Origin of the sequence: Paenibacillus wuxiensis (assembly GCF_040195695.1) — a bacterium.
In the GTDB taxonomy this organism is placed as follows: Bacteria; Bacillota; Bacilli; order Paenibacillales; family Paenibacillaceae; genus Paenibacillus_B; species Paenibacillus_B suaedae.
In genome coordinates this window covers 1-89,651 of sequence record NZ_JBEFZI010000017.1, presented here as the reverse complement: position 1 = coordinate 89,651, position 89,651 = coordinate 1, and the positions used below count along the sequence as shown (strand labels likewise).

85 protein-coding genes, 1 tRNA gene, 2 rRNA genes, 1 other RNA gene and 1 riboswitch are annotated in these 89,651 nt (G+C 47.5%); of the genes, 64 read left to right on the top strand and 25 right to left on the bottom strand.

The window, feature by feature from the left end:
* The 14 genes from ABN764_RS27865 to ABN764_RS27800 all read left to right on the top strand — a co-directional run.
* Positions 1–123 (top strand): 23S ribosomal RNA (locus tag ABN764_RS27865); the annotation flags it as partial.
* Between the two features lie 79 nt (positions 124–202).
* Positions 203–319, top strand: a 5S ribosomal RNA gene (gene rrf, locus ABN764_RS27860).
* Between the two features lie 334 nt (positions 320–653).
* Entirely contained in the window at positions 654–2,117 is a 1,464-nt protein-coding gene (gene guaB, locus ABN764_RS27855; protein WP_021253505.1) for an IMP dehydrogenase, read from the top strand.
* 122 nt (positions 2,118–2,239) lie between these two features.
* Positions 2,240–3,634: a D-alanyl-D-alanine carboxypeptidase family protein gene (locus ABN764_RS27850; protein WP_446673742.1), complete on the top strand. Its 1,395-nt coding sequence runs from the start codon at positions 2,240–2,242 to the stop codon at positions 3,632–3,634.
* Positions 3,635–3,771: 137 nt separating this feature from the next.
* Positions 3,772–4,653 (top strand): pyridoxal 5'-phosphate synthase lyase subunit PdxS, encoded by an 882-nt coding sequence (gene pdxS, locus ABN764_RS27845; RefSeq protein ID WP_021253503.1) that lies wholly within the window; start codon positions 3,772–3,774, stop codon positions 4,651–4,653.
* Positions 4,654–4,773: 120 nt separating this feature from the next.
* Positions 4,774–5,367: a pyridoxal 5'-phosphate synthase glutaminase subunit PdxT gene (gene pdxT, locus ABN764_RS27840; RefSeq protein WP_021253502.1), complete on the top strand. Its 594-nt coding sequence runs from the start codon at positions 4,774–4,776 to the stop codon at positions 5,365–5,367.
* A gap of 159 nt (positions 5,368–5,526) precedes the next feature.
* Positions 5,527–6,807 (top strand): serine--tRNA ligase, encoded by a 1,281-nt coding sequence (serS, locus tag ABN764_RS27835; protein WP_021253501.1) that lies wholly within the window; start codon positions 5,527–5,529, stop codon positions 6,805–6,807.
* Between the two features lie 78 nt (positions 6,808–6,885).
* A tRNA-Ser gene (locus ABN764_RS27830) sits at positions 6,886–6,974 on the top strand.
* Positions 6,975–7,080: 106 nt separating this feature from the next.
* Positions 7,081–7,437, top strand: a complete 357-nt coding sequence (locus ABN764_RS27825; protein ID WP_021253500.1) for a hypothetical protein — start codon at positions 7,081–7,083, stop codon at positions 7,435–7,437.
* A gap of 11 nt (positions 7,438–7,448) precedes the next feature.
* Positions 7,449–7,619: a hypothetical protein gene (locus ABN764_RS27820; RefSeq protein ID WP_446673741.1), complete on the top strand. Its 171-nt coding sequence runs from the start codon at positions 7,449–7,451 to the stop codon at positions 7,617–7,619.
* Positions 7,620–7,640: 21 nt separating this feature from the next.
* Complete coding sequence (locus ABN764_RS27815) at positions 7,641–7,793, top strand: small acid-soluble spore protein P (RefSeq protein WP_028532403.1); 153 nt, start codon at positions 7,641–7,643, stop codon at positions 7,791–7,793.
* Between the two features lie 200 nt (positions 7,794–7,993).
* Positions 7,994–8,998: a YitT family protein gene (locus tag ABN764_RS27810; protein ID WP_446673740.1), complete on the top strand. Its 1,005-nt coding sequence runs from the start codon at positions 7,994–7,996 to the stop codon at positions 8,996–8,998.
* A gap of 147 nt (positions 8,999–9,145) precedes the next feature.
* Complete coding sequence (locus tag ABN764_RS27805; protein ID WP_021253497.1) at positions 9,146–10,204, top strand: hypothetical protein; 1,059 nt, start codon at positions 9,146–9,148, stop codon at positions 10,202–10,204.
* A 180-nt stretch (positions 10,205–10,384) separates the two neighbouring features.
* Positions 10,385–10,765 carry a GntR family transcriptional regulator gene (locus ABN764_RS27800; RefSeq protein ID WP_446673739.1) on the top strand — a complete coding sequence of 127 codons (381 nt, stop codon included), beginning with the start codon at positions 10,385–10,387 and terminating at the stop codon, positions 10,763–10,765.
* Positions 10,766–10,925: 160 nt separating this feature from the next.
* On the opposite strand, the gene tadA is transcribed toward ABN764_RS27800, so the two are convergent.
* A complete protein-coding gene (gene tadA, locus ABN764_RS27795; RefSeq protein WP_021253495.1) occupies positions 10,926–11,414 on the bottom strand; it encodes a tRNA adenosine(34) deaminase TadA in 489 nt (162 codons plus the stop codon).
* Positions 11,415–11,838: 424 nt separating this feature from the next.
* Between tadA and ABN764_RS27790 the strand changes: the two genes are divergently transcribed.
* Positions 11,839–14,181, top strand: a complete 2,343-nt coding sequence (locus ABN764_RS27790; protein WP_268627813.1) for a PAS domain S-box protein — start codon at positions 11,839–11,841, stop codon at positions 14,179–14,181.
* A 94-nt stretch (positions 14,182–14,275) separates the two neighbouring features.
* Here the strand turns inward: ABN764_RS27790 and ABN764_RS27785 are convergent, their stop codons facing one another.
* Together ABN764_RS27785 and motA are read right to left on the bottom strand one after the other, a co-directional pair.
* The gene (locus ABN764_RS27785; RefSeq protein WP_268627815.1) at positions 14,276–15,112 is read right to left on the bottom strand and encodes a flagellar motor protein MotB; all 837 of its coding nucleotides are present in this window, start codon (positions 15,110–15,112) and stop codon (positions 14,276–14,278) included.
* Positions 15,105–15,896 carry a flagellar motor stator protein MotA gene (gene motA / locus ABN764_RS27780; RefSeq protein ID WP_021253492.1) on the bottom strand — a complete coding sequence of 264 codons (792 nt, stop codon included), beginning with the start codon at positions 15,894–15,896 and terminating at the stop codon, positions 15,105–15,107. Before motA ends, ABN764_RS27785 begins: the two co-directional genes overlap by 8 nt.
* Positions 15,897–16,303: 407 nt before the next feature.
* Here motA and ABN764_RS27775 point away from each other — a divergent pair, with 407 nt between their 5' ends.
* The 6 genes from ABN764_RS27775 to ABN764_RS27750 all read left to right on the top strand — a co-directional run bounded on the left by ABN764_RS27775 (position 16,304) and on the right by ABN764_RS27750 (position 21,424).
* A complete protein-coding gene (locus tag ABN764_RS27775; protein WP_446673738.1) occupies positions 16,304–17,428 on the top strand; it encodes a sulfonate ABC transporter substrate-binding protein in 1,125 nt (374 codons plus the stop codon).
* Between the two features lie 16 nt (positions 17,429–17,444).
* Positions 17,445–18,434, top strand: coding sequence for an ABC transporter permease subunit (locus ABN764_RS27770; RefSeq protein ID WP_419149829.1), 990 nt, complete (start codon positions 17,445–17,447; stop codon positions 18,432–18,434).
* Between the two features lie 106 nt (positions 18,435–18,540).
* Positions 18,541–19,353: an ATP-binding cassette domain-containing protein gene (locus ABN764_RS27765; protein ID WP_072731792.1), complete on the top strand. Its 813-nt coding sequence runs from the start codon at positions 18,541–18,543 to the stop codon at positions 19,351–19,353.
* Between the two features lie 133 nt (positions 19,354–19,486).
* On the top strand, positions 19,487–20,746 hold the full coding sequence (locus ABN764_RS27760) for an acyl-CoA dehydrogenase family protein (protein ID WP_446673737.1): 1,260 nt from the start codon (positions 19,487–19,489) through the stop codon (positions 20,744–20,746).
* A gap of 72 nt (positions 20,747–20,818) precedes the next feature.
* Entirely contained in the window at positions 20,819–20,962 is a 144-nt protein-coding gene (locus ABN764_RS27755) for a hypothetical protein (protein ID WP_446673736.1), read from the top strand.
* Positions 20,963–21,130: 168 nt separating this feature from the next.
* A complete protein-coding gene (locus ABN764_RS27750) occupies positions 21,131–21,424 on the top strand; it encodes a hypothetical protein (protein ID WP_072731795.1) in 294 nt (97 codons plus the stop codon).
* A gap of 98 nt (positions 21,425–21,522) precedes the next feature.
* On the opposite strand, the gene ABN764_RS27745 is transcribed toward ABN764_RS27750, so the two are convergent.
* Positions 21,523–22,044: a GNAT family N-acetyltransferase gene (locus ABN764_RS27745; RefSeq protein ID WP_446673745.1), complete on the bottom strand. Its 522-nt coding sequence runs from the start codon at positions 22,042–22,044 to the stop codon at positions 21,523–21,525.
* 206 nt (positions 22,045–22,250) lie between these two features.
* On the opposite strand from ABN764_RS27745, the gene ABN764_RS27740 reads away from it, so the two are divergent.
* The 3 genes from ABN764_RS27740 (at position 22,251) to ABN764_RS27730 (ending at position 24,962) form a co-directional block, all read left to right on the top strand.
* Positions 22,251–23,111 carry a sulfurtransferase gene (locus ABN764_RS27740; RefSeq protein WP_268627192.1) on the top strand — a complete coding sequence of 287 codons (861 nt, stop codon included), beginning with the start codon at positions 22,251–22,253 and terminating at the stop codon, positions 23,109–23,111.
* A gap of 308 nt (positions 23,112–23,419) precedes the next feature.
* Positions 23,420–23,992, top strand: a complete 573-nt coding sequence (locus tag ABN764_RS27735) for a PadR family transcriptional regulator (RefSeq protein WP_446673735.1) — start codon at positions 23,420–23,422, stop codon at positions 23,990–23,992.
* Positions 23,976–24,962, top strand: coding sequence for a BtrH N-terminal domain-containing protein (locus ABN764_RS27730; protein WP_446673734.1), 987 nt, complete (start codon positions 23,976–23,978; stop codon positions 24,960–24,962). The genes ABN764_RS27735 and ABN764_RS27730 overlap by 17 nt, the downstream gene beginning before the upstream one ends.
* 203 nt (positions 24,963–25,165) lie before the next feature.
* Here ABN764_RS27730 and ABN764_RS27725 read toward each other — a convergent pair whose 3' ends face one another.
* Both ABN764_RS27725 and ABN764_RS27720 read right to left on the bottom strand, forming a co-directional pair.
* Positions 25,166–25,606, bottom strand: coding sequence for a VOC family protein (locus ABN764_RS27725; RefSeq protein WP_446673733.1), 441 nt, complete (start codon positions 25,604–25,606; stop codon positions 25,166–25,168).
* Positions 25,607–25,677: 71 nt separating this feature from the next.
* A complete protein-coding gene (locus tag ABN764_RS27720) occupies positions 25,678–26,628 on the bottom strand; it encodes a sigma-70 family RNA polymerase sigma factor (RefSeq protein WP_446673732.1) in 951 nt (316 codons plus the stop codon).
* Between the two features lie 230 nt (positions 26,629–26,858).
* Here ABN764_RS27720 and ABN764_RS27715 point away from each other — a divergent pair, with 230 nt between their 5' ends.
* Together ABN764_RS27715 and ABN764_RS27710 are read left to right on the top strand one after the other, a co-directional pair.
* A complete protein-coding gene (locus tag ABN764_RS27715; RefSeq protein WP_446673731.1) occupies positions 26,859–27,452 on the top strand; it encodes a TetR/AcrR family transcriptional regulator in 594 nt (197 codons plus the stop codon).
* A gap of 94 nt (positions 27,453–27,546) precedes the next feature.
* Positions 27,547–28,653: an alpha/beta fold hydrolase gene (locus ABN764_RS27710; RefSeq protein WP_446673730.1), complete on the top strand. Its 1,107-nt coding sequence runs from the start codon at positions 27,547–27,549 to the stop codon at positions 28,651–28,653.
* A gap of 232 nt (positions 28,654–28,885) precedes the next feature.
* On the opposite strand, the gene ABN764_RS27705 is transcribed toward ABN764_RS27710, so the two are convergent.
* From ABN764_RS27705 to ABN764_RS27695, 3 genes are all read right to left on the bottom strand, one after another.
* Positions 28,886–29,455 carry a hypothetical protein gene (locus tag ABN764_RS27705; RefSeq protein ID WP_174810205.1) on the bottom strand — a complete coding sequence of 190 codons (570 nt, stop codon included), beginning with the start codon at positions 29,453–29,455 and terminating at the stop codon, positions 28,886–28,888.
* A 541-nt stretch (positions 29,456–29,996) separates the two neighbouring features.
* Positions 29,997–30,902 carry a Gfo/Idh/MocA family protein gene (locus ABN764_RS27700; RefSeq protein ID WP_446673729.1) on the bottom strand — a complete coding sequence of 302 codons (906 nt, stop codon included), beginning with the start codon at positions 30,900–30,902 and terminating at the stop codon, positions 29,997–29,999.
* Between the two features lie 89 nt (positions 30,903–30,991).
* Positions 30,992–31,918 carry a phosphotransferase family protein gene (locus tag ABN764_RS27695; protein ID WP_446673728.1) on the bottom strand — a complete coding sequence of 309 codons (927 nt, stop codon included), beginning with the start codon at positions 31,916–31,918 and terminating at the stop codon, positions 30,992–30,994.
* A gap of 162 nt (positions 31,919–32,080) precedes the next feature.
* On the opposite strand from ABN764_RS27695, the gene ABN764_RS27690 reads away from it, so the two are divergent.
* Positions 32,081–32,497, top strand: coding sequence for an NUDIX hydrolase (locus tag ABN764_RS27690; protein ID WP_174811224.1), 417 nt, complete (start codon positions 32,081–32,083; stop codon positions 32,495–32,497).
* Between the two features lie 106 nt (positions 32,498–32,603).
* Here the strand turns inward: ABN764_RS27690 and ABN764_RS27685 are convergent, their stop codons facing one another.
* Positions 32,604–33,041, bottom strand: a complete 438-nt coding sequence (locus tag ABN764_RS27685; protein ID WP_174811223.1) for a MarR family winged helix-turn-helix transcriptional regulator — start codon at positions 33,039–33,041, stop codon at positions 32,604–32,606.
* A gap of 124 nt (positions 33,042–33,165) precedes the next feature.
* Between ABN764_RS27685 and ABN764_RS27680 the strand changes: the two genes are divergently transcribed.
* The 3 genes from ABN764_RS27680 (at position 33,166) to ABN764_RS27670 (ending at position 36,155) form a co-directional block, all read left to right on the top strand.
* A complete protein-coding gene (locus ABN764_RS27680; protein WP_021253473.1) occupies positions 33,166–33,753 on the top strand; it encodes an NAD(P)H-dependent oxidoreductase in 588 nt (195 codons plus the stop codon).
* A gap of 126 nt (positions 33,754–33,879) precedes the next feature.
* On the top strand, positions 33,880–35,319 hold the full coding sequence (locus tag ABN764_RS27675; RefSeq protein ID WP_446673727.1) for an alpha/beta hydrolase family protein: 1,440 nt from the start codon (positions 33,880–33,882) through the stop codon (positions 35,317–35,319).
* Between the two features lie 284 nt (positions 35,320–35,603).
* Positions 35,604–36,155: a GNAT family N-acetyltransferase gene (locus ABN764_RS27670; RefSeq protein ID WP_446673726.1), complete on the top strand. Its 552-nt coding sequence runs from the start codon at positions 35,604–35,606 to the stop codon at positions 36,153–36,155.
* 106 nt (positions 36,156–36,261) lie between these two features.
* On the opposite strand, the gene ABN764_RS27665 is transcribed toward ABN764_RS27670, so the two are convergent.
* Positions 36,262–38,742, bottom strand: coding sequence for a DsrE/DsrF/DrsH-like family protein (locus ABN764_RS27665; RefSeq protein WP_446673725.1), 2,481 nt, complete (start codon positions 38,740–38,742; stop codon positions 36,262–36,264).
* Positions 38,739–39,029 carry an ArsR/SmtB family transcription factor gene (locus ABN764_RS27660; RefSeq protein WP_021253467.1) on the bottom strand — a complete coding sequence of 97 codons (291 nt, stop codon included), beginning with the start codon at positions 39,027–39,029 and terminating at the stop codon, positions 38,739–38,741. The genes ABN764_RS27665 and ABN764_RS27660 overlap by 4 nt, the downstream gene beginning before the upstream one ends.
* A 259-nt stretch (positions 39,030–39,288) precedes the next feature.
* Here ABN764_RS27660 and ABN764_RS27655 point away from each other — a divergent pair, with 259 nt between their 5' ends.
* Entirely contained in the window at positions 39,289–40,035 is a 747-nt protein-coding gene (locus ABN764_RS27655) for a YggS family pyridoxal phosphate-dependent enzyme (protein ID WP_446673724.1), read from the top strand.
* Between the two features lie 49 nt (positions 40,036–40,084).
* On the opposite strand, the gene ABN764_RS27650 is transcribed toward ABN764_RS27655, so the two are convergent.
* The 3 genes from ABN764_RS27650 to ABN764_RS27640 are packed head-to-tail and all read right to left on the bottom strand — an operon-like array spanning position 40,085 to position 42,764.
* Positions 40,085–41,230: a DUF4179 domain-containing protein gene (locus ABN764_RS27650; protein ID WP_446673723.1), complete on the bottom strand. Its 1,146-nt coding sequence runs from the start codon at positions 41,228–41,230 to the stop codon at positions 40,085–40,087.
* A complete protein-coding gene (locus ABN764_RS27645; RefSeq protein ID WP_446673722.1) occupies positions 41,211–41,795 on the bottom strand; it encodes an RNA polymerase sigma factor in 585 nt (194 codons plus the stop codon). The genes ABN764_RS27650 and ABN764_RS27645 overlap by 20 nt, the downstream gene beginning before the upstream one ends.
* A 60-nt stretch (positions 41,796–41,855) precedes the next feature.
* Complete coding sequence (locus tag ABN764_RS27640; RefSeq protein ID WP_446673721.1) at positions 41,856–42,764, bottom strand: ABC transporter substrate-binding protein; 909 nt, start codon at positions 42,762–42,764, stop codon at positions 41,856–41,858.
* Between the two features lie 379 nt (positions 42,765–43,143).
* On the opposite strand from ABN764_RS27640, the gene ABN764_RS27635 reads away from it, so the two are divergent.
* The 5 genes from ABN764_RS27635 (at position 43,144) to ABN764_RS27615 (ending at position 47,331) form a co-directional block, all read left to right on the top strand.
* Positions 43,144–44,058: an ABC transporter ATP-binding protein gene (locus ABN764_RS27635; protein ID WP_028532425.1), complete on the top strand. Its 915-nt coding sequence runs from the start codon at positions 43,144–43,146 to the stop codon at positions 44,056–44,058.
* 67 nt (positions 44,059–44,125) lie between these two features.
* Complete coding sequence (locus ABN764_RS27630) at positions 44,126–44,860, top strand: ABC transporter permease (RefSeq protein ID WP_446673720.1); 735 nt, start codon at positions 44,126–44,128, stop codon at positions 44,858–44,860.
* A complete protein-coding gene (locus tag ABN764_RS27625; protein ID WP_446673719.1) occupies positions 44,861–46,042 on the top strand; it encodes a sensor histidine kinase in 1,182 nt (393 codons plus the stop codon).
* Positions 46,039–46,644 (top strand): response regulator transcription factor, encoded by a 606-nt coding sequence (locus ABN764_RS27620; RefSeq protein WP_446673718.1) that lies wholly within the window; start codon positions 46,039–46,041, stop codon positions 46,642–46,644. Before ABN764_RS27625 ends, ABN764_RS27620 begins: the two co-directional genes overlap by 4 nt.
* A 174-nt stretch (positions 46,645–46,818) precedes the next feature.
* Positions 46,819–47,331, top strand: a complete 513-nt coding sequence (locus ABN764_RS27615) for a serine protease (RefSeq protein ID WP_446673717.1) — start codon at positions 46,819–46,821, stop codon at positions 47,329–47,331.
* A gap of 305 nt (positions 47,332–47,636) precedes the next feature.
* On the opposite strand, the gene ABN764_RS27610 is transcribed toward ABN764_RS27615, so the two are convergent.
* The 3 genes from ABN764_RS27610 to ABN764_RS27600 form a co-directional block, all read right to left on the bottom strand.
* Positions 47,637–48,116, bottom strand: coding sequence for a C40 family peptidase (locus ABN764_RS27610; protein WP_174809098.1), 480 nt, complete (start codon positions 48,114–48,116; stop codon positions 47,637–47,639).
* 3 nt (positions 48,117–48,119) lie between these two features.
* A riboswitch (cyclic di-AMP (ydaO/yuaA leader) is annotated at positions 48,120–48,261 on the bottom strand.
* 295 nt (positions 48,262–48,556) lie between these two features.
* Positions 48,557–49,378, bottom strand: a complete 822-nt coding sequence (locus ABN764_RS27605; protein ID WP_021253456.1) for a hypothetical protein — start codon at positions 49,376–49,378, stop codon at positions 48,557–48,559.
* 4 nt (positions 49,379–49,382) lie between these two features.
* Positions 49,383–51,359: a M1 family metallopeptidase gene (locus ABN764_RS27600; RefSeq protein WP_446673716.1), complete on the bottom strand. Its 1,977-nt coding sequence runs from the start codon at positions 51,357–51,359 to the stop codon at positions 49,383–49,385.
* Between the two features lie 116 nt (positions 51,360–51,475).
* Between ABN764_RS27600 and ABN764_RS27595 the strand changes: the two genes are divergently transcribed.
* On the top strand, positions 51,476–51,976 hold the full coding sequence (locus ABN764_RS27595; protein ID WP_021259752.1) for a YwhD family protein: 501 nt from the start codon (positions 51,476–51,478) through the stop codon (positions 51,974–51,976).
* 103 nt (positions 51,977–52,079) lie between these two features.
* Here ABN764_RS27595 and ABN764_RS27590 read toward each other — a convergent pair whose 3' ends face one another.
* Entirely contained in the window at positions 52,080–53,288 is a 1,209-nt protein-coding gene (locus tag ABN764_RS27590) for an NAD(P)-dependent malic enzyme (RefSeq protein ID WP_446673715.1), read from the bottom strand.
* A 186-nt stretch (positions 53,289–53,474) separates the two neighbouring features.
* Entirely contained in the window at positions 53,475–54,359 is an 885-nt protein-coding gene (locus ABN764_RS27585; protein WP_021253452.1) for a LysR family transcriptional regulator, read from the bottom strand.
* Positions 54,360–54,609: 250 nt separating this feature from the next.
* On the opposite strand from ABN764_RS27585, the gene ABN764_RS27580 reads away from it, so the two are divergent.
* Positions 54,610–54,762 (top strand): RAxF-45 family protein, encoded by a 153-nt coding sequence (locus tag ABN764_RS27580; RefSeq protein WP_161627129.1) that lies wholly within the window; start codon positions 54,610–54,612, stop codon positions 54,760–54,762.
* A 90-nt stretch (positions 54,763–54,852) separates the two neighbouring features.
* Positions 54,853–56,835, top strand: coding sequence for a ribosomal protection-like ABC-F family protein (gene abc-f, locus ABN764_RS27575; RefSeq protein ID WP_446673714.1), 1,983 nt, complete (start codon positions 54,853–54,855; stop codon positions 56,833–56,835).
* Positions 56,836–57,045: 210 nt separating this feature from the next.
* On the opposite strand, the gene ABN764_RS27570 is transcribed toward abc-f, so the two are convergent.
* Positions 57,046–59,115, bottom strand: coding sequence for a transglycosylase domain-containing protein (locus tag ABN764_RS27570; protein ID WP_446673713.1), 2,070 nt, complete (start codon positions 59,113–59,115; stop codon positions 57,046–57,048).
* A gap of 397 nt (positions 59,116–59,512) precedes the next feature.
* Between ABN764_RS27570 and speE the strand changes: the two genes are divergently transcribed.
* The 3 genes from speE to ABN764_RS27555 all read left to right on the top strand — a co-directional run bounded on the left by speE (position 59,513) and on the right by ABN764_RS27555 (position 62,362).
* Positions 59,513–60,340, top strand: a complete 828-nt coding sequence (speE, locus tag ABN764_RS27565; protein ID WP_446673712.1) for a polyamine aminopropyltransferase — start codon at positions 59,513–59,515, stop codon at positions 60,338–60,340.
* A 31-nt stretch (positions 60,341–60,371) separates the two neighbouring features.
* Positions 60,372–61,241, top strand: a complete 870-nt coding sequence (gene speB, locus ABN764_RS27560; protein WP_021253448.1) for an agmatinase — start codon at positions 60,372–60,374, stop codon at positions 61,239–61,241.
* 158 nt (positions 61,242–61,399) lie between these two features.
* A complete protein-coding gene (locus ABN764_RS27555; RefSeq protein ID WP_446673744.1) occupies positions 61,400–62,362 on the top strand; it encodes an alpha/beta hydrolase in 963 nt (320 codons plus the stop codon).
* A 68-nt stretch (positions 62,363–62,430) separates the two neighbouring features.
* On the opposite strand, the gene mraY is transcribed toward ABN764_RS27555, so the two are convergent.
* The 3 genes from mraY to ABN764_RS27540 all read right to left on the bottom strand — a co-directional run bounded on the left by mraY (position 62,431) and on the right by ABN764_RS27540 (position 64,162).
* Positions 62,431–63,393: a phospho-N-acetylmuramoyl-pentapeptide-transferase gene (mraY, locus tag ABN764_RS27550; protein ID WP_036590830.1), complete on the bottom strand. Its 963-nt coding sequence runs from the start codon at positions 63,391–63,393 to the stop codon at positions 62,431–62,433.
* 41 nt (positions 63,394–63,434) lie between these two features.
* A complete protein-coding gene (locus ABN764_RS27545; protein ID WP_446673711.1) occupies positions 63,435–63,737 on the bottom strand; it encodes a hypothetical protein in 303 nt (100 codons plus the stop codon).
* Between the two features lie 158 nt (positions 63,738–63,895).
* Positions 63,896–64,162, bottom strand: a complete 267-nt coding sequence (locus tag ABN764_RS27540; protein WP_174810677.1) for a hypothetical protein — start codon at positions 64,160–64,162, stop codon at positions 63,896–63,898.
* Between the two features lie 297 nt (positions 64,163–64,459).
* Here ABN764_RS27540 and ABN764_RS27535 point away from each other — a divergent pair, with 297 nt between their 5' ends.
* The 5 genes from ABN764_RS27535 to cstA all read left to right on the top strand — a co-directional run bounded on the left by ABN764_RS27535 (position 64,460) and on the right by cstA (position 71,363).
* Positions 64,460–64,954 carry a YwiB family protein gene (locus tag ABN764_RS27535; protein ID WP_174810678.1) on the top strand — a complete coding sequence of 165 codons (495 nt, stop codon included), beginning with the start codon at positions 64,460–64,462 and terminating at the stop codon, positions 64,952–64,954.
* 39 nt (positions 64,955–64,993) lie between these two features.
* Positions 64,994–66,670, top strand: a complete 1,677-nt coding sequence (gene argS / locus ABN764_RS27530; protein ID WP_174810679.1) for an arginine--tRNA ligase — start codon at positions 64,994–64,996, stop codon at positions 66,668–66,670.
* Positions 66,671–66,837: 167 nt separating this feature from the next.
* Positions 66,838–68,628 carry a LytS/YhcK type 5TM receptor domain-containing protein gene (locus tag ABN764_RS27525; protein WP_446673710.1) on the top strand — a complete coding sequence of 597 codons (1,791 nt, stop codon included), beginning with the start codon at positions 66,838–66,840 and terminating at the stop codon, positions 68,626–68,628.
* Positions 68,603–69,358, top strand: coding sequence for a LytR/AlgR family response regulator transcription factor (locus tag ABN764_RS27520; RefSeq protein ID WP_446673709.1), 756 nt, complete (start codon positions 68,603–68,605; stop codon positions 69,356–69,358). Before ABN764_RS27525 ends, ABN764_RS27520 begins: the two co-directional genes overlap by 26 nt.
* A gap of 208 nt (positions 69,359–69,566) precedes the next feature.
* Positions 69,567–71,363 (top strand): carbon starvation protein CstA, encoded by a 1,797-nt coding sequence (gene cstA, locus ABN764_RS27515; protein ID WP_021253439.1) that lies wholly within the window; start codon positions 69,567–69,569, stop codon positions 71,361–71,363.
* Between the two features lie 103 nt (positions 71,364–71,466).
* On the opposite strand, the gene ABN764_RS27510 is transcribed toward cstA, so the two are convergent.
* Positions 71,467–72,609 carry a S8 family peptidase gene (locus ABN764_RS27510; protein WP_028532432.1) on the bottom strand — a complete coding sequence of 381 codons (1,143 nt, stop codon included), beginning with the start codon at positions 72,607–72,609 and terminating at the stop codon, positions 71,467–71,469.
* 456 nt (positions 72,610–73,065) lie between these two features.
* Between ABN764_RS27510 and rpoE the strand changes: the two genes are divergently transcribed.
* The 17 genes from rpoE to ABN764_RS27425 all read left to right on the top strand — a co-directional run bounded on the left by rpoE (position 73,066) and on the right by ABN764_RS27425 (position 89,303).
* Entirely contained in the window at positions 73,066–73,617 is a 552-nt protein-coding gene (rpoE, locus tag ABN764_RS27505; protein WP_021253437.1) for a DNA-directed RNA polymerase subunit delta, read from the top strand.
* 549 nt (positions 73,618–74,166) lie between these two features.
* On the top strand, positions 74,167–75,768 hold the full coding sequence (pyrG, locus tag ABN764_RS27500) for a CTP synthase (protein WP_021253436.1): 1,602 nt from the start codon (positions 74,167–74,169) through the stop codon (positions 75,766–75,768).
* Positions 75,769–76,002: 234 nt separating this feature from the next.
* The gene (locus tag ABN764_RS27495) at positions 76,003–76,401 is read left to right on the top strand and encodes a response regulator (protein WP_446673708.1); all 399 of its coding nucleotides are present in this window, start codon (positions 76,003–76,005) and stop codon (positions 76,399–76,401) included.
* 266 nt (positions 76,402–76,667) lie between these two features.
* Positions 76,668–77,651, top strand: a complete 984-nt coding sequence (locus ABN764_RS27490) for a Gfo/Idh/MocA family protein (RefSeq protein WP_446673707.1) — start codon at positions 76,668–76,670, stop codon at positions 77,649–77,651.
* A 121-nt stretch (positions 77,652–77,772) separates the two neighbouring features.
* Entirely contained in the window at positions 77,773–78,627 is an 855-nt protein-coding gene (fba, locus tag ABN764_RS27485) for a class II fructose-1,6-bisphosphate aldolase (protein WP_021253433.1), read from the top strand.
* 166 nt (positions 78,628–78,793) lie between these two features.
* Positions 78,794–80,047, top strand: a complete 1,254-nt coding sequence (gene murA / locus ABN764_RS27480) for a UDP-N-acetylglucosamine 1-carboxyvinyltransferase (protein WP_021253432.1) — start codon at positions 78,794–78,796, stop codon at positions 80,045–80,047.
* 473 nt (positions 80,048–80,520) lie between these two features.
* Positions 80,521–81,816, top strand: coding sequence for a transcription termination factor Rho (gene rho / locus ABN764_RS27475; RefSeq protein WP_021253431.1), 1,296 nt, complete (start codon positions 80,521–80,523; stop codon positions 81,814–81,816).
* A gap of 142 nt (positions 81,817–81,958) precedes the next feature.
* A complete protein-coding gene (rpmE, locus tag ABN764_RS27470; protein ID WP_021253430.1) occupies positions 81,959–82,156 on the top strand; it encodes a 50S ribosomal protein L31 in 198 nt (65 codons plus the stop codon).
* 141 nt (positions 82,157–82,297) lie between these two features.
* Entirely contained in the window at positions 82,298–83,311 is a 1,014-nt protein-coding gene (locus ABN764_RS27465; protein WP_446673706.1) for a helix-turn-helix transcriptional regulator, read from the top strand.
* A gap of 12 nt (positions 83,312–83,323) precedes the next feature.
* Entirely contained in the window at positions 83,324–83,962 is a 639-nt protein-coding gene (locus ABN764_RS27460) for a hypothetical protein (RefSeq protein ID WP_446673705.1), read from the top strand.
* A gap of 43 nt (positions 83,963–84,005) precedes the next feature.
* Positions 84,006–84,273, top strand: an RNA gene (ffs, locus tag ABN764_RS27455) — signal recognition particle sRNA large type.
* 223 nt (positions 84,274–84,496) lie between these two features.
* Complete coding sequence (locus ABN764_RS27450) at positions 84,497–85,603, top strand: ATP-binding protein (RefSeq protein WP_090514527.1); 1,107 nt, start codon at positions 84,497–84,499, stop codon at positions 85,601–85,603.
* A 101-nt stretch (positions 85,604–85,704) separates the two neighbouring features.
* Positions 85,705–87,465 carry a DNA polymerase III subunit gamma/tau gene (dnaX, locus tag ABN764_RS27445; protein ID WP_268627226.1) on the top strand — a complete coding sequence of 587 codons (1,761 nt, stop codon included), beginning with the start codon at positions 85,705–85,707 and terminating at the stop codon, positions 87,463–87,465.
* A 36-nt stretch (positions 87,466–87,501) separates the two neighbouring features.
* Positions 87,502–87,813: a YbaB/EbfC family nucleoid-associated protein gene (locus ABN764_RS27440; RefSeq protein WP_021253425.1), complete on the top strand. Its 312-nt coding sequence runs from the start codon at positions 87,502–87,504 to the stop codon at positions 87,811–87,813.
* 128 nt (positions 87,814–87,941) lie between these two features.
* Complete coding sequence (gene recR / locus ABN764_RS27435; protein ID WP_021253424.1) at positions 87,942–88,541, top strand: recombination mediator RecR; 600 nt, start codon at positions 87,942–87,944, stop codon at positions 88,539–88,541.
* A gap of 223 nt (positions 88,542–88,764) precedes the next feature.
* Positions 88,765–89,037 carry a hypothetical protein gene (locus ABN764_RS27430; protein WP_028532440.1) on the top strand — a complete coding sequence of 91 codons (273 nt, stop codon included), beginning with the start codon at positions 88,765–88,767 and terminating at the stop codon, positions 89,035–89,037.
* 2 nt (positions 89,038–89,039) lie between these two features.
* Complete coding sequence (locus tag ABN764_RS27425) at positions 89,040–89,303, top strand: pro-sigmaK processing inhibitor BofA family protein (RefSeq protein ID WP_446673743.1); 264 nt, start codon at positions 89,040–89,042, stop codon at positions 89,301–89,303.
* The last annotated feature ends 348 nt before the right edge of the window (positions 89,304–89,651 follow it).

Below are 89,651 nucleotides of genomic sequence, written 5' to 3'. Positions count from 1 at the left end.
CCCCTCAAGATGAGATTTCCCAATTAGTAAGACCCCTTGAAGACGACGAGGTAGATAGGTTGGAGGTGGAAGCACAGTAATGTGTGGAGCTGACCAATACTAATCGGTCGAGGGCTTATCCTATTTGATTCAGAGCACTAACTTTCGCATTCAGTTTTCAAGGTTCAAACCTTGAACTTCATATTGGCTTTAGCCAATGCTGTTTGGTGGCGATGGCGGAGGGGTTCCACGCGTACCCATCCCGAACACGACCGTTAAGCCCTCCAGCGCCGATGGTACTTGGACCGCAGGGTCCCGGGAGAGTAGGACGTCGCCAAGCAACTAAAGATCACTGTTGAGACATCTCGACGGTGGTCTTTTTTTATATTTCTTGCTGATTAGGTGATGAATGGAGAATAACAAATAATCTCATACTATCCATAATAGTAATAAAAATGTTCGCCTGGAGTGGACATTTATTTGTTTGTACATGAATAGGAATCAAATGAATTACGAATTACCAAAACAAGACGCTTATCCTTGACAGCCTCATACCGCTTTGCTAAGATTGCAATAATATATTTTTAGAGACGACGTTAATCAGAGGACAAGCCCTGTATGATAAGGAGTTTGGACAATGAATGCGCCAATACAATCAAGGGAGGAACTTTCTGGTGTGGGAATCTAAGTTTGTGAAGGAAGGCTTAACTTTTGACGATGTGCTGTTAGTACCTCGTAAATCGAGTGTACTGCCACGGGAAACAGACGTATCGACAATTTTGAGCGATAAGGTTAAATTGAACATTCCATTTATGAGTGCAGGTATGGACACAGTTACCGAGGCTCCATTGGCAATTGCAATTGCTCGCGAAGGCGGTATCGGTGTTATTCATAAAAATATGTCGGCTGAGCAACAAGCCGAAGAAGTGGATCGCGTAAAGCGTTCAGAGAGTGGCGTTATTACTAATCCATTTTCGCTTTCTCCAGATCATACTGTTGAAGACGCGGATCGTGTAATGGCGAAGTATCGCATTTCTGGTGTTCCTATTGTGGATGCAGAAAATAAGCTTATAGGTATTTTGACGAACCGGGATCTTCGTTTTGTTCATGACTACAGCATTCAGATTAAAGAAGTGATGACACATGAGAACTTGGTAACAGCTCCTGTCGGCACTACGCTTCAAGAAGCAGAAGTGATTTTGCAGCAGCACAAGATCGAGAAGCTTCCATTGGTTGATGAAAGCAACACGTTGAAGGGACTTATCACGATTAAGGATATTGAGAAGGCAATCCAATATCCGAAAGCTGCGAAGGATGCTCAAGGACGTCTTCTGTGTGGTGCAGCAATCGGTATTTCCCAAGATTCATTCGAACGTGCTGAACTGCTTGTACAAGCTGGTGTTGACCTAATCGTTGTTGACTCCGCTCATGGCCATCATATCAATATTATTGAAGCAGTACGCAAGCTACGCGGCTTGTACCCTGAGTTGACTATCGTAGCAGGGAACGTAGCTACTGGTGAAGCAACTCGTGATTTGATTGAGGCAGGCGCTTCTGTAGTTAAGGTTGGTATTGGACCAGGTTCCATCTGTACGACTCGGGTTATTGCTGGTATCGGCGTACCACAAATTACAGCTGTATACGACTGTGCGAGCGTAGCTCGTGAGTACGGCATCCCTGTTATTGCGGATGGCGGTATTAAGTACTCTGGTGATATTACAAAAGCAATCGCTGCAGGTGCAAGTGCGGTTATGCTCGGAAGCTTGTTTGCAGGTACAGAAGAAAGCCCTGGTGAATCTGAAATTTATCAAGGCCGCAGCTTCAAGGTATACCGCGGTATGGGCTCGCTAGGCGCAATGAAGCAAGGCAGTAAGGATCGTTACTTCCAAGACAGCAGCAATGAGAAGAAGCTGGTTCCAGAAGGCATTGAAGGCCGTGTAGCTTACAAGGGGCCTTTGGCTGATACGATCCATCAATTGCTTGGCGGATTGAGAGCAGGTATGGGTTACTGTGGTACGAACACTCTGAAAGAGCTTCAAAATGATACTCATTTTGTGAAGATATCTGGCGCAGGATTGCGTGAAAGTCATCCGCATGATGTACAAATTACAAAGGAAGCTCCTAACTATTCCATGTAATTGTGTTGCATTTACGGAAAATGTCGACAAGGAAAGACAGGGTATTACAACCCTGTCTTTTTTTTGCGTGTCTGGCTATGTTAGAATAGCTATGGGACTCAACAGGAGAGGAGTTGTACGTAGTGTCTAAGCAACATACAACATCGAAACATAACAAATGGAAACGAGCGGTCGCTTTGGTTACCGCATGTCAAATATTAAGCTTCGCCTTATTGCCATCAGCAGGAATGGTGGCGGCTGAGGCAGCTGCTCAAACTCAAACGCAAACGAAGCAAGTAGCGGCAACGAAGGGGAACAACAATCAAGTTATTACGGATCAGTCTAAGCTTGATTTGAAGCTTCGCTCCGCGGTTCTTATGGAAGCCTCAACGGGCAAAATATTAGTCGATATTGACTCGGAGATCTCTTATCCTCCAGCAAGCATGACGAAGATGATGACAGAGTACATTGTCATGGAGAAAGTGAAGAAAGGCGAGTTGAGCTTCGACGACGAGGTTGTAGCGAAGAAAAATGCGTCCGTAACAGAAGGATCCCGCATCTTCTTGGCAGAAGGGGATACGCATAAGGTTCGCGATTTGTATATTGCGATGGCAATCGGTTCTGCCAACGATGCAACGGTAGCTCTAGCGGAGCATATTGCTGGCTCTGAGGCTGAGTTTGTAAAAATCATGAACGAGACAGCAAAGCGTCTTGGCATGACGAAGACACACTATATTAATTCCACTGGATTGGATTGGGAAGGCATGCCGAGAGACTTCCGCCCAGCTGAAAAGGCAGAGACGATGATGTCAGCAATGGATGTGGCCAAGCTGGTGCGTGCAATCGTTAATGATCACCCTGAATTCAGCGAGTATACAAAGATTCAATCCTATAAGTTCAGAGAACGTGATAAAACGCCAATCTCCAACTTGAACTGGATGCTTGAAGCCAATAAAGATGTCGTGAACTTCAAGCGTTATGCTTATCAAGGCTTGGATGGAATGAAAACAGGATTTACTGATATTGCTCAATATTGCTTCGCAGGTACAGCAGTACGCGATAATATGCGACTGATCTCGGTTGTAATGGGCGCGAAAGATAAAGGAGCACGGTTCGAAGAAACAGCGAAGCTGCTTAATCACGGGTTCGAGCATTTTGAAATAAAGAATGAGATTGCACCGAAGAAGACTGTAACAGGCGTAGAGACAGCTCCAATCAAAAAAGGTGTAGATACGGAAGTACCGATCGTTGCGGAAACTGGTGTATCGTTCGTCATTCCTAAGGGAGCGAGCACAGAAGGCAAAATTACAAAAGAAGTGAATCTGAAGCCGGCAAATGAGCTTGTTGCCCCTATTAAGAAGGGACAACAAGTGGGTACGGTGACGTTCACATACAAGGACAATGGTGCCGAGCAGAAGAAGACCGTGAACATGATTGCAACAGAAGAAGTGGAGAAGGGCAGCTGGTGGCGTCTATTCTTCCGAGCAATCGGGGAATTCTTTGCAGATTTGTTCAAGTCTATCAAGAATTTGTTCTAGTTTCGCAGTATTGGTCATAGGAATTGGCTTTCGTCTGTGACAAAATCAATTGTCTATTCGAATGACGATCATGTAAAATAGAGGGATGAAACTGTAACAATCGAAAATGACTGACTAGTGGCGGGGGGCAATCGAAAATGGAAACAGGTACAGCTCGAGTAAAACGTGGTATGGCAGAGATGCAAAAGGGCGGCGTCATTATGGACGTCATGAATGCAGAGCAAGCGAAAATTGCTGAAGCAGCAGGCGCAACAGCAGTTATGGCGCTTGAACGTGTCCCATCTGATATTCGTGCAGCTGGTGGCGTAGCTCGTATGGCAGATCCAACAATCGTAGAAGAGGTTATGAAGGTTGTATCGATTCCAGTTATGGCGAAGGCACGCATTGGTCATTACGTAGAAGCCAAAGTATTGGAATCCCTTGGCGTAGATTACATCGATGAATCGGAAGTACTGACTCCAGCAGACGAAGTATTCCATATTGACAAAAATACATTTACCATCCCATTTGTATGCGGCGCTAAAGACTTGGGTGAAGCACTTCGCCGTATTAGCGAAGGAGCAGCAATGCTTCGTACGAAGGGTGAACCGGGAACAGGCAATATTGTTGAGGCTGTTCGCCACATGCGCTTGATCACTAGCCAAGTTCGCAAAGTTCAGAGCTTGTCGAAGGACGAGCTGTATGCAGAAGCGAAAAACTTGGGTGTAGCGTATGACTTGCTGTTACATGTTCATGAGACAGGTAAGTTGCCAGTCGTGAACTTCGCTGCAGGCGGCGTTGCAACACCAGCAGATGCAGCATTGATGATGCATCTGGGCGCTGACGGCGTATTCGTTGGCTCTGGTATTTTCAAATCCGACAGTCCTGAGAAGTTCGCTCGTGCGATTGTGGAAGCAACAACTCATTATGAAGATTATGCTCTAATCGCGAACGTATCCAAGAACCTGGGTACACCGATGAAGGGGATTGAAATCTCCAAGCTTGCGCCATCTGAGCGTATGCAGGATCGCGGCTGGTAATTATAGAAGCAGGGCAGCTGAGGAAGCACCGTGACGGTGCTTCCTAGTCGGCGTTAAGCGCCCTGTATCCTATCTATAGGTGTATTAGTATAGCCTCAGGGGAAAGAAGGGACTTCACGGATGAACATCGGAGTATTGGCGCTGCAAGGCGCGGTAGCAGAACATATGCGCAGCTTGGAGGCGGCAGGAGCCCATGCGGTAGCCGTGAAGCGGCCAGAACAGCTTGATGAGCTTCAGGGGCTTGTCATTCCCGGTGGAGAGAGTACGACCATTGGTAAGTTGATGCGGAAGTACGGCTTTATCGAGGCGATTCAGGCATTTGCAGCAGCTGGTAAGCCGATCTTTGGCACATGTGCGGGACTGATTTGCTTGGCGGAACGAGTGGAAGGCCATCAAGGCTCAGAGGAGCCGCATTTGCAGCTGATGGATATGACGGTAATGCGCAATGCATTTGGACGGCAGCGTGAAAGCTTCGAGGCAGATTTAGATGTGAAAGGGATCGAGCAGCCTGTACGTGCGGTTTTCATTCGCGCACCACTTATCCAATCGGTCGGTGAGTGTGTTGATGTACTCTGCGAGGTGAACGGCGAGATTGTAACAGCAAGACAAGGCTCGCTTCTAGCTTGCTCGTTCCATCCGGAGCTGACATCAGATATTAGCCTGCACAGCTATTTCGTGGATATGGTTAAACAGGCTGCAAATGTAGCAGGATAAAGAATAACAAACACTTTGACTCTCCTGATGCTAGGAGAGTTAAGGTGTTTTTCTCGGATATACGGTATAATAGTGAAATAGTATGATACGGATCGAATCAAATCAGCCCAGCGTATATCGTGAGGGGTGTTCATCCGTTTCTGGCAGGAGGGTCAATCGGTGCTAGATATCAAATTGTTAAGAAGTGATTATGGACGTGTAGTAACAGCACTCCAAAATCGAGGCAAATCGGAAGAAATGATCGCGGACTTCCCGGAGCTTGACGCACGTCGCCGCGAAATGCTGCAAGAGACCGAGCAGTTGAAAAATCAACGCAATGTCGTGTCTCAAGATGTAGCGAAGAAGAAAAAAGCAGGCGAGTCAGCCGACGAACTTATTGCGCAAATGCGTGAAGTAGGCGATCGGATTAAGGAGCTCGATGAAGAGATTCGTGGTATTGAAGTACAAATGGAACAGATTACATTATCCATTCCAAATGTTCCTCATGAAAGTACACCAGTAGGTAAATCAGAGGAGGATAACGTAGAAGTTCGCCGTTGGAGCGAGCCTACCGCATTCTCCTTCGAAGCAAAGGCGCATTGGGATATCGCGCAGGATCTCGGCATCTTGGACTTCGAATCAGCTGCGAAGGTTACAGGCTCTCGCTTCGTATTCTACAAGGGGGCAGGAGCTCGCTTGGAGCGAGCCCTAATCAGCTTTATGCTGGACGTGCATACGATGCAGCATGGATATGAAGAAGTGCTCCCTCCGCTTATCGTGAACCGTGACAGCTTGATCGGTACAGGTCAGCTGCCGAAGTTCGAGGAAGATCTATTCAAGCTGGAAGGTACGGAGTATTACCTCATCCCGACGGCAGAAGTTCCTGTAACGAACCTCCACCGCGATGAGATTCTGACGGACGAGCAAGTTCCTCGTTATTATACAGCTTACAGCTCTTGCTTCCGTTCTGAAGCAGGCGCATCTGGCCGTGATACACGCGGACTTATTCGTCAGCATCAATTCAATAAGGTTGAGCTGGTGAAGATGGTTAAGCCAGAGGATTCTTATGCTGAACTGGAATCACTGACGAACCAAGCAGAGAAGATTCTGCAGCTGCTTGGTTTGCCGTATCGTGTGATGGCATTGTGCACAGGAGACATTGGATTCAGCTCTGCGAAGACGTATGATTTGGAAGTATGGCTGCCGAGCAGCGGTACGTACCGTGAGATTTCGTCCTGCTCGAACTTTGAGGACTTCCAGGCGCGTCGTGCGAACATTCGCTTCCGCCGCGATACGAAATCCAAGCCTGAGTTCGTGCATACGCTGAATGGCTCTGGCCTTGCGATTGGACGTACTGTCGCTGCGATTATGGAGAATTACCAACAAGAAGACGGTTCCATTGTGATTCCAGAAGCATTGCGTCCTTATATGGGCGGATTGGAATCCATTCGCCGCAAATAATTGAAAGATCATAGTTGCATTGTTGTAATGCCTATGATATAATAAAGACTGTCCGACTCGAATCGGGCAGTCGAATATGGAGAGGTACCGAAGTGGTCATAACGGGGCGGTCTTGAAAACCGTTAGGGTGCAAGCTCACGTGGGTTCGAATCCCACCCTCTCCGCCATAACTTTTACATGTAGAACCCACATCCTTGGTGATGTGGGTTTTTTGCTGTATAAAATGCCTCTGCTGGCCGCAAACTGTAATTGAATAGTGGAGGTGTAGCTCTTATGAATCAGGAAGAACAACCGCAAGTCGATCAATCGAGGCTTGTGGACGCATGGCAGCAAACGTTGCCGGCGAAGCTTGAGCCTGGCGATAAAGCCACAGTACTGCCTGACGGCGCCAATCCACAGGCACTCGTTATTCATATCGATACAGCCGGCCGCCAAATGTACTCATTCGATTTCCATTGCGCTTATGTGGATTCGCGCGAGGTAGAGCTCAATCTCATCGATGTCGAGAAGAGTGGGGTTCATATCGATGAGCGGACTGAGGTTGTGCAGGAGCTTGTACAGAATTATGTGCGTCATATTCATGAATGCGCGCAAGCGCTGCATGATGTAACCCATCACGGCTTACAGTAGGAGGGATGAAGGTGACGAACGCAAAGGATGGTCTGGACAAAAATTTGAGCAATGTCGTCAAGGACCTGGAGCAGGCACCGGTCAATAGTCATCATGCCCAGCAGTTACAGCAGGATCACAATGATCGACGCCATCAGGATGCACTGAATCATGATAAGCCGACGGACTTAGAACACTTATAATGACGGAGGAGTGTGCGTGCAATGAGCAAGCCAAGAGCAGTCCCTGTACCTAACCAGGAGCAATCCAGCCGGCATCAAGCAGGTAATGAACGGAATGCGATGCAAGAGCCATTGTCAGGGTCTAAGAAGACGAAGATGGCGAATCATGTCAGCCACAACAATCCTGAGGGATAAGATAATAGGGTACAAGAACACGGATTTTCCTTGCAAGAGTGAGGAGAGTCTGTGTTTTTTTATGCAAATAAATAGGGTATGCTGAAGTTCGAATTAGTACTATTATTATTAATATTTACCAATAGGGTCCAACAAGGAAGTGAATTCCGATATAATAATGAGTGTAGTGTAATTAAGGCTTATATAGAGAGGTGAACGCGGTGGAGCATCTGACAACGAACACCAGTGCAGACAGCAACAGTTCTAAGGGGAATCATGCATCGGCTTCGCAGGATATGGATCAGTTTGAGGCAATTGCCCAATTGGGAGCACTCGATTCTGCAGCTATTGCCAGTGTGCAGCAGTATCAGCACACGAAGATCAGCCTAATCAAGCTTCTCAAGCGAATTATCTTTATTGTCATTGGGTCAGTCTTAATGGGTGTCGGACTTGAGCTATTTCTTGTTCCGAATCAAATTACAGACGGTGGAGTAACTGGCATTTCGATTATTTTGTCTTATGTAACCTCAGTGCCACTCGGTGTATTTCTATTTCTACTTAACTTGCCCTTCCTGATTATCGGCTACAAACAAATTGGCAAAACCTTCGCCCTATCCACATTACTCGGCGTCCTAGTGATGTCGCTCAGCACGACGCTGCTTCACGATGTAAGTGCATTTACAGAAAATACGTTCCTGGCTGCCGTATTTGGCGGGATTATTCTCGGTATTGGCGTGGGGCTCGTCATTCGCTATGGTGGTTCTTTGGACGGTACAGAGATTATAGCAATTTTGCTTAACAAACGTTCTCCCTTCTCCGTCGGCGAGATCATTATGTTCTTCAATTTGTTCATACTCACGAGTGCGGGCTTCGTATTTGGCTGGGATCGTGCGATGTATTCCCTCATTGCCTATTACATTGCATATAAAATGATCGATATTACCGTTGAGGGATTGAACGATTCGAAGGCGGTGTGGATTATTAGTGACAATCACAAGGAAATCGGCGATGCGCTGCTTAGACGTCTCGGTCGGGGCGTTACGTATATGAAAGGCGAGGGCGGCTTCTCCGGAGATGAGAAGAAAGTGATTTTCACCGTCATTACCCGATTGGAGGAAGCGAAGCTCAAGGGGATCGTAGAGGAGCATGATGAGCATGCGTTTCTTGCAATCGGCAACATTCATGACGTTAAGGGTGGCAGATTTAAGAAAAAGGACATTCATTAAGCAGTGAAAGATAGGACGAAGTTCATAATTCTATGTACAGGGTCGCGAAATATGTTTCAAAGGAACTATTTTCATTATCATACGTATAAGTTAATATATACTGGGTAATTTTAGCTCACTTATTATGATGAATAGGGGTTGAAGAGATTGAAGAGAGGTTTAAAAGGGGCATTAGCACTCATATTTGCTTTAGCACTAATTATTACGGGTTGTGGAGCCAAGTCTAGTCCGAAGGAATTAATTGAAGGTTCTCTAGGCAAGTCCTTCGATATGAAGTCCTATGCATTCAATACATCGATTAAGCTTGAAGATCTTCAAATGGATAATGGTGGAGCAATGGATCCAAATGCACAGATGGTCTTGAACATGCTTAAAAATGCTGAGCTTAGTGTAAATGGTGTAGTTCAACAAGAGCCTATGAAGATGGAAGCGAATCTCGAAATCAGCCTTAAAGGCGATATGGAAATGAAATTTTCTCTCCCATTGACTATGGATGAAAATAAAATGTGGGTAAAAATCCCGAATATTCCGATGTTGGCGGGCCAAATTCCAGATGAGTTGATCGGCAAAACAATTGAGATCGATTTGAAGAAAATGGCAGAACAATCCGGCCAAGAGCTTCCTTCTGCGAAGGATATGAAGGCAATGCAGAACCTCTCGAATGATATGTTCAAAGCATTCCTCGGCAAGTTCGATGAGAAAATGTATTTCACTACAGTAGAGAAAAAAGACGCTGGTCTTCCTGAAAATGTAGATGCAAAGCAAATTGTGAAATTCAATGTTACCAATGAGAACTTGGAGCAATTCGTTACAACCCTTGTCAAAGAGGCATTGCCTGCACTAGCAGATGTAATGGGTAAGGAAGAGTACAGCAAGCTGTTTAAATTGGAAAAAGACCAAGTTGAGAAAATGAAGCAAGAAATGAAAACAGATGACAGCGAACTGAAAAAGGATATCGAAGAAATGAAAAAGTCGCTGAAGATTAACGAACTGAGCGTCACTACTGCGATCAATAAAGATCAATATCCTGCATATCAAGTAATTGTAGCCAACTTGGATGTGACTGGCGACGATGGTGTGAAATCGAAGGTTGCCGCTCGCGTTACGACTGAGTTGAGCAAGATCAACGAGAAGGTTGAATTCAAGCCTGTACCAACCGATGTTCTGACAATGGAACAATTGCAGCAAATGTTCGGTGGATATTAAGATATAGTCATTAGCAAGACCGCCGCTCCTAGAGAGTGGCGGTCTTTTATTATGCGCGGAATAGTTAGAAGAAGAGGAGGAGGTATGCAAATGGGATCTAATATGGGCAAGACATGACTTGACGCTTCATTCTGTAATGTATATGGTTTACATATACAATATATAAGGTGTGTGGCCACAATGATTCACATTCGTATCGAATCATCGACTGACGAGCCGATATACGAGCAGATCGCAAGACAAATACGAACTGGTATATTCAGTGGTGATTTTAAGCCTGGAGATGCGCTCCCTTCTATACGACAACTGGCTAAGGAGTTGCAAATTAGTGTCATTACAACGAAGCGTGCTTATGAGGAACTGGAGAGGGAAGGGTTTATTGACAGCATGGTTGGCAAGGGATCCTTCATCTCGGGCGCAAATCCACAGCTGATACGTGAGCAGCGTCTGCATCAGATGGAGATGATGATCGAAGAAGCAGTGAAGGACGCTAAGGCACTGAACGTATCCTTGTCTGAATTAATGGAGCATATTCGATTGGTCTATGAGGAGAGTGATTGAATCGTAAAGGAGAGAGTGACAACAAATAGAATTTGTTAGAAAGGACTTATAATCGTGAGCAATAGGAGCTTTATCAAGCGTGCAGATTTCATTCTAGAACGAAGCAGTGAAGCCGCATTGCTCAACTTCGTTGACTCTGCGGCTTCTTTATGCGTATTGATTAAGCTTTGCCGCGCAGACGTCGGAAGAATTGCGTTAACATTGATGCACATTCTTCTTGCAGCACGCCCTCAATGACTTCTGCACGATGGTTGAAGCGGGGCTCTTGAAGCAGGTTCATCAGTGTGCCTGCGCAGCCTGCCTTCGGGTCAGTCGTGCCGTATACAACGGTAGGCACTCGGGATTGAACGATTGCCCCGGCACACATCGGGCAAGGCTCCAAAGTAACATATAAAGTGCAATCAAGCAGCCGCCAAGCTTGAAGATGATCACTCGCCTCTCGAATCGCAATCATCTCGGCATGTGCAGTAGAGTCAAGCGATGTCTCTCGCAAATTGTAGCCGCGTCCAATAATCTCATTCTGATGGACGACAATAGCGCCAATGGGAACCTCTCCAATTGCCTCGGCCTTGAGGGCCTCTTCAATGGCCCTACGCATCCAGTATTCGTGCTGACTGATTTGTTCAGGTTCAATCGATTGTATTTCCAACTTCAGCTTCCTTTCTCGTATCCCTGCCTCTATGGATCCAAGCGATCTTGTATTAGACGCAAATATGTGTAAAAGTCTAGTCGTTATTCATCGAACAAATATTCGTTGTTAACAGTGTGTGTATAAAATTGTGGATAACTATATGGATGTACACAGTATTATACACATCTTATCCAAAACTGTTCACATTATGTGCATAACCTGTTGATAACCATATGTTATACACGTGAAGCAGGGGTTCGAACTTAATCGATATTATTATACCTTCTTCCCACAATAATCGCCAAAACAATGGACAAATCGCCCTATATTACGATATGATTCGAAGAGATACTCCAACGAAATCCAACATTTGTCAGGATATCCGACATTATCTCCGTATGTTTACTCTGATACTGATGGATAGGCCTGATAGAGGTGAAGCATGAGACTTTCCATCAAAGCGAAATTATCTATTTCTATAGCTTGTATCGTGTTTGTCGTCCTTCTGCTTCATATGATCCTCACTTACAACATAACCAAGGATAAGCTTGTTGAGGAAATTCAGCAGCGAATGAATGCGATTGCTCAGCAGATCAATGTGTCCGTACAGCAATCCCGCATGGCGGCGAATTCATTCGAAGAGCAGTTGGCAGAGAAGCTGCACATTGCGTCTATGTATGCTGCGGATAAGCTCCCGCCTCGAATTGATAGCATAACGAACGAGCAACTGCAGCAAATAAGCGCTGATATTGGAATATCCCACATTTCCCTCTTGCACAAGACGCCGAACGGTGACGACATCACGATTAATCGCTCCTCTGATCCGAAAGAAATCGGCATGTCGACGAGACAGTGGGGGTATTGGTATCAAGCTTTCATTCAATTATTTGAGGATAAGCAAGTATGGATTGCGGAAGGGCAGAAGCGCAAGTATTTTTGGTCAGGTCCGTTTGATGTGTCTTCATCCAATCCTGAACATCTTGATAAATGGGGATATTATTACGATGGCAAGCGGGATTATATAATTAATCCGTTTATTCGCGATGATAAGGTTGAAACCTTCTTCGAACTGACAAAACCGAATATCTTAATTGAGCAGACATTGAGTGCTCAATCCAATATTGTAGAAATCGCAGCTCTTAATATTAATAATTTTAAAGATGAACCCACATTCAAAGTTCGCAGCGATGGTGTACAGGTGGTTGACGAGAGCAAGAGCCGTGTCTTATACGGTGAATACACCTTGAATCATGAGCGTGATGAAGAATATATTCGAAATGCGCTGGAGCGGAGAAAGCCTCTGTTCTATGAAAGTGATTTTGGCAGTAGAACCATCATTAAAGGGTTCATTCCAATCATCGGGGCGACTTCCTATGTATTGAACATATCCATGGATGCTAGAGCGGTCGTAGAGGCGCTCCATGACCAGTTGATGCGCAATGTCGCGGTAGGCATTGTGCTATTGGAGATTGTTCTTATCGGAAGCTATATGCTGTCCGGCATATTGATACGTCCACTTCAATCGATACTGAACAAAATCAATATGATTTCGGTAGGCCATTTCAATACGCAATTGAATATTGATCGTAAGGATGAGCTTGGAATATTGGCTCAGCGAATTAATACGATGGCGCGGAATTTGGATGCTTCGACAGAGCGGCTGCGCATGTCGTATTTGGAGAACCGCGCCATGAAAGAGCATCTGGAATCATTCATTAACCAATCGAATGATGCTATTCATGTGACAGATCTGAAGGGACAAATTGAGCGAGTGAACCAAGCGTTCGTTGATATGTTTGGCTGGACCTCGGAAGAGGTGCTAGGCAAGCAACTATGCAATATTCCTGAGGACAAGGTGGATGAAGAGCACCAAATTCATGAAGCACAGCGTCATGGCGAATATGTGAGCAACTGGGAGACGACGCGTCTAACGAAGGACGGGCGAATCCTGGATGTTAGTGTCAGTACCTCACCAATGTACAACGAGGGCGGGGATTGCATCGCTTGGGCAAGCATTACGCGAGATATGACCAGCCGCAAGCGGATGGAAGAGCTGTTGCGACGTTCTGAGAAGCTGACGACGGTCGGTCAATTGGCAGCAGGTGTTGCGCATGAGATTCGCAATCCACTAACGACGTTGAAGGGATTCTTACAGCTGCAGCAGCGTACAAGAGCTTTGAATGACAATCACATGGATATGATGCTGGCGGAGCTGGAGCGCATCAACTTAATTGTAAGCGAGTTTCTCGTATTGGCTAAGCCACAGGCAATTCAGTTTCAGCCGAAAGATGTACGCCGAATTGTTACGGACGTCGTCACTTTATTGGACAGTCAAGCGAAGTTGAATAATGTGTATTTTGCAACCCAGTTCGATGAATTCGTGCCCTTAGTGAACTGTGAAGAGAACCAGTTGAAGCAGGTATTCATCAATGTGATGAAGAATGCAATGGAAGCAATGCCGGAAGGCGGCATGGTCGAAATTGCTGTGCAATCACGGTACAAGGGGCAGGTCGTCGTGGTGATTCGGGATCATGGCATCGGTATACCAGCGGAGCACTTGTCGCAGCTAGGTGATCCATTCTTCACGAGCAAGGAATGTGGAACAGGTCTTGGACTGATGGTGAGTCAACGAATTATTCACAATCACCGGGGGTTGATAGACATTGCAAGTGAGCAGAACTGTGGAACAGAAGTAACCATCTCGCTACCCGCCATTGGGATGGAGGACGCAGGTGGCGGAGATGATGCTGCGTCACAGCCAGCACTAACTGCAATCTCCTCATAAGGATTATAATAGTAAGGGGTGCCTTGATCAGTGACATTGACGTCCAGATCAGGGCACCCCTATTTGCAGTCTGCGTTATCCTATCTTCCACCGATCAGTTTTGATCGGTAAGTTCATTTGCGTTAGCAGCAGCATTATTCTTGTCTGTATACTTGCGAAGAATTGATACCTCTACACGGCGATTCTTCGCCTGACCTTCGGCACTATCATTGTCGGCTACAGGGTGGTATTCACCCATCCCAACTGCCTGGAATTGCTTTGGATCGATTCCAGAACGCTCAAGAACAACCTTCATGAAGCTGAGTGCCCGTGCCGAGCTCAAGTCCCAGTTGGAATCAAACCGGCTGTTGCGGATAGGGCGATTGTCTGTATGCCCACTAATGACGACGGAGAAGCCTTGATACTGTTTCATCATGTCGCCGACAGTAGCCGCTAGCTGTTTGGAATCTGGTTTTAAGTTCGCTTTACCGGAATCGAAGAGTGCGCTGTCTTTGATCGTAATCTTCAATTCAGAGTGATTGAGCTTCGTGTTCAGCTGATCCGTTAAGCCATTGTTGGCAATATACTGGTTCATCTTGTTCTGAAGCTGTTCAAGCTGCTGCTGCTCCTGCTTGGCATGCAGCATATACTCATCTCGTTCACGATTGCGAGATTTCGTGTGATTTTTAGGCGTCGCATCAACCATGCTGGATTTTGATCCATCTGATCGAATGACTGCTGACTCATTTAAGATTCCAGCCCCCCCGCCGCCAGAGTTCAGCGCTGAGCTGAAGGCTTGGCTCATTTGCTCAAACTTCTTCGCGTCAACGGCTTGCATGGCGTACAACACAATGAAAAGGGCGAGCAGCAGTGTCAATATATCGGCATAAGGAATGAGCCATGTCTCATCGGTATGCTCTTCCTTCGGCGGGGTACGCAGTTTCTTACTCAACGCTTGCCCCCTCCTTAGTACTCATAAGAGAACGCTCTTGTGGAGTCAAGAAGACAGAGAGCTTCTGATTAATTGCAATCGTGGATACACCCGATTGGATGGACAAGAGCCCTTCAACCATCATGAGACGGATTTCAATTTCGCTGTGCGACAATCGCTTCAGCTTATTGGCAATTGGATGCCACAGCACATAACCAGAGAAAATACCCATCAGAGTAGCAACGAAGGCCGCAGCAATCGCTTTTGCCAGATGTTCCATCTCAGACATTTGCGATAAGGCAGCAATCAGACCGATAACGGCACCTAAAACCCCCAGCGTTGGAGCATACATGCCAGCTTGGGAGAAAATAAGAGCGCCAGAATGGTGTCTTTCCTCAGTTGCGTGAATGTCTTCCATGAGCACGTCACGAACGAAGTCCTGATCATTACCATCAATAATCATCCGCATTCCGTTGCGGAGGAATTCGTCTTCAATTTCGTCAATGCGCGTTTCCAAGGCAAGCAAGCCTTCGCGACGTGTAATCGACGCCCACTCCATAAAGAGCGAGATCAATTCGACACGGTCAACTAAATCTTGCTTCTTGAAGAGAAGGCCGATTAGCTTCGGAAATTTCTTCAGTTCCTTCATCGGAAAGGCAATGAACAGGGAGCCCGCAGTACCAACGAAAATAATCATAATGGCTGCTGGGTTGGCCAGATTGGAGATAGGCGCGCCCTTAAAGTACATCCCTAGCGTGACGGCAGCAAGGCCGAGCACGAGACCAATGATCGTAGATTTTTCCATAATTCCATACACACCTCATCCATGAGTATAATGGTGCTTCCTGCGTGCGTATTCGACAGCGTGAGCCGAAATACGTGAAAAAAAGATGCAATATTCTTTTTATCGGCAAAAGAGGTCATTTTATTTAATGAACGATATATCTCTAGTCCAAAAGGTGGAGGGAAAAATAGGATTGACAGGAAAGAGGCGCGAGGAATAAAATGTCTTCTAAATACTTAGTAAGTTAATCGGATTATGTGGTTATTGGGAGTGGAAGGAGGTAGTCTACCATCGCGAGCGCTCGGTATTGCGGGGAAGAGATGGTGTGTGGTTAATGATATGGCCTGTTATGTCAAACATCATTGAAGTGATATTCGTCGAGAGGGAACTGTTGCTTGCTGAATTTCATTGTGAAATGGGGACTTACAATGACTAAAAACCAATTATATACATTGGATAACTTCGTTATGGAGATTGAAGTGGAGTCATCTGAATATCATGCGAATGGGCATCCTCGCTTACGAGGAATTCAATTTCTTATTTCATGGTTCTGCCTGATGGCGATACTGGCAGGATGCGCTTCGGGTGGAGCTGGGACAGCAGGCAGCAATGGATCAGAAGCCAATGGTTCTGCCGGCGATAAGGGGAAATCTCATCAAGTAATTCGCATCGGCTATCAGAAGGGCAACACGCTGAACGTACTCAAGGTGAACGGCAATCTAGAAAAGCGGCTGAAGGCAGATGGCTATGATGTCGAGTGGAAGGTATTTGCTGGAGGGAACTTCTTGCTTGAGGCATTGAGCAGCGGCAGCATTGACTTCGGGCATGCAGCGGATGGCTCTGGTGTCTTCGCTCAAGCGGGCAATAAACCATTTGTGTATGTAGGCAATGATCTTCCGAATCCTGAAGGGATAGGCATTGTGGTGCATCCGGAGTCAGGAATCAAGTCGATTGCCGACTTGAAGGGGAAGAAGCTCGCAGTGGCCAAGGGAGGCAATCATCACTACTTAGCAGTGCTGGCGATAGAGAGGGCGGGGCTGAAATTGGAGGATGTCCAATTCGTATACGTCAAGGATGCCTCTGAAGGGCGAGCTGTATTTGAGACGAAGCAGGTGGATGCACTTGGCTCCTGGGATCCCTTTTTTGCAGCAATACAGACGGATCTGAAGCCGCTGACGCTCACGGATGGCCAAGGTTACTCTCCGAATCGTACTTTCTATTATGCCAATGAACACTTTGCCAAGGAGAAGCCTGAAATAATCCGTACCATTCTTGAGGAGATCCAAGTGTCTGATGAATGGGCGAACTCACACAAGGACGAAGTGATTAAGCTATTGTCGGAAACACAGGGAATTGACAAAGAGGCTATCGAACTTGCCGTTAAGCGCCGCACGTACGGAGTGGAACTGTTCAATTCTGCTATTATCGACGCACAGCAGCAGCTGGCGGATACGTATTATCGGATTGGATTGATACCGAGTCCGATCAAGGTGGCGGAACGGATGCCGCTGGATACACCGTGGGCTGCGAAAGGCCCTGTTACGAGCAAGTGATGAGGAGGGATATACAATGCGCACGACAGATACGGCTCCACCCGGTAGTCTGACCAATCGGAAGACAGAACCTTTAGGGACGAATATTGTTAGCACCGATGCTGCTCGGTCAGTGGGGTCAACAAGACGTGGACAGTCTTCACGTACCGTTCGATCAATATCCCCTGGTGTGCGGGGCACAGCGGATACGAAGCGGGTGAGCCACTTGGATGGAGCGGATCAGCAGCGTGGAGGGAGATGGGGGAGTAAGCTCGCCTCTGCCATTGTGCCATGGCTGCTGCCCCTATTATGCCTAGCGCTCTGGCAATGGGCAGCCTCGTCAGCGATCGTGTCGGCGCAGCTGCTGCCTACACCCATGAAGGTGCTGAATACCTTATGGGAGCTGACCTCAAATGGAACACTTGCCTATCATATTGGTGTTAGTTTACAGCGGGCACTTATAGGCTTTCTTATTGGCGGAGGGATCGGTTTTCTATTTGGCGTACTTAGCGGCAGGTATTTGGCTTTCTATCGATTGTTCGATACATCGATACAGATGCTGCGCAATGTTCCTCATTTGGCACTTGTCCCACTCCTTATTATTTGGCTGGGTATTGATGAAGGGGCTAAGGTCTTTCTCGTCTCTCTAGGCGTCATGTTCCCGATTTATGTGAATACGTATCATGGCATTCGCAGTGTTGATCCAGGCGTTGTGGAAATGGCGAAAGTGTATGGGCTGCGATCTGGCTTATTATTTCGGCATATTATACTGCCCGGTGCACTGCCATCCATATTTGTCGGCTTGCGGTATGCGCTTGGCGTAATGTGGTTGACGTTAATTGTCGCAGAGACGATAGCTACGGATGCTGGTGTAGGTTATCTGGCGCTCAACGCACGAGAATTCATGCAGACAGACATCATTATTCTGAGCATCATGCTGTATGCGGCATTCGGCAAAGCAGCCGATGTGATTGCGAAGCTGTTGGAGCGCAAGTCGCTTCGTTGGAATGCAGAGCAACGAACGTAAGGTTGAACGAAGCAGCCCCGCTTGCAGTAGGTATCGGAAGTAAGGCTGATGAGATTCATTAGGTGTGGAGCATGCTTGAATGTGGAGAGAAGGAGGCGTTTGAGAAATGGGAGGATATCAAGCCATGCGCCCGTTAGCGCAAACAGGATGGCCGCTCCAAGCGAATGAGACCGCACCTGATCAGGCTGCTGCAGTAGGGGCAGAGATTAGGATTAGTGGGGTCAGTAAATTTTTTGGAGAACATCAGGTTCTTGATCATATCGATGTAACAATTACGGAGGGGCAGTTCGTTGCAGTTGTTGGTCGTAGTGGCTGTGGAAAGAGTACGCTGCTTCGTCTCCTGGCAGGGCTGGAGACAGTGACGGAGGGCGAACTACTGATTGATGGTGAGCCAATCCATGGCATTCAGGGCAGCACTACGGTGATGTTCCAAGAGAGCAGGCTCATTCCATGGAAGACGGTGATCGATAATGTTGGAATTGGCTTGCAGGGGGATTGGAAAGGAAGAGCGGAGCAAGCGCTGCAGCAGGTCGGACTCGATAGTCGCCAGAACGACTGGCCTAGCACTCTCTCTGGCGGGCAGAAGCAGCGTGTAGCGCTGGCAAGAGCGCTGGTACGGAAGCCAAGGCTGCTGCTGCTCGATGAACCGCTCAGTGCACTTGATGCGTTGACGAAGCTGGAGATGCAGCAGCTGATTGCCTCCCTCTGGGGAACCCAGCGGTTCACAACTCTGCTTGTTACGCATGATGTGAATGAGGCTGTACGGCTTGCAGATCGTATCGTGCTTATTGATCAGGGGCGGATTGCGCTGGATGTTGCCAATCCATGCGCAAGACCGCGACAGGTAACCGATCAGGAGTTTGGAGCATTGGAGCGGCGAGTATTGGAACGGATTTTTGCTGATAGCACAGCTGTTTAGTTGTTTAGTAGCTGTCTGGCAAGACTCGGATGGAAATAGGCCTTTCCTTATTTTCTTTTGCTGTTTGCATTACTTGTTTGCTGGCAATTGTTTATGAGGGAGTTAGAGATAAGGTGACGGAGGGGGAACAAGTGTGGCACAAAGTGCAGGACATACGCTAAGAGAACGGGGAGATGAACAAAATGGCGTGGAAACGGAGCAACAACATCTCCAGAAGCAGACGGTGGCTTCGGATTGCAAAGTAAAGCGTGGTTTGCTGCAGGTGGAACAAATTGTGAAGCATATGCATGAGGATGCAGCAGAGCTGGATGCGAAGCACGGGCTGCCTGCGCATCATGTAGCGAAGCTGAAGGAAATCGGCTATCCAGCTTGGAATGTGCCGGAAGAGTATGGCGGTCAGGCCATGCCGCTTACCGCATGGCTGAAGGCTCAGGAGCTGCTTGCTCAGGCAAATCCTTCTGTAGCGCTTGGCATGGGATGGCATATGAGTATTGTGCATGAGTTGGCAGAGCGCCGAACTTGGCCGGAGGTAACCTTTGCAGACGTATGCCGCCGCATTGCTCTTGAGGGAGGGCTGCTGAATCGCGCCGTCATGGAGGTGGGGGGAGGCAGTCCTTCCCGTGGGGGCAAGACACGCACAACAGTCAAGCCAATCCCTGGTGGTGGTTATGTGGTGGACGGACGCAAGACGTTCACAACTTTCGCGCCGCTGCTGGAATGGTTTATTGTGACGGCAACACTTGAGGACAGTGAGGAAGTCATTGAACTGCTTATCCCGCACGACAGTCCGGGTGTGTCCATTGAATGGACATGGAATATGGCGGGTATGCGGGGAACAGCAAGTCATGATCTTGTGCTGGAACAGGTGAGAGTATCAAAGGATGCGTTCCTATATAAGCATAATCAGCGTGATCGTTCGCTGCTGAACCCTTATTTGCTTCATATCCCAGCTTGCTACCTGGGCATTGCAACAGCTGCCCGTGACGAGGCGATTGCCTTCGCTACCTCTTATACGCCTCCGTCGTTGTCAGAGCCTATTGTGAGTACGCCGAATGTGGAACGGTATTTAGGCGAGATAGAGCTTGAATGGATTGCAGCCAGAAGATTGCTATATAGCGTTGCGAAGTCATGGGAGTCGGGCGGAACTGAGAGAGCGGAATTGCGAGCTGCCGAACTTACAGCGGCAAAGGTGTTCGTCGTGCAGGCTGCGCAATCGATTGTTGATAAGGCGATGCGAATCGTCGGTGCACACAGCCTCCGATTGGATCATCCGCTGCAGCGGATGTACCGCGATGTACGATTCGGGCTCCATAATCCCCCGATGGAGGATGTCGCATTGACACAGCTTGCGCGTGCATCGGTTCAACAATGGCAAGCGAGAAATCAGTCTTAGCTGAACCGTTGGATGGATCACGATATGAACGTGAACGGTGATGACTTTTTGAGCAAGGAGAGGTGATTGCCATTGAGATATGCATCAGTATCGGCAGGAGCAGATCGAATAGGTCTGCTCCTTGTTCTGTTGCTGATTGTGGGGATGAGGAATGTGTTCTTGCAGCAGAATTGCCGAGACAAGCGTACTTGGATACGCCATGTATTACTTAATTAGGCCAGCAGTTGAAGCTTCCGCATACCGCTCTGACAGCGGAAGAACTGATTGAAGCAGTAGCCAGTTCGTGGGGGAATAATTAGGTTTCTGGTGCAATCGCTATTCGAGTGAACGGACGTTCTATGCTACAATACGGAAGACATAGTTGATTCGAGAGGGGCAGCGTAGATGGGCGTTTCATTCGGGAGACCATATGAAGATATTTTAAAAGAATTAACGAACGCAATAGGACTGATTCCGGACGGGTATACGTTTTTCGAAATGACCGAAGAAGACTGGGCTGAGCTTGGACAAGCAGAACGCAAAGAAGTGTTGGAAGCGCTCGCAGATGATGTGTTCTATGGGCTGGGAGAGGATCGGCTGTTGTTCATCGGAAGCGGCAGCGTACAGTATGATCCCCAGTTCCACAACATCGAGATTGTGGTGGAGAGCGATACGGTGGCCACGATTTCTCTAATCTAAAATTTCGCAAAAAAACGAAGAGCTGCCCGTACCGGGCAGCTCTTATTGTTCATAGGTGAAGGATTGCTCATGGAACAGCCAAGCATCATATAGGTAGACTACTCTGCTGGATTCGCTTCGGGCTGATACACCATGCAGTGGAATTCCCCCATTCCTTCTGGCGTAGGCCGTTCATACGTATCTGTAATGAGGAATCCAGCTGTTTGATAGGCGCGAATTGCGCGATGGTTCCAGGTAAGCACCTCGAGGTCGATTTCATCCTCAGGGTGACGGCGTGCGGCATCACTCACGATGGCTTGTACGAACGCAGCCCCCTTTCCATGACCAAGCAGATCAGGGCGCATGCCTAATCCGATGCGTGTTACTCCGACCAGCGGAAAATACTGCGCGAAGCCGATAAGTTCCTCGTTCCGGTTCTTGACGGATACATATTGCTTGCGGCGAATGTCGGAATCACCCATCTCAATCCCCAGCGCCTTCATCTGTTCCCACGGAAGGAATCCATATAGCTGATATGGCGGTTCGTATCTCCAAGTGCAGATATCCTTCGCCTCTTCCTCGGTCATGGGGTGGACGTGAAATAATGGTTCTGGCTGTGCAGGATGGTGATGGCCGGACATCGAATGATTATGATTAGGTGATGATGATGGATCATGAGGCGAACTCATTGGTCTGTTCTCCTCCTTCGCGGCGATACAAGACGTTATCGCGTGGATTTCCTCCCATTGTGACATGGGAAGGAGAGTTTGGCAAACGGGTGTCTTACGATGTGAACGACAATGGCTGGATTACATAAGCAAAGGACAAATTCGGGAGGTATAGGGATATGCAGGAGTATACGGTAATTGTAACCGTGGAAGAAGCAGCGAAGTTGATTGAAGAGGGACAAGCGGCAGTAGCGGACTGCCGATTTTGGCTAACAGAGCCGGAGCGTGGACAGGCAGCGTATGAGGAAGGACATCTTCCGGGGGCCGTTTATTTTGATTTGAATCGGGATCTGTCATCACCACGTGGGGTACATGGCGGACGTCACCCTTTGCCAGAGGTTGGGGAAATGGCACAGAAGCTTGGTTCAAGCGGCATTGATCGTACTACGACGGTAATTGCTTATGATGATCAAGGTGGAGCCATGGCAAGCCGCCTGTGGTGGCTGCTGCAATATTTCGGTCATGAAGGCCATGTTTATGTAATGGATGGCGGATACACTGCGTGGGTGGAAGCGGGACACCCTGTATCGGCAGAAGGCCCTGAAATTGCAACACGCAGCTATGAACCGCAGGTTCGTCCGGAGCTTGTTCTTCATGTTGATGATATTCGGGAGCGACTCGGAAGACCGGGTGTCGTCATGGTTGACTCTCGTGAGGCTGACCGCTATGCGGGACGCATTGAACCTATTGATGTGAAGGCGGGGCATATCCCAGGCGCGGTGAACCACTTCTGGCGCAATCACCTCGACGAAGTAGGACAGTGGCTGCCTGTGCAAGCACAGCGCGAGCAGTGGGAGCCGATCGTGCAGGGGGCGGAGGAAGTCATCGTCTATTGCGGATCTGGCGTAACGGCATGCCCGAACCTCTTGTCCTTGTGGCAATCGGGAATTAAGGGTGCGAAGCTGTATGCAGGAAGCTGGAGCGATTGGAGTTCTTACTCGGACAATCCGGTGGCGACAGGGGAAGAAGAAAAGGCGTAAGGCTGCGTTCGGTGGGGGCTGTGACAGGTGGTGAACAAGTGACCTGTTTCGGCTCTCTTTGGCGTTCTCGTTCAACAGCTTGCAAACAAGAAGCCGGAGGAAACAGTTGCAGCAGGCCCAGAGCCAGCCACGGTTCAACAATTAAGACAGGTTACTGTTGAAAAGCTCGTCCAGTATATCCATCCACAAACGTGCGATTGTCTTTGGCTTGGGAGCAAGAGTCCGATCGTCATGCTAGGTAGCTCTTCTTGATTTTATATTTCACCAGTGTTATATTACATGCATGTAATATAAAGAGGAGATGAACAATGAATTCTCTTTCCAACGTGGAATTTATGTTGCTGCAAATTATTGCGGAATCCAAACAAGCGTCGGGGTACCAAATCAATAAGTTAATAGAGCTCAGAGGCTACAGGGAATGGGCGAATATAGGTACTACTTCTATTTACGTCGGATTGAAGAAACTGAAAGACAAACGACTGATCCGATCCGAAGATTCCGTCCATAAGTCTGGCAAAGGACCTGTGCCGTCTACGTATGTCATGATGGAAGCGGGGATAGAAACATTAAGGAATGAAATCATCGTAAGCCTAGCTTCTACGCGGGAACGGGATAACCGTTTCGATCTCGGACTCGCGGCTCTCCCTTTTATAGAGAAAAATGAAGCCGTGGAAGCTTTGCGGAAACGGCAGAACTTTCTAGAGGAGACATTGAGGAACTTAGGTCAGAAATATGAATCGCAAGGCGGTTATCGATTGCCATTGCACGTTAGGACTCTTTTCCTTCACCCGATGAGTCTCATCGAGACTGAAAAGACATTTGTCGCAAATCTGATCAGTGAACTAACAGGGGAACTGGAGGGATATGACCATGTTGATTGAAGGTTTTGCTCTTTTTCAGGGAGAACACTGCGAGACGACAGCGATGGGCAATCTCCTTCAACATCAAGGTGTTCGATTATCGGAGCCGATGTTATTCGGTATAGGGCAAGGTTTGGGATTCATTTATTGGGATTCGAAGGGAAGGGACTTTCCTTTTATTGGGGGTAGAGTGAAGCCTGATGAACTGTCTGCTTGCATAGCATCCCGGCTCGATTTGAATATCAGGGTGCAAGAAACCGCGTCTGTTACAAAAGCATGGCAGAACGTGCAAAGCTGCATAGACCGTGGAATTCCTGTGGGACTTAAATTAGATTCGTATTATTTAGATTACTTTACGAACAAAATACACTTTGCAGCCCACTATGCGGTGATATATGGCATGGATGACGAATACGCCTATATGGCAGACACAAGCCAACAAGGCGGACTCGTGACAACGCGATTGTCGAATTTGACTATGGCAAGAAACGCAAAGGGGCCCATGAGCTCCAGGAATCGCTCCTTTACGATCGAGCAAACGGATACCCTTCCGCCGCTTGCACCCGCCATACGAACATCTCTTATCAACAATGCTCATGCCTATTTGAATCCGCCCATCCGCAATATGGGCAATAAAGGAATCAAAAAAATGAGCGGTGAAATCCTGAATTGGCCTTCTAGAAGCAAGGATTTAGAGAAAGATCTGTGTTTGACCGCTTTATTGATGGAAAGAGCGGGGACCGGCGGTGCCTTATTTCGAAACCTGTATAGAGATTTTCTAAAAGAATGCGTGGATTTGTTCGGTGATTCTAAATTAGAGCAGGCATACTCTCTGTTTACGGAAATCGCGCCGATGTGGAACGGTGTTTCGGCATCGATTGATAATGCGGGAAGAACCGGAAATCATCAGGAGCTAAGACTTGCATCCGAGCTTCTAGTCGACATTGCGGAGAAAGAACGATTAGCCATGGAGTTTGTATTGACAATTTAACCTTATAATTGGTTTCGCAACTTAACTCGTTTTGAATCGACATTAAGGTAGACGCAAGTCGTATTGTAGAAGATAAACATTTTTGTTCGTTATAAGTAACCGACCACGTTGAATAAAAGCGAAAAGGCCGAAACTCCACACAAAGGGGATTCGGCCTTTATTGACGAAACAAGAATTAATAAGTTTCCTTATGAGTGGACAGTTTATTTTGCGTCTTGCCACACATTGAACTTGTTTCCGTCCGGGTCTTTAAATTTGAATTGCAAACCACAGCTTCCTTGATCGTTTATAGGCTCGACGTAGACGCCGCTTTCGCGAAGTCGTTTATGGATCTCTACGATATTATCAACCTCGAATGTCAGAGAGAACATTTCATATTGGTCGCCTTCCCATTGATCCGTCATGAAGTTTGCTGTTTTCTTCTCTTTCGTTTCCAGCAGGAACAACCATTGCCCGTTACCGAGCACAAGGATGGCTCCTTCAGCAGGCCCACGGGGCCTTACTGTAAGTCCTAATGTCTCTTTGTACCACTTGGAGGCAAGTTCCACGTTAGATACGGGTAAGTAGTTGTGAGAGACTCTCTTTAACATCGGTGTTTGTGTTGCCTGTTGCTCCTCAGTTTTGGTTGATTCTTTTTCGCCCATAAAAGCCCCACCTCTCCTCATAATTCGCATTTCTATATATAGACGATCCGACTTTGTCAAAGCCGTCGTGCTCAAGTTCTATTTTTTTGTTTATGTTCAACCGCATGATATGAGTTGCCGTCAGGGTCACAGAAAACGAAGTATTTGCCGATAAAGGGGTTCGTATTGATCGACTGCAACTTGACTTCGTCATGTTGCAGCTTATGCCACAGCTCCTCTATATCGGACACCTCGAATGCCAATAAGGGAAAATCACTTGGTAGATGGGTATGGCATTCCAGTAAATACAATTCATGTCCAGACTCTACTAAAAGATTGCCATGTCTGCTGATTCCCAGTTGAAAATGCTGGACGAACCAATTTAATACCCGTTCTCGATGAAGTACGGGAATGTAGAAATGACCTGCGCTTCTTAATATTCGTTCCGAGACTTTCTGTTCGAACTTCCGATCTAGGCGCTGCATTCGAAAATAAGACTCAAATTCGCCGGTGAGCTGACGCCTTAGCGTTGCTCTGGCCCGCCGAATACGGCTTTCTACGGCGGACAAAGAAATATTCAGGAATTGACTGATTTCCTTCATTGTCCATTCGCTTAAGTAGTGCAGCATGATGGCCATTTTACTTGTCTGCTCTAAATGCTGCATGGCATTCCAAATCGTTTCTTGCGTCATATGCTGATTTAACCATGTATCGATATTATTATTGGAGGGGGCAATCACCTCTTCGTAAGGCAAGGTTTGTTTTTTCTTTTTTACGAAATCGAGACTTGTTCGATAAACAATGGCATATAACCAACTGCCCAATTTTGAAGGATCGTCTAGGGTATGTAGTCGACGATAGCATTTCATAAAAGCCTCTTGGGTTGCATCCTGCGCTTCATGAAAGTCCCCAATGATGCTGACTGCAACGGATAACATAGCGTTAGAATATTGTAGAACGATCTGGCGAAAAGCATCGAAATTTCCATTCCTAGCTTCGGTTATGAATCGATGAATATCGATCCCCTGCTTATCCTCATCCATGCCAATCCCCCTGATATAAAGACATACACATTCCATGTAGACCATTCTCACCAAATATATCATGGGAATATTGGGAAAAGTAATCAACCTGTATCTTTATAAATTCCGGTTAAACGCGGGATTTTCCAGACTATAAAAGAAGTTATAAAACACATTGTAATATATAGGAAAATGGTTTAATATTTTATTGACTGAATTATGATTTTATAGTCATTAAAAGGAGGAGGATTATGCCTAAGATTGTCACTGAGCACGAAAAACAAATGGTGAGGGAAGCAATGTATACAAAAGGGATCGAGCTGATTCGCAAAAAGGGGATAAAGCGAGTTACGGTGGAGGACGTCACCATAGCGACCAATATCGGCAAAGGTTCCTTTTATTCCTACTACCATTCCAAAGAGGAACTCCTTTATGCGATTATCAAACAGAATGAGAGCCGAATGTTTGCGAGAGTAGAGTCTGTTCTATCTGAAGAAATAAATGTGAAAGAGAAGATTGTAAAGGCATTGAAGGAGATCTATCTGGCTGGAGACAGTATTGTGCTTTACGTGTCTCCATCGGATTTCGAGTATCTGCTTCGCAAGCTTCCTGAAGAGGTGTCCGACTGGGAGACCTTGAAATCAAACGACTATTTTAGCAGGACACTATCGCTTTGCGGCATTGATGAATCAGAATGCGAGATGGATGTGCTAGCTTATTTAATGAATGCACTCCATTATGTCGGTTCGGCAGATATAACTTTTGGTGAGCGGGGTAAAGAGAAGGCCCTGGATATACTCGTCCATTCTATTGCCGACTATATGGCAGGGGGAGTCCGGCGATGAGAGAATTCCTAATAGACTGTAGACCATCACAGTGGATTGGTTGCAATGGTTTGCTTAAGCAGAGGCGAGGTTATATCGATTATTGGAGGCAGCTATGACCATATTATGGATCGTTATTTTAGGCGGACTGCTTATCATGTTAGGGACGGCTTGCTTGATTCTGCTTGTCCAGTATCAGAAAAAGAAGAAGGCCAATCAAATTCGCATTGCTCCCACGAGCAACGGTATTGATTGTAGGGAGTTCGTAACGATCGGCGGCATTTCGCAATATTTGCACCATCGAGGCGAGGACATTGACAATCCTGTACTTCTGTTTTTGCATGGTGGCCCGGGAGAGACGATATTGCCATTTGCCCAAGAGTTTCAGATCCCATGGGAGAAGCACGTTACGGTTGTGCACTGGGATCAAAGGAACTGTGGCAAAACCTATTTTAACAATGATCCGAAACAAGTCACGCCAACAACCACGGTTGATCGTGTCGTTCAGGATACTTATGAGATTGTGCAATATTTAAAAAATAAGTACCGCAGAGAGAAGATTATTATTTTGGGACATTCATGGGGATCGGTGCTGGGCAGTCTATTCACTAAACAATACCCTAAGCTTGTACAAGCTTATATCGGTGTCGGGCAGGTTATCAATATGTTTGACAATGAACGTGTCGGTTACGAAAAAGTACTGGAGTCGGCGAAAGAAGCGGGCAACGAAAGTGATCTTCGAGCTCTACTTCGTCTGAAGCCTTACCCTCCAATCACATTTGATGGCGAAATGATCAGGAAGCTTAAAAAGGTTCGCAAATTTCAAAGCAAATATAATTTAGCGGCCGGTCCAACAATGGAACTAATCGGCAATGCGTTATGTTCACCATTTTATACATTGAAGGATATGCGCTATTTCTTTATCTCTGGGGCATTTGGAGATGGACAACGTCATATTTGGAAGTATCTAATGGAGTCGTTCGATTTGGCGTCGATGGGTGCTGCATTCGAAGTCCCTGTTTTTTATATACATGGCGAGCGGGACTGGCAGACTCCCTATCCGCTGGCACGGGAATTCTTTTCAACCATTAAGGCGCCGCTCAAGCAATTTTACTCCATCCCAGAAGCGGGGCATATTGTCATGCTTGAACAAAGGGAGAAGTTCAACGAGGCGTTATTTGATATTTTAGAGCAAACGCATAGTATGGCGACGGTGAAGTGAGTCAAAATTCCATTTTGGGGGAACGATAGTAACCACCATACGAGGTAGCGGTGAAGTAAACAGCTTCACCGCTAAACGTATTGCTGCCGCGCTGCCGAGGACAGCTCGCTTTGATAGACATGACAAATCTCGCCTCATGTGTAAGGTCGTCTCGCACCTTATTCAGGTGTAGGGGAATCGGCCAGAGCGTTATATTGGATAGACGCTCTGGCCAATAGGGCTGCCGGATCGATTAGGCGTTGTTGGATACCGTAGCGTCGGCAATCTCTTCTTGCTTTTCTTCTTTTCTTCTCCAGCCCATAATGGCTGGCCCTAGCAGTATGATACCGAACTTAGCGACCTGGAAGACTACTCCGGCTGGAGACGACTCATCATCGCCGACTGTTCTTCCAGTCTTGGTCGTGATCTCGCCACCCGTCAGGTTGATCGTGTACCCGACAATGCCTTTGTATCCGGTCATTTCCATCAAGTATTTATCCAGAAATTCATTGACTGCACTTTTAATCTCCGCATCGCTACCAGTGAGGATGCCCGTCTTTGTCAGATCGGCCTGGAGATCTTTTTTCATTAACTCCATTCCGGTGAACAGATTAGCAGCAATGGCTACAATACCGAGCAGGACACCGAGCAAGACAGCGGTGCTTTTCTTTTTGGATACCCATATCATAAGCAGATACAGCAATCCAGCTAGAATTAACGGGTATACCGGGACAAGATCTGACCATTGGTTAGTTACCCATGCATAAGCGCCTCCAGCCACAATACTTGCGACCAGGGCGATGATTACTTTAACAGCGTTCACTTCTCATGACCCCATTTCATATCTTTTCTTTTTGTAAAAGCTATACTGCTACCCTAGTTCCGCATACATAGGTATGCCATCTTTCGATTTCCCCGATTTTTGTCACGAGAGATGGAGCTGCCATGGAGGATAAATTGTTCAATATCTACATCGTCTATCGGCAGTCATAAGATAATATATTATAGCCGGCGATTGAAATGAAGCCATTTCCTACCACATTTACCTTTAGGGTCCATTTTCATAGTAGTTCAGATAAATTCTTTTCAACATCAGGTTCATATATAGACATTTCTTCCATTAGTGGATTGGAAATGGGGCGATTTTTAAGTTGCGGTAGGCAGCGGAAAGAGCCATGTTCAAATCTCTTACATAACATGTAGTTGTCGAGACTACACATGAGTAAGGTGGATGTGAAATGGCTCAATACCAGATTCATACTGTATCGTATAGGATGTTTTTAACCTAAGGAGCCAATTGGTTCCCCATTGTCATTCAATATATAAGCTCATGCGGCAGTTGATGCTACAGGTGCAAAGGCGAATCATAATATCTCTAACTGTTGCGTGATATCTTCACAGATGCGATGAGTCAGCAGTGACTTCGCTCCACTGGATAGAAACTCGTCTCCGCTCTTCACACAGCTGATGAAATGGTCGATCATATCAACAAACCCGCGGCGATAGAGAACGGGAGTCCAATCCCCGAATGTGGACTGCTGTTCGGTGTTGTTGACATACGTTGTCGTATGAACGCAATTATGGACGACGATCTTCTGCTGACATCCCATGACTTCCAGTCGTTCTTCCGTTATTCCCGTTTGTCGGTTCATCATTGCGAGCCCGGTCGCCTTCTTGCCCACCAAGTTAAGGACTAAGTAATGCAATAAGCCATCCTCGACCTTGCCGTTGACCGTAATCGTCTCTGGTTCGCCTACATAGTACAGCAGCGTGTCTACCACGTGAATGAAATCATCAAAAATCGTCTGCCGGATTGGCGACAAGGGGCCGGTTCGGTTCTTTTGCATGAAGGCAGTTTCGATTGCCGGAATGGTTTCTTTTGCACCTTTGTACATCGGCATGAACCGACGGTTAAATCCGACCATGAGCTGCACGTTATACTGTTGAGCCAGAGAAACGATTTCTTCCGATTCATGCAGCGTATAGGCGATGGGCTTGTCTACGAATACATGAATTCCCGCAGTGATAAGCTGACGCAACATGTCCACATGCGATTCCGTTGAAGTATGTACGAAAGCGGCATCGATGTTAGATGAGATCAATTCTTGCACGGTAGAGAATTGGTTGCGAATACGATATTGCCGACCAACTTCATCGACCACTTCTTGATTGCGGCTGGCAATGGACAGTTCAATATCCGATCGGGTTCCTAGTACAGGCAAGTACGCTTTGCGTGCGATATCACCGATACCGATCATGCCGATTTTCATGTTGGTTCCCCCTTCATATCCATAGATTGCGTTTACTCCATATGATTGAGTACAGTATAGCCTGAGACATAGGTTTCAGGCTATATGTTTTAGACTAAGCGCCCAGGAGGCTGCTCTATTCTATTCATGAGCAGTTCTAGCTCATCCATCAAATCCGGAATCCACGCATCTGAACCTGGGATTGTATCGGTTCCGCCATAGACAAGCCATTTCAGCGTTTTTACAAGCCAGCATACCCCGCCGATGTTCACTTGCCATTCAAGCTGATCCATCGAACAATTCTGCTCCATTGCGCTATGAAAGGCGGACAATATCTCATCCCTAGGGACATGACTATATTCTCGTGCTTCATCAATGAGACAATGCAAGTCGCCTAAATGGGGACTTAGATACGAAATCGACCAGTCAATCGGAATAATCTGTGTCCCCTGAATGAGCAAGTTCTTCGCATGATAATCATGGTGCACGAGTGTAAGGGGCTGAGTGCGATACAGTCTCTCCAGCTGTTGCGGCAATATGTCCTGCAGTTTGCCGAGGGCAGGATGGCCAGCTAGACGAGGCGAGTGAAGGAGATCCTTCGCAAGAGCCAGGAAATCGGCAGCTGTCTCGGTGCATTGATGAATGAGGCTGCTCGGAATATTCTGCTTGATATGCATTGCAGCTGTATCTCTAATCCTAGCTAAAGCTCTTGCGGCTTCCAGAAAGAGCGCTGAGCTGGGACGTTGCTCCAAATTGTACTGCCCGGCATCCTCCATAATCATGACCGCACTACGTTCCGATTCATAATATTCATAAATGCGAGGGGCTGATATGTGCAAAGGTTTCACGAGGCGGCGGTAATTGGCGGCCTCTTGAGCCATTTCTTTGCCGCCCCATTTCAATATGCGAGTTTCACCTGTACGTAAAGTGATGCGATACACTTCGGATAGCGCCCACTTTCGTAAAAGTGCCCACTCGGTTACTTCAGCTAGCAAAGGGATTCTGTTGGTATAGGCAGATAGACGTTCTGGAATCATATGCTTCCTCCTGAATGATGGGGTTCATCTTACAGAGGAGAATTTTACACGAAAACCCAAAAAAATATAGACTTATAATGACCGGTTTGCTATGATGTTGAATAGGGTCTCGATACTTTTCGGGGCCCATTTTTTGTTAATTGTGAATCGGGAGATGAAGAGATGCAGGGCTATAATGTCATCATGGTTTACAATAAAGAACTCGACAAATTATTGATGTGCAAACGATTAAAAGAACCGTACAAAGGACTAAGTAATCTAGTCGGCGGTAAAATAGAGGCTGGCGAAGCAGGAATCGAAAGTGCTTATCGAGAGCTGGCGGAAGAAACGAGCATTTCCAAAGAGGATATCACGCTGCACCACCTGATGGACTTCACGTACCACTATCAAAAATGTTATGTGGAAGTCTATGTGGGCAAGTTGAAGCATGACGTCGCGATTCATGGCGATGAGAATGAATTGTACTGGTCGGAGCTGACCCACGATTTCTTCGACATGACCTTGTATGCAGGAGAAGGCAATATCGGTCATATGATCGAGCAGGTGAATATGTACAAGGATACGATTCTAGGTGATTGAAAAGGAAAAGACGAAGGCAGACGCTACATGGGCGTGTTCCTTCGTCTTTTTCTATACTAGAAACCAAGTTTGTATTTACTCCTTTTCACAAAAGCTGCGCTGTGACTTACATCTTTACATCGAACACATGGGATTGGAGAAGCTCTAATGCCCGCTGTATGTCCTTCAAGTCTTCTTCTGAGGAATTCTTAATTCGCTCGAAGAAACGCTCGCTAATCCGCCCAAAGGCCTCTTCCATCATAGCTTGTCCAGCTTCCGAGAGTTGGATCATTTGCTTGCGTCTATCATCCGTGGACTCCAGTTTTTCACATAGATGCTTTTCCGTTAATTTCCTCAGTTCCCGGCTCGTGTTTGGCATAGACATGTGCATGCAATCGCTAATTTGGCTTAAGGTAACAGGTTGGCTGACCGCGATATATTCCAAAATACGATATTGAACGGGTGTAATATCCTCTGGCTTAATGTCCCTCGTTAATTCATGCGTCACTTCGTGCACGGAGGTTGTAAAGCTTACGAATTGATGAAACAGAGCTTTCTTGTCCACAAAAATCACCTCTTACCAGAACACGATAACAAATCAATTATCAATAAACAATTATCATTTGAAAACTATATAGGTAGGTTGGTATCTTTTAATTATCAAATGATAACTAAATGGCGGTGGGAAGATGAAGGTGTTAATCGTATATACGCATCCGAATCATAGTAGTTTGAGTTACGCCTTTTTACAACAAATCATACAAGGGTGTACAGAGAATAAGAACGTGGAAGAAATTCAGGTTCTTGATTTATATGAAGAGGACTTCGATCCAGTACTTGTGTTCCACAAGACGAAGCGGAGGAGAGATATGCACCTCGATCCGACCCTGGAGAAGTATCGTGAGCAGATACGCTGGGCAGATAAGTTGGTGTTTGTGTATCCGATCTGGTGGCTGCGTCCGCCTGCGATGCTGCTCGGCTACATTGATCAGTTATTTGCTTCTGACTTCGCCTATCGAGACAACGGAGGCTTGCTGCCTGAAGGGCTGCTAAAAGGGAAATCGGTTGTTTGTATATCTACAATGAAGGGTCCTACCCTGTATCCATTTTTCTTTTATCGCAATGTGCATAAAGTGTTGATGAAAAGGGCCTTGTTTCAGTATGTAGGTATCAAAAAAGTGAAGTTCTTTGAATTCGGGAACATGGAAAGTCCGAAGGGCAAGCACGACAGAAAATTAATTAATATTTACAATTATTTCAAATTTATGTATCATTAAACACCTGAGCAGGGTTCATATTGTTGAGGATGACGAATAAATTATAAGTTTTGAATGTCTCCTTACAGACGGATCTAATGTTGAAATTCACCGCTGTAAGCCATAAATGGGGAGGGTGCAATTCTTATGAGATCGTTTGAACTGCTGTTAGTCGTCATTCATGTTTTATTGCTTGGTTGGCTGCTATTTGCAAGGAGCAAAACAAAGCAAATGCTGTTCATTAGTTTCATCATATCTTCCATATTCGTGCTGCTGCATGGACTCATCGAGGGACTGCGTTGGCAGATGGTTCCGGCCTATGTGATAACGTTTCTGCCGATCTGTATCCTTGCAGCACGATATCTGTTCAGATCGAAGGAAGTGAAGGGAAAGAAGTCCAAAGTTCAGCAAATTCTTGTGGCTATGCTGGCAGTGCTATATTCCCTTATCACTGTGTTTCTGCCTCTCTTGTTCCCGGTGTTCACATTCGAAGAACCTACAGGTCCGTATAAGATTGGGACAGTAACGTATGATTGGAAGGATGAGCGGCGTGAAGAAACACTTACCCCAGAAAAGGGCGACAAGCGCGAACTGATGGTGCAAATTTGGTATCCAGTTAGTTCGAGCGCACAGGGAAAAACCGCACCTTATGTATCTAATCCGGATGTGTTTGTAAATGCGTACAGCCAAACTTTCGATATGCCTAAAATGTTTTTTACAAGCATGAAATTCGTCAAGACACATGCGATCGAAAATGCCGAGATATCCGGTAAAGAAGCTGCTTACCCAGTACTGCTGTTTTCTCATGGAATGGGTGGGCATAAGAGCCATAACACCTTCCAGATCGAACAATTGGTCAGTTATGGGTATATCGTTGTGGGTATTGATCACACGTATAATAGCATTACATCGGTGTTCGATGATGGCCGCGTTGCGAATTTTGTTCCCCAGGATCCGTCAGTTGAGCACTTGGATGAACTGAACAAGGTATGGGTGGAGGATGCCAAATTTGTACTCAATCAAGTGGAGAAGCTGGCACAGGGCGATCCAGACCATCGCTTTACAGGAAGAATGGATTTGAAGAACGTCGGTATGTTCGGTCATTCCTACGGTGGAGCAACCAGTGTTCAAATGCTGATGTCAGACGCAAGAATTAAGGCAGCTATTAATTTGGACGGCGGCTTATTTGGTCAGCTCCGGATTCCGGAAGGCGGGGTGAAGAAGCCGTTGTTGATGATGAGTGCGGATAGAACGCTTGCCGGTGCAAACCAGTTAGCAGCTGCCCAAGGTACAACGAGAAAAGTTTTATACAAGTATTTCGGTGACATATTTGAACGATATAAGCATGTTGCAGAGGGAGGAAACTACTGGATGAAAATTAAAAACATGGATCATTTAGCCTTCTGCGACTTCTATCTGCTATCGCCTCTACTCGAGAAGGCTGAAGGGGTAAATTTACGCCCTGTACATCGCCTCATTAACGAATACTCGCTTGATTTCTTTAACCATTACTTAAAGGGGCAGCCTTTCGAGAAGATGGAACAAAATCTTGGGGACAATCCGGAATTTTCACTGGAGAGAGGCTAAGACAGACCGAGCAGCACGAACAAAAACAAGATGATGAGGAGGTAGTTCCCGTAATGGGTGCTCCCTTAGATAAGCGATGCTGTTCACATCCCACTGTAAGGCTGAGAAATCAAAGATATTACATTTCATTAATTTACCAAATTCCCAAGGGCGTGATATAATCCATGACTAAGAAAGGAATGAGAACGATGTAGTTGTCGAGAGGGATACGGTCGATCTGCGCTCAAGATCTCCGCCCTCGTATGAGGGAGTAAGTGAACACCACATATTGAGGGGGAGCGAATATGGTATTTCATATTTGGGAAGGAAAAAAAGTAAGATTGCGCGCCATAGTCTCAAGCGATTGGGAGAAATTCCACAACAATGACTATGATACGGAAACTGCACGATTATGCGATGAGGTTCATTTTCCAAGATCCGAAGAGGGTGCGCGGATATGGACGGAACAGCGGGCGGCTGCAGTGCCGGAAGGCGATCAGTTTCGGTTTGCCATTGAAACGCTTTCGGGTGAAATGGTGGGCGGAATGAACACGCATGGCGTGGATAAGCGGAATGGCACGTTCAAGTACGGCGTATCGATCTTCCGAGAACATTGGCGTAAGGGCTATGCATCGGATGCAATCCAGGTATTGCTCCGCTACTATTTCGAAGAGCTGCGCTATCATAAGGTGATTGCACATGTATATGCGTATAACGAGGCATCAATTGCGCTGCACGAGCGCCTAGGGTTCCAACAGGAAGGAAGACTGAGAGATATGGTCTTTACGAAGGGGAAGTATCACGATGAACTAATTTTTGGCTTAGCGCGCAGTGAATACGATGCGATGCAGGGATGAACTTGGTCACCGAATAGGTACGATTAAAGATAAATGAGGAAAGCCATAGAGTGGTTGCCTGTGGGAAGGCAGCGCTCTATGGCTTTTTGATGTTGTGTATTTATTTTTAAATAAACAAATTAATGCCTGATTGATCAGCCTTGCCTAAATAGTAGCCTACGCCGCCGATGGTAACGCCGTCGATAAGCTCCTCATGGGCAATGCCCATGACGTCCATCGACATCTGGCAGGCAACGATTTCGACGCCCTGCTGGATCGCAGATTCAATCAACTCTTCTAGTGAAGATACATTGTTATTGTTCATCACCGAGCGAATCATTTTCGGTCCGATACCCATCATGTTCATCTTCGACAAGCCCAGCTTCTTGCTTCCTCGCGGCATCATCGCTCCGAACATTTTGCCGATGAAGCTCTTGTTGACGGGAACCTTGTTCGGCTTGCGCAAAATATTCAGACCCCAGAAGGTGAAGAACAGAGTCACTTTCTTTCCCGAAGCAGCAGCTCCGTTCGCAATAATGAAGGAGGCGATTGCTTTATCGAGATCGCCGCTAAACACGACCATGGTACTGCGATCCGATGATACACTGCGATTGTCTGCCTGTTGCAAATCCTCCGCGGAGGTAGGCGGCAGCTTGCGTATATGGGCTTCAATCGTCCCATCCGTGTGTTTCTGAACATGCAGCAGCTCCTGCTTGCTCATGCCCGCCCAAGCTTGAATATCCTCATAGAAGCCGGGATCGGATGCATTTACTTTCAGCACTTGACCTTCCTGCAGCAAATCCATATGCTGCTTCACTTGCATGAGCGGCCCTGGGCAGCATAAACCACATGCGTCCAGGGTACGATCGAAGGAGTACTGTGTATCTTTCTGTTCATTGCTTTCTTTTACCGGATTCCCAGACGTGTCTTGGTCAGGCCTGGCAGGCGGCGTAACCTGTCCGGGGGTATATTGTGCATGCTGGTATGTCTTATATCCACCCGTTAAGTTTCTCACCTTGAAGCCATGCTGACTTAGAATGCGTGACGCCGTATAACCGCGCAAACCAACTTGGCAGTAGACCCAGATTTCTTTCTCCCGATCGAGCTCATTCAGACGGCTTCTTAGTTCATCTACAGGAATAGACAGGGAGTTAGGAATATGACCGTTCTGATGCTCCATATCCGTACGCACATCAACAAGCATCGTAGCTTGTGGGTCGCGCTGTTCCAGATCGGCAGGCGTAAACGCGCTCACAGCTCCTGTCCATATATTCTCGGCAGTATACCCGGCCATGTTCACGGGATCTTTGGCGGAAGAATACGGTGGTGCATAGGACAATTCAAGCTCCGTAAGATCGGTGACGGTGCCGCCTAAGCGTATAACCGTAGCAATGACGTCCATCCGTTTGTCCACGCCGTCATAGCCGACAATCTGGCTGCCTAGTACGTTGCCTTCCTCATTAAAGATCAGCTTTATTGTCATTGGCTTGGCACCTGGATAGTACCCGGCATGGGAATTTGGATGCACATAAGTTACCTTGTACGGCAAACCTAATCGTTGCAATGTTTTTTCGTTATTCCCTGTTGCAGCACCCGTTAATCCGAACACCTTCAGGATAGATGTGCCTTGCGAGCCTTTATAGGCAGTGCCAAGTCCGCTCACATTGTCTGCTGCGATACGCCCTTGCTTGTTGGCTGGCCCTGCAAGCGGGATCGCTGTCTTCGTCCCATTGACGAAATCGACAACCTCAACCGCGTCTCCTACGGCATAAACGTCTTCTACATTGGTCTGCAAATAATCATTCACAATGATGTGACCTCGTGGCCCCAGCTCAATGCCGCAGTCTCGAATAAAGCCCGTATCAGGTGCTACCCCGATTGCGAGAATGACCATATCGCTTGTGAGCACTTTGCCGCTGGCCAGCTGCGTTTCAATTCCGCCGTTCGTATCACGGAACGATTGAACGCGGTCATTTACAATGAGAGATGTACCGTGCTGTTCCATCTCCTTAGACAGAATTCCGGCCATTTCTGTGTCAAATGGAGCAAGAATTGCTGGCCCAGCCTCCACCAACGTGACATCTAGCCCAATTTCGCGCAAATTCTCGGCCATCTCCACCCCGATGAATCCGCCGCCGATGACGACAGCAGAGCGGGTGCCATCTTCCATCACGCGCGTCTTCACGCGATCCGTATCGGGAATATTGCGAAGCGTATAAATGCGCTCGCTCTCAATACCCGGAAGCGGCGGACGTACCGGCTTCGCACCAGGGGACAGAATTAGGGAATCATACGATTCTTCGTACTCCCCTTTCTCTTTGCTGCGTACCCGTACCTTTTTTGCTTGCGTATCAATGCCGATGACTTCGCTGTGCACGCGCACATCGATATTGAACCGGCGGTGCATTGCTTCTGGTGTTTGTACGAACAGCTTGTTGCGGTCTTGAATCGTATCTCCGATATAGTAAGGAAGCCCGCAGTTGGCGAATGATACATAAGCATCCCTCTCGAACATGACAATGTGGGCATCCTCATCCAGTCTGCGCAGACGTGCTGCGGCAGAAGCCCCTCCAGCTACTCCTCCAACGATCAATACCTTTTTGCTCATGATGTCTCCTCCCCGAAAAATGCTTCAACGAGCTGTTTTACCTTCTCGTTCTCTACCCGATAGTTCACTTCTAGGCCGTTGCGATGTGTGGTTACAATGCCCATGCTACGCAGCTTCTGCAGGTGTTGGGATACCGTCGATTGCGGCAAGCCTAGGCAGTCCTGCATGAAGGATACATTGCAGCTTCCCTTATCCAGCAGCCCCTTCACGATACAGAGGCGAACAGGATGTGCCAGAGCTTTTAACAGCTCGGCAGTATCATTAAAACGTTCATAGTCGTTATTCATATCATGTCTCCTTTGATTTATAGGAAAGTGAAAAGATGGAATGGTTCATTTTGTACATGAACTCATGCACTTAATAAATCGTTATATCGTTATATTACGATATTAATATATAAGGGAAATAAAATCAACACAAGAAGTTGAAACTAATAAATGGAAAGGGAGGTGCCGGATTCAGCGTTATATTGTGCAGAAGGTGACAGCCTTACCCGAACAGGTATGCTAGAATGGACATAAATACTAAAATAATGTGGTGATAACGATGCAATTAAACGATATTGAACATAACATACGAGTGATCCGTGAGCGTATCGAGCAGGCATGCAAGCGCAGTGGGCGCAATCCCGAGGAAGTGAAGCTGATGCTCGTTACGAAGACAGTTCCGGTTGAACGAATTCAGATGGCATTAGATGCAGGGGAGAACTTAATTGGGGAAAATAAAGTGCAGGAAGGGCTGCAGAAGCGGGAGCCGCTTACTTCGGCTAATCCATCGCTAGACTTTCACTTTATCGGCCATTTGCAAACAAACAAGGTCAAGGATGTTCTTAAATTCGCAACATGCGTTCAATCCGTCGATCGCATAAAGCTGGCAACGGCACTCCATGAGCGGCTGCAGAAGGAAGGTCGCACAATGGATGTCCTTATCCAAGTGAACACGTCGTATGAGGAAAGCAAATTCGGTGCTGCCCCAGAGGATGCACTCGCATTAATTCAAGAGGTGGCCAAGCTGGACACGCTCCGCATTAAGGGTCTCATGACAATCGGGCTTTTCACCGACGATCAAGATAAGGTGCGCAAATGCTTCAAGCTGCTGCAAAAAATCCGTCAGGAAGCGCAAGAGCTTGCATTGCCGAACGTTATCATGGAAGTCATGTCGATGGGAATGTCCGGAGATTTCGAGACGGCAATCGAGGAAGGTTCAACGCTGGTACGGGTGGGCTCTGCAATTTTCGGCAAACGTATTTATCCAGATAGTCATTATTGGAATGAAAACTCGAAATCCGAATAAATGGATGAAATAAGGATGGAAGGAGAGAGCAGTGGGGCTCTCTCCTTTTCTATTTTGAAGTTTCAACGGGTAATGTAACTTCGAGCTCGGGGATATATTTGATGAGTGGTTGGCCGTCGGCTCCAAGCTTGAATTGGGATTTATCATGCTCGTTGATAAGACTTATATAAGGTTTGATCGTAATAAACGTAGGAATAGGGTCGTACGGCTGATAAAGCAAATTGAACAGCAACGTTTTCCCGTTGTCCTCATGTAAACCTGAACCGTTTAACAATTTGACTGTGCGCCCTTTATCATCGTAGATTTCAAATCCAATCGGCAAATCATTGGCCATAAGCGGATCGTCCTTCGATATTTCCAGCCTTGCAGCAAGACTCGTCGTAATCGGCGTCAATTCTACTTTATTGTACTTGATGGTGAATGGACTGCTAGATTTCGAAATGTTTGGCTTCATGACGACTGAATCATTTGTTTGCATGGAAACGGGAATCGTCATTTGATAGGGCTCCTGTATGTCTGACACGGTAAGCTTTACCGTTAAATCGAACTTGTCGGGCAAGGATATTCCTTCTTGATTTCGCATTTCAGAGAACATAAGGATTGCCGAATTTTCATTTTCCCCTGGGACAGTAATGATGCCAACCGAGTGCTGGTTGTATGCATAATCGGCAATACTTTTTCCATCAATAAGGAGTTGAATATCACTCAAAGATTCCATCAAGGTATTGCGGCTACTGTTTTCCTGCAACCCCGATAGGCCTGATCGTTCAATGCCAACTGCCACTCGTACTCCGTCATAGGCTGCTGCCGGAATCGAAAGTGTTAGACCATGATGGGTCACGCTCTGCCCGGATGAGGTGACAAGTCCTTTTTCGTCAGCTGCCTGCAAACCTAGATCTCCCGCAAGACGAAAAAGACTGCTCACGCCCGGCACATGTCTCATTGACTCGGCTACCGTGGGAGACAGAAAGGAGCCCCCTATTAATAAGACGAATGCTGCGGCTGCTGCAGCAATCGATGTGACAATGGAACGAACTGCTTTACTACGACGTGTTGTACATGAGGCATCAACAAATAGAGACCCAGTGTCCAATCGGCTCATAATTTGCCCCGTAAAATCAGGATTTGTCGGCGTCTGGCGAATCCATGCCTCTAATTGTTCACTATCTACACCGTTACGATGGCTTGATGACATGCTTATGAAGACCTCCTTCCTCTGTGAATGGATTGGATTGATAGCGAAGCAGCTTTTTCCGCAAACGTTCATATTTTTTGCGAATTGTCGATGGCTTTAAATCCATAATCTCGCTAATTTCATCGAAGCTATATTCTTCCACGGCCCTTAACAACAAAATATGCCGCTCTTCTGCAGAAAGCTTGTCCAGCAATTGATAAACCAGATCTTCATACGGAAGTTCTTGATCATTGATTTGATCTCGTTTCAGCAGGAACAGTATTTTTCGGAGCCTGCTTCTACGGTTCAAAATATCCAAGCAATGATTGTAGGCGATCTTATATATCCAGGCTGAAAAAGATACCTGAGGCTCGAAAAGGTGTATACGTTGAAAGCCTTTAATAAATATGTCCTGAACAGCGTCTTCGGCTTCTTCCTTGCTTCCCAACAAATAGTAGCAATATAAATAAATTTGTTTCTGAAATCGATGGATGATAAAGGTGTACGCTTCTTTATCTCCGCACTTGACTTGAGCAATGGCATGTTCTAAAGTCCTAACAGTTTGATATTCTGAGCTGGATGGCATAGCCGTATGGATCCTCCTTTCATACAGCCCGGCTTAATAACACCTTTTTATTGTATAACTTCACTTTCGGGTGATAAGAGCACTTTTAGCTCGTGCTTTCAATTCTTTTGCAAGCCAAGGCCCATTGATTGTCATCGTAGCCTGACCTCTATAAAAGGCTTCGGCCATCTCCTCGCTATTTTGATTTGAAGCCTGCAGGTAGATAAATTTATCGCGTACGGTATTTGTTACGAGTTTGATTGCTTCTTTCCAACCGTCTGAGTTGATAAGCAGCCTGTCTGCCTTTGCATCGAGTAATCGTAACCCGGAGGAAGACGTGATCTCCTGTAACATCTGCTCCACACCGTAGTCCTGATATAATCCAACTATTTTCTTTTCGCCAGTGCCCGTGTTGATGAATCTTCTCGACAGTTCAAACAATTTTTTCCAGGTCATCTTGTTCGTCGGCGTATCAATATGATGCTGCTTGAACAAATCTCGGTTGAAATATAGGACATCCGCATAAAAAGACGGAGCTAATCCGTATAACTTGCCGTCTCCTCTCCCTCTAATCATTTCGATAAGTCCGGGAGAAATTGCGTCAATATCGAATTTGTCCTTCGCAATCATAGTTTCGATGTCGTACAGCCGTCCCTGCCGCGCATAATCTTCGAACAAATTCTCGTTTAGCAGCAGCACATCAGGTTTGTATGTCTCAATTAATTTTTTCAATTCTGCATGATCGTCCCAAGCGCCATATTGCTCGCGATTTGCGAGCACGTTATTCATGCTAATGACATCGAATTCGATTTTTGGGTTCTTCACCTTGAAGAGATTCCCGTAATCGTTATAGAACGACGGTTCATCATGATACATGACTTTGATTTTTCCACTTTCCAAGTTCTCATTTTGTTGTTGTTCCCCGTAGCAACCACCTAGCAAAGGGATGATCAGTATCAGTGCATTTCCTAGCTTCCACAACTTTTTCATGCTATCTCTCCTTTTCTGCCTATACAACGGACAGACATGCCGTTTTGTGACGGGGCTGCAAAAATTATGGCACAGGATAAATGGTTGCTTTAAAAAGTGGCCTTGAAGAAAATGAGGCTCGCAGCAATTCGAATATTGCCACCTCATTTCTGACATTTGTCATATGCAGTTGGTGACATCGTACACTAACTGGCTCAAGCGTGCCTGCCGTACAATACAAACATAAGCGATACGGCATCGGGCAACAGAAATTGAGCAGCACAGCATCGTGTAGCATATCTCGAAAGATTAACTGGTTAGCCGAAAGCTGCACGCAACACAATGATCGCATCACAGAACCACATACGATTCCTAATTTAATGACAAAGGATGATTATAGATGACATACGCAATCGAATGTACCAACCTTATAAAGCAATTCGGCAGCTTTCGCGCCGTGAACAATATTAATCTTCGCTTCGAGCGTGGACAGATCAGCGCGCTGCTCGGTCCGAACGGAGCGGGTAAGACTACGACGATTTCCATGATCCTCGGGTTGCAAAAGCCGACATCAGGAGAGATTAAGGTGCTTGGCCAGCCCGCAGGCACACGGGAACTGCGGCACAGAGTAGGGGCGCTCATGCAGGATGTGAAAGCTCCTGATGGCTTGAATGTTGCAGAGGTATTGAATCTGTTCCGCAGCTACTATCGCAACCCACTTCCACTGTCCAGACTGCTTGACTTATCAGGCCTGCACGGAGAAGCGAAGCGGCGCGCAACATCGTTATCCGGTGGACAACGGCGCAGATTGGCCTTCGCGCAGAGCTTAGCTGGCAATCCAGAGCTTGTCCTGCTTGATGAGCCGACGGTTGGCATGGATGTGGAGGCGCGTGGTCGCTTCTGGGATACGGTTCGCGCTCTGTCGAACGATGGGCGGACGGTTGTGCTTACGACGCATGACTTGGAGGAAGCAGATGCAGTGGCGGATCATATCGCGATTATTGCGGCAGGTACAGTAGCGGCCAGCGGAACCTCACAGGAGCTCAAGGCACAGACGGCACTGCGGACGGTGTCCTTCCGTCTTCAAGTCGAACAGCAGGACGAAGCGTTGATGCAGCTTCCGGGAGTCGTAAAGGTCGAACGTGCATCAGGTCGGATTCGTCTTCACGTCCGCAGTACAGACGAAGTGTTGTCCGCACTCTTGCAATCTGGTTGGGGAGTCAGCGATATTGATATCCAATCCGCTAAGCTTGAGGATGCTTTCCGATCAATAACAAAATCTCATGAAGCTGCACGTACTCAAGCAAGCATATAGTTGAGGCCTGAAAATAAACGATAGAGGCAGAGGGTGCCTTAAATCATCATATAGGGGGAATTGATCGATGTTACAAGCACAAATCAAAGCAGAAAGTTTACGAATTATGCGCAGTCCATTCTTCTTGTTGTTCTCACTTGTCATGCCAATCGCTTTCTATTTCTTATTCGCTAGTTTAAATGGCGCATCGAAGTCTATTGAATCGACCACCTATGGCGCCTTCTCACTTATGTCGATGACAGCATTCAGCTTGATCGGCACAGCAATGAGTCAGTTCGGTATTCGCCTTGCTTACGAGCGTCGTGATGGATGGACACGTCTGCTTCGCCTGACACCACTATCTCCGTCGGTATGGATTGGCGCTAAGATCGTATCGCATATGTTGGTTCATTTGCTTGTCATTCTCATCATTTTCCCTGCTGCCTACTTTGCCTATCACATTGAGCTGACGGCTGTACAATGGGTGACATGCGGATTGTGGCTGTGGCTTGGAAGCATTCCATTCCTGGCGATCGGCTCTATTTTAGGAACGATGAAGAGCGCGGATGCCTCCATTGCGGTCGCGAACATTTTGCTCATGGGATTTGCCATCATGGGAGGCTTGTGGATGCCTCTGAAGACATTGCCAAGCTGGATGCAAGTTATTGGAGAATGGCTGCCATCCTACCGCTATGCACATGGTGCATGGAATATGCTCGCTGGGGGAAGTCCTGACCTGCTGGATTGGGTAATTCTTCTGGGCTGTGGCATGATCTTCATGGTAATATCGAGTTATATCTTTAACAGACGGGAAGCGATGTAAGTGAACGTAGTCAAGAAGAGATTATTTCCCGAAAAAGAGGGAGCGGAGCCTTACATCTCCCTCGTCAACTTATGCGTGCCCATCTTTTTCCTGCTGCGTGAGACTCCGACCAAGCTATTGGTGGGGTTCACGCTGCTTCTGTTTCTAGTGATCGCATTTTGGCTGCAGTATCGGCACGAGAAGCAGGCATTGCTGTGGTTGGCTGCTCAGGCTGTAATTATTCTCGTATTCATCCTTTTCTATCACCCTATGTATGCTTATATGGTGTTCATGATCGCGCAGATGATAAGCAGGCAGAAGACCTCAATTATTTTAGGAACAGCTGCCGTCATGGCGGTAGGTATCTTAATCGGATTGTCTCAACGCTTGGATACGGTAGCCGTATGGTCTTCCCTGCATACCCTGCTGCTTCCTCCATTATTCGGTGTGCTCGTCATGCCATTCATCATGCGTGCCGCTGGGCAATACAAGCAGATGGCGGAACGATTGCAGGCAGCGACCTCACAGCTCGAGCGGATGGCCCAGCAGGAAGAGCGCCAGCGCATTGCACGCGAATTGCATGATACACTTGGACACACGTTGTCCTTGATCACGCTTAAGAGTGAAGTGACAGAGAAGCTTATTACACGGAATCCAGAGCGGGCCATCGCTGAAGCAAGGGAGATTCAAGAAACATCGCGTGCGGCGTTGAAGCAGATGCGCCAACTCGTAACTGAAATGAAGATCGTCAAGCTTGCAGAGGAATATGAGCATGGAAGGCAGCTATGCGCTGCCGCAGGAATTGAGCTGGAATTTCAGGAACGCAGCGAGGGAATTAGCCCTTCAGCAGCAGCCCCAAGCATTGTGGGCCGATTGCCATTATCAGCATTGCAGGAGACGATTCTCGCCATGTGCTTCCGGGAGACCTTAACGAATGTCGTCAGGCACAGCCGGGCGAAGCATTGCTCGGTTCGGGTTGAGGTGGGAGAGGCAAGGGTTCGATTGGAGATTGCAGATGATGGCATCGGAATTGATGAGCACCAGCTTAAGCAATCAAGTGGGACAGGCATGGCCGGACTGAAACAGCGGCTTCAGCTTGTGGACGGGACGCTTGCTATAGAGTCTGGTGCCCACAAGGGAACGGCATTATCGTTAGTCATTCCGCGTGTAATCCGCGATGGGAAGGGGAAAGGTTCATCATGATTCGAGTTATATTGGGAGAGGACCAACAGATGCTGCGAAGTGCACTCGCCACCTTGTTGTCTCTTGAGGATGATATCGAAGTGATTGGTCAGGCCGAGAATGGCAGTGTAGCGCTGTCGCTTATAGAGGTACTTCAGCCGGATATCGCGGTACTGGATATCGAGATGCCACTTATGACGGGGCTGGATGTCGCGGATGCAGTCAAGAAGAAGGGGCTGGACTGTCGGATTATTATGCTGACGACCTTTGCTCGCTCAGGCTATCTCCAGCGTGCAATGGCATCCAGTGTAGGCGGTTATTTACTCAAGGACAGTCCAAGCGACGAGTTGTCAGATGCCATTCGCCAGGTATATGCAGGCAAGCGGGTGATGAGTCCCGAATTAACGTTGGCTGCGTGGGAAGACCCTTGTCCGTTGTCCCCGAGGGAGAAGGAAGTGCTGTTGCTTGCTGAGAATGGACTGTCCATGCAGGATATTAGCGCCAAATTGTTCTTATCCTATGGAACGGTGCGCAACTATATGTCGGATGCGATTAGCAAAGTAGGAGCGGGTACGCGAATTGAGGCGATTCGAACTGCCAGGGAGAAGGGCTGGCTGGATTAAGAACTGCTGCTGGAATATATGCAGAAGATACTTGATGGAGAATTGTCGGCTCAATTAGCATCCAGAATATAAATGGGTAAGTGCTTCACTAAGTGAATATTTAGCTTATTTTCAGTTTCATTTCAGGAATTACGAACATACTATAGCCATCCCTTACATAAGGAGGTGGAACCTATGAAACGCAATTCAACCGTAGCAGCGTGGACGTGCCTAATGCTTCTCTTGATGGCTTCACCTGCAGCAGCGCAAAGCAGAACTGCGCTAGATGCTGCGGCAGATAAGAGCAGAGAGCAAGCTGCTGTACGAGTGGTCACTTCATCTCAGGCTGTACAGCCGAATCAGCAGAGCATGGAGACGGATAAACAATTAGAACAAGTACAGGCACAAATGAAGGAGCTTCGTGCAGAAATGAAGCAGCTGCGCGAGAAGAAGCTTCAATTGCTAGCTAAGAAACACGGAATTTCGACAGAAGGCAAGAGCAACAAGCAAATTCACCAGGAATTACGCGAGAAATTAGGCATAAAAGGACGACTGTTCCACGAGAAACATCACATTAATGGGAAGCATGTCGAGGATCGTCAGACTCAGCTTCAGCACGAGGAAGAAAAGCATCGAGCAGAGGCGGATGGGCTCACACCAGAAGAGATTAAGGCGAAATTCCAAGAATTGAATGGGTCAGTTAAGTAAATCAGAAGCGTCTATGCGAAAATAGTGAATATCCAGACAAGATATCGGGACATGCGCACAAGCGCATGTCCTTGTGTCGTTAATGGCGATGAGAATGGTTGAAACCGAAAAAGAAATATTTCGTAAAGATAGATAAAAGCACGAATCGTTGACATGCAGAGATGCATAGGATAAAGAAGTTGGATTTGCGCGGATAATGAGGGTAACATGAAACAACCCGACGAAAAGGCGCGTAGCGCTTCTCATCGGGTTATGTAGTCGTTCATATCATTATAAGAGTGCAGTAAACAATCAAACTATTGATATTATTGATTTTCAGTAGCGATAGACGAGAAGTCATTCTCGCTCATTACACGACGTGCACCTACATAGCGCTTCTCGTAGTAGTCCATGCTAAGGCTGTCGATGCGCGTACCCTTGCTTGTCGAAGCGTGTGCGAATTTGTTGTCGCCTACGTAAATGCCGACATGCGATACACCGTTGCCGCCGCTTGTGTCAAAGAAGACCAGGTCTCCTGGACGAAGCTCGTCTTTGCTAACTTTCTCACCAGCGTCAAATTGCGACGAAGATGTGCGAGGAAGATCAATTTCGAACTTGTCGAACACGTACTTCGTAAATCCGGAGCAGTCAAAGCCTTTCGTTGTTGTACCACCATACTTGTACGAAATGCCAAGCAAACCGTCAATCGTGTTGTCCATTTTGGATGCTGCGAATGTGCTGCCTGCACTGAACGAAGTAAACAGAACGCTCAGTCCGAGCACCGCTGTAACTAGCTTCTTCTTCAAAGGGAAGGCTCCTTCCGTGCCTGCGAGGTTAGCTGGAGGGTTCGGTTGAAGGACCCCTATGATCCCTGTGTTACAAGATCAATTCACCCGTAAAAACTGGTTCCCCCGCTTTCCGGTCCGCCCGGAAACTCGGCATTCTGGTTTTTGGAATATGTATTGCTGCGTGCGATAGTAACAATTTTGCAAGAGTTAGTGCCGCTTTCATGACAAAGTTGTAATAAATCTAGACTTATTGTAACAGACGGAAATTCCTTTGACAAATATTTTTTGTCCTTGACACGAAAAAAACTTGTCAGATCAGCGTTTTTTTCGCTGATAGACAAGTTTTTTAATTCATTTTGTTAGGTTACGCTACTTCAATATCATCGTAACCCTTTGTAACTTTGTAACTTTGTAACTTTATAACTCTGTAACTAAATTGCGCTCAATCAGAACCCCCATTATTTCATCTGTTGCTCTGCTTCCTGCCAGACAGCGTGGCGTGCAGACAATCCCCACATTTTGAGTATAGTCATAATGGCAGGCAATGCCTGTTGAATAATGAGTGCGGTAATTCCGGTGAACACGGCCGCCGCCGTTGTGGACAATATGCCTACGCCAATCGTGATACCAATAAAGAGAAGTGACAATCCTAGAATGGGAAGCAAGCGACGAGTTCCGGCTGTCACAGATCGAATTAACGGTGTTTCTGAGGCAGCGCCGAAGTTAAGGAATAAGAACAATTGATGAACAAGCCAGCCGCCAATGAACCAAGCGATTACAAACGGTGCCACTGCCACGAGTAAGGAAGACAGAGAAGCCGATGTGGACAGGGCATGGGCCGCATAAGGAACGAACCATATAGCGGGTGCGATAATGAGCAGTGTCTCGAGTAGATAGAGGACAAGCATTGGCTTCCAAGCGAGCTTGATACCTTGGAAAAAGGCAAGCCCCTGCTGCTTGGGCCGTGACATAGCATGGAATACACCCGCGTGAATGAAGGGGGTAAGCAGCATATGGACGGCAACGAATCCGAGGATAGCCCATAAGTAAGGGAAGTAGTCATTCGTCTTCATTAGATAGAACTGGCTTTCGGTCAGAAAGAGCTGCCTGCTCATCTCGGTAGGTGCTGGATCTGGGTAACGGCGCAGGATAGGTGTTACCACTCCATCGACGAAGCGATAGAGGAAGAACCCCCATAACAGTTGGTACAAGAATAGAATGACCCATATATAGATGTGCTCTTTGCACCAATTCCAGCCTGAACGCACATAAGCCTTCACACTATCACCACCCCAAAATGTTCGTAACAGCTTCGATTACCTTGATGACGGATAAATTAACTCGTGTACGGACAGGTTCATCGACATGAGCACGCATATAATTATTGATGTGCTTGTTCTCAACGACAATCGAATATAGAGGATCAACCATGACCCAGCTGAGCGGCGCTTTATGGGTGACGGTATATTGGATGCGGTCTCCCTCTCCATTCCATCCCTTGCGAGTCGTCGTGCCATCCGAGAATCCAAATACGATCGGAATGGATGGATAATTGGCACCGAGCTTGCGGATATAGACAGTCGCTTCATATTGGGTAGACCCATTCGATTCAATCGTACGTGAATCAATGTTCTCCACGGCGAAGTCTGCCATCATGCCGTTGTACACATATTGTTGGAAGAAATCATTCCACTTGCGGTTAGTTACCTGCTCAACAACTCGCTGAAAGTCTGATGTAGTTGGGTACTTGAAACGGTACTTCTGCGTATAAGTTCTCATAATGCGGCTCATCATTTTTTCCCCGACTTGCTTCTCGATTGCAAGCAGCACCAGCTTGGCACGCATGTACACATTTTCCGCATAATGATTTTGATTTTTGTAGCGCCATGCATTCAGCTTCAGTGGAGCTGGATCTGTGATGTAGCTGGCTTGTATTGCGTTATTTGGAAGTACTCCGAATTCTTGCTCCATCAGCTTGTCTTCTGCATAGGAAGTGAACCCTTCATCGAGCCATGCTTCCTCGAATTCGTTTGAGGCGAGAAGTCCATAAAAGTATTGATGTCCAATCTCATGAACGACGGTACGTTCTAAATCGTAACCTGGACTCTCATCTTCTGCACCGAATGCTGTAATCAAGGTCGGGTATTCCATTCCTCCAGCTCCGTTGCCCAATTTAGGAGGCACGATAATGGACAAGGTAGAGTACGGGTATTTGCCGTACCATTCGCTGAACTTGGACAGCGCCGTCTTCGCAGCGTAGAAATAACGCTCCTTCAAATCTTTATGCTTCGGGTCTAAATATAACTTGATACGAACCCCTGGTACTTGGCTAGAAGAGAACGGCTCTTCAAAATAGACAAAGTTTGGAGATGCGGCCCACGCGAAATCATGAACATCATCCGCATAGAATTGATAAAATTTCTTTCTGTCTGCTATCGTAGGGGTTTTCGTTGGAAAGCCTGTAGCGCCTACGATGTAATTGTCGGGTACTTGAATGCGTACACTGTAAATGCCGTAATTGGAGTAAAATTCGGAATTACCGTGATATTGGTGCAGATCCCAGCCTTCTGATGCCCGGCCGCGTACCCCTGCCTTTTCATAGGCAGCAATCTTAGGGAACCATTGGCCAGCCATCACGAAATTATCGGCGTATCCCATACGTGCAAATATTTTCGGCAGTTTTACTTCAAAATCCATGCGAAGTGTGACTTTCTCTTGACTTCGTACTGGCTTGGTAAGACGCAGCTTCAGAAGCGTCTCATCCTTCGCGTTTCCGTCATCTGGCTGAATGTACTGTACCCGGTTCATTAGGGACATACCGTCAACCGTGGATAACGATTTTAGCGTCATGTTGCCATATCCATCCGCAGGGAACTTGTCTTCCCGCAATTTACCGCCAGACTCCTTCATGAAGGTGGTATCGGGCGAACGGAAAGCGTTCGGATACATGTGGAAGAACAGTTCATTGACAGTCGATCTCCCAGGATTGGTCCAAGTTACGGTTTGCTTGCCGATAAGGGTATGTGTGGATTCATCCAGTTTAACTTCAATATGGTATTCGGCAATACGCTCACTCAGTACCTCCGCATTGGGGGTCTCCACGGCTTGCTGCGTAATGGGTTCCTGAACCGCCTGCTTGTTCACCTCGGGTCCAAGGGACGGAACGGATCCAGACGGCCAGAACCGAACGAGGAGGAAGCTGCAGGCGGCTAGGAACAAGGCAGTGAATAGAAGCCGGCGATATACATTGCTTCGGGTCATACGTTTTTACCTCCCGTTGACAAGCATCTACAGCATGTATATGTTGGCTTTTTGCAGATTATTAGCTAAAATGAAAATGATTTTGAGTACGTGGTAAGGAAGGAGCGCATGACGAAATGGAATCTTCAGATAAGAAAGTAAAGAAGCCGCTGGCATTGAACGTAATGAGCAGTGGTAAGCATAAAGGATTCGGTTCGGGTAGTATCGATCTGAACAACGTGTCGCCCGTCATCATCGATGAAGGAACGGCGTACATCGATCTAGGCGCGATGCATGCGAAGAGTAAGGTGGAGCGTGGAATTAAGTTCTCTACGAATAAAGAGGATGTTCCGAATGGCCGCCAATGCTGGATCGTATGGGTGGCAGTCGATCGTTCTGCGGAAGGTGCGTTCTACGGCGGCTTGGCTGCTTGTGAAATGCTGATCGACACGGAGGCGAAGCGCGGCTGGAAGATGCTCGCAGACCACGTCAATCGGATGGACTATGCAATGAAGCGCCGCGTGCTCGTCGAAGAGCTGAATACAGAAGACAAGGCAGCGCTGCGTGAGCTGCTTATGACGCACAATGCTGAGTGGTGGGAGCGTACGCCAGAAGAAGTGAAGGCACAGCTTGCCTAGCATAATCATGTACATCTAAAGAAGGCCGCTATTCCGATCTCGTGATCGGTGCAGCGGCCTTCTATTATTATAGAGATGAGTTCACTCATTACAACAAGGTGACTTAGACGCGATATACAGGCATCTTCTTCACCTGTGCGACTCCTGTTTCGATCGCAACCTGAGCAATCGCAGATGCGACACTAGGCACGACACGCTTATCGAGCGGGTTCGGGATAATATACGTCGGGCTGAGCTCTGCATCGGTAACGATAGCCGCAATACCGCGGGCTGCCGCCAGCTTCATATCATCCGTAATATCTGTAGCACGAACATCGAGTGCGCCGCGGAAGATGCCAGGGAAAGCGAGCAGGTTGTTCACTTGGTTCGGGAAGTCCGAACGACCTGTACATACTACTGCCGCTCCAGCAGCAAGCGCTTCGTCCGGGAAGATCTCCGGCGTTGGATTCGCCATTGCAAATACGATCGGCTTCACATTCATGGAGCGCACATGCTCCTGCGTCAGCACCTTCGGTGCGGATACCCCGATGAATACATCTGCTCCGCATACAACATCGGTCAGCATACCGCGTAGATGTCCGCGATTCGTTGCCTTCGCTATGTCTGCCTGCGCAGGATTCATCCATTCCTCGCCTTCACACACGACACCCTTCAGATCTACTAGGGCAACATGCTGAATGCCTGCCTTCAACAGCAGCTTCGCTATGGCAATGCCAGCAGAGCCGGCGCCGTTGATGACAATGCGTACATCCTCCATCTGCTTGTCTACCACTTTCAGTGCATTGATTAACGCAGAGAGCAGCACGATAGCAGTGCCATGCTGATCGTCATGGAAGACGGGGATATTCGTTTCTTCCTTTAAGCGCCGTTCAATTTCGAAGCAGCGTGGTGCAGATATATCCTCCAAGTTAATACCGGAGAAGGTAGGCTCCATATTTTTGACGATGTTCACGATCTCATCTACACTTTGCGTGGATAGACAGATTGGGAAGGCATCGACATTGCCGAACTGCTTGAAGAGCATGCACTTGCCTTCCATGACCGGCATAGCCGCATAGGGACCAATGTCGCCTAGGCCGAGAACGGCCGAACCGTCTGTCACAACGGCGATCATGTTGCCACGTGACGTATACTCGTTGGCAGCATTCGCATCATTTGCAATCAGGCGGCATGATTCAGCCACCCCTGGTGTATATACAAGGCTCAGATCCTCTGGGGATGTCACCTCAATTTTGCTAGTCACTTCAATCTTGCCGTGCAGCTTCTTATGAAGTTGTAACGACTCTTCTTTGATGTCCAGTGCGACTGGCATACTACAATCAGCTCCCTGTTTATCATTCCAAGGAGACTCGCTGCTGAACATAAGCCCCGCAAGCCCCATGCTACCATTGTGCTACGTTAGTGGGGAAAAGGGAAATACGTTCCGCATATAAGCTAATAAATTTTATTTATAGTAACGAAATGGAAGTTATGTCCTCTGTTATTTATCCGTTCGGCGTTATGCTTCTTGAAGTGGGAGCTGGCGCATGCACTCGATCATGCTGAGGCAGTCTTGCGACAGATGATGTCCTTCCTTCCAGCATAAATAAATATAGAAGTACAACGGATCCTCAAGTGGTATGGCTACAAGACCAGGCATATTTTTGACCGCCATAGAGACGATTAGGGAAATGCCTGCCCCACTGGCTACCATCGACTTAACGGTTTGAATTTCATCTGATTCAAATACAATATTCGGCTTGAATCCGTATGTTCCACAAGCGAGCATCAGTTGTTCATGATGTACATAAGCTTCCGTCAGCACAATAAAATGTTCATGCTTGAGTTCAGCAATGGATATGGACTCTCGAGTCGCGAGTGGGTGAGTGTCAGGCACACACACGTTTAAGTGATCCTCATAGAGCAGCACAGAATGGAGATCGGAGATTGGTTCTTGATCTGCCTGTCCGATAATGCCTAAATCCAGCTTACCCTCTTGCAGCAGCTCTGTTGTAATGCGAGAACCGTACTCGGTTACTTTAAATTGCACATGCGGATACCGCTTCCTTATGTAAGCGAACATGGAAGGGAACAGATAGGCTCCGATAATTGGCGGCAAGCCAAAATGAATGTTGGAGCTGTTATAATTACGAACCTCTACAATAGCTTCATCAATTTCAGACAAAATGTTATCGACTCTGGCTAGAAATAACGCCCCTTGCGGCGTGACATGCACAGCCTTCTCCTTCTTATTGCGTTCGAGCAATTGCACACCTAGAAATTCCTCCAGCCGATTTACAGCGGCTGTAATGCAAGGCTGGGACACATACAGCTGTTCAGCTGCTTTTGTAAAGCTATGCTGTTCAGTAACGGCCTTGAAATATTCAAGTTCCCGCAAATTCATGATGCTTGGTTCCCTCCGATATGATAATCCGATGCGAGTCCTATTCTACAAGAAACGAAGACGTTCATCGATGGATAAAGATTACAAAAGAATGAACTTAGGTATAACCATTGTACATCAAGATGATCCTAAGGGAAGCAAGTAGGGGTTGGGCAGGGTATCCAGCTGTCCCTTTACCGATATTCTAAAATGTGGTAATATATATGAATAACATGTTCTTCGGACTGAAGAACAGGAGGTGAGGTAGGAGATGAATTTCAATACGCCGAACATTCGTATTAGCCAACTGCCAATGGCAATGTTTGGAATTACTCATGATGTAGCTCTTAACGGGATACGTGTGTCCATTTTTACTAATACGAATACGACAATACGGCGTGAAGACTCTCCTGCCTTAACCTGATCGGATTTAGGTTTATTTAGGGCTGTAGGGATTTTTTTTGTTCCAGACCGGGAGGCAGCGTCTTGCTCACGCCCCGAGGGGGATATCGACATGATCATTAGCCTATGGCATGTGAAAAAATATTACGGAGCAAACTTGGTGCTCTCAGATGTGTCATTTGAAGTAAAAGACGGAGAAAAGGTTGGACTGATTGGCCGCAATGGAACGGGGAAGACAACAATTTTGCAGATGCTAAGCGGGACATCCACGCCGGATCAAGGGGATCTGTTTATCCGCAAAGGCGCGACAATTGGATTGCTCGATCAGGTACCTTCTGCCCATGAATCCGCTTCTGTATATGATGTATTGGCTGAGAGTTATGCGGAAGTGCGCCGCCTAGAGCAAGAAATGAAGCAGGTGGAAGTGACCATGTCCGACCCTGCTATCTCTGCAGATGAGAAGAAACTGAACCATATTCTGCAGCAGTATGGACAGATGATGGAGCAATTCGAGCGGGCAGGCGGCTATGAAATGGAGGCCTCAATTCGGCGGATCAGTGCAGGACTCGGGATCGCGGAAGAGCAATATAGCCGCCCCTTCTCCTCGTTATCTGGGGGAGAGAAGACGAAGGTCGGCCTGGCAGCGCTGCTGCTGAGGCAGCCTGACATTCTCCTGCTTGATGAACCAACGAATCATTTGGATATGGCGGCCATCGAATGGCTGGAATCCTTCCTGCTGGCCTATTCGGGAGCAGTTATGATTGTCTCGCATGATCGTTATTTCCTGGATCGAGTTGCAGGCAAAATGATTGAGATCGAAGATGGGGAAGCGATCATTTATCATACGAACTATTCCGGCTATCAGAAGGAGAAGGAAGAACGGCTGCTGCAGCAATTCGCTAGCTATCAAGAGCAGCAGAAGAAGATTAAGAAGATGCAGGATACAATTAAGCAGCTGATCGAATGGGGGAATCGTGCGAATCCGCCGAATCCAGGATTTCATCGCCGGGCAGCATCGATGCAGAAGGCGCTCGATCGTATGGAGAAGCTCAAGCGTCCGATATTGGAGCGGAAGACGATGGATTTGAAGCTGAAGCAGGAGGATCGTTCTGGCAAGCAAGTGCTCGTGCTGGATGGGGTTACGAAGGCATATGGGGAGCGCAAGCTGCTTAGCGGGGTGAGCGGGCTTCTGCTGTACGGCGAGCGTACAGCATTGCTTGGCAGCAATGGTGCTGGGAAGAGCACCTTGATGAAGATGCTGCTTGGCCAGGTTGATCCAGATGGCGGAGATCTCCGAGTCGGTTCGCGTGTGGAGGTTGGCTATTTGGCGCAGGAGGAAGCTCCGCCTTCCGAAAATAAGACGGTTCTTCGATATTTTTGTGAGGAAGTGGCCATGGAAGAGGGAGAGGCTAGGGGAGAACTGGCTAGATTCCTGTTCTATGGAGCGGATGTGTTCAAGCGAATTGCGCAGCTGTCAGGAGGAGAATGGAGCAGACTTCGATTGGCTCTGCTCATGTACCGGAAGCCGAATTTGCTCCTGCTCGATGAGCCAACCAACCATTTGGATATCGACTCCAGAGAAGCATTGGAGGAAGCGTTGGAGAACTTTCCAGGTACACTTCTGGTTATCTCGCATGATCGTTATTTCATTAATCGGGTTGTAAGCAAGCTGTGGGTGCTGGAGCAGGCAAGATTGTCTGTGCATATTGGGAACTATGATGAATGCCGGGATAAGCTGCAGACCTGGATGGATCACTCACGGCAGCTGGGGGTGGTGTCTACTGGTGCACATACGGATGTGAACACGGTAGAGAGGAAGTCGCAGCAGCAAGATTCGAAGGCAGGCGATCCTGCTAAGAGACATGCAGATGACGTGCTTCCAAAGCAAGTGACGCGGAAGGGACAGACTGCACCCCAATGGGAGCGGGACATTGCGCTAGTAGAGGAGCAGCTGCGACAACTGGACGAGGAGATGGCTGCCTTGTCCATGCAGACCGATCAGGAGGTAGATTGGACGCTATTGATGGCCAAGCAGCAAGAACTGCGGCAGCAACTGGAAGAGTTGTATGCTGGGTGGTTATCTATGGAGGAATAGTGGATTTGCCTAGAAATCAACAAACAATGGAATCCGCTGTTCCACAGTGTCAATAACAATGGAATCAGCCCACTAGAAATAGAAAGACGCTTCCTAAACCACTGGATTCGTGGGAAGGGAAGCGTCTTTTTTTCATACGTGTTCCTATCGATATAGGTCATCAAATTGCTGGGACTCCGGGACAGCCTCGTTTCACATAGATACCGTTCCTTAATCCCCCCACCAGCGCTTCAAGTGCTGCCACCACGAACGTTTCTCAAGCTCTTTCGTTGGTCGCTTCTCTTCGTCTTTCCTCTGGTCTGTCGGGGATTGAACATGAAGATCGCACCAAGCGGTGGGCTCGGTTCCACTTACGAATGTCTCCAGACGTTTATTCGGGCAGTTATCTCCTGCGAGCTTCCCAGTATCCGGATCAATATAGACGCTAACTACATTGTCTGGAACGGCAAATATTTTAGGTGGGACGTTGGACAATGCCTGTTCGGTATATTCAGCGAATATAGGCGCTGCCTTATGAGATTCCGTAACGGATATCATTCTGTCCTTGTCATAGCCGACCCAGACGGCAGTTGAGAGTTCCGGCGTATATCCGACGATCCAAGCGTCCGTATCTGTCGTTCCTGTCTTGCCAGCGACAGGGCGTTTCATGCTGGTCGCTACGCGGCTGCCTGTTCCACCGGTTTCGAATACGCTCTCCATCAGGCTGGTGAGCACATACGCATCTGCTGGATTGACTACCTGCTCTTGTTGAATCGGTGGAGCCTCGTATAGGACACTGCCGCCGCTGTCGGTGACCTTCAAGACGGAGCGGGGGATCACACGCTTGCCTTGATTACTGAACACACCGTATGCGGATGCCATCTCCAGTGGACTTACTGGGAATGTACCTAGCGCAAGAGAGGGGAGTGGCTTCATGTCACTGTCGATGCCAAGCCGCCGCGCAAGGGAGATCACCTGCTCAGGGCCAATCTGCATAATGGTACTTACCGCATAAATATTGTCTGACACAGCAATGGCGCGGCGCAGATCAATCTCGCCATAATATTTGCCGCCATAATTACTTGGCTTATATTGCTGTCTGCCATTGTCATATTTAAATGAAGTCGGCTGACTGACGAAGTGAGTCGCCGCTGTGATGGCTCGCTTCTCGAGTGCTGCTAGATAGACCAGCGGCTTGAAGGATGATCCAGGCTGGCGCGTATTGGCGAATACACGATTATACTGATTTAGCCGATAATTCTTGCCGCCAACCATCGCCTTCAAATAGCCGTTGCGTGGATCGATCGAGATAAGAGCAGCCTGCAAATCCCCTTCTGCAGGAATATACTTGGCGACAGCCTGCTCTGCTGCCGCCTGTGCCCGTTTATCCAGTGTTGTATATACACGCAGACCCCCAGCCTCGATTGCTTGATCGGAAATGCCGAGTGAATCGAGCTCCTGCCGGACATAATCGCGGAAATAGGGGGCGACAAGCAGCTCGCTTCGCTCCTCCCTCGGTCGAATGGCCAGCGTTTCATTGTAGGCTTGTTGTGCCTGCTCTTGGGTAATATATCCGGTCTCCACCATGCCCTGAAGCACAACCTTTTGTCTGTCCTTCGCATTTTTCATATTGAAATAGGGAGAATAATAGCTTGGGCCGCGTGGAATGCCTGCAAGAATTGCACTCTCTGCCAGCGTTAGGTCACGAGCCTTCTTGCCAAAATAAAGCTGAGCGGCAGCCTCGATACCGTATGCGCCATGGCCGTAATATACCTGATTCAAATACTGCTCCAAAATATCGTCCTTGCTGTATTTCATCTCCAGTTGAAGTGCATATTGCGCTTCCTTCACCTTGCGAGCCCATGTCCGATCGTGGTTGAGATACAGGTTGCGGGCAAGCTGCTGTGTCAAGGTGCTGGCGCCTTGTTTTTTGGACATTGATTCGATATTGACGAGCATTGCGCGAGCAATTCCTTTGAAATCGATCCCGACATGACGGTAGAATTGCCGATCCTCTGTGGCAATGGTTGCATGAATGACGTCCGGAGCGATATCGGTCAGCGTAACCGGATGCTGCTGCTTCTGCCCGCTTGTTAGTGATGTAAGTTCCGCCCCCTGGCTGTCATAAATGAAGGAGGGCTTCTGCATATCAGACACAGGCAGATCCGTCATATATAGATACCCGAGCAGGATGCCGCAAGCACCTAGAAGGAGCGCGATTGAACCGCTAATGATTTTCAGCCATAGCCGCCACCCGCGCTTCTTCTTTTTCTCAGTCTTTTTGCCGCTTAACCGCTGCATGGCAGCGCCTCCTGTTCGACCGTCATCAGGCCATTTTGTGGTTACCATTCAGTATGGAAAAAGAGGAGGAAGGTTATTCCTTTTTGCTAGAATAAATTCACCGTTCACAAACTGTAAAAGGGTTGAAAACTATGAAAAACAGAATATTCTAGAGCATTTGTCAAAATTTCAAAAATCCAGTGATAAAGCAGCTTTCAGAGCTCTAATAGCTCTGAAAATTGTGCAAACATTCAACTTGACTTCGGAAAATGATTGCATTTTGGGGGGGAACCGATATAATACTTTGTGTTTGGTGCAAAATGGAGATGAAGTGTTACGAATGTTACACATAGGAACCATTACGAGCATTTCGGGAACTAAGCCAACGATACCATGATTATGAAAGAAGGTTGATGTTATGGAATTGTGGTTTACAGAGAAGCAAACGCCTACCTTTGGCATTACGGCAAAAATCCGCGAAACATTCGTGGAGGAGCAAACGCCGTTTCAGCATTTAGCGATGCTGGATACCGAGGAATTTGGACGGATGCTCGTATTGGATGGCATGGTTATGACGACGATCAAAGACGAGTTCGTATACCATGAGATGGTGGCACACCCGGCCCTTGTAACTCATCCGAATCCGAAAAAAGTACTTGTCGTCGGCGGCGGCGACGGCGGAGTTATCCGCGAAATCATGAAGCACCCTGGAGTAGAGAAGGCAGTTCTCGTTGAAATCGACGGCAAAGTCATCGAATACTCCAAGCAGTACTTGCCTGAAATTGCGGGCGAACTGGACAACCCGCGTGTAGAAGTTATCGTGAATGATGGATACATGCATATTTTGAACAGCAAAAATGAATACGACGTTATTATGGTCGACTCCACAGAGCCGGTAGGCCCTGCGGCACCGTTGTTCGAGCGCGGCTTCTACCAAGGCATCTATGATGCTTTGAAGGCAGATGGCCTGTTCGTAGCGCAGACGGATAACCCTTGGTTCAAGGCGGACTTGATCCAGCAGGTGAACCGTGACGTGAAGGAAATCTTCCCGATCGTACGCGTGTACGGTGCGAATATTCCGACCTATCCGAGCGGTCTCTGGACGTTCACAATGGGCAGCAAGCAGCACGATCCGCTGCAAGTGGACGAAGCACAGATTCCAGAAATGGAGACGAAGTACTACTCTTCTCGTCTGCACAAAGCAGCCTTCTGTCTGCCTAAATTTGTAGAGGATCTGTGCAAATAAGATAGTGCAGGAAGAAGGAGGAGCGAAGACAATGAAAATAGATCAAAAATATTCGGGCAATGTGTTCATTTGCAGCTCTGATGATTACGAGGGAGCAAAGGCCGTCATTTATGGCATGCCAATGGATTACACGGTGTCCTTCCGCCCAGGATCGCGCTTCGGCCCAGGCCGTATCCGCGAAGCATCGGTAGGCTTGGAAGAGTACAGCCCGTATCTCGATAGAAGCATTGAGGAATTGAATTACTTCGATGCAGGCGACTTGCTGCTGCCATTCGGCAATGCGGCGAAGAGCCTGGATATCATCGGGGAATTCGTAGGCAAGCTGCTGGGCGATGGGAAGTTCCCAATCGGCCTTGGCGGGGAGCACCTAGTGACATGGCCTGTCCTGCAAGAGGTGTACAAGAAATACCCTGATCTCGCTATTATTCATATTGATGCGCACGCTGACTTGCGGGAGCAGTATGAGGGTGAGCCTTTGTCTCACTCCACACCAATCCGCAAGGCTGCTGAGATGATCGGCGGCAAGAACGTGTACCAGTTCGGCATCCGCTCTGGTTCGCGTGAAGAGTGGACGTATGCTCGCGAGAACATCAATTTCTTCCCGTTCGAAGTAGCTGAGCCTCTGAAGAAGGTTCTGCCTGAGCTGGCTGGCCGTCCGGTCTATGTCACGATCGATATTGACGTGCTTGATCCAAGCTGCGCACCGGGAACAGGAACGGCAGAAGCGGGCGGCATTACGTCGAAGGAATTGCTTGAAGCGGTTCATTCGATTGCCCGTTCGGAAGCCAATATTATTGGATGTGACTTGGTGGAAGTTGCGCCAATCTACGACCCAACCGAGCAAACGCCGATTACGGCGAGCAAAATCATTCGTGAGATGCTGCTCGGGTTCGTAAAGTAATGTAGTCTGTAACAAAGCAGCATCGTCCAAGCGCACGGAATCTGCATGCAGCAGAGGAAGTGCGCTTGTTTTTGTAAGAAGCAGCAAAAGGGCAGGGCTTAGACATGCGTTGCGGTCCCCTTTAAAATATAGAGAAAGGGAGGATGAGAATGAGTAAGATGAAGATTTTACTTATTTCGATCACAACCGTATTCATTATTATCATCGTTGCATTAGGATTCATAGGGAATCATTTTTACAACATAGCGCTTAATCCGGAGACGGAGCGTCCGTTCCTCGACAACAATCCGGATCTTGATCGTGCGGTTCCGACGATGCAAGTAGATGGACTGGAGACGCAAGGAAATGAGGTGGCAAAAGAATGGATCGAAACGAAGCATCACGATGAGGTCACGTTAGCTTCCTTCGATGGTTTGAAGCTGCAGGGCTATGAGTATCGGCAAGAGAATCCCACGAATAGGTGGGCCATTGTCGTTCATGGCTATACGAGCTCCGGTAAGCAGATGTCGTATGCGGTCAAGAGATTCTATGATAAAGGCTATCATGTACTGCTCGTCGACTTACGAGGACATGGAAAGAGCGAGGGCTCCTATATTGGAATGGGCTGGCATGATCGACTAGACATGATGGGTTGGATTCGCCAAATCGTCGAAGCTAACCCCGAGTCTCAAATTGCCCTGTATGGGGTCTCCATGGGAGGAGCGACGGTTATGATGACCTCGGGAGAAGAACTTCCTGCGAATGTCAAGGTGATTGTCGAGGACTGTGGGTACACGTCGGCTTACGATGAATTCAGCTACCAATTGAAACGGCTATTTCATTTGCCTGCCTTCCCGATTATGACGGCTTCCAATGTGGTTGCTAATATTAGAGCCGGTTATGACTTGCAGGATGCCTCTGCCTTGAAGCAAGTAGCAAAGAGCAAGACTCCTATTCTATTCATTCACGGGGATTCCGACATGTTCGTTCCATATGAAATGGTTCATGAGTTATATGATGCGGCAAATGTCGAGAAGGATCTGCTGGTGATCAAGGGTGCAGGACACGGAGGCGCTCATCTTGCTGGAGCGGTATATTGGAATAAAGTATGGGAATTCACAGATAAGTTTATGGCGTCCTAACGAAATGACAAAATGAACAGAAGCCCTGCCGCCTCAAAAGGCTGCGGGGCTTTCGTGTGCAACGACTGTTAAGATAAGAGAAACTTCCAAGCTAACCAGCATATCCCCACTCCGACCCACGAGATGAAGCCAAAGATAACGACGATCTTGTTCTCACTCCAACCGTATTTGAGCGAGTAATGATAGTGGATGGGCGCCATTCGGAACATTCTCAGCTTCGTTCTGCGGTAGTACCATACTTGTAGAATAACAGACAGTTGTTCCGCGAAGTAGACGAAGAAGAGAACCGGAATCAGGATCTCTACCTTCTCGAGTACCGCAAGGAATGACAGGGAGCCGCCGATGGCGAGCGATCCGGTATCCCCCATGAATGCACGCGCAGGATAAATATTATAAATGAACAGCCCAAGCAGACAGGCAATCATGATGAGCGAGAACATCTTCACTTCCATATGATCGGATATGAGAAAGAAGAAGAAATAAGTCGGGATCGACACATTGATAAGCAACCCATCCAGACCATCTGTAAAGTTAATCGCATTTGCCGAACCTACCACGAACAGTACCATAATTGGCACATACACGAGTAGAGGAAGATCGAGCGTTAGCCCGCCCCCAAGCACAATGGTCGTACTGACGTCAAAATGTTGAATGAGTACGTACAACAGAACTCCGGTAAAGGAGAATTGGAAGACAAGCTTCGCTTTGCCCGATATCCCGGAGGGATCCTGGAATACGGCCTTCTTCAAGTCATCCATTAGACCAACGGAACCGAATAGCAGAAACGTCGCTGCCAGAAACATCGTCATTGGCGATGGGTGATAGGAGACAGAGGTAATTACACCGATAATCAGAATAAGGCCGGCCATCAGCGGTGTGCCGCGCTTAGCTTGATGATCAGGCGGAAGCTCGGCTCGAATTGGCTGCGTCAGCTTCAGTGTCCGCAATCCCCAGATGAGCAGTGGGGTCAATGCGGCAACGAGCAGGAAGGACACACTCGAAATGCCTAATAAGGAAGGGTTCACAGACATTCACCTATTTGTATGTATTTTGTATAACTGAGTACAGTTTATTATAATTCACGACAATGGACAAATATTCCTTTTGTATCGGTGTGAAAACAGCAAATGCCAGCATCATTACGAATGCCGGCATCTGTATAAATGAATGACAAATAGACTGCACCAGGCCGTCCCTGATTCGGCTTACAAGGAACATGCCACAATATTGCCCTGATGAAGGACAGCTTGTCGATGTAGGCGCCTTGCGACAGCTTCAGCTGTGCAGCTTGCATCGACAAGCACAGCATCCGCCGCATCGCCAACTTGTGGCGACTGGCGTACGCCTTCTTGACTTGGTGGGCACGTCGGGTCACTCCTCTAATAAATTGTGCGTTGCGGTTCCTTCATATAAACACTGGATTTCTCTATCAACAAGATTAGCATGAGAGAAGATGGGAGAAAAATAGATAAAGCATAGATCATAACGTGAAAAAGGAGCTGTCTAGGACAGCTCCCGTTCTATTCCGTATCGTTAGACTGCAGAGGTTCCTGTACGTCTACGGTGGTTGCGATGTGCGTTTCGTTTTGTGTTTCGAATCATCATATAAATGCATAGCCCGAACAGCGGAGCGATGACCACAATGGTCGTCATGCCGACTGTAAAGAAGACAGAGTGTTCAATGCGGATGCTGTCGATAACAACCCATACTGACGAAGCTAGGTGGAGTACGAGCGTTATCAGGAGTAGCCAGTCGCTATGGTTCGTTAACCAAGTTAGAAGTACCGTCCATTCCACCATTTATCGCCCCCATACTCCTCGAAATAATGACATAAGCTGAGCAATTATGCAGCAGCGGACAATCGAGGAATCATTTACTACTATTATTATAATTGAGGGAAGATTCGAATTTCCACGTCTTTCTTGAGGTATAACCTTACAAATTCGTAAGTTATCGTATTATGCCATAGATTGTCGATTAATTGTCCCTGCTATGCTTAGCTGCATCCCTAGGGCGCAAATAGGAAAAGGAGGTTGCAAAAGGCGGGCGTATACCGGATAATTTAGAAATCAGACTTTGGAGAATGGAGCTTGACAATGACGGAGCATCAGAGGGAAGCGGCTGATAGATTGCCGGTTCTTATCACGATTGACAGCCGACAAGATGATGAACGGGTCACGGAGCACGTACGGGGCGATTTATATCGGAAGGGTTCACATTTCTATATTCGCTATACCGAGACTCAGTCCCAGCCGGAGCGGGTGAAGCGACGAAGTGATTCTGCCGAAGATGCGGGCCGTACACAGGTTACACTGAAGGTGGGTGAGACCCAGGTGAAGCTAACGCGTAGAGGACAGGTTGAAGCAGAGCAGACATTTGCTCTTGGAGCGAGACAGAATGGTTACTATCGTTCATCTGCGATTCGCTTTCCTCTAACAACAGAGACATCGAAGCTGTCTTGGGACAAGCCTTGGCCGTTCGAAGGGCCGCTACAATTCGACGAATTGCGTATAGCGTGGTCGTATCAATTATATATAGAAGAACGCTGCACGGGGAAATTCAATATTCAATTACGTATTACACCCGCCTGAAACAGGCATGAACGATAAGATGCAGGAGGAACGAGACATATGAGCAGTGTAATGGAACGAGTAAACAATCAAGTGAAGCAAGCAATTGAGGATGCAATCGTACAAGCAGGTCTTGTAGCGCGCGAGGATATTCCTGCGTTCGTTATTGAGGTGCCGAAGGATAAGACGCACGGTGATCTGGCATCCAATGCAGCGATGCAGTTGACGCGCATTGCGAAGCGCAATCCACGCCAAATTGCTGAAGCGATCATCGAGAACCTGAACAAAGAAGCGGCTTCCATTGAAAGCGCAGAGATCGCTGGACCTGGATTTATTAATTTCCGTGTGAACAAGAGCTATCTTTACGACATCTTGCACGAAGTGAATGAAAAAGGCAGCGACTACGGACGGATTGCGGCTGGCAGCGGTCAACGCGTACAGGTAGAGTTCGTATCTGCGAACCCTACAGGAAGCCTTCATCTTGGACACGCACGCGGTGCGGCTGTCGGCGATGCATTGTGCAACCTGCTTGATTACGCGGGTTATGAAGTAACGCGCGAATATTATATTAACGATGCAGGGAACCAAGTGAACAATCTTGCGAAATCGATTGAATGCCGCTATAAGCAAGCATTGGGACAGGAAGCAGAAATGCCTGAAGATGGATATCATGGTGTAGATATTAAGGGATTTGCGGAAGAGCTTGTTCAAGCAGAGGGCGAACGTCTGCTGTCCTTGTCTGAGGAAGAGCGCGAGCGTTATTTCCGTACTTACGGTCTCTCGAAGGAATTGGATAAAATCAAGCGCGACTTGAATCGCTTCCGTGTTCCGTTCGACGTATGGTTCAGCGAGACATCGCTATACGAGAACAATGAAGTGACGAAGGCGCTGGATGCGCTTCGTGCAAGCGGACATGTATTCGAACATGAAGGTGCAACATGGCTGCGAACAACGACATTCGGCGATGACAAGGATCGCGTGTTGGTGAAGAATGATGGTTCTTACACGTACCTGACTCCAGATATTTCGTATCATATGGATAAATACGGCCGTGGCTTTGACAAAATGATTAACATTTGGGGTGCTGACCACCATGGATACATCCCACGTATGAAGGCGGCTATGGAAGCGCTTGGTAATGATCCGGATAAGCTGGTCGTGTTGATTGCGCAAATGGTTAGCTTGTTCCAAGATGGCGAGAAAGTGAAAATGTCCAAGCGTACAGGGAAAGCCGTAACCATGGAAGATTTGATGGATGAAGTGGGCGTTGATGCAATCCGTTACTTCTTCACAATGCGTTCGATGGATTCCCACCTTGACTTTGATATGGACTTGGCGATCTCCACATCCAATGAGAACCCTGTCTATTACGTACAGTATGCGCATGCGCGTATTTGCAGCATTTATCGTCAGGCGGAAGAACAAGGGGTTGCGTTGCAGCCGTTGAATGAGCTGAATTTGGCGAAGCTGACGGCTGAGCATGAATTCGACCTGCTTCGCAAGCTGGGTGAGCTTCCAGAAGAGATTGCGGTTGCTGCCCGCGACTATGCGCCACATCGTTTGGTTCGTTATGTGTACGAGCTGGCATCGCTCTTCCACAGCTACTACAGAGCAGAGCGTGTCATTACAGAGGATGCAGAGCAGACACAAGCTCGTCTAGCATTGCTCGGCGCTGTTCGTACAACAATTGCGAACGTACTTCGTCTGGTTGGCGTATCTGCTCCAGAACAGATGTAAGACAGCGCCTAACGAGAGTTACAATGTTCATTGCCTAATATAGAGCGTCCTGTGAGCTGAAACTAGCTTGCAGGACGCTTTCTTGTTCCCACAATAGTTAGTTATTCGGTAAAATAAGACCAAGAACCATCGAGAGGATCGAGCTAGAGAGAAAGTAGGTGACGAGGATGCTGTATCTGCTTCCGCTGATGATCGAGCGGGTTGGCGTATTACTGATCATCGCATTTGTGCTGTCGCGTATGAAGTCATTTCGACATATTGTTCATAATGAACACGGTACAGCTGAGAAATGGCTGCTGATCTTCGTGTTCGGCGCGTTTGGGGTAATCAGCAACTATACTGGTGTGCAAATTCATAATAGCTCGGTATATTCACAAGCTTGGCATATGGATATAGAGACGGGGAGTGCCATTGCAAATACACGCATTATGGGTGTTGTCATTGGAGGACTGCTTGGCGGTCCATTTGTCGGAACAGGTGTTGGGTTAATTGCGGGCTTGCATCGCCTATCGCTTGGCGGCTATACCGCTGCTGCTTGTGGGATATCGACGATAATGGCTGGTATTATCACTGGGCTCGTTGGAAAGCGCTTTCGTATGATTCAAGGCAAGCATGCTGCATGGCATGCAGCGTTGATCGGCATAGGGATGGAGTGTGCGCAGATGGGCATCATCTTGCTCGTAGCGGAACCTTGGAGCTCTGCTTGGGAACTCGTCAAGCTGATCAGTGTACCGATGGTCGCGGTCAATGGATTCGGCATTCTATTATTCATGCTGATTATTCAATCCATCTATGAGGAAGAGGAGCGCTCTCGGGCGCTGTTGACCCATAACGCTCTTCATATCGCCGATCAGACCTTGCCGTTTTTCCGTCAAGGGTTAAATAGCGATTCATGCCGAGAAGCGGCGTTGATCATATGGAAAGGTACGAATGCTGACGCGATCTCCATTACAGATGAGCATCACATTCTTGCGCACGTGGGGGCGGGGGACGACCATCATGTGCCGTTGAATGGAATATCCACGCAGTTGACGAAGCAAGTGCTGGAGGAGGGCATTGTTCATAAGGCATCCTCACGAGAAGAGATTCAGTGTTTCGAGCCGAGTTGTCCTTTGCAAGCTGCATACGTATTACCACTTAAGGTGCATGACCGTACGGTGGGCACATTGAAGCTGTACTTCAAGCAGCCCTCACGGCTGGATCGAGTAGAACGAGAGCTTGCAGAGGGTCTTGGCAAGCTGTTCTCCACCCAGTTGGAATTGGCGGAAGCAGAACGGCAGAGTCGGCTGCTGAAGGATGCGGAGATCAAGGCGCTGCAAGCTCAGGTTCACCCGCACTTTCTATTTAATGCCTTCAATACCATATCCGTTCTCTGCCGCACCGATTCGGAGAAGGCGCGCAAATTGCTGCAGCAGCTCAGTGTGTTTTTCCGCAGCAATCTGCAGGGCGCACGTAAGATGCTTATCCCGCTGCACAAGGAATTAGAGCATGTGGAAGCGTATTTGTCATTGGAACAGGCGAGATTCCCCGGCAAATATGTCGTAGAGACGGACATTGACGGTCCTCTTATGGACGTACTAATACCGCCATTCACGCTTCAGCCACTGGTGGAGAATGCGATTCGGCATGCCTTCTCCAAGGGATTTACTTTGTCGCAAGGAATAGTATCGATTCGGGCGCAGGTGAATGGAGCTAGCGTGACGATTACGACCAAGGATAATGGGAAGGGCATAGCACCAGAGTCCATGGCCGCGCTTGGCAATGAGGCGGTTCCGTCTGCAGAAGGAACAGGCACAGCGCTGTGCAACATTGTGAAGCGAATAGAAGAACTGTATGGAAGCAGGGGCTCGATCATAATCGATAGTACACTTGGAGAAGGGACATCGGTTACGATTACGTTGCCGATCCATTATAGCGAACGGGGGGACATCAATGTTGAAAGTATTTATCGTGGATGATGAGCCGCTAGCTCGTGACGAACTCTGTTATCTGCTTCGCCGGACGAAGCGGGTTGACGTTGTAGGAGAGGCAGAATCGATGGAAGAGGCGTTGAAGCGCATAGGGGCGCTACGTCCGGACGTCGTATTTCTCGATATTCAACTTGCCGAAGCGAGTGGGTTGGAGGCAGCAGAACGGTTGGGCGCGTTGGATGAGCCACCTGCGATTGTATTCGCAACGGCGTATGATGAATATGCGCTGCGTGCTTTCGAGTTGAACGCTGCTGACTATATTCTAAAGCCGTTCGATGAGCAGCGCATTCAGCTAACCGTCGAGAAGCTGGAGAAGCAGGGCTCGCGTTCAGTTACATTGATGCAGAATGAGGTAATATCACATTCCCGGTCTACCCCGACAGAACGGGTAGAGCGGCTTGCCATTACGACGGTGGATGAGCGCATTGTTGTTCTGCATGTGGATCGCATCGTGTACATCGGGTTTGAAGAGGGAAAGACAGTCGTCGCAACGACAGAACAGCGCTATCGTGTAGGAGAACCACTTAGTGTACTGGAGCGGAAGCTGATTCACCCATCCATTATTCGTGTGCATCGGGCCTACTTGGTGAATGTGGATCGCATTGTAGAGATTGAGCCATGGTTCCACTCCACATGCCAACTGAAGATGCAGGACGGATCCAGCTTGCCTGTGAGTCGTACCTATATGAAGGGACTTAAGCAGCTTCTAGGATTTTAAAATAGTGGCGTTCACCAATCATCCAATCAATTTTGGAATGAGATGGAGAAGAGGCGAATAAGGATAGAAGAGAGGGTTGAAACCGTTTGCATTTCAATCCTTTTTTTGTGCACTTCATCATGGACATGCGGCATTCTGCTTTGAAAACAGGGTAATGCTGTTTTCATAAGGTAAGATAACAGCAACAGCTCGAAAGGAGTGGACGATCATGAATGCGGTTTCAATAGTGATTGGTTCGATTTGCATCTTGATGATCACCTATCGCCTCTACGGAACATTTATGGCAAACAAAGTGTTAAAGCTAGACGATTCCAAGCCTACTCCGGCGCACGAATTAAATGACGGCAAGGATTATGTGCCGACGAATAAATGGGTGACCTTCGGTCATCACTTCGCAGCCATTGCTGCGGCAGGGCCGTTAGTTGGTCCGATATTAGCTGCCCAGTTCGGTTATCTGCCAGGGCTGCTCTGGTTGTTGATCGGTGCCGTTATCGGCGGTGCTGTACATGATGCGGTTGTATTGTTCGCTTCCATGCGCAAGCAAGGCAAGTCGCTCTCTGAGGTAGCGAAGGATGAGCTTGGGCCAGTGGCAGGCTTCTGTACGGGCCTAGCGATGCTGTTCATTATTACGATTACGATGGCGGGTCTGTCGATGGTAGTGCTCCATGCGCTTGAACACAATCCATGGGGAACCTTCTCGGTAGGCATCACGATCCCGATTGCCATGATGGTTGGGATTTGGTACAAGAAGACAGGCAATTTGAAGCTTGCCTCTACCGTTGGTTTTGTACTTTTGATGGTCGGTGTATTTATGGGTCCCTACATTCAAGGTACCGCGCTTGGCCAATGGTTGACCTTTGATATGAAGACGCTGGCAATTATTTTGCCGATATATGCATTCTTTGCGGCAGCACTGCCTGTATGGCTTCTCCTTGCACCGCGCGACTACTTGAGCAGCTTTATGAAGATCGGAGTATTCATTGCTCTTATCGTTGGTGTGTTCATTATCAATCCTGATATTCCATTCCCTGCCGTAACTGAATTCATCAACGGCGGAGGCCCAATACTGGCAGGCCCAGTATGGCCGTTCATCTCGATCACGATAGCTTGTGGAGCAATCTCTGGCTTCCACGCCTTCGTAGGATCGGGTACGACACCGAAAATGCTGGATCGCTGGAGCGATATTAAAGTCGTTGGCTTCGGCGCGATGCTGGTCGAATGCGTTGTAGGGATTATGGCACTTATAGCGGCAACTGCCTTGCAGCCTGCTGATTACTTCGCAATTAACTCAACGCCAGAAGCGTTTAAGACGCTGGGCATGAATGTGGTTCATTTGCCGGATCTCGCGCGAGAGATCGGTTTGAACTTGGAAGGCCGCACGGGTGGAGCTGTAACACTCGCAGTTGGCATGACGTACATTTTCACGAAGTTCCCATGGTTCGAATCGCTTTCGTCGTACTTCTTCCAATTTGTTATCATGTTCGAGGCGGTATTCGTCCTAACCGCAATTGATGCGGGAACACGTGTGGCGCGCTACATTATCCAAGACTTCTTCGGAGAAGTGTATAAGCCATTGAAACGAGTAGATTGGGTACCTGGCTCCATCTTTGCTAGTGCGCTTGCTTGCTTCTTGTGGGGATACCTGCTCTTCTCTGGCGATATTGGATCGGTATGGGCGCTGTTCGGGGTATCGAACCAGATGATGGCTTCCATCGGTCTTATCATCGGTGCTACGGTTATTATGAAGATTGCGGATAAGCGCTGGTATGCACTTACTTGTCTTGTGCCGCTCGCTTACTTGTTCGTAACCGTTAACTATGCGGGAATATGGATGATATCCAATGTGTACTTGAATCCAACTAATAAGGGCTACAGCATTCTGAATGCATCGTTGTCAATTATTATGATGGTGCTCGGAGTCATCATCCTCATCTCTGCAATCAAGAAGTGGACAGAGTTGTGGAACACGCCTCGAACGAAGCTAGATCCGGTAATGGCCTCCTAGACCACAGCACAACTACATGAATGAACTTCAAGGACAGTCGACTTGCTCGGCTGCCCTTGTTTTGTTTCCATCCATTCTCGTGTTTGTTCCCGTTCGGATCTCGTCAGCGTTCTGCTTCCTTAAGGAGGCGCATGACATCGATTTCTCCTAAACTACGAGAAGTAGTATTCCGGCTTCGCATCGGACTTGCCGATCGTCGCAGCAAGGTTTTGATTTCACCAGGCTTGAGACCAGGCTTCATGGCAAGCAGCAGAGCAATAGCGCCACTTACATGTGAGGTGGCCATTGAGGTGCCGCTCATTTCATGATATTTGCCCTTGATCCAAGCAGATACAATTTTATCGCCGGGTGCATAGATGTCGACGTAACGGCCGCGGTTGCTGAAGGAGGCAATTTTCCGAATTCGATCAGTAGCTCCAACCGAGATCGTCTGCAAGTAACGGGCGGGGTAATCAATAGACTTCCGCTTTGCATCATTGCCAGAGGAGGCGACAACGGTTACGCCAGCATTATAAGCGTTCGTGACAGCAGTGAGCAGCGACTTGCTGCGGGTCTTCATGCCGAAGCTCATATTAATGATATTCATACCATGGCGGACACACCAATCAATGCCTTGGATAATATCAGATACGAAGGCTGCTCCATTTTCATCGAATGCTTTAACGGGATGAATAATGGCGCGAGGAGCCACTCCGATAATGCCGTACATTTGATTGGCAGCGGCGATCGTACCTGCGATATGGGTGCCGTGGCCATTGTCGTCATGTGGGGGCAAACCGCGCTGGATCAGATTAATGCCGCGGGTGAGCGAGTGCCGAAGGTCAGGATGGTGGAAATCAGCCCCGGTATCAATGACACCAATATGAACACGATAACCGGTAGTCGTGCTCCAAGCTTGGGGTGCTTTGATGTGCTTAACCCCCCAAGGAATGCCGCGCTCCCAATTGACAGGACGCTGGGATACGGCGTGCATCGAGAGATGAATATCTTCTTCTACGATAACATCATAAGCGGTCGATAGCAGGGTGGAATCGAAGTCCGTTCTGGCCGGATATACCCAGCCATCAATGAGTGGAACCTTGCGAATATCAGCAAGCTCAGATCTGCTTGCTTCGAGTTCATGCAGCACCTCGGAACATTGTTCATACTGTTCATGGGTGCGGAAGCGGATGAGCAGTTGTCGTTCGCAGGGCTTAGTGGTACTGAGCCCTTGAATAAGTAACTGGAGTAAGCCCGTAATATCCATTGTCGAGTCCCTCCCGACAGTTCCTTTGTAACGGTTGTTCAAAAAGCGTACATATGATAATCAAGTGAACCCGAACGAATGTGGATCGGTTGAAGCGTCTTTTTGAACAGACAATTTTACATATCGTATGCATCAGACCCCGGCGTGGACTGGGGTAGATGCCTTTTTTGCGAAAGATAGGCCTTCCACCGTGTCAAAAGACTTCCACGGACATAGTATGAAGAAGAGCCGACGAAGGGCTTAGCACACCCGATACGGGGCGTGAGCCTTCATCGGGTGCGGATACAGTCGAACGCGAAGGGATTCCCTTCGCGTTTCTATTTTTTGTCCGACTTGTGGCATTTCTTCGTCTATAGGAAGAAAACTTGCATTTTCACTTGAGATCGGGTTTACTTATGTGTGAACATGGATAAGTGAATGCAATTTGAACTTTTTAGAGAGAGAGGATGTGTCCGAATGAGCACACCGCTGGATTTGAAATTAGACCCTGAAAAAGTGCAAGAAATACCGATGGTGGATCTTGCCTTCATGGTACTGAAAGCTGCCAACACGCCTTTCTATTACCGCGATCTCATGAATGAAGTCGCTAAGCTGCGGGGTCTGAACGAAGAGCAAATTAACGATGTCATTGCGCAGTTATATACGGAAATTAACATTGACGGTCGTTTTGCTTGTGTTGGCCAGAACCTGTGGGGATTGAAGCGCTGGTATCCGGTTGACCGTTCTGAAGAGGCGATGACCGGGGGTACACCTCGTCCACGCATCATTAATGATGACGACGATGATGATTACTCTGATGATGACGACAGCTTCAACAATGATGAAGAAGAAGACTTCGACTTCGTCGATGAAGATGGCGAAGAGGAAGAGGAGATCTTCGAGGATGAAGATTCTGATGTAGAAGATGATGTTGACATCGAAGAGGAAATCGATGAAGAAGATGCGGATCTGAACGAAGAAGAAAACGATGACTTCGAAGAAGAGGATGACCGGGAAGAGGATATGTAAGATCCTCTTCAGGATTTGATTTCGCATTTTAGAATGCCGCTTGCTTATTTTTCCTGTATATCCTAGCTGATCTGGGGTATGTTCAGGAGGGATACGTAAGCGGCATTTTCCATATAAACTGCCCCTGCGAAAAATCAACTCGATCTCCCTTGACACGAGAATGCCTACAGAGTAAACTAGCATATGGGCTTTGCATTTGCACGTAATTAAATAGAGTCATTTTCACATATGAAGAAAGTGCCCCGTGACACTACGGGAGTCACTTTTTTGTTTTTTTAGGATACGAATTGCAGTTTTTTATGGCTTTGTTGCCGATTGCAATTGGTACAATTTGATTCGTATAAAATAGCTCCCGTCCACTACGGAACACCATTTCCGGACATTTTAGACAGGAGCTTTTTTAATGACATTTTGCATCAATGAATATCGCATAAATGGGTTACGATAACATCATGAGATTATGGAACTTGCGTGTATCGAACCTGTTCTACAGACAAAGCCTCCCGAGAACATGTCTTGAATGCACTTGATCATAGGAGGGTTTCACCAGTGGCAAAGTATATTTTTGTAACGGGCGGCGTCGTTTCTTCTCTTGGTAAAGGGATTACGGCTGCATCCCTGGGCAGATTGCTGAAAAATCGGGGGCTCAAAGTAACGATCCAAAAATTTGATCCTTACATTAACGTTGACCCGGGCACAATGAGCCCTTATCAGCATGGCGAAGTATTCGTAACAGATGACGGAGCTGAGACAGACCTTGACTTGGGTCACTACGAGCGCTTCATCGACATCAACCTGTCGAAGAACAGCAACGTGACAACAGGTAAAGTGTATTCTACAGTTATTTCAAAGGAACGCCGCGGTGAATACCTTGGCGGAACTGTACAAGTTATTCCGCATATTACAAATGAAATCAAAGAACGCGTATTCCGTGCAGGTAAGGAATCCGGCTCTGATGTAGTTATTACCGAAATCGGTGGTACAGTCGGCGATATCGAGAGCTTGCCGTTCTTGGAAGCAATTCGTCAAATTAAGAGTGATGTAGGTCGTGACAACGTGATGTATATTCACGTTACCTTGATCCCTTACATCAAGGCTGCGGGCGAAGTGAAAACGAAGCCGACACAGCACAGTGTCAAAGAATTGCGCAGCATCGGTATTCAACCGAATATGCTCGTATGCCGAACAGAACATGAGCTTGCAGAGGATATGAAGCGCAAGATTTCCTTGTTCTGCGACATTGATGCGAATGCGGTTGTAGAATGCCGTGACGCTTCCACGTTGTATGAAGTACCATTGATGCTTCATGAGCAAGGAATGGATGATTATGTTGTAAATCATTTGAAGCTTCAAACACCAGAACCAGACATGGTGGAATGGACGAAGCTTGTTGACCGTGTGAAGCAACTTCAAGGACAAGTTGAGATTGCAATCGTTGGTAAGTATGTTGCTCTTCATGATGCATACTTGTCTATCGTAGAAGCATTGGCTCACGCAGGTATTGATGCAAATACAGAAGTCAATATCCGTTGGGTGAATGCAGAAGAGATTACAGAAGAAAACGTAGATGCAGAGTTGTCGGGTGTACACGGTATCTTGGTACCAGGTGGATTTGGCGATCGTGGTATCGAAGGTAAAGTAACAGCGATCCGCTATGCGCGTGAACAACAAATTCCGTTCTTCGGTATTTGCCTTGGTATGCAAGTTGCGGTTATTGAATATGCACGCTCTATCGCAGCATTGAATGGCGCGAACAGCTCCGAAATCAACCCAGCAACAGAATATCCGGTTATCGATCTGCTTCCAGAGCAGAAGGATATTGAAGATTTGGGCGGCACAATGCGTCTTGGTCTGTACCCTTGCAAGCTGCAAGAGGGATCACTCGCTATGTCTTGCTACAATGATGAGCTGGTGTACGAGCGTCACCGCCATCGCTATGAATTCAACAATGAATATCGTGAAGTAATTGAAGGTGCTGGATTGAAGATTAGCGGTACGTCCCCAGACGGCCGACTGGTGGAAATTGTCGAGCTTCCAAGCCATCCATGGTTCTTGGCTGTTCAGTTCCATCCAGAGTTTATCTCTCGTCCGAACCGTCCGCAGCCATTGTTCCGTGAATTCGTCAAAGCGGCAATGAAGCACCGTGGATAATAACGCATAAAATATATGAAGCGAAGGCTTTCCTAATTGGAGAGTCTTCGCTTTTTTTGCTTTTATGTGGGAGTTGTGATGTTTTTCCTGAAAGAAGAAGGATTTTATTGTAAAGAAGCGAATATGTACAGTACATGTGGAGTGGTAAAATAAGCATGCAGTGTGAGAGATTAACTCATTCGAACTAGAGGATGCTGCACACTCGCTCGTGAGACGCGGTGGGAGGGGTACCAGTTGAGTAATAAGAAAGTATTGATTGTCGATGATCAGAATGGTATTCGGGTTCTTCTCATGGAAGTGTTCAGTAGCGAAGGTTATACGACCTATCAAGCTTCCAATGGCAAGATGGCGCTTGAGATCGTAAGAGAGGAGTCGCCGGATATTGTCCTGTTGGACATGAAGATACCGGGCATGGATGGGTTGGAAATTTTGAAGCAGATCAAGTTGATGAAGCCGCATATGAATGTGATTATGATGACCGCTTATGGCGAGTTGGATATGATTAAGGAAGCTACGGATCTCGGAGCATTGATGCACTTTACGAAGCCTTTCGACATCGATGAGATGAGGATTGCGGTCAATATGACATTAGAGCAGGGACAGCCGAATAATCAGATGACTATGCCTTCTTAGAAGTGGCGTACGAACGATAAACAAGAAACATGCCGGGGGATGCCCTGGCCTTCTTCAATGTTATCCGAGCAAGGTCGGAGGATGGTCTTCAATTATTGCTATGTGGTACGAAGAACGAAGAATTGGACATGCCTCTAGTGGAGGGCGCTCAGCAGAGACCCCATTAGGGGCTTTCCTCGTTTCTCGTGTTGTCTAAATCCTGGCCTATACTTGCTAAGCAAAATAACATCAGTAAGACAATAAGGGATCATACAGGGGTGTTAATGATGATACGTGTAGCAGTTTGTAGTTATTGGCATGTTCATGCAGAAGAGTATACAGATTTTATCCTTCATCATCCAGATACAGAGCTAGTTGGAATATGGGATGAAGATGCCAAGCGCGGTGAGCGCTATGCAGGCCGTTATCATGTGCCTTATTATCCGGACTTGGATGACATGCTGCTGAGAGAGGATATTGATGCGATTGTCGTAGTAGCGCCGACCTCCCTTCACGAGGATATTATGGTGAAGGCAGCGGAAGCTGGCAAGCACATCTTCACTGAGAAAGTATTAGCGCTTACGTCAGCTGAAGCGGATCGCATCGTGAATGCTGTGGAAGCCAATGGTGTTGTGTTGAATGTTGCTCTTCGGAAGCTGTGTGAGCGCGATATTGTTACGCTGCATCGGATAGTAGAAGAGGGTGCTATAGGCGATGTATCGCTTGTCCGTGTGCGTATGGCGCATAATGGAGCGCTGGCAGGATGGCTGCCAGAGCATTTCTACAACCGGGCGGAATGCGGTGGTGGGGCAATGATTGATCTTGGCTGTCATCCGATGTACATTACCCGTGCACTGTTGGGAATGCCTGAGGCCGTAACTGCGTCGTATGGCTATGTTACGGGTAAAGAAGTAGAGGACAACGCAGTTGCGCTGCTCCAGTATACTGGAGGTGCCATTGGCATTGCTGAAACAGGGTTTGTTACCGGTCAATCCCCGTTCATGATTGAGATTCATGGTGCAAGAGGAAGCATTATGTACGGAATGCCGGATGAGCAAATCCGCATTCGATTGAATGAGAGTGATGGGGAGTGGAACATCGTTCCATTTGATGAACCAATCCCGAATATGTTTGAGCAATGGGTCGGTCATGTGCAGCGCAGAGAAGTGTGCATGGACAACGTAAAAATGGCGCTAGACCTAACAAAATTGATGGAAGCGGCCAATGAGGCAGCGGTTTCGGGGAAAGCGATTGCTGTAAACGTAATGTAGCTGTTTTGTCAAGAGGTTGTTTACTTTTTCACACCCAATTGTGATATAATAACACCGTATAAGATGTCGGCTATAATCTAGATAGACAGACGACGAACAACTTCCTAGGAGGATGGAGACCATGCCATTAGTTTCGATGAACGAGTTCTTGCCTAAAGCAAAAGAAAACAAATTTGCAGTAGGTCAGTTCAACATCAATAACTTGGAATTCACACAAGCAATTACAGAAGCGGCGATGGAAGAAAACGCGCCAATTATCTTTGGTGTATCCGAAGGCGCTTTGCGTTACATGGGAATGGAGTACACAGTAGCAATGGCTGAGGCAGCTGCTAAGAAATCCGGCTTGCCAATCGCTTTGCACCTTGACCATGGTAGCACATTTGAAGTAGCTATGGCTTGTATTCGTGCCGGATTCTCTTCCGTTATGTTCGATGGTTCCCACCATGCATACGAAGACAACATCCGTTTGACTAAAGAAGTCGTTAAAGCAGCTCACGCTATGGGCGTATCCGTTGAAGGTGAATTGGGTACAATCGGCGGTGTTGAAGACGATCTTCACGTAGACGAAGATGCAGCTCAATTGGCTAACCCAGAAGAAGCAATCCGCTTCTACGAAGAAACGGGCGTAGATGCACTTGCAATCGCTGTTGGTACTGCTCACGGCATGTACAAAGGCGAGCCTAAACTTCACTACGATATCATTGAAGCAGTAGCTTCCAAAATCCCAGTTCCAGTCGTATTGCACGGCGGTTCCGGTGTACCTGACGAATCCATCCGCAAGGCGATCGCAGCAGGTGCAGGTAAAATCAACGTGAACACAGAAAACCAAGTTGCTTGCACAGCGGCTATCCGCGAAGCATTGGCTAAAGATGCGAACGTTATCGACCCTCGCAAATACTTGACGCCAGCACGCAATGCAATGGTTGAAGTTGTTCGCAACAAAATCCGCTTGTTCGGATCCAACAACCAAGCATAATCGATACTCATATTTATGTTTACGAATGCGGGAAAAGCACCGGTTCGCCGGTGTTCTTCCCTTTTTTGCGATTATTTAGCGTTATGATGAATGAACATGAATCCAATAAAGCATATGGGCGAGCCGAACCTGTGATAGGTGCGGCGTGGGGGGAACTTAGCTTGTGATGGAAAAGTTAATGATTTGCGGTGGGCGGCCGCTGCGTGGCACTGTGCAGATCAGCGGTGCGAAGAACAGTGCAGTCGCACTCATTCCTGCGGCGATTTTAGCAGAGAGTGAAGTAGTGCTCGATAACTTGCCGGCATTAAGTGATGTTGCAACCTATACGGAGATTATTACCGAACTCGGTGGAGAGGCAAGCTGGGAAGGTTCTGCCTTGCGAATTGATCCATCTAGCATGATTTCGATGCCGATGTATAACGGACCTGTGAAGAAATTGCGGGCCTCTTATTATTTAATGGGCGCCTTGCTCGGCCGCTTTGGCGAAGCGACAATAGGCATGCCTGGAGGATGCAACTTTGAACCCCGTCCGATAGATCAGCATATTAAAGGATTCGAAGCATTGGGTGCTACGGTAACCAATGAACATGGAGCGATCCATATTTCGGCGCGTGAATTGCGCGGCGCAAAAATCTACCTCGATGTGGTTAGTGTAGGAGCAACCATTAATATTATGCTTGCGGCTTCCCGAGCCAAAGGCATCACCATTATCGAAAATGCGGCCAAAGAGCCTGAAATTATAGATGTGGCGACCCTGCTCAATGCAATGGGTGCCAAAATCAAGGGTGCTGGTACAGAATCGATTCGTATTGAAGGTGTAGAAGGGCTGCATGGCTGCCGTCATTCTATCATTCCGGATCGCATTCAAGCAGGAACCTATATGATCGCTGCTGCTGCAACGCGCGGCGATATTCTCATCGACAATATTATCCCTAAGCACTTGGAAGCACTTACGGCGAAGCTGGAGGAAATGGGTGTGCAAGTCGTAGAAGGGGACGAGTCCCTTCGCGTGCTTGGCCAGCCTGACTACGAGTCTATCGATGTAAAGGCGCTTGTATATCCAGGGTTCGCAACCGATCTTCAATCACCGATGATAAGCTTGCTCACGCAAGCAACTGGTGTAAGTATGCTGTCCGATCTCGTATATAGCAATCGATTTAAGAATGTGCCTGAGCTGCTTCGCATGGGAGCCAAAATCCGTGTAGAAGGTCGCTCTGCTGTCATTGAAGGAACCAAGTTGCATGCCGCGAAAGTGAAAGCAGCGGATTTGCGTGCGGGAGCATCGCTTGTCATTGCAGGACTAACAGTAGCGGATGGCATTACTGAAATCTCCGGCGTAGAGTATATTGACCGTGGCTATGACAACCTAGTCACGAATTTGCGAAATTTAGGCGCTGATGTATGGCGTCAGACGGAATAATTCGACGGTAATAGGGTAAAAATAGGATAATGATCATTTCGCGATCGTCAGTTAAGGTGTGGCGATGCGCCCCATGATGCGCCCTGCTCATGTGGCTGTGCGGAATTTCATCTAGTATTCGTCGTTTGTGTATTGGACTGTGTCCGAAAGAGAGTGGAAGTGGAGCATTCTCTTTCGGATACAGAAGAAAATGCAACTTTTTGGCAGGATTGAACGTACGAAGAGTATTTCCCTTTCTATTCCTTGGAGAGGCTGCAGCGTTTAGCACCATCACTTCCATAAGTGCTTCGCTTCAACGGCTATCTTTTACCCAGACCGAATGGTTCCCATCTGTTATCTGTCCACCATCTCATTGTATCAACCAGCCTTCATATCTCATGTTGACACGCCGCTGCGTTTATACGTAACGATTTCACAATGGACTTATCCTTCTGACATCATTTGTATTTATCAACAGAATAGGAGTTGTATTCATGGATTTACAAATTTCCGATTTGGAAACGAAGAAGCTGACCGAGCTATATAAACTAGCAAAACAATTTCAGATTCCTGGCTATGGTCAAATGAAGAAAAAAGAATTAATATTTGCTATCTTGCGCGCGCAGGCGGAACAAGGCGGCTTCATGTTTATGGAGGGAGTATTGGACATCCTTCCAGAGGGCTTCGGCTTCTTGCGTCCTATTAACTATTTGCCTAGCTCGGAAGATATTTATATCTCTCAATCTCAGATTCGCAGATTTGATTTGCGTACTGGTGATCTTGTATCGGGAAAATGCCGTCCGCCAAAAGAGAACGAACGCTATTTCGGATTGCTTCAGATTAACGCCGTCAATGGTGAGAATCCGGATGAAGCAGCTCAACGCTTGCACTTCCCGGCCCTGACGCCGCTATATCCAGAGAAGAAACTTGTGCTTGAGATGGCTTCCAACAAAGTGTCCACACGCATTATGGACATGCTCGCACCTGTTGGTCTTGGACAACGCGGGCTAATCGTCGCCCCTCCTAAGGCAGGTAAGACATTGCTTCTGAAGGAGATTGCAAATAGCATCTCGACCAACCATCCTGAGATTGAACTGTTCGTTCTACTTATTGATGAACGTCCGGAAGAAGTAACGGATATGCAGCGTTCTGTAAAAGGTGAGGTTGTAGCATCCACATTTGATGAAGTGCCTGAGAACCACATCAAGGTAACAGAACTTGTTCTGGAGCGTGCACTGCGTCTCGTGGAACATAAGAAGGATGTTGTTATCCTGCTTGACAGTATTACGCGTTTGGCGCGAGCATACAACCTCGTGGTTCCGCCGTCTGGCCGTACGTTGTCTGGTGGTATTGATCCAGCTTCCTTCCATCGTCCAAAGCGCTTCTTCGGTTCTGCCCGCAACATTGAAGAGGGTGGAAGCTTGACGATCTTGGCAACGGCACTTGTTGAGACAGGATCACGTATGGATGACATCATTTATGAAGAATTTAAAGGTACGGGTAATATGGAGCTTCATCTGGATCGTAAGCTGGCTGAACGCCGTATCTTCCCGGCTATCGATATTCGTCGCTCGGGTACACGTCGCGAGGAAATGCTGTTGTCGAAGGAAGAGCTTGATAAGCTGTGGGCAATTCGTAAGAACATGAACGAGTCTCCGGAATTCGTGGATCAATTCTTGAAGAAGATGCGTGATTCGAAGACGAACGAAGAGTTCCTTGCAGCACTTGATACGAGCGGAACACCAACCCCGCCTCCGCGCAGAACACGCAGCAGCTCTGTGAGCTCCTAAGCGCTCGTTCGCTGTTATGGCGGACAAGAATATGGTTATAACATGAGATTGCGAACTAGATGCAAACATGCTATAATCCATTCATGTGTTTTTATATACTCTGGGCACGCAAAGGGCTCAGGGCGGAAAGAGGTGAATTCGAGTGAAAGAAGCAATTCAACCGAAATACTTCATTACGACTGTAACTTGCGCATGCGGCAACTCTTTCGAAACAGGTTCCGTTAAAGAGAACTTGAAGGTAGAGGTTTGCTCCGCTTGCCATCCATTCTTCACAGGTAAGCAGAAGTTCTTGGATGCTGGTGGTCGTGTGGATCGATTCAAAAAGAAATACGGTATCTAATACGTCTGTTTACGATATGGACTCCCTTGCTGGCAACAGCCAAGGGAGTTCATTTTTTTTTGTATATTTTTATCCTCCTGTCTTGATGCTTGCTGTCCGGAACTCGATTTCGCACAAAATGTCAAAACAATGGGGGAGGAAATGCGATACGATAAAATGGAACGGGGATTTCCGAGGCATGTGCTGGCATTGCCTCAAGATGACTTGGGAGGGCTGGCAATGTGGCTGGAGCACGAGAAATGGATCAAAGAAGCAATAGCCTACATAGAGCTGCATATTACAGAGGACGTGGATGCAGCAGACATAGCGGAACATTGCAAGGTCTCCCGTTTTCACTTTAATCGTGTGTTTCAGCGGCATGTGGGTGTCAGTGTGGGGACATTATTACGGGAGCGCAGATTGGCAAGGGCTGCGGTGGAGCTGTTGTCAACGGACAAGCGCATACTGGACATCGCATTAGAATATCAATTTTCTGGGCAAGACAGCTTCACTCGTGCTTTTAAGCAGCGGTATGGCATGACACCGCATGTATACCGCCAAGGTTTCCGATGCTTTTACACGCCAGAGGGGGATCATCGAATGGATGAGAACAATCAATCTGAGAATACCGGATATGGGATGATGCAGTCTGCTCCACAGGGATGGATCATAACAGGTGTGTATCCGCACCAATATAGCGTTACTCTTGATCACGTTCATGTATATCGCGGGAGGTCGTCAGGTACAATTCAAGGAAGAGTGGATGCGGATCCACGAGGATTTGGCACGTTGATGCAAATGTTCAAGGCTGAGAATTATGTGGGACAGCGCCTTCGTTTATCAGCGTTTCTGAAGACGGACGACGTGCAGGGATGGGCTGGCATGTGGATGCGGATTGACGGGAAGGATGAAGTGCCTATTAACTTCGACAACATGGACAATCGTCCGATTAGCGGCACGACCGAATGGAGGCCATATGAAGTTGTACTTGATATTGCACCTTATGCGGAGGCGATTGCATTTGGCGTGCTATTAAGCGGTTCGGGTCAAGTCTGGGTGGATGGATTTCGCTTGGATATTGTTGATGAATCTGTACCTACTACGGGTGGACCAGCGGTAAATGATACAATGCCCAAAGAACCGGTGAATTTGGACTTTGAATTGGGGCCACAGTAGAAGGAGCGGAGCGTGAACGGCATGATCGAAAGGTTGTTTGAGCTTAGTTTGGGATTTATATGGCACATCATCAAGGGTGAGCTGCCCTTGTCCATCGTGGGAAGCGCGCTTTTCTTGGGGGTTCTATTTGTTGCGGCAGGAGAGTGGAGTGAACGGCGCAAGCATGCGCGATCGGAACAATTTGGGCATCGTGTGCAAAGAGGAATGGGTACGTTGTTCAAAGACGCATTCATTGTGATGGTTGCTACTTTCTTCGTTGTTGGGGTTGAATATGGTATTTTTCGCTTGGCTGCAAGGGCCCTTCCTGCTTGGGGGTGGCCAGTTCTGCCGGATGGTAATGTTGTACTGGCATGGCTCAGTCTCGCTGTCACAAGTTTCGCATTAGTAGGGGTTATCATTTTGGAGCTCATCTGGGCGGCTAAGACTGTGTCCCTTGCTTCATTCTGGGTCATTTATGTACTGGTATATGCGGTGTTATCAGCTTGTGCACTGCAATGGCTGTATCCGGTATCAGGTGCTACGCCGTGGATTTATTTAGGATGTGGACTTATGAGTTCATTGCTTTGTGTGCTGTTGAAGTATTTGCAACAAATGGAAGGAGATGTGGATGACAGTAAGGAAGAAGCAGATGCCATATCTGTTAACAAATGACGTCAGTTGCACTTTTGCAGCAAATCGTCTATACTAAGTTATGCCGTGCTAGACGGGGAGGTAGCGGTGCCCTGTAACTCGCAATCCGCTGTAGCGAGGTTGAATTCCTGTTAGAGGTTTTGTCGATGTGGGGTTTGGCGTTTACACTCGGTGTTGACGGCTGGGTCCTCCGCAATGGGTGCCTATGAACTTGGTCAGGTCCGGAAGGAAGCAGCCATAAGTAGGAGAGCTCATGTGCCGGAGGGAAGCCTGGCCTGAGTCGTAGTGTAGAAGTGCCGCTCGGATCGCAATTATCAATAACAGGTGCACGGTTCATATAGTGCATACGAGGACACCGGGATAACCGGTGTTTTTTTGTTTCAATAAATATGAATACATGTTCATATTATATAAACAGCAGGAAAAAGATTGCCTGATGGCGAAGTTTAGAGTGAACAGCAAGTGAGCGGATATCTCATTTTCGTTTCTGCAAAAAGAGGTGAGTGTATGATCGATTCAAGCATGCCGTTACACGGCGCTCTGTCGCAGAATTCTATGTCTGATTCCTGCAATGAAGGAGCAAATGTACAGGCGGCGGATACGGAACTAACGCTGCTGCAGCAATTTGCCGGTGCTTTTATTCAGGATGTGAATTTAGGGATCATGCTGCTGAATAATCAGTTCACATTGGTAGACATCAGTGATATGGCGTGCATAGTGATGGGATGGGAGAGAGAGAAGGCGCTCGGGAGACGGGTCAATGAGCTGTTTGGTGACATGCCTACAGAGCATCATCTCGTACAACGTTCTCTGCTTGAAGGTGTGAGTGTGCGGAATCATGCTGTCTCTTGGTGCAATGGTGTGGATCGATATGAGCTTCTTATGGATTCGAATGTCATGCGTGATGAACAGCAGCAGATCGTAGGTGCTTATGTGCTATTCAAGGATGTGTCCAATTTGCGCTCGTTGGAGGAGCAGGTACAGCGAAGCGACCGTCTGGCGATGATTGGACAGATTGCCGCAGGAACAGCCCATGAAATTCGTAATCCCTTGACCTCTATTAAAGGGTTTCTGCAAATGTTCAAGAAGACGCTGCGTGACAAAGGGATGGCGAAGGAAGTCCATTACACCGAGATCATGCTGACCGAAATCAACCGAATCAATGAGTTGGTTGGGGAGTTTCTACTCTTAAGCAAACCGAAGCATGTCACGATTGAGCGTGTGAATGTATATCAGGTGATGAATGATATTTTGCCGATTATTCGGAGTGAAGCAGTGCTGCACGGCGTACATGTTCGATACGAGGCGGGAGAGACTGTGCCGAACGTGGTTGCCGATCGCGAGCTGCTGAAGCAAGTGTTCATCAACATCGCCAAAAATGGTATTGAGGCGATGGTGGAGGGTGGCACACTTACGGTAAGTGTGAAGCGGGATAGTGTGGAGCAACGTGTGTTGATTGATATCCATGATACGGGGCCGGGAATTCCTGCGTTCCTCGTCGATAAGATATTCGATCCCTTCTTCACCACGAAGCAGAATGGGACAGGGCTTGGATTATCGGTATGCCAACGGATTATCCATGATTTGGGCGGTACGATACGCGTTTCATCCAAGGGGTTTGGCACGACATTCACGCTCGCTGTCCCTTATCAGGGTTCATAGCAGCAGTGACGAACGCCTCTCTTTTCCAAAGAGAGGGAATGGCTGTTTTTTTAGAGGTTATGATATAGTATAATAAGTAAAAACGTTTTCGAGGTTGCATCATGGCTCATATCGCATTGTATCGCGCATGGAGACCACAGTCATTTCAAGACATGGTCGGACAACAGCATATTATTCAAACGCTGCAAAATTCGCTGCGGGAGCAGCGTTTTTCGCATGCATATTTGTTCAGCGGTCCAAGAGGAACCGGGAAGACAAGTGCGGCGAAAATACTGGCGAAGGCTGTCAACTGCGAACAAGGGCCAGGCCCGGAGCCTTGCAACGCTTGTGAAGCGTGTCGGCGCATAACAGCTGGCGCGGTGATGGATGTAGTGGAAATCGATGCTGCATCGAATCGCGGCGTAGAGGAAATTCGCGATCTTCGCGAAAAGGTGAAGTATGCGCCAACTGAAGTTCGCTACAAAGTGTACATCATTGACGAAGTACACATGTTGACGACAGAAGCTTTTAACGCCTTGTTGAAGACGTTAGAAGAGCCGCCGGCGCATGTGATGTTCATCTTGGCGACAACGGAGCCGCATCGACTTCCGGCCACGATTATTTCGCGTTGCCAGCGATTTGACTTTCGTCGAGTTTCACTTGCTGAGCAAGTACAGCGCTTGGCTCAGGTGTGCGAAGAAGAGAGCATCCAGGCAGATCATGACAGTTTGACTTATATTGCGAAGCTGTCTGATGGCGGGATGCGTGATGCGATCAGCTTGCTGGATCAAGCTGCCTCCTTTACTGATGGAGCCATTACCTATCAACAGGTATTGGACATTACAGGAGGTATGCCCGAAGAGAGGTTTGCGGAGCTTGCCCGAGCAGTACAGGCGGGTGATGTAGGTTCTGTTCTTTCGGTGGTTGAGCAGTTGATGCAGGAAGGCAAGAGTGCGGATAAGTGTATGGAAAGCCTGTTGTACTTTTTCCGAGATCTGCTTATGATGAAGATGGTGCCGAGCGGGGATGCGCTAACGGACCGGTTGACTCGCGTAGAGTCTTTCCGTGAAATGGCGGAGGGATTCACAGAGAGTCGTCTATTTCATATCATTGATACGCTGAATCGATACCAGACGGATATGAAGTATGCTGTGCAGCCGCAGACTTTATTCGAAGTCGCGCTGCTTCAATTGGCAGCTTCAGGACAGCGTCCGATGAATCATTATACGGACACTGGGGATTCCGCTCAGGGAGAGGTTCGGCAGGATGGAATGGAACATTCATCCTCCCTGCAACATTTGCGTCAACAGATTACGTCCTTAGAGACGAAGGTTGAACAGCTGATGAAGTCAGGTGGAGGTCGTCAGGAACAGGTAACGCATGAGCGTACGCCTGCTGCGACTCGCCCATCTGGACACGTATCCAAGTTCTCTAAGCAGCCGCCGCAGTTCACACGGTACCTTGCGAATCATAACAGCGCCGAATTCAATCGCATTCGAGGGACTTGGGGACAAGTGCTTCAGCGAGTGAAGGAAGCCGGTGTTACCATTCATGCTTGGCTGGTTAACGGTGAGCCTGTATCATGTCTAGAGGATCGAATTCTTATTGGTTTCAAAAATTCGATTCATCGTGATACGACGGAGAAGCCGACTAACAAGCAAGTGATTGAGCAAGTGCTATCCGAGACCTTCGGCAAGACATACCAGATGGATACGATGATGCTCAAGGACTGGGAGGCTGCAGCCGCCCAGACAGAGGATAAGGAAGAGCAAGAGTTCCAACTGGAGCCAGAGGGCCAAGAAGGCCGCAATCATTCTCAAGAACCATGGATTGACGAGGCAATCCAGTTATTTGGAGAAGATCTCGTTGTCATAAAAGAGTAACTTATCTTAAATGGAGAAAAAAGGAGATTCACGGCGATGAACAATATGAACCAAATGATGAAACAAGTTAAAAAGATGCAAGAACAAATGTTGAAAGCTCAAGAAGAGTTGGCTGAAAAGAAAGCAACTGGTACATCTGGCGGCGGAGCTGTTACTGTAGAGGTTAACGGCCACAAAAAACTGCTTAGCATCTCCATCAAACCAGAAGTAGTAGATGCAGAAGATATCGAAATGCTTCAAGACCTTGTTATTACTGCAGTTAACGATGCGTTGACTAAAGCAGAAGACATGGCAAATGACGACATGTCTAAATTCACAGGCGGAATGAAAATTCCTGGCTTGTTCTAATGTAGAGAAACACGAATGTGAGGCATATACCGATTCTGGTATATGCCGTTTCTACCATTTAGGGGACATTTTTTGATGTGAGACGACGTTGAGTTCGTTGATTAAGCTATCGTAAAGGAGAGCCCGCATTGTATTATCCAGAACCGATCGCCAAGTTGATCGAGGCATTTACACATTTGCCCGGTATTGGGCCGAAGACAGCGGCTCGTCTTGCGTTCCATGTACTCCGCATGCAGGAAGATGACGTTATTGATTTTGCAAAGGCGCTCGTTAATGTGAAGCGGAACCTGCACTACTGCTCTGTGTGCTGCAATATTACAGATATTGATCCTTGCCGTATCTGCTCGGATAAGACACGTGACGCCTCAGTAATGTGTGTTGTTCAGGAAACGAAGGATTTGGTTGCGATGGAGCGAACGAAAGAGTTCATGGGGTATTACCATGTGCTACAGGGCGCGATATCACCAATGGAGGGAGTAGGCCCAGAGGATATACGTCTTGCTGAGCTGCTTAAGCGTTTGAGTGATGAGCGGGTCAAAGAATTGATTTTGGCTACGAATCCAAATATTGAAGGGGAAGCAACAGCGATGTATATTTCGCGGCTTGTGAAGCCGTTTGGCATTCGTGTAACGAGAATTGCTCATGGACTTCCTGTGGGTGGTGACCTCGAATACGCCGATGAGGTGACCTTGTCTAAGGCGTTAGAAGGCCGGAGGGATGTTCTGTAATGGTGGATCTCCATCGTGAGCAGGCCTGAAATGTTGTTTCTTCATGATTTGATATAGAAGCTCTCGAATATCGAGGGCTTTTTTTTGTTATCTATAAGAGGAATGATTGATATTCCTGTTCATTAGAGTGCTATCTCGCATGGTCGAAGCAGCTCATAAAGAGGTTCTAGTCTCGTCCCGACGTTCATATTCATGACTAAAGTGAATGTGGGGAGGGGAACTCATGTGGAAACGTATGAAGAACTGGTTCATGCGAAATAGGGACAAGCGTGAGTATGGGTTAATGTTGTCTGAGCAGCAGCTTCTTATGAGGGATATCCGTAATGCGGTTGCGGAGTGGAGAATGGCTTGTGTGCGATTTGAGCATGCACTAGGTACAGATGAGGTGGATTATGCGATCTCGACGCTTGAGGCAGCTGAGAAGCGGATTGCCATGCTGATGAAGAGAGCCAAGCGCGTAGGGATGCATGCATTGCGGTTAGGGGAGGTATTATAGTGATGAAAATGCTGTTGGTTGGTCTGCTCCTTGTGTCCATTGCTGGATTGTTCATTGTGCTATTTCGTCAGCGGCTGGCATGGCGTGGTATCATAACCTTTCTTCTTCATGGAGTTAGCGCATTTGCGCTGTTGTACATCGTGAATTCGACGGGGTGGATAGCGGGAATCCATGTACCTATCAACCCTGCCACATTAACAGGAGTGGGGCTTCTGGGTATCCCGGGACTAGCGCTTGTCATTTCCCTTAAAATGGTAGGTATTTAGTGGTTGACGCACCCCTTGTCTTTATGATAAATTAATCAATGTCGCTTCGGACATGAGTTAACAAACTTAAAACAAAAAACAGTCTCGAAAAGAGATTGAAAAAAAGTTTTAAAAAAGTGTTGACAACAACTGAACGAAATGATAAGATATAAAAGTCGCCGCTGACAAAGCGGTGAGAAAAAGAAAGTAACTGAGAGATTGGTTACTGACTGAGATTGTTCTTTGAAAACTGAACAACGAGCAACGTTTGTGAATGAGGTAGCAATACCTCGTCAAAAGATATGAGCAGTTCAAACTTAACTTTAACGGAGAGTTTGATCCTGGCTCAGGACGAACGCTGGCGGCGTG

What these genes read in the sequence shown, in the direction of transcription:
- pdxS (WP_021253503.1), top strand. Translation starts at nt 3,772, where the DNA reads ATGGAAACAGGTACAGCTCGAGTAAAACGTGGTATGGCAGAGATGCAA.
- pdxT (WP_021253502.1), top strand. Translation starts at nt 4,774, where the DNA reads ATGAACATCGGAGTATTGGCGCTGCAAGGCGCGGTAGCAGAACATATG.
- ABN764_RS27825 (WP_021253500.1), top strand. Translation starts at nt 7,081, where the DNA reads ATGAATCAGGAAGAACAACCGCAAGTCGATCAATCGAGGCTTGTGGAC.
- ABN764_RS27815 (WP_028532403.1), top strand. Translation starts at nt 7,641, where the DNA reads ATGAGCAAGCCAAGAGCAGTCCCTGTACCTAACCAGGAGCAATCCAGC.
- ABN764_RS27800 (WP_446673739.1), top strand. Translation starts at nt 10,385, where the DNA reads ATGATTCACATTCGTATCGAATCATCGACTGACGAGCCGATATACGAG.
- ABN764_RS27790 (WP_268627813.1), top strand. Translation starts at nt 11,839, where the DNA reads ATGAGACTTTCCATCAAAGCGAAATTATCTATTTCTATAGCTTGTATC.
- motA (WP_021253492.1), bottom strand. Translation starts at nt 15,896, where the DNA reads ATGGAAAAATCTACGATCATTGGTCTCGTGCTCGGCCTTGCTGCCGTC.
- ABN764_RS27775 (WP_446673738.1), top strand. Translation starts at nt 16,304, where the DNA reads ATGACTAAAAACCAATTATATACATTGGATAACTTCGTTATGGAGATT.
- ABN764_RS27770 (WP_419149829.1), top strand. Translation starts at nt 17,445, where the DNA reads ATGCGCACGACAGATACGGCTCCACCCGGTAGTCTGACCAATCGGAAG.
- ABN764_RS27765 (WP_072731792.1), top strand. Translation starts at nt 18,541, where the DNA reads ATGGGAGGATATCAAGCCATGCGCCCGTTAGCGCAAACAGGATGGCCG.
- ABN764_RS27750 (WP_072731795.1), top strand. Translation starts at nt 21,131, where the DNA reads ATGGGCGTTTCATTCGGGAGACCATATGAAGATATTTTAAAAGAATTA.
- ABN764_RS27745 (WP_446673745.1), bottom strand. Translation starts at nt 22,044, where the DNA reads ATGTCCGGCCATCACCATCCTGCACAGCCAGAACCATTATTTCACGTC.
- ABN764_RS27740 (WP_268627192.1), top strand. Translation starts at nt 22,251, where the DNA reads ATGCAGGAGTATACGGTAATTGTAACCGTGGAAGAAGCAGCGAAGTTG.
- ABN764_RS27735 (WP_446673735.1), top strand. Translation starts at nt 23,420, where the DNA reads ATGAATTCTCTTTCCAACGTGGAATTTATGTTGCTGCAAATTATTGCG.
- ABN764_RS27730 (WP_446673734.1), top strand. Translation starts at nt 23,976, where the DNA reads ATGACCATGTTGATTGAAGGTTTTGCTCTTTTTCAGGGAGAACACTGC.
- ABN764_RS27725 (WP_446673733.1), bottom strand. Translation starts at nt 25,606, where the DNA reads ATGGGCGAAAAAGAATCAACCAAAACTGAGGAGCAACAGGCAACACAA.
- ABN764_RS27720 (WP_446673732.1), bottom strand. Translation starts at nt 26,628, where the DNA reads ATGGATGAGGATAAGCAGGGGATCGATATTCATCGATTCATAACCGAA.
- ABN764_RS27715 (WP_446673731.1), top strand. Translation starts at nt 26,859, where the DNA reads ATGCCTAAGATTGTCACTGAGCACGAAAAACAAATGGTGAGGGAAGCA.
- ABN764_RS27710 (WP_446673730.1), top strand. Translation starts at nt 27,547, where the DNA reads ATGACCATATTATGGATCGTTATTTTAGGCGGACTGCTTATCATGTTA.
- ABN764_RS27700 (WP_446673729.1), bottom strand. Translation starts at nt 30,902, where the DNA reads ATGAAAATCGGCATGATCGGTATCGGTGATATCGCACGCAAAGCGTAC.
- ABN764_RS27695 (WP_446673728.1), bottom strand. Translation starts at nt 31,918, where the DNA reads ATGATTCCAGAACGTCTATCTGCCTATACCAACAGAATCCCTTTGCTA.
- ABN764_RS27690 (WP_174811224.1), top strand. Translation starts at nt 32,081, where the DNA reads ATGCAGGGCTATAATGTCATCATGGTTTACAATAAAGAACTCGACAAA.
- ABN764_RS27680 (WP_021253473.1), top strand. Translation starts at nt 33,166, where the DNA reads ATGAAGGTGTTAATCGTATATACGCATCCGAATCATAGTAGTTTGAGT.
- ABN764_RS27675 (WP_446673727.1), top strand. Translation starts at nt 33,880, where the DNA reads ATGAGATCGTTTGAACTGCTGTTAGTCGTCATTCATGTTTTATTGCTT.
- ABN764_RS27670 (WP_446673726.1), top strand. Translation starts at nt 35,604, where the DNA reads ATGGTATTTCATATTTGGGAAGGAAAAAAAGTAAGATTGCGCGCCATA.
- ABN764_RS27665 (WP_446673725.1), bottom strand. Translation starts at nt 38,742, where the DNA reads ATGAGCAAAAAGGTATTGATCGTTGGAGGAGTAGCTGGAGGGGCTTCT.
- ABN764_RS27660 (WP_021253467.1), bottom strand. Translation starts at nt 39,029, where the DNA reads ATGAATAACGACTATGAACGTTTTAATGATACTGCCGAGCTGTTAAAA.
- ABN764_RS27655 (WP_446673724.1), top strand. Translation starts at nt 39,289, where the DNA reads ATGCAATTAAACGATATTGAACATAACATACGAGTGATCCGTGAGCGT.
- ABN764_RS27650 (WP_446673723.1), bottom strand. Translation starts at nt 41,230, where the DNA reads ATGTCATCAAGCCATCGTAACGGTGTAGATAGTGAACAATTAGAGGCA.
- ABN764_RS27645 (WP_446673722.1), bottom strand. Translation starts at nt 41,795, where the DNA reads ATGCCATCCAGCTCAGAATATCAAACTGTTAGGACTTTAGAACATGCC.
- ABN764_RS27640 (WP_446673721.1), bottom strand. Translation starts at nt 42,764, where the DNA reads ATGAAAAAGTTGTGGAAGCTAGGAAATGCACTGATACTGATCATCCCT.
- ABN764_RS27635 (WP_028532425.1), top strand. Translation starts at nt 43,144, where the DNA reads ATGACATACGCAATCGAATGTACCAACCTTATAAAGCAATTCGGCAGC.
- ABN764_RS27630 (WP_446673720.1), top strand. Translation starts at nt 44,126, where the DNA reads ATGTTACAAGCACAAATCAAAGCAGAAAGTTTACGAATTATGCGCAGT.
- ABN764_RS27620 (WP_446673718.1), top strand. Translation starts at nt 46,039, where the DNA reads ATGATTCGAGTTATATTGGGAGAGGACCAACAGATGCTGCGAAGTGCA.
- ABN764_RS27615 (WP_446673717.1), top strand. Translation starts at nt 46,819, where the DNA reads ATGAAACGCAATTCAACCGTAGCAGCGTGGACGTGCCTAATGCTTCTC.
- ABN764_RS27600 (WP_446673716.1), bottom strand. Translation starts at nt 51,359, where the DNA reads ATGACCCGAAGCAATGTATATCGCCGGCTTCTATTCACTGCCTTGTTC.
- ABN764_RS27595 (WP_021259752.1), top strand. Translation starts at nt 51,476, where the DNA reads ATGGAATCTTCAGATAAGAAAGTAAAGAAGCCGCTGGCATTGAACGTA.
- ABN764_RS27590 (WP_446673715.1), bottom strand. Translation starts at nt 53,288, where the DNA reads ATGCCAGTCGCACTGGACATCAAAGAAGAGTCGTTACAACTTCATAAG.
- ABN764_RS27585 (WP_021253452.1), bottom strand. Translation starts at nt 54,359, where the DNA reads ATGAATTTGCGGGAACTTGAATATTTCAAGGCCGTTACTGAACAGCAT.
- ABN764_RS27580 (WP_161627129.1), top strand. Translation starts at nt 54,610, where the DNA reads ATGAATTTCAATACGCCGAACATTCGTATTAGCCAACTGCCAATGGCA.
- abc-f (WP_446673714.1), top strand. Translation starts at nt 54,853, where the DNA reads ATGATCATTAGCCTATGGCATGTGAAAAAATATTACGGAGCAAACTTG.
- ABN764_RS27570 (WP_446673713.1), bottom strand. Translation starts at nt 59,115, where the DNA reads ATGCAGCGGTTAAGCGGCAAAAAGACTGAGAAAAAGAAGAAGCGCGGG.
- speE (WP_446673712.1), top strand. Translation starts at nt 59,513, where the DNA reads ATGGAATTGTGGTTTACAGAGAAGCAAACGCCTACCTTTGGCATTACG.
- speB (WP_021253448.1), top strand. Translation starts at nt 60,372, where the DNA reads ATGAAAATAGATCAAAAATATTCGGGCAATGTGTTCATTTGCAGCTCT.
- ABN764_RS27555 (WP_446673744.1), top strand. Translation starts at nt 61,400, where the DNA reads ATGAAGATTTTACTTATTTCGATCACAACCGTATTCATTATTATCATC.
- mraY (WP_036590830.1), bottom strand. Translation starts at nt 63,393, where the DNA reads ATGTCTGTGAACCCTTCCTTATTAGGCATTTCGAGTGTGTCCTTCCTG.
- ABN764_RS27540 (WP_174810677.1), bottom strand. Translation starts at nt 64,162, where the DNA reads ATGGTGGAATGGACGGTACTTCTAACTTGGTTAACGAACCATAGCGAC.
- ABN764_RS27535 (WP_174810678.1), top strand. Translation starts at nt 64,460, where the DNA reads ATGACGGAGCATCAGAGGGAAGCGGCTGATAGATTGCCGGTTCTTATC.
- argS (WP_174810679.1), top strand. Translation starts at nt 64,994, where the DNA reads ATGAGCAGTGTAATGGAACGAGTAAACAATCAAGTGAAGCAAGCAATT.
- ABN764_RS27525 (WP_446673710.1), top strand. Translation starts at nt 66,838, where the DNA reads ATGCTGTATCTGCTTCCGCTGATGATCGAGCGGGTTGGCGTATTACTG.
- ABN764_RS27520 (WP_446673709.1), top strand. Translation starts at nt 68,603, where the DNA reads ATGTTGAAAGTATTTATCGTGGATGATGAGCCGCTAGCTCGTGACGAA.
- cstA (WP_021253439.1), top strand. Translation starts at nt 69,567, where the DNA reads ATGAATGCGGTTTCAATAGTGATTGGTTCGATTTGCATCTTGATGATC.
- ABN764_RS27510 (WP_028532432.1), bottom strand. Translation starts at nt 72,609, where the DNA reads ATGGATATTACGGGCTTACTCCAGTTACTTATTCAAGGGCTCAGTACC.
- rpoE (WP_021253437.1), top strand. Translation starts at nt 73,066, where the DNA reads ATGAGCACACCGCTGGATTTGAAATTAGACCCTGAAAAAGTGCAAGAA.
- ABN764_RS27490 (WP_446673707.1), top strand. Translation starts at nt 76,668, where the DNA reads ATGATACGTGTAGCAGTTTGTAGTTATTGGCATGTTCATGCAGAAGAG.
- fba (WP_021253433.1), top strand. Translation starts at nt 77,773, where the DNA reads ATGCCATTAGTTTCGATGAACGAGTTCTTGCCTAAAGCAAAAGAAAAC.
- murA (WP_021253432.1), top strand. Translation starts at nt 78,794, where the DNA reads ATGGAAAAGTTAATGATTTGCGGTGGGCGGCCGCTGCGTGGCACTGTG.
- rho (WP_021253431.1), top strand. Translation starts at nt 80,521, where the DNA reads ATGGATTTACAAATTTCCGATTTGGAAACGAAGAAGCTGACCGAGCTA.
- ABN764_RS27465 (WP_446673706.1), top strand. Translation starts at nt 82,298, where the DNA reads ATGCGATACGATAAAATGGAACGGGGATTTCCGAGGCATGTGCTGGCA.
- ABN764_RS27450 (WP_090514527.1), top strand. Translation starts at nt 84,497, where the DNA reads ATGTCTGATTCCTGCAATGAAGGAGCAAATGTACAGGCGGCGGATACG.
- dnaX (WP_268627226.1), top strand. Translation starts at nt 85,705, where the DNA reads ATGGCTCATATCGCATTGTATCGCGCATGGAGACCACAGTCATTTCAA.
- ABN764_RS27440 (WP_021253425.1), top strand. Translation starts at nt 87,502, where the DNA reads ATGAACAATATGAACCAAATGATGAAACAAGTTAAAAAGATGCAAGAA.
- ABN764_RS27430 (WP_028532440.1), top strand. Translation starts at nt 88,765, where the DNA reads ATGTGGAAACGTATGAAGAACTGGTTCATGCGAAATAGGGACAAGCGT.
- ABN764_RS27425 (WP_446673743.1), top strand. Translation starts at nt 89,040, where the DNA reads ATGAAAATGCTGTTGGTTGGTCTGCTCCTTGTGTCCATTGCTGGATTG.